The sequence below is a fragment of the Sphingomonas sp. BK069 genome, assembly GCF_014193405.1.
Taxonomy (GTDB): domain Bacteria; phylum Pseudomonadota; class Alphaproteobacteria; order Sphingomonadales; family Sphingomonadaceae; genus Sphingomonas.
Genome location: NZ_JACHZH010000001.1, coordinates 1 through 113,249, shown reverse-complemented (window position 1 = coordinate 113,249; position 113,249 = coordinate 1). Strand labels below are relative to the sequence as shown.

The 113,249-nt window shown below is 70.1% G+C and carries 102 protein-coding genes, 3 tRNA genes and 1 pseudogene (1 of these 106 running past the window's edge); 46 read left to right on the top strand and 60 right to left on the bottom strand.

Translation table 11 applies throughout. The features are described from left to right. The 3 genes from paoA to FHY02_RS00525 all read right to left on the bottom strand — a co-directional run. A protein-coding gene (gene paoA / locus FHY02_RS00535; RefSeq protein WP_183919505.1) for an aldehyde dehydrogenase iron-sulfur subunit PaoA crosses the window boundary here: on the bottom strand, positions 1–301 show its 5' portion. Its footprint begins 335 nt before the window's first position; the window shows 301 of its 636 coding nt (coding positions 1–301); its start codon is at positions 299–301; the stop codon falls past the left edge of the window. Between the two features lie 138 nt (positions 302–439). Next, positions 440–2,938, bottom strand: a complete 2,499-nt coding sequence (locus FHY02_RS00530; RefSeq protein WP_183919503.1) for an ABC transporter permease — start codon at positions 2,936–2,938, stop codon at positions 440–442. Then, positions 2,935–3,606, bottom strand: a complete 672-nt coding sequence (locus FHY02_RS00525) for an ABC transporter ATP-binding protein (protein WP_260172530.1) — start codon at positions 3,604–3,606, stop codon at positions 2,935–2,937. The genes FHY02_RS00530 and FHY02_RS00525 overlap by 4 nt, the downstream gene beginning before the upstream one ends. A 20-nt stretch (positions 3,607–3,626) precedes the next feature. Here FHY02_RS00525 and FHY02_RS00520 point away from each other — a divergent pair, with 20 nt between their 5' ends. Further along, the gene (locus tag FHY02_RS00520) at positions 3,627–4,367 is read left to right on the top strand and encodes an arylesterase (RefSeq protein WP_311721813.1); all 741 of its coding nucleotides are present in this window, start codon (positions 3,627–3,629) and stop codon (positions 4,365–4,367) included. 279 nt (positions 4,368–4,646) lie between these two features. Here FHY02_RS00520 and FHY02_RS00515 read toward each other — a convergent pair whose 3' ends face one another. Beyond that, the gene (locus FHY02_RS00515) at positions 4,647–4,856 is read right to left on the bottom strand and encodes a DUF2945 domain-containing protein (RefSeq protein WP_183919502.1); all 210 of its coding nucleotides are present in this window, start codon (positions 4,854–4,856) and stop codon (positions 4,647–4,649) included. A 120-nt stretch (positions 4,857–4,976) separates the two neighbouring features. Here FHY02_RS00515 and FHY02_RS00510 point away from each other — a divergent pair, with 120 nt between their 5' ends. After that, positions 4,977–5,162 (top strand): hypothetical protein, encoded by a 186-nt coding sequence (locus FHY02_RS00510; RefSeq protein ID WP_183919500.1) that lies wholly within the window; start codon positions 4,977–4,979, stop codon positions 5,160–5,162. A 91-nt stretch (positions 5,163–5,253) separates the two neighbouring features. On the opposite strand, the gene FHY02_RS00505 is transcribed toward FHY02_RS00510, so the two are convergent. Continuing rightward, a complete protein-coding gene (locus FHY02_RS00505; protein ID WP_183919498.1) occupies positions 5,254–7,266 on the bottom strand; it encodes a TonB-dependent receptor in 2,013 nt (670 codons plus the stop codon). A gap of 85 nt (positions 7,267–7,351) precedes the next feature. Then, positions 7,352–7,717 carry a hypothetical protein gene (locus tag FHY02_RS00500; protein ID WP_183919496.1) on the bottom strand — a complete coding sequence of 122 codons (366 nt, stop codon included), beginning with the start codon at positions 7,715–7,717 and terminating at the stop codon, positions 7,352–7,354. A gap of 237 nt (positions 7,718–7,954) precedes the next feature. Here FHY02_RS00500 and FHY02_RS00495 point away from each other — a divergent pair, with 237 nt between their 5' ends. From FHY02_RS00495 to FHY02_RS00485, 3 genes are all read left to right on the top strand, one after another. Then, positions 7,955–9,826: a methyl-accepting chemotaxis protein gene (locus tag FHY02_RS00495; RefSeq protein ID WP_183919494.1), complete on the top strand. Its 1,872-nt coding sequence runs from the start codon at positions 7,955–7,957 to the stop codon at positions 9,824–9,826. Between the two features lie 181 nt (positions 9,827–10,007). After that, positions 10,008–10,976, top strand: a complete 969-nt coding sequence (locus FHY02_RS00490) for an SDR family oxidoreductase (RefSeq protein ID WP_183919492.1) — start codon at positions 10,008–10,010, stop codon at positions 10,974–10,976. After that, positions 10,973–11,803: an aldo/keto reductase gene (locus FHY02_RS00485; RefSeq protein WP_183919490.1), complete on the top strand. Its 831-nt coding sequence runs from the start codon at positions 10,973–10,975 to the stop codon at positions 11,801–11,803. Before FHY02_RS00490 ends, FHY02_RS00485 begins: the two co-directional genes overlap by 4 nt. Positions 11,804–11,822: 19 nt before the next feature. On the opposite strand, the gene FHY02_RS00480 is transcribed toward FHY02_RS00485, so the two are convergent. The 3 genes from FHY02_RS00480 to FHY02_RS00470 form a co-directional block, all read right to left on the bottom strand. Then, the gene (locus FHY02_RS00480; RefSeq protein ID WP_183919488.1) at positions 11,823–12,815 is read right to left on the bottom strand and encodes a glycoside hydrolase family 43 protein; all 993 of its coding nucleotides are present in this window, start codon (positions 12,813–12,815) and stop codon (positions 11,823–11,825) included. A gap of 67 nt (positions 12,816–12,882) precedes the next feature. Next, a complete protein-coding gene (locus tag FHY02_RS00475) occupies positions 12,883–14,187 on the bottom strand; it encodes a sensor histidine kinase (protein ID WP_311731629.1) in 1,305 nt (434 codons plus the stop codon). Beyond that, positions 14,184–14,843 carry a response regulator transcription factor gene (locus FHY02_RS00470; RefSeq protein ID WP_183919486.1) on the bottom strand — a complete coding sequence of 220 codons (660 nt, stop codon included), beginning with the start codon at positions 14,841–14,843 and terminating at the stop codon, positions 14,184–14,186. Before FHY02_RS00470 ends, FHY02_RS00475 begins: the two co-directional genes overlap by 4 nt. Before the next feature lie 108 nt (positions 14,844–14,951). On the opposite strand from FHY02_RS00470, the gene FHY02_RS00465 reads away from it, so the two are divergent. After that, positions 14,952–15,569: a hypothetical protein gene (locus FHY02_RS00465; protein ID WP_183919484.1), complete on the top strand. Its 618-nt coding sequence runs from the start codon at positions 14,952–14,954 to the stop codon at positions 15,567–15,569. 144 nt (positions 15,570–15,713) lie between these two features. On the opposite strand, the gene FHY02_RS00460 is transcribed toward FHY02_RS00465, so the two are convergent. Then, positions 15,714–15,788: transfer RNA gene (locus FHY02_RS00460), tRNA-Gln, on the bottom strand. Positions 15,789–15,824: 36 nt separating this feature from the next. Next, entirely contained in the window at positions 15,825–16,910 is a 1,086-nt protein-coding gene (locus FHY02_RS00455; RefSeq protein WP_183921344.1) for a branched-chain amino acid aminotransferase, read from the bottom strand. A gap of 99 nt (positions 16,911–17,009) precedes the next feature. Between FHY02_RS00455 and FHY02_RS00450 the strand changes: the two genes are divergently transcribed. After that, on the top strand, positions 17,010–17,498 hold the full coding sequence (locus tag FHY02_RS00450; protein ID WP_183919482.1) for a helix-turn-helix domain-containing protein: 489 nt from the start codon (positions 17,010–17,012) through the stop codon (positions 17,496–17,498). 233 nt (positions 17,499–17,731) lie between these two features. Here FHY02_RS00450 and FHY02_RS00445 read toward each other — a convergent pair whose 3' ends face one another. Beyond that, entirely contained in the window at positions 17,732–19,246 is a 1,515-nt protein-coding gene (locus tag FHY02_RS00445) for a S10 family peptidase (protein ID WP_260172529.1), read from the bottom strand. Positions 19,247–19,635: 389 nt separating this feature from the next. On the opposite strand from FHY02_RS00445, the gene FHY02_RS00440 reads away from it, so the two are divergent. The 4 genes from FHY02_RS00440 (at position 19,636) to FHY02_RS00425 (ending at position 25,156) form a co-directional block, all read left to right on the top strand. Continuing rightward, entirely contained in the window at positions 19,636–22,302 is a 2,667-nt protein-coding gene (locus FHY02_RS00440; protein WP_183919478.1) for a sensor histidine kinase KdpD, read from the top strand. After that, entirely contained in the window at positions 22,302–22,985 is a 684-nt protein-coding gene (locus FHY02_RS00435; RefSeq protein ID WP_183919476.1) for a response regulator transcription factor, read from the top strand. Before FHY02_RS00440 ends, FHY02_RS00435 begins: the two co-directional genes overlap by 1 nt. 139 nt (positions 22,986–23,124) lie before the next feature. Next, the gene (locus tag FHY02_RS00430; RefSeq protein WP_183919474.1) at positions 23,125–24,117 is read left to right on the top strand and encodes a ferritin-like domain-containing protein; all 993 of its coding nucleotides are present in this window, start codon (positions 23,125–23,127) and stop codon (positions 24,115–24,117) included. 10 nt (positions 24,118–24,127) lie between these two features. Then, a complete protein-coding gene (locus tag FHY02_RS00425) occupies positions 24,128–25,156 on the top strand; it encodes a ferritin-like domain-containing protein (RefSeq protein ID WP_183919472.1) in 1,029 nt (342 codons plus the stop codon). Between the two features lie 57 nt (positions 25,157–25,213). Here the strand turns inward: FHY02_RS00425 and FHY02_RS00420 are convergent, their stop codons facing one another. After that, positions 25,214–25,417, bottom strand: a complete 204-nt coding sequence (locus tag FHY02_RS00420; protein ID WP_183919469.1) for a hypothetical protein — start codon at positions 25,415–25,417, stop codon at positions 25,214–25,216. Positions 25,418–25,609: 192 nt separating this feature from the next. On the opposite strand from FHY02_RS00420, the gene FHY02_RS00415 reads away from it, so the two are divergent. Beyond that, entirely contained in the window at positions 25,610–26,392 is a 783-nt protein-coding gene (locus tag FHY02_RS00415) for a DUF1080 domain-containing protein (protein ID WP_221190219.1), read from the top strand. Positions 26,393–26,736: 344 nt separating this feature from the next. On the opposite strand, the gene FHY02_RS00410 is transcribed toward FHY02_RS00415, so the two are convergent. The 6 genes from FHY02_RS00410 to petA form a co-directional block, all read right to left on the bottom strand. Continuing rightward, positions 26,737–28,431 (bottom strand): GH39 family glycosyl hydrolase, encoded by a 1,695-nt coding sequence (locus tag FHY02_RS00410; RefSeq protein ID WP_260172528.1) that lies wholly within the window; start codon positions 28,429–28,431, stop codon positions 26,737–26,739. Between the two features lie 66 nt (positions 28,432–28,497). Further along, positions 28,498–28,574, bottom strand: a tRNA-Arg gene (locus FHY02_RS00405). Positions 28,575–28,617: 43 nt separating this feature from the next. Next, positions 28,618–31,056: a TonB-dependent siderophore receptor gene (locus tag FHY02_RS00400; protein ID WP_183919465.1), complete on the bottom strand. Its 2,439-nt coding sequence runs from the start codon at positions 31,054–31,056 to the stop codon at positions 28,618–28,620. Between the two features lie 196 nt (positions 31,057–31,252). Further along, positions 31,253–32,095: a cytochrome c1 gene (locus FHY02_RS00395; protein ID WP_183919463.1), complete on the bottom strand. Its 843-nt coding sequence runs from the start codon at positions 32,093–32,095 to the stop codon at positions 31,253–31,255. Between the two features lie 30 nt (positions 32,096–32,125). Beyond that, positions 32,126–33,412, bottom strand: coding sequence for a cytochrome b N-terminal domain-containing protein (locus tag FHY02_RS00390; RefSeq protein ID WP_183919461.1), 1,287 nt, complete (start codon positions 33,410–33,412; stop codon positions 32,126–32,128). A 13-nt stretch (positions 33,413–33,425) separates the two neighbouring features. Then, positions 33,426–34,010, bottom strand: a complete 585-nt coding sequence (gene petA / locus FHY02_RS00385; protein ID WP_183919459.1) for a ubiquinol-cytochrome c reductase iron-sulfur subunit — start codon at positions 34,008–34,010, stop codon at positions 33,426–33,428. Positions 34,011–34,190: 180 nt separating this feature from the next. Here petA and FHY02_RS00380 point away from each other — a divergent pair, with 180 nt between their 5' ends. The 3 genes from FHY02_RS00380 to FHY02_RS00370 are packed head-to-tail and all read left to right on the top strand — an operon-like array spanning position 34,191 to position 36,107. After that, positions 34,191–34,649, top strand: coding sequence for a tRNA (cytidine(34)-2'-O)-methyltransferase (locus tag FHY02_RS00380; protein ID WP_183919457.1), 459 nt, complete (start codon positions 34,191–34,193; stop codon positions 34,647–34,649). 34 nt (positions 34,650–34,683) lie between these two features. Next, positions 34,684–35,523 carry an oxygen-dependent coproporphyrinogen oxidase gene (gene hemF / locus FHY02_RS00375; RefSeq protein ID WP_183919455.1) on the top strand — a complete coding sequence of 280 codons (840 nt, stop codon included), beginning with the start codon at positions 34,684–34,686 and terminating at the stop codon, positions 35,521–35,523. Further along, the gene (locus tag FHY02_RS00370) at positions 35,514–36,107 is read left to right on the top strand and encodes a GNAT family N-acetyltransferase (protein WP_183919453.1); all 594 of its coding nucleotides are present in this window, start codon (positions 35,514–35,516) and stop codon (positions 36,105–36,107) included. Before hemF ends, FHY02_RS00370 begins: the two co-directional genes overlap by 10 nt. On the opposite strand, the gene FHY02_RS00365 is transcribed toward FHY02_RS00370, so the two are convergent. Beyond that, positions 36,077–36,823 carry a hypothetical protein gene (locus tag FHY02_RS00365; protein ID WP_183919451.1) on the bottom strand — a complete coding sequence of 249 codons (747 nt, stop codon included), beginning with the start codon at positions 36,821–36,823 and terminating at the stop codon, positions 36,077–36,079. The genes FHY02_RS00370 and FHY02_RS00365 overlap by 31 nt on opposite strands. Beyond that, a complete protein-coding gene (locus FHY02_RS00360) occupies positions 36,820–37,623 on the bottom strand; it encodes a hypothetical protein (RefSeq protein ID WP_183919449.1) in 804 nt (267 codons plus the stop codon). Before FHY02_RS00360 ends, FHY02_RS00365 begins: the two co-directional genes overlap by 4 nt. A 79-nt stretch (positions 37,624–37,702) precedes the next feature. Here FHY02_RS00360 and lipB point away from each other — a divergent pair, with 79 nt between their 5' ends. The 4 genes and pseudogenes from lipB (at position 37,703) to FHY02_RS00340 (ending at position 40,728) form a co-directional block, all read left to right on the top strand. After that, positions 37,703–38,380 carry a lipoyl(octanoyl) transferase LipB gene (gene lipB, locus FHY02_RS00355; protein WP_183919447.1) on the top strand — a complete coding sequence of 226 codons (678 nt, stop codon included), beginning with the start codon at positions 37,703–37,705 and terminating at the stop codon, positions 38,378–38,380. Between the two features lie 90 nt (positions 38,381–38,470). Further along, the gene (locus FHY02_RS00350; protein ID WP_132909422.1) at positions 38,471–38,719 is read left to right on the top strand and encodes a hypothetical protein; all 249 of its coding nucleotides are present in this window, start codon (positions 38,471–38,473) and stop codon (positions 38,717–38,719) included. Between the two features lie 228 nt (positions 38,720–38,947). Then, entirely contained in the window at positions 38,948–39,631 is a 684-nt protein-coding gene (locus FHY02_RS00345) for a hypothetical protein (RefSeq protein ID WP_183919445.1), read from the top strand. Between the two features lie 482 nt (positions 39,632–40,113). Next, a pseudogene (locus tag FHY02_RS00340) lies at positions 40,114–40,728 on the top strand (choice-of-anchor K domain-containing protein). A gap of 58 nt (positions 40,729–40,786) precedes the next feature. Here FHY02_RS00340 and queE read toward each other — a convergent pair. The 5 genes from queE to FHY02_RS00310 form a co-directional block, all read right to left on the bottom strand. Then, a complete protein-coding gene (gene queE / locus FHY02_RS00330) occupies positions 40,787–41,419 on the bottom strand; it encodes a 7-carboxy-7-deazaguanine synthase (RefSeq protein WP_183919439.1) in 633 nt (210 codons plus the stop codon). 1 nt (position 41,420) lies between these two features. Continuing rightward, positions 41,421–42,119, bottom strand: coding sequence for a 7-cyano-7-deazaguanine synthase QueC (gene queC / locus FHY02_RS00325; RefSeq protein ID WP_183919437.1), 699 nt, complete (start codon positions 42,117–42,119; stop codon positions 41,421–41,423). A 357-nt stretch (positions 42,120–42,476) separates the two neighbouring features. Continuing rightward, positions 42,477–43,388 (bottom strand): Hsp33 family molecular chaperone HslO, encoded by a 912-nt coding sequence (locus tag FHY02_RS00320; protein ID WP_183919435.1) that lies wholly within the window; start codon positions 43,386–43,388, stop codon positions 42,477–42,479. Between the two features lie 200 nt (positions 43,389–43,588). Beyond that, positions 43,589–44,506, bottom strand: coding sequence for an ornithine carbamoyltransferase (argF, locus tag FHY02_RS00315; RefSeq protein ID WP_183919433.1), 918 nt, complete (start codon positions 44,504–44,506; stop codon positions 43,589–43,591). Between the two features lie 208 nt (positions 44,507–44,714). Further along, entirely contained in the window at positions 44,715–45,908 is a 1,194-nt protein-coding gene (locus FHY02_RS00310; RefSeq protein WP_183919431.1) for an aspartate aminotransferase family protein, read from the bottom strand. Positions 45,909–46,085: 177 nt separating this feature from the next. On the opposite strand from FHY02_RS00310, the gene FHY02_RS00305 reads away from it, so the two are divergent. The 6 genes from FHY02_RS00305 (at position 46,086) to FHY02_RS00280 (ending at position 51,182) form a co-directional block, all read left to right on the top strand. Further along, complete coding sequence (locus FHY02_RS00305) at positions 46,086–47,024, top strand: DnaJ C-terminal domain-containing protein (RefSeq protein WP_183919428.1); 939 nt, start codon at positions 46,086–46,088, stop codon at positions 47,022–47,024. After that, complete coding sequence (locus FHY02_RS00300) at positions 47,024–47,986, top strand: YihY/virulence factor BrkB family protein (protein ID WP_183919426.1); 963 nt, start codon at positions 47,024–47,026, stop codon at positions 47,984–47,986. Before FHY02_RS00305 ends, FHY02_RS00300 begins: the two co-directional genes overlap by 1 nt. A gap of 22 nt (positions 47,987–48,008) precedes the next feature. Continuing rightward, entirely contained in the window at positions 48,009–48,800 is a 792-nt protein-coding gene (fabI, locus tag FHY02_RS00295; RefSeq protein WP_183921342.1) for an enoyl-ACP reductase FabI, read from the top strand. After that, complete coding sequence (locus tag FHY02_RS00290; protein WP_183919424.1) at positions 48,793–49,338, top strand: GNAT family N-acetyltransferase; 546 nt, start codon at positions 48,793–48,795, stop codon at positions 49,336–49,338. The genes fabI and FHY02_RS00290 overlap by 8 nt, the downstream gene beginning before the upstream one ends. Before the next feature lie 257 nt (positions 49,339–49,595). Then, entirely contained in the window at positions 49,596–50,663 is a 1,068-nt protein-coding gene (gene aroC / locus FHY02_RS00285; RefSeq protein ID WP_183919422.1) for a chorismate synthase, read from the top strand. 81 nt (positions 50,664–50,744) lie between these two features. After that, complete coding sequence (locus FHY02_RS00280; protein ID WP_183919420.1) at positions 50,745–51,182, top strand: hypothetical protein; 438 nt, start codon at positions 50,745–50,747, stop codon at positions 51,180–51,182. Between the two features lie 48 nt (positions 51,183–51,230). Here FHY02_RS00280 and FHY02_RS00275 read toward each other — a convergent pair whose 3' ends face one another. Beyond that, complete coding sequence (locus FHY02_RS00275) at positions 51,231–52,520, bottom strand: adenylosuccinate synthase (protein WP_183919419.1); 1,290 nt, start codon at positions 52,518–52,520, stop codon at positions 51,231–51,233. 217 nt (positions 52,521–52,737) lie between these two features. Between FHY02_RS00275 and FHY02_RS00270 the strand changes: the two genes are divergently transcribed. Further along, positions 52,738–53,232 carry a TlpA disulfide reductase family protein gene (locus FHY02_RS00270; RefSeq protein ID WP_183919416.1) on the top strand — a complete coding sequence of 165 codons (495 nt, stop codon included), beginning with the start codon at positions 52,738–52,740 and terminating at the stop codon, positions 53,230–53,232. 46 nt (positions 53,233–53,278) lie between these two features. Beyond that, entirely contained in the window at positions 53,279–53,746 is a 468-nt protein-coding gene (locus FHY02_RS00265) for a hypothetical protein (protein ID WP_221190220.1), read from the top strand. On the opposite strand, the gene FHY02_RS00260 is transcribed toward FHY02_RS00265, so the two are convergent. Continuing rightward, positions 53,731–54,588 (bottom strand): CoA ester lyase, encoded by an 858-nt coding sequence (locus tag FHY02_RS00260; protein WP_183919414.1) that lies wholly within the window; start codon positions 54,586–54,588, stop codon positions 53,731–53,733. The genes FHY02_RS00265 and FHY02_RS00260 overlap by 16 nt on opposite strands. A 5-nt stretch (positions 54,589–54,593) precedes the next feature. Then, on the bottom strand, positions 54,594–55,793 hold the full coding sequence (locus FHY02_RS00255) for a penicillin-binding protein activator (protein WP_183919412.1): 1,200 nt from the start codon (positions 55,791–55,793) through the stop codon (positions 54,594–54,596). Here FHY02_RS00255 and rsmI point away from each other — a divergent pair. Continuing rightward, positions 55,792–56,634, top strand: a complete 843-nt coding sequence (gene rsmI, locus FHY02_RS00250) for a 16S rRNA (cytidine(1402)-2'-O)-methyltransferase (RefSeq protein ID WP_183919410.1) — start codon at positions 55,792–55,794, stop codon at positions 56,632–56,634. The genes FHY02_RS00255 and rsmI overlap by 2 nt on opposite strands. Here the strand turns inward: rsmI and FHY02_RS00245 are convergent. Further along, entirely contained in the window at positions 56,624–57,559 is a 936-nt protein-coding gene (locus tag FHY02_RS00245) for a hypothetical protein (RefSeq protein ID WP_183919408.1), read from the bottom strand. The two genes, rsmI and FHY02_RS00245, sit on opposite strands and share 11 nt — an antisense overlap. Before the next feature lie 160 nt (positions 57,560–57,719). Here FHY02_RS00245 and FHY02_RS00240 point away from each other — a divergent pair, with 160 nt between their 5' ends. The 5 genes from FHY02_RS00240 (at position 57,720) to FHY02_RS00220 (ending at position 60,728) form a co-directional block, all read left to right on the top strand. Beyond that, a complete protein-coding gene (locus tag FHY02_RS00240) occupies positions 57,720–58,175 on the top strand; it encodes a DUF983 domain-containing protein (RefSeq protein ID WP_183919405.1) in 456 nt (151 codons plus the stop codon). Further along, positions 58,172–58,621 (top strand): c-type cytochrome, encoded by a 450-nt coding sequence (locus tag FHY02_RS00235; protein ID WP_183919404.1) that lies wholly within the window; start codon positions 58,172–58,174, stop codon positions 58,619–58,621. Before FHY02_RS00240 ends, FHY02_RS00235 begins: the two co-directional genes overlap by 4 nt. 53 nt (positions 58,622–58,674) lie before the next feature. Continuing rightward, complete coding sequence (locus FHY02_RS00230) at positions 58,675–59,046, top strand: YraN family protein (RefSeq protein WP_183919402.1); 372 nt, start codon at positions 58,675–58,677, stop codon at positions 59,044–59,046. Positions 59,047–59,146: 100 nt separating this feature from the next. After that, on the top strand, positions 59,147–60,106 hold the full coding sequence (gene gshB / locus FHY02_RS00225; RefSeq protein ID WP_183919400.1) for a glutathione synthase: 960 nt from the start codon (positions 59,147–59,149) through the stop codon (positions 60,104–60,106). 19 nt (positions 60,107–60,125) lie between these two features. After that, the gene (locus FHY02_RS00220; protein ID WP_183919398.1) at positions 60,126–60,728 is read left to right on the top strand and encodes a DedA family protein; all 603 of its coding nucleotides are present in this window, start codon (positions 60,126–60,128) and stop codon (positions 60,726–60,728) included. 37 nt (positions 60,729–60,765) lie between these two features. Here FHY02_RS00220 and FHY02_RS00215 read toward each other — a convergent pair whose 3' ends face one another. Then, positions 60,766–61,680, bottom strand: a complete 915-nt coding sequence (locus tag FHY02_RS00215; protein ID WP_183919396.1) for a tyrosine recombinase XerC — start codon at positions 61,678–61,680, stop codon at positions 60,766–60,768. Between the two features lie 111 nt (positions 61,681–61,791). Between FHY02_RS00215 and FHY02_RS00210 the strand changes: the two genes are divergently transcribed. After that, positions 61,792–63,228 carry a diguanylate cyclase domain-containing protein gene (locus FHY02_RS00210; RefSeq protein ID WP_260172521.1) on the top strand — a complete coding sequence of 479 codons (1,437 nt, stop codon included), beginning with the start codon at positions 61,792–61,794 and terminating at the stop codon, positions 63,226–63,228. A gap of 18 nt (positions 63,229–63,246) precedes the next feature. Here the strand turns inward: FHY02_RS00210 and FHY02_RS00205 are convergent, their stop codons facing one another. From FHY02_RS00205 to FHY02_RS00195, 3 genes are all read right to left on the bottom strand, one after another. Continuing rightward, positions 63,247–63,999: an SDR family NAD(P)-dependent oxidoreductase gene (locus FHY02_RS00205; protein ID WP_183919393.1), complete on the bottom strand. Its 753-nt coding sequence runs from the start codon at positions 63,997–63,999 to the stop codon at positions 63,247–63,249. A 290-nt stretch (positions 64,000–64,289) separates the two neighbouring features. Further along, positions 64,290–65,141, bottom strand: coding sequence for a hypothetical protein (locus FHY02_RS00200; protein WP_183919391.1), 852 nt, complete (start codon positions 65,139–65,141; stop codon positions 64,290–64,292). A gap of 400 nt (positions 65,142–65,541) precedes the next feature. Continuing rightward, positions 65,542–65,694 carry a hypothetical protein gene (locus FHY02_RS00195; protein ID WP_183919389.1) on the bottom strand — a complete coding sequence of 51 codons (153 nt, stop codon included), beginning with the start codon at positions 65,692–65,694 and terminating at the stop codon, positions 65,542–65,544. Between the two features lie 245 nt (positions 65,695–65,939). On the opposite strand from FHY02_RS00195, the gene FHY02_RS00190 reads away from it, so the two are divergent. Further along, a complete protein-coding gene (locus tag FHY02_RS00190; RefSeq protein ID WP_183919387.1) occupies positions 65,940–68,111 on the top strand; it encodes a primosomal protein N' in 2,172 nt (723 codons plus the stop codon). 19 nt (positions 68,112–68,130) lie between these two features. Here the strand turns inward: FHY02_RS00190 and FHY02_RS00185 are convergent, their stop codons facing one another. The 8 genes from FHY02_RS00185 to FHY02_RS00150 form a co-directional block, all read right to left on the bottom strand. Beyond that, positions 68,131–68,382 carry an ATP synthase F1 subunit epsilon gene (locus FHY02_RS00185; RefSeq protein WP_183919385.1) on the bottom strand — a complete coding sequence of 84 codons (252 nt, stop codon included), beginning with the start codon at positions 68,380–68,382 and terminating at the stop codon, positions 68,131–68,133. 85 nt (positions 68,383–68,467) lie between these two features. After that, positions 68,468–68,692 carry a hypothetical protein gene (locus tag FHY02_RS00180; protein ID WP_183919383.1) on the bottom strand — a complete coding sequence of 75 codons (225 nt, stop codon included), beginning with the start codon at positions 68,690–68,692 and terminating at the stop codon, positions 68,468–68,470. Continuing rightward, a complete protein-coding gene (locus tag FHY02_RS00175; RefSeq protein WP_183919381.1) occupies positions 68,637–68,909 on the bottom strand; it encodes a hypothetical protein in 273 nt (90 codons plus the stop codon). Before FHY02_RS00175 ends, FHY02_RS00180 begins: the two co-directional genes overlap by 56 nt. Before the next feature lie 37 nt (positions 68,910–68,946). Then, positions 68,947–70,434: a F0F1 ATP synthase subunit beta gene (gene atpD, locus FHY02_RS00170; protein ID WP_132911055.1), complete on the bottom strand. Its 1,488-nt coding sequence runs from the start codon at positions 70,432–70,434 to the stop codon at positions 68,947–68,949. Next, complete coding sequence (locus FHY02_RS00165) at positions 70,434–71,042, bottom strand: hypothetical protein (protein ID WP_183919379.1); 609 nt, start codon at positions 71,040–71,042, stop codon at positions 70,434–70,436. The genes atpD and FHY02_RS00165 overlap by 1 nt, the downstream gene beginning before the upstream one ends. Then, on the bottom strand, positions 71,039–71,917 hold the full coding sequence (locus tag FHY02_RS00160) for a F0F1 ATP synthase subunit gamma (RefSeq protein ID WP_183919377.1): 879 nt from the start codon (positions 71,915–71,917) through the stop codon (positions 71,039–71,041). The genes FHY02_RS00165 and FHY02_RS00160 overlap by 4 nt, the downstream gene beginning before the upstream one ends. Positions 71,918–72,019: 102 nt before the next feature. After that, the gene (atpA, locus tag FHY02_RS00155) at positions 72,020–73,549 is read right to left on the bottom strand and encodes a F0F1 ATP synthase subunit alpha (protein WP_183919375.1); all 1,530 of its coding nucleotides are present in this window, start codon (positions 73,547–73,549) and stop codon (positions 72,020–72,022) included. A gap of 4 nt (positions 73,550–73,553) precedes the next feature. Continuing rightward, positions 73,554–74,123, bottom strand: a complete 570-nt coding sequence (locus FHY02_RS00150; RefSeq protein WP_183919373.1) for a F0F1 ATP synthase subunit delta — start codon at positions 74,121–74,123, stop codon at positions 73,554–73,556. 427 nt (positions 74,124–74,550) lie between these two features. On the opposite strand from FHY02_RS00150, the gene FHY02_RS00145 reads away from it, so the two are divergent. Then, complete coding sequence (locus tag FHY02_RS00145; RefSeq protein ID WP_409314204.1) at positions 74,551–75,471, top strand: Ada metal-binding domain-containing protein; 921 nt, start codon at positions 74,551–74,553, stop codon at positions 75,469–75,471. A 167-nt stretch (positions 75,472–75,638) separates the two neighbouring features. Next, entirely contained in the window at positions 75,639–77,153 is a 1,515-nt protein-coding gene (locus FHY02_RS00140) for a CpaF family protein (RefSeq protein ID WP_183919369.1), read from the top strand. 53 nt (positions 77,154–77,206) lie between these two features. Here FHY02_RS00140 and FHY02_RS00135 read toward each other — a convergent pair whose 3' ends face one another. From FHY02_RS00135 to FHY02_RS00125, 3 genes are all read right to left on the bottom strand, one after another. After that, positions 77,207–77,833 carry a hypothetical protein gene (locus tag FHY02_RS00135; protein WP_183919367.1) on the bottom strand — a complete coding sequence of 209 codons (627 nt, stop codon included), beginning with the start codon at positions 77,831–77,833 and terminating at the stop codon, positions 77,207–77,209. After that, the gene (locus tag FHY02_RS00130; RefSeq protein WP_183919365.1) at positions 77,818–78,066 is read right to left on the bottom strand and encodes a hypothetical protein; all 249 of its coding nucleotides are present in this window, start codon (positions 78,064–78,066) and stop codon (positions 77,818–77,820) included. The genes FHY02_RS00135 and FHY02_RS00130 overlap by 16 nt, the downstream gene beginning before the upstream one ends. A gap of 110 nt (positions 78,067–78,176) precedes the next feature. Next, a complete protein-coding gene (locus tag FHY02_RS00125) occupies positions 78,177–78,998 on the bottom strand; it encodes a hypothetical protein (protein ID WP_183919363.1) in 822 nt (273 codons plus the stop codon). Positions 78,999–79,502: 504 nt separating this feature from the next. On the opposite strand from FHY02_RS00125, the gene ppc reads away from it, so the two are divergent. Then, the gene (ppc, locus tag FHY02_RS00120) at positions 79,503–82,184 is read left to right on the top strand and encodes a phosphoenolpyruvate carboxylase (protein WP_183919361.1); all 2,682 of its coding nucleotides are present in this window, start codon (positions 79,503–79,505) and stop codon (positions 82,182–82,184) included. A gap of 282 nt (positions 82,185–82,466) precedes the next feature. Here ppc and pepN read toward each other — a convergent pair whose 3' ends face one another. Then, positions 82,467–85,061, bottom strand: coding sequence for an aminopeptidase N (pepN, locus tag FHY02_RS00115; RefSeq protein ID WP_183919359.1), 2,595 nt, complete (start codon positions 85,059–85,061; stop codon positions 82,467–82,469). Positions 85,062–85,197: 136 nt separating this feature from the next. On the opposite strand from pepN, the gene FHY02_RS00110 reads away from it, so the two are divergent. Continuing rightward, the gene (locus FHY02_RS00110) at positions 85,198–86,868 is read left to right on the top strand and encodes a M28 family peptidase (protein ID WP_183919357.1); all 1,671 of its coding nucleotides are present in this window, start codon (positions 85,198–85,200) and stop codon (positions 86,866–86,868) included. Between the two features lie 25 nt (positions 86,869–86,893). Here the strand turns inward: FHY02_RS00110 and FHY02_RS00105 are convergent, their stop codons facing one another. Continuing rightward, complete coding sequence (locus FHY02_RS00105) at positions 86,894–87,997, bottom strand: ATP phosphoribosyltransferase regulatory subunit (RefSeq protein WP_183919355.1); 1,104 nt, start codon at positions 87,995–87,997, stop codon at positions 86,894–86,896. Positions 87,998–88,239: 242 nt separating this feature from the next. Here FHY02_RS00105 and uvsE point away from each other — a divergent pair, with 242 nt between their 5' ends. Then, complete coding sequence (uvsE, locus tag FHY02_RS00100) at positions 88,240–89,385, top strand: UV DNA damage repair endonuclease UvsE (RefSeq protein WP_183919353.1); 1,146 nt, start codon at positions 88,240–88,242, stop codon at positions 89,383–89,385. 99 nt (positions 89,386–89,484) lie between these two features. On the opposite strand, the gene FHY02_RS00095 is transcribed toward uvsE, so the two are convergent. The 3 genes from FHY02_RS00095 to FHY02_RS00085 form a co-directional block, all read right to left on the bottom strand. Beyond that, positions 89,485–90,255, bottom strand: coding sequence for a class II aldolase/adducin family protein (locus tag FHY02_RS00095; protein ID WP_183919351.1), 771 nt, complete (start codon positions 90,253–90,255; stop codon positions 89,485–89,487). A 261-nt stretch (positions 90,256–90,516) separates the two neighbouring features. Next, positions 90,517–91,347, bottom strand: coding sequence for a ferredoxin--NADP reductase (locus FHY02_RS00090; protein WP_183919349.1), 831 nt, complete (start codon positions 91,345–91,347; stop codon positions 90,517–90,519). Between the two features lie 99 nt (positions 91,348–91,446). Then, positions 91,447–91,884, bottom strand: a complete 438-nt coding sequence (locus tag FHY02_RS00085) for a hypothetical protein (RefSeq protein ID WP_183919348.1) — start codon at positions 91,882–91,884, stop codon at positions 91,447–91,449. Between the two features lie 265 nt (positions 91,885–92,149). On the opposite strand from FHY02_RS00085, the gene uvrB reads away from it, so the two are divergent. Continuing rightward, positions 92,150–94,333 carry an excinuclease ABC subunit UvrB gene (gene uvrB, locus FHY02_RS00080; protein ID WP_183919347.1) on the top strand — a complete coding sequence of 728 codons (2,184 nt, stop codon included), beginning with the start codon at positions 92,150–92,152 and terminating at the stop codon, positions 94,331–94,333. 278 nt (positions 94,334–94,611) lie between these two features. Here the strand turns inward: uvrB and FHY02_RS00075 are convergent, their stop codons facing one another. Then, positions 94,612–95,340 (bottom strand): SPOR domain-containing protein, encoded by a 729-nt coding sequence (locus FHY02_RS00075; protein WP_183919346.1) that lies wholly within the window; start codon positions 95,338–95,340, stop codon positions 94,612–94,614. Next, complete coding sequence (argS, locus tag FHY02_RS00070) at positions 95,340–97,067, bottom strand: arginine--tRNA ligase (RefSeq protein ID WP_183919345.1); 1,728 nt, start codon at positions 97,065–97,067, stop codon at positions 95,340–95,342. The genes FHY02_RS00075 and argS overlap by 1 nt, the downstream gene beginning before the upstream one ends. Before the next feature lie 179 nt (positions 97,068–97,246). Between argS and FHY02_RS00065 the strand changes: the two genes are divergently transcribed. Then, on the top strand, positions 97,247–97,531 hold the full coding sequence (locus tag FHY02_RS00065; protein WP_183919344.1) for a hypothetical protein: 285 nt from the start codon (positions 97,247–97,249) through the stop codon (positions 97,529–97,531). A 95-nt stretch (positions 97,532–97,626) separates the two neighbouring features. On the opposite strand, the gene FHY02_RS00060 is transcribed toward FHY02_RS00065, so the two are convergent. From FHY02_RS00060 to FHY02_RS00050, 3 genes are all read right to left on the bottom strand, one after another. Next, positions 97,627–98,574, bottom strand: coding sequence for a cation diffusion facilitator family transporter (locus FHY02_RS00060; protein WP_183919343.1), 948 nt, complete (start codon positions 98,572–98,574; stop codon positions 97,627–97,629). Between the two features lie 336 nt (positions 98,575–98,910). Then, complete coding sequence (gene recN / locus FHY02_RS00055) at positions 98,911–100,566, bottom strand: DNA repair protein RecN (RefSeq protein ID WP_183919342.1); 1,656 nt, start codon at positions 100,564–100,566, stop codon at positions 98,911–98,913. A 63-nt stretch (positions 100,567–100,629) separates the two neighbouring features. Beyond that, on the bottom strand, positions 100,630–101,628 hold the full coding sequence (locus FHY02_RS00050) for an outer membrane protein assembly factor BamD (RefSeq protein WP_183919340.1): 999 nt from the start codon (positions 101,626–101,628) through the stop codon (positions 100,630–100,632). 116 nt (positions 101,629–101,744) lie between these two features. On the opposite strand from FHY02_RS00050, the gene FHY02_RS00045 reads away from it, so the two are divergent. The 4 genes from FHY02_RS00045 (at position 101,745) to FHY02_RS00030 (ending at position 106,960) form a co-directional block, all read left to right on the top strand. Next, positions 101,745–102,569 carry a class I mannose-6-phosphate isomerase gene (locus FHY02_RS00045; RefSeq protein ID WP_183919338.1) on the top strand — a complete coding sequence of 275 codons (825 nt, stop codon included), beginning with the start codon at positions 101,745–101,747 and terminating at the stop codon, positions 102,567–102,569. Between the two features lie 132 nt (positions 102,570–102,701). Then, entirely contained in the window at positions 102,702–103,391 is a 690-nt protein-coding gene (locus FHY02_RS00040; RefSeq protein ID WP_311731598.1) for a PAS domain S-box protein, read from the top strand. Positions 103,392–103,556: 165 nt separating this feature from the next. Continuing rightward, complete coding sequence (locus FHY02_RS22775) at positions 103,557–105,791, top strand: SPOR domain-containing protein (RefSeq protein WP_183919328.1); 2,235 nt, start codon at positions 103,557–103,559, stop codon at positions 105,789–105,791. Continuing rightward, entirely contained in the window at positions 105,788–106,960 is a 1,173-nt protein-coding gene (locus tag FHY02_RS00030; protein WP_183919325.1) for a deoxyguanosinetriphosphate triphosphohydrolase, read from the top strand. The genes FHY02_RS22775 and FHY02_RS00030 overlap by 4 nt, the downstream gene beginning before the upstream one ends. A gap of 47 nt (positions 106,961–107,007) precedes the next feature. Here the strand turns inward: FHY02_RS00030 and FHY02_RS00025 are convergent, their stop codons facing one another. The 5 genes from FHY02_RS00025 to FHY02_RS00005 form a co-directional block, all read right to left on the bottom strand. Next, positions 107,008–109,350, bottom strand: coding sequence for a Wzz/FepE/Etk N-terminal domain-containing protein (locus FHY02_RS00025; protein ID WP_183919323.1), 2,343 nt, complete (start codon positions 109,348–109,350; stop codon positions 107,008–107,010). Between the two features lie 19 nt (positions 109,351–109,369). Then, on the bottom strand, positions 109,370–110,074 hold the full coding sequence (locus tag FHY02_RS00020; RefSeq protein WP_183919321.1) for a response regulator transcription factor: 705 nt from the start codon (positions 110,072–110,074) through the stop codon (positions 109,370–109,372). Between the two features lie 328 nt (positions 110,075–110,402). After that, positions 110,403–110,657: a hypothetical protein gene (locus FHY02_RS00015; protein WP_183919319.1), complete on the bottom strand. Its 255-nt coding sequence runs from the start codon at positions 110,655–110,657 to the stop codon at positions 110,403–110,405. A 269-nt stretch (positions 110,658–110,926) separates the two neighbouring features. Continuing rightward, positions 110,927–112,843: a PAS domain S-box protein gene (locus tag FHY02_RS00010; RefSeq protein WP_311731588.1), complete on the bottom strand. Its 1,917-nt coding sequence runs from the start codon at positions 112,841–112,843 to the stop codon at positions 110,927–110,929. A gap of 204 nt (positions 112,844–113,047) precedes the next feature. Beyond that, a tRNA-Met gene (locus FHY02_RS00005) sits at positions 113,048–113,124 on the bottom strand. Positions 113,125–113,249: the final 125 nt, after the last annotated feature.

Sequence of the window (113,249 nt, the reverse complement as noted above, 5' to 3'; positions counted from 1 at the left end):
AGTTGATGCGCCGGCCCTGTACGATCACCGTGCAGGCGCCGCACTGGCCATGGTCGCAGCCCTTCTTGGTGCCGGTGAGGTGGAGATGCTCGCGCAGCGCGTCGAGGAGCGTCGTGCGCGGGTCGAGCGCCAGCTCGCGCTTCTCCCCGTTGACGGTGAGGCGCACCGGCATGGTTGGGGTAGCGCTCGCGGGCGTCCGCTGCGGCGCGGCGCCGGCGGGCGCGGCGGCGGCGACCGCGCTGGCAGCGCTCCCGGCGAGCACCCCGCGACGCGAGAGCGCGAAATCTGCTGTGTCCGACATCGCCGGCATCCCTCTTCCTGCCCTCCCGGGCGCAGCGTCCAAGTCCCTGTCGACTCAACGTGATCCTAACGCGCGTTGGATCGATGTGGAGCAATCGCTTCGTTCAGGAAGGTGATGAGCCGCGCTCAGCGTCGCGGCTCATAATTCGCGTAGTGCCGCCGCGGGTCGCGCGCGCAGCACCGGCAGGCTGCCGGCCACACCGATCGCCACGGTCGTCGCCACGCCCACCAGCAGCGTCGCCGCTACCGCGCCCCAGTCGGGCAGCCACTCGAAGCCGAACAGCCGGGTGACGACATACCAGCCGCCCGCGACACCGAGCAGCAGCGCCACCGCCGCCGCCACCAGCGCAAGCAGCGCATATTCGAGCAGCTGCATCACCAGTACCTGCCGCCGCGTCGCGCCGAGCACCTTGAGCACCACCGCGTCATAGGTCCGAGTCGCGCGCGCCGCGGCGATCGCGCCGACCAGCACCGCCACGCCGGCGAGCACCGCCACGCCTGCCGCGGCGGCAATCGCGGTCGCCATCTGGCGCACCACCGTCTGCACCTGCGCGAGCACGCCGCCCACCTCGATCACCGACAGCGAGGGGAATCGCGGCAGCAGCGCGCGCGTCACCGCGCCGGTTCGCGCCGCGGGCATGTCGATCGTGGCGGCGAGATTGTGCGGCACGTCGGCCAGCGCACCGGGCGAGAACACCAGCACGAAGTTGAAGCCCAACGTGTCCCAAGCGATACGGCGGAACGAGGCGATCGTGGCGGTGCGCTCCAGCCCCAGCACCGAAACCGTCAGCGGGTCGCCGACCTTGAGCCCGAGCGACTGCGCCAGCCGCTCGTCGACCGACACCAGCGGGCGTCGCGCCTCCGCCGTGCTCCACCAATGGCCGGCGCTGAGGGTACTCCCCGCGGGCAGCGCCGCGGCGAAGGTCAGCCCGCGCTCGCCGCGCAGAGCCCAGGCGCCTTCCGGTATCTCGGCGAGATCGGCGACGCGCGTCTTGGCATAGCCGGTAATCGTGCCGCGCATCAGCGGCACGGTCGCGATCGTCGCCTTCGGCGATGCCGCGACGACGGTGGCGCGGAAGTCGCGCTCGCGCTCGGGCGGCACGTCGAGCACGAACAAGGCCGGCGCGCGCTCGGGCACGCTGCGGGTGATATTGCCGTCGAGGCTGGTGCGGATCGTCGCGAGCAGCACGAACAGCGTCAGACCAAGCCCGAGCGCGACCACCAACGCGACAGTGCGCGCTCCCGGGCGATGAAGCGCGGCGAGCGCGAGCCGCGGCAGCGGTCGGCGCGGCGGCGGCACGCGCGCCGCGAGCCAGCGCACCGCATGACCGAGCGCGACGAGCAACAGCAGCGTCGCCGCGGCGGCGCCGAGGAAGCCGGCGGCGAACAGCGGCCGCTCGCTCGTCGCGAGCACCAGCGCCACCAGCGCGGTGCCCGCCGCCGCCATCCAGGCGGCGGCGACGCGCCCGCCGCGCGCCCGCCGATCATGGACGCCGCGCAGCAGCGCCGCGGCGGGCACGCGCCCCGCCGCCACCAGCGCGGGCGCACAGAAGGCGAGCGCGATCAGCAGGCCGTACAGCGCCGCCAGCGCGAGCGGCAGCGGCGCCACCACGAAGCCGGGTGCCACCGGCAGCACCGCGCCGGCGAGCGCGCCGACCAACGGCACCGCGACCAGCCCGGCGACGAGCCCCAGCGCGATCCCCACCCCCGCCACCGCGAGCACCTGGATGAGGTACACGCGAGTCACCGTCGCCGAGGTCGCGCCGAGCACCTTGAGCATCGCCACGCTCGCGCGCCGCTGCTCGAGATAGGAAGAGACGCCGTTGCCGACGCCGATCCCCGCGATCACCAGCGCGGCGAGCCCGACGAGCGTGAGGAACTCGCCCATGCGCGCGATGAAGCGGCTCGCGCCGGGCGAGGCGCGGTCGCGCGTGCGCGTCTCCCATCCCGCCGCGGCGAAGCGCCTGGCGAAGCTCGCCACCGTCGCCGCGGGATCGCGCGCGCCGATCGCGACGCGGTACTTGGTCTCGTAGAGGCTGCCCGGCTGCACCAGCCCAGTGCGCGCCAGCCCGGCGCTCGACACCAGCACGACCGGGCCGAAGCTGAAGCCCTCGCTCAACCGGTCGGGCTCGTCCGCGATCACGCCGGCGACTCGGAAGGTCGCCGCGCCGAGCCGCAGCGGGTCGCCGACGCGCAGCCGTAGCCGCTCGACCAGTGCGGGCGCGACATAAGCAGTGTCGGCGCCGGTCACGCGCACGGCTCGTTCCGAGGCGAGCGTGAGCCGACCGTAGAGCGGATAGGCCGGGTCGACCGCCTTGAGCTGCACCGGTGCGGTGGCCCCGTCGCGAGCCACCGCCATCGACTGCATCCGCACCGTCTCGGACACGCGCCCGAGCCGCGTGATCGCGGCGCGCTCGTCGGCATCGGCGGCGCGCTGCGAGATCGCGAGCTCGACGTCGCCGCCCAGCAGCACGCGGCCGCGTGCCGCCAGCTCGCCGGTGATCGCCTGCGTCAGGCTCCCGATCGCGGCGAGCGCGCCGACGCCGAGGAAGAGGCACAGCAGCAGCAGGCGCAGGCCCTTGAAGCGGAGCGACAGCTCGCGCCGAGCGAGCCGCCAGGCCAGCGCCCAGCCGCTCATCGGAGCCGCCCGTTGGCGAGCTCGACGATTCGGTCGCAGCGCCGCGCCAGCGCCGCGTCGTGCGTGATGATGACGAGGCTGGCGTCAGTGGCGCGACGCCGCTCGAACAGCAGGTCGACGATACGCGCGCCGGTCGCGGCGTCGAGGTTGCCGGTCGGCTCGTCGGCGAACACCAGCGAAGGGCGCGGCGCCAGCGCGCGCGCGATCGCGACGCGCTGCTGCTCGCCGCCCGAGAGCTGCGCGGGATAATGATCGAGCCGGTGACCGAGCCCGACCGCGGTCAGCTCGGCCTCTGCCCGCTCGCGCACGTCATCGGCGCCCTGCAGCTCGAGCGGCACCATCACGTTCTCGCGCGCGGTCATCGTCGGCAGCAGGTGAAAGGCTTGGAGCACGATGCCGATCCGCCCGCGCCGCGCCACCGCCAACGCGTCCTCGTCGAGCGCGGCGAAGTCGAGCCCCGTCACCTCGACTTTGCCCGACGTCGCGCGCTCCAACCCGGCGAGCACCGCCATCAGCGACGACTTGCCCGACCCCGAGGCGCCGAGCAGCGCCACGCTCTCGCCCGCGGCCACCGCGAGATCGACCCCGCGCAGGATCTCCACCGGCTCGGCGCCGCCAAGCGTGAGCCTTACATCGCGCGCGGCGATGACCATATGCGGCGACGACATTCAGCGGAGCCGGGGCGTAAGTGACGCGATCATATCTGACATATGCGGCGCCGGCGGCGCTTCTCCAAGCCGCGCTGATGGTGGCGGGCTGTTCGCCGCGGGACGAGAGCGCTCCCGATGGGCCGCGGGTCAGCGGCAACGACAGCGAGGCGGTGCCCGCGCCGGTCGCGACCGTGCCGCTTAGCGGACCCGAGCGAGTCGTGCTCGCGCTCGGAGACAGCCTCTACGCCGGCTACGGGCTGAGCCGCGGCCAGAGTCTGCCCGACGCGATCCAGGCGCGGCTGCGCGCCGGCGGGATCAACGCGCGGCTGGTCAATGCCGGGGTCTCGGGCGACACCACCGCCGACGGCCGACGCAGGCTCGCCTACACGCTCGATCGGCTGGGCAAGAGACCCGACCTGGTGCTGCTCGGGCTCGGCGGCAACGACGTGTTGCGCCAGCTCGATCCCAAGGTAACGCGCGACAACCTGGCCGCGATGCTCGACGTGTTGCAGGAGCGGGGCATCCCGGTGGTGCTGACCGGCATGCTCGCGCCGCCCAACCTCGGGCCGGATTACGCGGGGAGGTTCAACGCCATCTATCCGGAGCTGGCGAAGCAGCATCATGCGCCGCTGTACCCGTTCATTCTCGACGGCGTGCTCGGCGACCGGACGCTGATGCTGCCCGATGGCGTTCACCCGAATGCGCGCGGTGTGGCGCGGATCGCTGATCGGGTGACGCCGGTAGTGCGAGAGGCGCTGGCGGAGACGATCGAGGGCTGAGGGAAGGTTGAGCCGTCAGCGCCTTCCGTTGCGGCGGCTCTTGCCGTCATACTCCCCGCTCCTTCGTCCGCCCCGCTTCGTCAGGATTACCGTTCCGGCACCCTCATTCTTTTCGTCATCCCAACGGAGGCCGGGATCCATCGTTCCGCATCGGCACCGGCCAGCAGGTGCACGGACGGGCGGATCCCGGCCTTCGCCAGTATGGCGGACAGCTGTGAAAGATGCGTGCGACACAAGCCTGCTCGCCACCTCTCCACCGTGCGCCTTACGCCTTACGCCTTACGCCTTCTTCAGCTCGTCCGGCTTGTGAACCGCTTCCTTGCCCGACTTGTCGCTCTTGACGCGATATTGCGGGTCGTCCTTGCTCGCCTTGGCAGTGTGGCCGCCGGCCTTGGTGGTCTTGGTCTCCTTCTTGACCACCTTGCCGCTGGTCTGGCCCTGCGGCGTGTCCCACTTCACCTTGTCGCCGGCCTTGAGGGTCTTCGTCATGGCTGCTCTCCTGTGGCTCGGCGGACTAAAGTGGGTTAACTCGACACTTGTTCCCTCGCCTTGAGGATGCGGCGATTTCCTCACTCGCGTGTTGGAGGACGCGGTTCCGAGGAGATAGCGATGAGTGAGAGCGAGAAGATCACCACCGGCGCCAACGACCGCGCGGTCGACGAGCCGCTGGCGAGCGGCGCGCCCGGTATCCCCGACGACGCGCTGCTGCCCAGCGAAGACCTGCCCGATCCGCCCAGCGACGAGGAAGTAGCGCGCGTCGCCCGCCAGCTCGGCGCACCGCTGCCCGACGCCTGAGCGGCATGCGGAGCCCAGGGCCGCGAGGATAGCGTACGTGGCACTGGGCTTCTGCATGCGCGGGAGCACGCGCGTGTGTGACAGACGTCTCCTAGAACCGCGCCCGCATCGCCCCCGCCAGGGTGCGCGGATCGGCGGGCGTGTGGAGCCGCTGCGTGCCGTCGAACCAGACATATTCGTGCCGGTCATTCGCGAGGTTGCGCAACTGGATCGACAGCTCCACCGCGCGGGTGAGCTGATAGCCCGCCTCGGCAGTGAGCTGGACATAGCGGCCGTAGCGCCCCTGCGCGTTGGCGGGGGTGAGCTCGTAAGACGACTGCCCATTGCCCCACAGCGACCCGCGCCATCGGCCACCGCGCGGCGCCCATTCCAGCCCGGCCGTGTAGACGTCGCGCGGGACGTGGTCGATCTCGTTGCCCGCCTGCGACGGTGTCGCCGGATCGGGTACGCGGATCACGGCTCGCTGGTGCGACCAGCTCGCCCAGGCCGACCAGCCACCGCCCGGCTGGACGCTCGCCTCAAGGTCGAAACCGCGCCGCCGGGTCGCGCCGAGATTGTCGAACTCGCCAGCGGGATCGTTGAGCCGGCGGCGCAGCTCGCCGCTCGCGGTCTGCTGCCACAGCGCCGCGCGCGCGGTGAGCCAGCGGCCGCGTGACAGCCGCACGCCGGCCTCATAGCCCTCGTTGATCGAAGGGGCGACGTCGCGCATGCGCGGCGGCACGATGAACGCGCCCGTGCCGGCGCCGATCTGGAAGGTACGGCCGTAATTGCCGTAGGCCGTCACTCCCGCGATCGGCTCGACCGCCACCGACAGCTTGGGCTGGCTGATCGTGCCATAATCGTTGACTGGATAGGCGCGGCCGTCGAGCCGGTTGACATAGTCGCCGCCGACCCGATCGAGCCGCCACGCCGGCGTCACGCGCAGCCAGCGCAGCGGCGTCAATACCGCCTGGACGTAACCGCCGCCGACGGTCAAGTCGATGTCCTGGTCGCGCGTCGCCGCGACGACGCGACGATTGTCCGTCGTCCAGCGCTGGCTGACATTATGCTGCCACTGCACGTCGCCGCCCGCCTCGGCCATCAGCCAGGACGCGACGTGCCAGTGGAGCGCCCCGACGACACCATATTGCTGCTCCTCGGTGAGCCGCTGCTGCTGCGGCACGCCCGCGGAGAAGCGGACGTAGCGATTGTCGTCGATCGTGTTGGCATAGCCGCTCAGCGAGAGCGCCACATGCTCGCTAGGCGCAGCGTCGAGCGTCACCGCATATTGGCCGAGCTCGCGCGTGCCGCCGTCGCTCGCCGACACCGAATAGGATAGCCGCCGGTCAGTGTAGGCATCGCCGTCGGTGAGATAGCCCGGTTCGTCGGCGGCGGCGCGGCTGTGGCGCGCGATCAGACCGAGCTGCGCGTCGCCGAGATCGAGTCGCCACTTGCCGGAGAGCGTCAGCCGGTCGAACCCGGCATGGTCGCGATAGCCATCCGAGCGGCGGTAGCCGAGCGCGAGATTCTGGCTCAGCCGCCCGGTCTCGGCGCCGGCGGCGAGCTGCGCCTCGGCGGTACCGAACGCGCCCGCGCTCACGCGCGTATCGAGATAGGTGCCGCCGCTGCGCGTGACGATATTAGCGCTGCCCGCGATGGCGTGGAGCCCCCAGCGCGGATCGGAGGTGCCGCGCACGAGCTCGACCGAGCCGATCGCGAGCGGCGACACCAGGTCGATGAAGTCCATGCGCCCCGCGTTGTCGTTCGAAGGGATGCCGTCGATCAGCAGCTTGACCGCGTTGATCTCGCCCTCGCCGTTGAAGCCGCGGATCGAGAAGCGCCCCGAGGTGGTGCCCTGGCCGAAGTCGGTCAGCACCACACCGGGGAGCCGCGCGAACAGCTCCCAGGCGTTATCGACGTTCTGCCGTTGCGCGACGTCGCCGCCGAGCACGTCGACCGAGGTGAGCACCTCGCTGGTGGCGCGCGTCATCGACCGCGCGGTGACGACCACCTCGCCGATGGTGACGCCGGTCGTAGCGGCCGGGTCGGGCGCGTCCTGCGCGCGCGCCACGGCGGGAAGACAGGCGAGCGCGACCGCGCTCGCGGAGAGAAGATGACGGGACATAAAGATTCCGATCGCTCGCGCGCCGAGGGCACGCCGCCGCTGAAAGGCCCGTACGCCGCCGGGCGCCGGGCGTGATGGTGGGAGATCAGGCGAGCGCGGGCGGCGCGTGGCTCGGCGGGCGGAGGCGGTCGGCCGCGGCGATCCGGAGCGCGCGGACGAGCGGCGTCGCGGCGAGCGCGACCGCATCGGTAGGCGGCGATAGCGGCGGCAGGTCGCCCGCGGCGAGCGTGGGGAGGCCTAGGCCGGCGAAGGCGCAGGGCGGTTCGGCGTGGCGATGCGGCTCGCCATGGTCGGTGCCCTGATGCGCCGCGTGATGCGCCGCCATCGCCGGCGTCGCGCCCCACTCGGGACAGGCGACCAGCGTGATCCCGTGCGCCGAGGCGGCCGGCATGAAGCCCGCGGGCACGACCAGCCGCAGCGCGAGGGCGAGCAGCAGCAGCCAGGCCGTCATCGCCGATCGTCGCGCGATCAGGTGCCGCAATCGCGCCATCGCCGCTCAGCTTCCGGACGCGCGCGAGCCGCCACCACGACGGGGGCGGGTCGGGTCAGGGCGTGCGGCGCGTTCTTTCACCATCGGCTAACCATCCTACGCGCCTAGTCGTAAATGCCCGGTTTAAACAACGATCCACGCTAAGAGATTAGAAACGCATCGGCCCTATCTACATCTCACCACCGTGAGGTCCGTTCCATGAAGAACATGAAGATCAGCGCCAAGCTGCTTACCGCCTTCGGCATCCTCGCCGCCGCTCTCGTCGTCATGGCCGTCATGTCGGTCAGCGCGCAGAGCAAGTTGAACGATGCCGCCGAGACGCTCGGCCGCAGCCGGCGGGAGAAGCTGGTGGCGATCGCGACAATCAACACCGGCACGTCCGATTACCGCGTTGCCGAGGCGACCAGCATACTCTCGACCGAGCCCGACAAGATCGCCGAGGCCGAGAAGGAGGCAGCGGATACCAACGCGCTGATCGATCAGAACATCGCCTATCTCGACAGGAGTCTGAGCAACCCGAAGGCGATCGAGGCCTTCCGCGTCTTCCGGCAGCACTGGGCCACGTACATCGCACAGTCGCGCGCGACGCTGCAGCTCTCGCACGCCAATCAGAACGAGCAGGCGTTAGCTTCCTACCGCCGCAGCAAGCCGCTCTTTGACCGTGGGAACGACGACGCTGCCGAGATGCAGCGCGTTCAGGTCAAGTTGATGGAGACCGAGATGGACGCGGCAAGCGCGCTGTATTTCTGGTCGCGCGATGTCACGATCGCGCTCAGCCTCGCCGCCCTGGCGCTGACCATCGTCCTCCTGATCTCGCTGATCCGCGGCATCGCCACGCCGCTGACGGCGATGACCGCGACGATGCGCCGGCTCGGCGCGGGCGACCTCAACGCCGAGGTCGCGGTCGATCCGCGCCGCGACGAGGTGGGTGAACTCGCCGGCTCGATGGTGGCGTTCCGCGATCAGCTCGTCGCCGCCGAGCGCGCCAAGCAGGAGCAGACCCGCCTGATCGTCGACAGCGTCGGCAGCGGGCTCGACTCGCTCGCGCGCGGCGACCTCACCGCGCGGATCGACGCCGAGCTGACCGGTCCGTTCGCCAAGCTCAAGGACGACTTCAACAACGCGATGCAGTCGGTCGCGGGCACGCTCACCGCGGTCAACGCCAGTGCCGAGGGAATCACCAACGGTGCCAGCGACATCCGCCAGGCGTCGGACGATCTGTCGCGCCGTACCGAGCAGCAGGCCGCCAGCCTGGAAGAGACCGCGGCGGCGATGCACGAGATCACCACCACGGTGCGCGACACCGCCGCCAACGCCACCAAGGTCAACGGCGTGGTGACCGAGACCCGCCGCGACGCCGAACAGTCGGGCGACGTGGTGCGCCGCGCGGTCGAGGCGATGAACGGGATCGAGCGCTCGTCCAACGAGATCAGCGACATCATCGCGGTGATCGACGGGATCGCGTTCCAGACCAACCTGCTCGCGCTCAACGCGGGCGTCGAGGCGGCGCGTGCGGGTGACGCCGGCAAGGGCTTTGCGGTGGTCGCCTCCGAGGTGCGCGCGCTGGCGCAGCGCTCGGCCGACGCCGCCAAGGACGTGAAGAGCAAGATCACCGCCTCGACCGAGCAGGTCGATGCCGGCGTCACGCTGGTGGCGCAGGCGGGCGAGGCGCTGAGCCGCATCACCGGGCGGATCGGCGACATCAGCGCTCTGGTCTCGGACATCGCGTCCGCCGCCGAGCAGCAGGCGACCGGACTCCAGCAGGTCAATACCGCCGTCAGCGAGATGGACGGTGTCACCCAACAGAACGCCGCGATGGTCGAGGAGGCCACCGCCGCGGCGCGCAGCCTGGCCGAGGAGACCGAGAATATGGCGCGCCAGGTCAGCCGCTTCCGGCTGGGCGACCGCCCCGTTCAGGCGAGCGCCTCGCGGCGGGAGGCGGCCGCCTCGCCGGTTCACCAGCTCCAGTCCCGCGCCGCGAACGCGGGCGCTCGAATCGCCGCGGGCGCACGCGCGAACCGCGGCAGCGCCGCGGTGGCGGTGGCGCAGGACGACTGGTCGGAGTTCTGAGCGGCTCCTGATCTTGATCCAGCGGCGTCATCTTGAACCGAGTTCAGGATGACGCCGATCTCGCACTGGTGTGCTCGTCGACGGCTCGTCCCGCGACCTCCCGCCTCACCGCTCCCGCTCCCAATCTCCGGAACACCCCCGCCCCCCGTTCGTCCAACCGCGGAGCGACGGGAGACAGCGGATGGGCAAGAGCGAGCCGACACGGGTGGTCATCACCGGGGCGTCGAGCGGGATCGGTGCCGCCACCGCGATCGCCTTCGCCCGCCGCGGCGCGCGGCTCGTGCTCGCTGCGCGCGGCGAGACCGGGCTCGCCGACATCGCCGAACGCTGCCGCCACGCCGGCGGCTGGGTCGAGACGCGCGTGGTCGACGTCACCGATGCCGTCGCGGTACAAACACTGGCCGAGGAGGCGCACACCCTGCTTGGCGCGATCGACCTATGGTTCAGCTGCGTCGGCGTCGGCGTCGTCGGCCGCTACCATGAGGTGCCGCTGGCCGACCACGGGCGCGTCATCCAGGCCAATCTGCAGTCGCACATGAACGAGGCGCACGCGGTGGTGCCGATCTTCCTCGCCCAGGATCGCGGCACCTGGGTCAACATGATCTCGGTCGGCGGCTTCGTGGCGACCCCCTATGCCGCCGCCTATGCCGCGAGCAAATTCGGCCTGCGCGGCTTCAGCGAGGCGCTGCGCGGCGAGCTGTCGCGCCACCCGAACGTGCACGTCTGCGACGTGTACCCCACCTTCGTCGATACGCCAGGGATCGACCACGCCGGCAACTATTCGGGCGCGCGGCTGACGCTGCCGCCGGGCGCGCTCGCCCCCGAGACCGTGGCGAAGGCGGTGGTGCGGCTCGCCCGCCACCCGCGCGACACGACCGTCGTCGGCGCGCCAGCATTCTTGTTGAAGCTGGGGCAGTTCGCCGCGCCCAATCTGATGGCCGCGGTGATGAACGGCTTCATGGACAGCTGGTCGACGCGTGCGCCGCGCGGCGAGGACACGCCGGGCGCGATCCACGAACCGCCCGCGGGCGCGAGCGGCCCCGACGGCCACCGCCGCGACCCGCACCGCGGACGCAAGGCCGCTGCCGCCGGTGCGGTCGCGCTCGCCGCGCTGGCGGGCGTCGCACTGTGGCGCGGACGCACCAAGTGAGGACCGTGCGGCTGCGCGACGGCGCCACCGTCCCCGCGCTCGGTCAGGGCAGCTGGATGATGGGCGAGCGCGCCGACCGCCGCGACGAGGAGATCGCCGCGCTGCGTACCGGAATCGACCTCGGCATGACGCTGATCGACACCGCCGAGATGTACGCCGACGGCGAGTCCGAGCGGGTGGTCGGGGCAGCGGTCGAAGGGCGCCGCGACGACGTCTTCCTCGTCAGCAAGGCCTATCCGCAGAACACCTCGCGCACGCGACTGACCGGCGCATGCGAGGCGAGCCTCGAGCGGCTCGGCACCGACAGGCTCGACCTGTACCTGCTCCACTGGCGCGGCGGCGTGCCGCTCGGCGAGACGGTCGAGGCGATGGATGCGCTGGTCGCGGCGGGCAAGATCCTGCGCTGGGGCGTCAGCAACCTCGACCGTGCCGACATGGAGGAGCTCGTCGCCGCGGCCGGCGGCGACTGCGCGACCGATCAGATACTCTACAATCTGACGCGCCGCGGGCCCGAGCTCGAGCTGCTGCCATGGCTGGTCGCGCATGACATGCCCGTGATGGCGTATAGCCCGGTCGAGCAGGGCCGCCTGCTCGGCCATCCCGCGCTCGCCCGCGTCGCCGCGGCACGCGGGGCCACCGCCGCGCAGGTGGCGCTGGCGTGGCTGCTCGCGGGCGAGGGCGTGATCGTCATTCCCAAGGCCGGGCGCGCCGAGCACGTCCGTGAGAATCGCGCGGCGGCGGACCTGATCCTCACGCCGGAGGAGCTGACCGAACTCGACCGCGCCTTCCCGCGCCCGAGAACAGCCATGCCGCTCGAGATGCTGTAAGCGGAACGCAGAGGCTCGCCTACTTCGGCGCGGGCGCGGTCACTCCCGCCACCGTCTGCACCACGGGGCGCATCGTCCCGTCCGGATTGTAGCGCAGGTATTCCACCGTCACGGCGCGGCGCCCGATCGCGCCGTTGAGGTCGCCGATCGCCAGCGTCGCGTTGTGGAGGAAGAGGTACCAGTGCTTCTTGAACTCGACGATGCCGGGATGGATCGTGAAGCTGTACTTGCCCGATCTGGTCAGCTCGCCGCGATACGTCCACGGTCCGCGGATCGTCGGCGCGGTGGCATAGGACACCTTCTCGTCGCGGTGCCTGCTGCGGTCGAGCGAGGCGTAGGTGAGGTAATAGAGCTTGCCGCGCTTGTGCAGCCACGGCCCTTCCTCGAAGTGCGGCGGCGTGATCTCGGTGATCGGCCCGTCGAGCTCGATCATGTTGGGCTTCAGCTTGGCGATATAGCATTGCCGGTTGCCCCACGCGATCCAGGTCGTGCCGTCGTCGTCGGTCAACACGGTCGGGTCAATGTCCTCCCAGCTGTGCGTGCCCTTGGGTGTCATCTCGTTGGTTATGAGTGCCGAGCCCTTGGCGTCGACGAACGGACCGGTGGGCTTGTCCGCCACCGCCACCGCGATCGCCTTGCCGGGGTGGGTCGAGTCATGCTCGACCGCGGCGTAGAACCAGTATCTGCCATTCTTGCGGATCGCCTGCGAGGCCCAGGCGTCCTGCTTGGCCCACTTGAAATCCTTCACGTTCATGATCGGGCCGTGCGCGGTCCAGTGGCGCATGTCGGTGGTAGAATAGACCAGCCACTCCTTCATGTTGAACATCTCGTCGCGCTGCGCCTCGTCGTGCCCGACGTAGAGATACAGCCGGTCGCCGACGACCAGCGGCGCCGGATCGGCCGTGAACCTGTCGTGGAAGAGCGGGTTGGAACCCGGCACCGGCGCGCTCGCCGCCATCGTACCGCTCGCCAGCAGCGCCAGCGCGCCCAGGCCGACCCCTCGCCATCCCATCCCGCGCTCCCCGTTTACCTCGTTCGCAGAGCAGCTTAGCTCACGGACGCGGGGCGGCAAGCCCGGTCTAGGCTGACGGCAGCGTCAGCCGCACCGCGAGGCCGCCGCCGCTCGCCTCCTCCAGCGCCAGCGTGCCGCCGTAGAGCGCGACCAGCTCGAACGCGATCGCCAGCCCAAAGCCGTGGCCGTCGCCGCGCTCGTCGAGCCGGGTGCCGGGGCGCGCGACCCGGTCGCGCTCGGCTGCGGGGATGCCCGGCCCGTCGTCGCTCACCACCACCGTGACCCAGCGCCCCTCGCGCGCGGCGCGCAGCGCGACGTGGCCGGCGGCGTGACGCGCGGCATTGTCGAGCAGATTGCCGAGCATCTCATCGAGATCCTGCGGGTCGACCGCGACCGCCAGATCGGCGGGCACGTCGAGGCTGATCCGCGCATCACGGTGCAGCGCTCCCACCGCGGCGACCAGCCCCTCGGCCGCGGGGCGCAGCGCGGTCGCGGCGCGGCGGTCGATCGCGGCGGCGCGCGCGCGCGCGAGATGGTGGCGGATGGTTCGATCGATCCGCTCGACCTGTGCTGCCTGCTCGGGCCGGTCGCGCAGGTCGAGCGCCAGCGCCGCGACCGGGGTCTTGAGCGCGTGCGCGAGATTGGACGCGGCGCCGCGCGCGGCCGCGAGCGCGGCCGCATTGTCGGCGGCGAGCGCGTTGAGCTCGGCGGCGAGCGGGCGCAGCTCGGCGGGCTGGTCCTCCTCGACCCGCTCGCGCGCGCCGCCGCGGATCGCCGCCACCTGGTCGCGCAGCCGTCGCAGCGGCGCCAGACCGACGCGCAGCTGCACCAGCAGTGCTGCGGTCAGCACGGCCGCCACGGCGGCGAGCGCGCCGAGCAGCGGCCATAACGCCCCCTCGATCGGGCGCCGCAGCACCGACTGGGGCGCCGCCGCGCTGAGCGTGACGTCGCCCCGGCCGGTCGCGATCACCAGCTCGCGCGCGTGCACCGCCCCCTTTGTCCCGGCCGCACCCTCGCGCGGGCGCGGACCCCGCGGCGCGATCGGCCCGGCCGGGGGTGCCGGGTCGAGCGGCGGGAAGTCGGCCGAGCCGAGCGTCCCGTCGGGGCCGGCGATGCGCCACTGCCACTCGGGGCCGGCGTCGAGCGCGCCGCGCACCCGCTCGAGCCGCGCGCGATCGAGCCGCCCGTCGGCGTCCACCGCGCTGGCCAGCAACGTCAGCTCGGCGTCGAGCCGCCGGTCGAGCCCCTCCACCACGAAGCGCCCCAGCAGCGCCGCCATCGCCGCGCCGGCGAGCGCGAGCGCGACCGCGGTGGCGAGCGCGGACACGATCAGCATCCGCGCCTGGATCGAGCGCGGCGCGCGGGCTGTCACTCGCCCACCAGGCGATAACCGCGCCCGCGCACCGTCTCGATCAGCGCGGCGCCGATCTTCTTGCGCAGGCGACCGACGATCACCTCGAGGCTGTTCGAGTCGGTGTCGGCGTCACCCTCATAGACCTTCTCGAGCAGATCGAGCCGTTCGATCACCACACCCTTGCGCAGCATCAGCTGCGACAGCACGCGCCATTCCAGCGCGGTGAGCTTGAGCGGCAGGCCGTCGAGCTCGAAGGCGCCGGTCGGCGCGTCGAACGAGAGCGGACCGGCGCGCAGCAGCGGCTGGGCGTGGCCGGCGGCGCGGCGCACCAGCGCGCGCAACCGCATCACCAGCTCCTCGACGCGGAACGGCTTGACGAGATAGTCGTCGGCGCCGGCCTTGAAGCCCGCCACCTTGTCGGACCAGCCGTCGCGCGCGGTGAGCACCAGCACCGGCAGGTCGCGCCCAGCGGCACGCCACGCGCGCAGCACCGCGACCCCGTCGATGCCGGGCAGCCCGAGATCGAGCACCGCGGCGTCATATTGTTCCGTCTCGCCGAGGTGCGCGGCGTCGATGCCGTCGTCGACGAGATCGACCGCGCAGCGCTCCTCGCGCAGCGCGCGCGCGATACGGGGACCCAGGTCACGGTCGTCCTCGACGAGCAGGATACGCATGGGGCGGCGCTATACACCCGGCTTAAACCGAAACTGAACCACCCGGTTCAGCGCGGGTGGCGGGGGGTGGGCGTAGAGACGGTGCATCGCAAGCAGAGGAGCTGATCGATGACCCTTCTACCCCATATCACTGCCCCGCGCCGCGTCGCTTTGGCGGGTGCGGCGCTACTGGCGATCGGCGCCGCGGGCGGCGCCGGCGCGATGGCGCTGACTCGTCCCGCGGTCGAGATGGCGCCGACCGTGCCGACCGCGGTCGCCAAGCTGCCCCAGTCGAGCGGTGTGGTCACGGTGCGCGGCCGCGTCGCCGCGGTGTACGGCGACCGCTTCGTCGTCGAGGATTCGACCGGGCGCGCGCTGGTCGACGCCGGGCGCGGCTCGGCGCCGAACGCGGGCGCGCCGGTGCTGGTGCAGGGCCGGTACGGTGACGGCCAGCTGCGCGCGCGCTTCCTGGTCGACAGCGCCGGCGCGCGCGAGGTCGGCCCGCCGCCGCGCGGGCCGGGTGCGCCGCCGCCGCCCCCCGCGCCGGGTGCCGGAGCGCCGCCGCCCCCGCCGGGCGCTGGTGCGCCCCCGCCTCCACCGCCGCCCCCGGGTGCCGGGGCGCCGCCTCCCCCAGGCGCGGGCGCTCCGCCGCCGCCGCCGCCGCCGGCCGCGGGGACCGCGCCAGCGCCCGCCGGGAGCGCACCGCCGCCTCCGCCACCGGCCGACACCGGGGCGACTCCGCGCTGAGCGCACCGGCGTGAAGGAGGGGCCCCGGAGCGATCCGGGGCCTCGCTGCCGTTCAAAGGAAGGCGATGCTCTCGCTGCTGCTCGCGCGCCGCAACCGCCGGTCATGGCGGCGCCGCCGCGTCTCACCGAGGAGGACTCGCTGACTGGCTGGGGCGGCAGGATTCGAACCTGCGAATGCCGGTACCAAAAACCGGTGCCTTACCGCTTGGCGACGCCCCAACAGGCCCGCGCGCTTAGCCGCGCGCGGCGCACAACTCAACCGATACGTCGCAGCCAGCCGTGCGGGTCGGGCGCGCGCCCGCGTTGCACCGCGCTCAGCCGGTCGAGGAAGCGTGCGGTCAGCTGGCCGGTCGCGCCGCTGCCGATCGTGAACTCATAGTCCGGGCCGGCGGCGCGGCCGATCGGGGTCACCACCGCGGCGGTGCCGCAGGCGAAGCTCTCCACCAGCCGGCCGCTCGCCGCATCCGCGCGCCACTGCTCGATCGCATAGGGTTCCTCGCGCACCACCAGTCCCTCGTCGCGCGCGAGCTGGAGGATCGAATCGCGCGTGATGCCGGGCAGGATCGTGCCCGTCAGCGGCGGGGTCTGGAGCGAACCGTCCTCGAACACAAAGAAGATGTTCATGCCGCCCAGCTCCTCGATCCAGCGCCGCTCGGCGGCGTCGAGGAACACGACCTGGTCGAAGCCGCGGCGAATCGCCTCCTGCTGCGCGATCAGGCTGGTGGCATAATTGCCGCCGCACTTGGCGGCCCCGGTGCCGCCGGGCGCGGCGCGCGTATACTCGTGGCTGACCCACAGCGACACCGCGCGCGCGCCGCCCTTCCAATAGGCGCCGACCGACGAGGCAAGCACCATGTAGAGATACTCGGCCGACGGCTTGACGCCGAGGAACGCCTCCGAGGCGATCATGAACGGGCGCAGGTAGAGCGAGCCGCCCTCCACCGAGGGCATCCAGTCGCGCTCGGTCTGCACCAGCCGCTCGCACGATTCGAGGAACAGCTCTTCGGGCAGCTCGGGCATCGCCATGCGCCGCGCGGAGGCGTTGAAGCGCCGCGCGTTGGCCTCGGGGCGGAACAGCGCCAGCCCGCCGTCCTCGAGCCGATACGCCTTGAGGCCCTCGAAAATCTCCTGCGCGTAATGGAGCACCGACGAGGCCGGATCCATCGTCAGCGGCACGCGCTCGCCGATCCGCCCATCGTGCCAGCCGCGCCCTTCCGAATAGTGGAGGATCGCCATGTGGTCGGTGAAGACGCGACCGAAGCCCGGGTCTACCAGCCGCGCGGCGCGCTCGTTGGCGGGGACGGGCGACGGATGCGGCTCGAACGCGAAGTTCACGGAAATCAGCTCCCAGGGACCAGGGTCGGCGATGGCCGGGCGTCGCGACAAGAGATCGCATTGCCGGGTTGCGGTGGCCTAGGGCCGATGGCAAAGCCGGTCAACATGGCTGCCTCAACCCAATCCGCCTCGCCGCTTTTCCTGCGCGAGACCGAGATCCGCCGCGGGATCGAGCTGCTCTATTTCGGCAACAGCCACATCACGCGCTCGATCGATCGCGGGCTCGCCAAGCAGGGCCTCGGCCGCGCGCATCACCGCGCGCTCTATTTCATCGCGCGCAAGCCCGACATGCCGGTGAGCGAGCTGCTGGCGCTGCTCGCGATCACCAAACAGTCGCTCGGGCGCGTCCTTAACGAGCTGATCGAGCGCAACATGGTCGAGACCCGCCCGGGCGAGCGCGACCGTCGCCAGCGGCTGCTGCGGCTCACCGCGGAGGGCACCGCGCTCGAGAGCGAGCTGTACGACTCGCTGCGCGAGAAACTGTCGGCGGCCTATTCGCGCGCTGGCCAGGGCGCGGTGACCGGCTTCTGGGCGGTGCTCGAGGGGCTGATCCCGCCCGAGGAGATGGGGCGGGTCGAGGCGCTGCGCGGCTGAAGCGGATCGCGATGGGGCGCGGCGCGTCCGCTGCGCCGCGCCCGGAGTGCCGTGTCCCCGCTTGGTCGAACCGGGCTCGGTTGGCGAGTCGCCGTTCCACATACACGTCGGCGATAGAGTGTGCGGCGCGGTGGATCCCGGACCAAGTCCGGGATGACGGATGTGAGGAAGGTACGCCGGCAACAGTGCAACGCTACGCGCGCCGAAAGTCTTCTCTCACACGGCCCCGTCTCTCACCCCGCCCCGTATAGCCGCAGGGCGTCGGCCTTGAACGAGGCGCCGCTATCGTTGCGCGAGTAGAACATATGCCCGCCCGGGTAGACGCGTAGCTGCACCCGCTCGGCCGCGCCGAAGGCCGGCATCTGGTCGACGATCAACCGCGACGCGAAGAACGGGCAGGACAGATCGTCCCAGCCGTGCACGATCATCACCTTCATCTTGGGATCGTTGGCGATCGCCTTGCGCAGGTCGGTCACCGGCGTGTCCGCCGGCTTGCCCCGGTCCCATGCCTCGTTCACCTTGTACGACAGCGCGTTGTAGCGCGCGTCTGTCTTCCAGCCGACCTCGCGCGTAACGAAATCGACCATCGCGCTGGTGGTCGGCGCGATCAGCGCGTCGAGGATTGGGTCGTTCGACTGCTGCTGCGCCGACCAGGGGAAGGGATCGAAGGCGGTGACGTTGGAATCGTAGACGCTGCCGATCGTCCCCTCGGCGCGATGAACCTCGCGCAGATAGGTGCGGCTATCGACCCGCCCGCCGAGCTTCTGCACCAGCGCCGGGTCGAGCCCGGTGAGCTGGGTGACTCGGCCTACGACCCGCCCGGTCGCCTCCGGGTCGGAGCGGCCACGCAGCAGGTCGCGCGCGAAGTCGCCGCGGGTATAGGCCTCGACCTCGGCCATCGCGGCGGGGGTCAGCTTGCCCTCGCGCTCGAGGTTCGCCGCCGCCATCGAGGGCAGGTCGATCATCCACGGCAGCGGCGACAGCGCGGTGGCGTCGTCGCCCGAGGCGGGATCGAGGTACGGCGAGACCATGATCAGGCCGTTGATCCCGACGCCGATCTGCGACTGCAGCTCATAGGCGATGCGCGGCGCGCGATAGCCGCCGTAGCTCTCGCCCATGACATATTTGGGCGAGCGCAGCCGCTCCTCCTTTACCAGCCAGTCATACACGACCTTGGAGAGGTACCGGATATCGGGATCGTTGGCGTAGAAGGCCTTCTTGGTCGCGTCGGCGTCGACCAGGCTGCGGCTGAAGCCGGTGCCGATCGGATCGATGAAGACCAGGTCGGTGAAGTCGAGCCAGCTGTTGGGATTGTCGCGCGCGACCGGCGCGTCGGACGGTGAGTCGCCCTGCGCCCCGAACTGGACCCGCTTGGGCCCGACCGCGCCCATGTTGAGGTACACCGAGGCGGCTCCCGGACCGCCGTTGAAGGCGAACGTCACCGGCCGCGACGGATCGCGCCCCGGCACGACATAAGCGGTGTAGACGACCTGGCCGATCTCCTTGCCGCTGTCGTCGCGCACCGCGATCGTGCCGACCGTCGCCTTGTAGCTGATCGCACGGCCGTTGATCCGCGCGCTCTGCGTGATCGTCTTGTCGGCCGGGAGCGGCGGCAGCTTGAGCGCCTCCTCCTCCTTCTTGCTCTCGACCTTCGTGATGGTCTTGTCGGTCTTGTCGGACTGGGCGTGGGTGAGGCCGCTGGTGCCGAAGAGCAAGGTGGCGAGCAGCAGGCGGAACGGTCTGGCCAAGATGTACGATCCCTGTGTGGCCGCGATTGCGCCGCGGCTCATGTCGCTGACGGTGTAGTCCCCCACGCGCGGCTGGCAAGCCGCGCGAGAGCCGAGGTGGCGCGTCGCGGCGCCGAGAGCAAGGCCACTCTCCTCACTATATGTCGGCGCTATGCGTTTGGCCCCTTTCGACCTGGCATTCCTATGCCGGGTCCGCCAGATCGTGCCGGTGCGCAGGCGTCCGAAGCAACCGCGTCGGGCGGCAAGGTCTCCCTGCCCTCCGACCGTCGCGCCGCGACGATCCTGCTCCCGCTCCCGCGCATTCTGGTCTATCTCAACGCGATGAACGAGGTCGCGCCGTCGTCATCCCTCCCGGCGCGCGGCGCCGGCGCGCCTATGGGAGGCGGCTGATGGCGCCGGGCAGCGATCGCCCTGATCCGGACGCGCTGCTGCGCGCCGCCGCGCAGGAGGGCCGCGGCCGGCTGAAGATCTTCCTCGGCGCCGCGCCCGGGGTCGGCAAGACCTATGAGATGCTGTCCGAAGGTGCGGCGCGGCGGCGTGACGGCGTCGACGTCGTCGTCGCCGTGGTCGAGACCCACGGGCGCGTCGAGACCGAGGCGCTGGTGCGCGGCCAGGAGGTCGTGCCGCGCCGCGCCATCGCCTATGAGGGGCGCACGCTGCACGAGATGGACCTGGACGCGGTGCTCGCGCGCGCGCCTCGCCTCGCGCTGGTCGATGAGCTGGCGCACAGCAACGCGCCCGGCAGTCGCCACCCCAAACGCTATCAGGACGTGGAGGAGCTGCTCGCCGCCGGGATCGACGTGTACAGCACCGTCAACATCCAGCACGTCGAGAGCCTCAACGACGTCGTCGCCAGCTTCACCCGCGTTCGAGTGCGCGAGACCGTGCCAGACCGCATCCTGGAGGCGGCCGAGATCGAGGTGGTCGATATTCCGCCCGACGAGCTGATCGAGCGGCTGAAGGCGGGCAAGGTCTACCTGCCCCAGGAGGCGACGCGCGCGCTGTCGCATTTCTTCTCCAAGTCGAACCTGTCGGCGCTGCGCGAGCTGGCGCTGCGCCGCGCCGCACAGGCGGTAGACGCGCAGATGCTCGACGACGTGCGCGCGCTCGGGCTCGGCGGCACCTGGGCGGGCGGGGAGCGGATCGTCGTGGCGATCAACGAACTGCCCGGCGCCGACGGGCTGGTGCGCGCCGCCAAGCGCGTCGCCGACGGGCTGCGCGGGCCGTGGACCGCTCTGTTCATCGAGACGCCGCGCGCCGCCGGCTTCACCCCGGCACAGCACCAGCGGCTCGCCGCGACGATGACGCTCGCGACGCAGCTGGGCGCGGCGGTGGCCACGGTACCCGCGCCCGACGTCGTCGACGGTATCCAGCGCTTCCTCGCCGACGCGCGCGCGACCCAACTGGTGATGGGCAAGTCGCAGCGCTCGCGCTGGTTCGAGCTGCGCCACGGTTCGGTGGTCGATCGGCTGATCCGCGACACGCCCGGTGTCACCGTCCACGTCCTCCCCGTCCCCGCCGCCGCCGGGCGGGAGCCGTGGACGCGCGCCGCACCGACCCCGGGGACCACCGCGGGTTATGCGAGCGCCGCGGCGATGGTCGCGGGCGTCACCGCGGCGGGCAGCGCGCTGGTGCACGTCATCGACCTCGGCAACATCGCGCTGCTCTACCTCCTGCCGGTGATGGCGGCGGCGAGCCTGTTCGGCCTGCGCTGCGGATTGTTCGCCGGCGTGGCCTCGACGCTCGCCTATAATTTCTTCTTCCTCCCGCCGGTCGGCACGCTGAGCATCAGCAACCCCGAGAACGTGATCTCGGCGATCGTGCTGCTCGGCGTCGCTGTGGCGACCAGCCATCTCGCGGCGCGGGTGCGCGCGCAGGCCGATCTCGCCGCGGCGAGCGCGCGCACCAACGCCACGCTGGCGGGCTTCCTGCGCGAGATCAGCGGCGTGACCGACCGTGACCGCGCCGCGCAGATGATCTGCGACGACGTGCGCCGACTGCTCGACGTCCAGGTGGTGCTGCTCACCCGCTCGCCCGCGGCGGGGCTCGACATCCTCGCCGCGAGCGATCCCGGCTACCGGCTGGAGACGATGGACAGCGCCGCGGCAGGCTGGGCGTTCGACACCGGCGCCACCGCGGGCAAGGGCTCGGGCACGCTGGCGGCGTCGGAATGGCTGTTCGTGCCGCTCAAGGCGGGCGAGCGGGTGCTGGCGGTGCTCGGCGTCGCGCGCGCCGCCGGCGGTGACCCGGTCCGCGCCGACCAGCTGCCGCTGCTCGCCAGCCTGGTCGATCAGGCCGCGCTGGTGCTCGAGCGGCTGCGGCTCGCCACCGAGATGCGCGACGTCGAGGAGGTGCGCACGCGCGACCGGCTGCGCGCGGCGCTGCTCTCCTCGGTCAGCCACGACCTGCGCACCCCGCTCACCGCGGTGATGGCCGCCGCGGCGCAACTTCACCACGGTGCCACGCCCGAGCTGATCGGCACGATCGAGAGCGAGGCGGAGCGACTCAACCGCTTCGTCGCCAACCTGCTCGACATGGCGCGGGTCGAGGCGGGCGCGCTGCGGCTGCGGGTCGACGCGGTCGACCTCAGCGACGCGGTGACCGGCGCGGCACACGACGCGCGCCGCGCGCTGGAGGGCCATGCCGTTCGGCTCGACGTGCCGCCCGACCTGCCCTTGGTGCGCGCCGACCCGCAGCTGCTCCATCACTGCTTGCTCAACCTGCTCGACAACGCCGGCCGCTATGGTGACCCGGGCAGCGCGGTGGTGATCGAGGGACGTCACCGCTTCGGCGAGCTGCGCCTCGCCGTGCTCGACGAGGGGCCGGGGCTGCCCGCCGGGAGCGAGGTCGAGGTGTTCGAGACGTTTCGCCGGCTGGAAGGCTCGGATCGTGCCACGGGGGGCACTGGGCTGGGCCTCGCGATCGTCAAGGCATTCGCCGAGGCGATGGGGATGACCGTCACCGCCGCCAACCGCGAGGACGCGTGCGGCGCCGTCTTCGCTTTGGTCTTCCCGCCCGCGCTGATCGTGCGTCCCTCGACCGGCGAGGCGGCGTGATGGCGCGCGTGCTGGTGATCGACGACGAGCCCGCGATCCGGCGGCTGCTGCGCAACACGCTGACCCGCGCCGGTTATGACGTGGTCGAGGCGGGCAACGCGCGTGACGCCTTGCAGCAGCGCGCGACGACGCACCCCGACGCGATGCTGCTCGACCTCGGCCTTCCCGATCGCGACGGGCTGAGCCTGATCCCGCTGCTGCGTGACCACAGCGACGCGGTGGTGCTGGTCGTCTCGGCGCGCGACGCGGTGGAGGAGAAGGTGAGCGCGCTCGATCTCGGCGCGGACGACTACGTCACCAAACCGTTCGACAGCGAGGAGCTGCTCGCCCGTCTCCGCGTCGCGTTGCGCCACCGTGCTGCCGGTGCGGCCGCGCCGCGCGAGATCCGCCGCGGCGACCTCGCCATCGATCTCGACCGCCGCGAGGTACGGCGCGGCGGCGCCGAGGTGCATCTCACCCGCAAGGAATATGACGTGCTCGCCGAGCTGGCGCGTCACCTTGGCAAGGTCGTCACCCACCAGCGCGTGCTCGCCGCTGCCTGGGGCGGCGACGAGGAGGCGCGGATCGAATATCTGCGCATCGTCATCCGCAACCTGCGGCAGAAGCTGGAGGCGCCGGCCGAGGTGGGCAGCGTGATCGCCAACGAGCTCGGCGTGGGCTATCGCCTGCGCGGGGATGGCTGAACGGCTATTCCTGAGCTTTATCAAAAGCTTTCGATCAAGAAGCCAAGCATCCTTTTCTAACCTGCTTCGTATCTGAGGTCGGCGCTCGGAACGACGGGCGCCCGGCGCCCCGCTGATCATCGGGGCAGGAGAGAGATCTATGCCCGGGAGTGAGCATCTCATCGATGCCCTGGAGGCGCGCGTCGAGCGTCGTCACCAGCGGCGCGACTTCTTCAAGACCGCGATCGCTGGTGTCGCGATGGGCACCGCCGGGCTCGCGCTCGCCGGCCGCGCCGAGGCACAGTCCGCGCCGAGTGACACCGATATCCTCAACTTCGCGCTCAATCTCGAGTATCTCGAGGCGCAGTTCTACAGCTACGCCTATAGTGGCGAAGGCCTGCCCGCGGCGCAGCTGACCGGCACGCAGACGCAGGGCGCGGTGACCGGTGCGCGCAAGGCCAATCTGACCGACCGCGCGGTGATCCAATATGCGCGCGAGATCGCGGCCGACGAGGTGGCGCACGTCGCCTCGCTGCGCCAGGCGCTGACCTCGGCAGCGGTGGCCCAGCCGGCGATCGACCTGTCGGCGACGGTCTTCACCGCCGCCGCCGTCGCCGCCGGGGTCGATCTCAGCGCCAGCGGCGGCGTCTTCGACCCTTATGCCAATGACGACAACTTCCTGATCGCCGCCTATATCTTCGAGGACGTCGGCGTCACCGCCTACAAGGGCGGGTCGCCGCTGCTCAGCAACCCCGATATCGTCGACGCCGCCGCCGGCATCCTCGCCGCCGAGGCGTTCCACGCCGGCATCATCCGCGGCGCACTCTATCGCCGCGGCGTCGACGTGCCGGCCGTCTGGACCATCACCGAGCAGATCTCGGGCGCGCGCGACCTGCTCGACGGCGCCGCCGTCTCGGCTGGTCCGCCGCAGCGCGTCACCGACGACGACCAGGGCGTCACGCCGGTGCAGAACCAGTTCGGCCTCGCCGCCAACATCGTGCCGACGGACGAGAACGGCATCGTGTTCAGCCGCACTGCCGAGCAGGTCCACAACATCGCCTATCTGACGCGCCAGGCCGCCACGTCGGGCGGCTTCTTTCCCAACGGCACCAACAACCCCAACGCGGCGCTGCGGCGCTCCGGCGCGAACTGAGGAGGCGGCGATGAGCGACCAGACCGAGTTTCTCGACCTCATGGAGCGCGCCGAGCATCAGCGTCGTGCGCGCCGCAACTTCATCCGGCTGTGCGGCGGCGCGGCGGCGATGACCGGCGGCCTCGCGCTGCTGTCGGGCTGTAACGACGATGATGACGGCGAACCCGCACCCACCGTCTCACCCACGCCGACGCCGACCGTGAGCGACGCCGATGTGCTCAATTTCGCGCTCCAGCTGGAGTATCTCGAGGGCAATTATTATTCGTACGCGGTCTCGGGCCAGGGCATCGCAGCAAACCTGCAGACCGGCGCCGGCGCGCAGGGTGCGGTGGTGACGGGCAGCGGCGACGGGGCCGCGCGCGCGGTGACCTTCACCGACCCCGTCGTGCAGCAATATGCGCGCGAGATCGCCTTCGACGAGCTCGGCCATATCGGCTTCCTGCGCGCCAATCTCGGCAGCGCCGCGGTGGCGCAGCCGGCGATCAACCTGTCGGGCAGCGCGAGCGTGACGATCGCGGGCGCGACCGCAGTCGGCGCCTTCACTGCCGCCGCGCGCGCCGCCGGCGTGATCGGCGCGACCGACATCTTCGACCCGTTTCTCAACGACGAGAACTTCCTGATCGGCTCCTACCTGCTCACCGACGTCGGCGTGACGGCCTACCGCGGCGCGGCACGGCTGATCAGCAACAAGACCTTCTTGGAAGCATCGGCGGGGATCCTCGCGACCGAATGCTATCACGACGGCGTGATCCGCTCCGAACTGTGGCGCCGTGGCCTGACGGTGCCGAGCATCTACACCCGTATCACGCAGATCTCGAACACGCGCGACGGGCTCGACGGCTCCACCGAGAATGACCAAGACATCGGTGACGCCACCACCGCCAACCTCGTGCCGACCAACGACGGCGGGCTGGTGCTCGGCCGCAACGCCGCGCAGGTGCTGAACGTCGTCTACCAGAACAAGGCGGCGGTCTCGTCGGGCGGCTTCTTCCCCGCCGGACTGAACGGCACGATCAAGACCAGTCAGGCCAACGCCTGACATGCCCGCTCACCGCACTCTCGCGAGCGAGGGTGCGGTGAGCGGCGAGGCGCTCAATCAGGCGGGCCAGAGTCCACTCGGCCAGGGCTCGAGGTCGTAGCGCTCCTCGATCGACCAGGCCTCGTCGGAGAGGCGCTCGCCACGCATCCAGTGGCGATCCTGGTCGTCGCCGGGTGGCAGGTCGCGCGCGAGCGCTTTCTCGCGCTCCTCCTCGGCGTGTAGCGCCCTCACCTTCTGCTCGGCAGCTTCGCGATTGGTCATGGTGAAACTCCTCGGCAAAGGCAGAACGAACCATGCACGATTTCCGCCGCGCCGAATCGCCCTGATCTCTGTCAGTCGGCGCGCGCGGATCGATGAGGCGACGCGAAGGCTAGGAGGTTGCGCGCGGACGCGTTACCAACGGCGCGGATGCGAACCGCATTGCGATCGGGAGTATCGAAGAGGATGCGAGCTATGAAGGGTATCGTGCTGGGCGTCGGGCTGTCGCTCGCCTCGTCCGCGGTGATGGCGCAGGGGCAGCAAGGTGATCCCAAGGCGACCGAGCAATGGTCGCCCGCGGTGCCGGTGGTGACGCCGGGCGCCTTCGCCGGCTGGACCGCGCCCGCCGACGCGGTGGTGCTGTTCGACGGCAAGGGGCTGGACCGCTGGGCTTCGGTGAAGACCGGCGGCGCCGCCGGCTGGACCGTCGCCGACGGCGCGGTGACGGTGAAGAAGGGCACCGGCAACATCCAGACCAAGCAGTCGTTCGGCAGCTACCAGCTGCATCTGGAGTATCGCATTCCCGCCAACATCACGGGTGAGGGCCAGGCGCGCGGCAACAGCGGGCTGTTCCTCGCCTCCACCGGGCCGGGCGACGACGGCTACGAGTTTCAGATCATGGACAGCTACAACAACCCGACCTACGTCAACGGGCAGCTCGGCGCGATCTACAAGCAGACGCCGCCGCTCGCCAATCCGGCGCGCCGGCCGGGCGAGTGGCAGACGATCGACGTCACGTGGGAGGCGCCGCGCTTCGGCGCCGACGGCGCGGTGACCCGGCCCGCCTTCGTGACCGGCTATGTCAACGGCGTGCTGGTGCAGGATCATACCGAGGTGCGCGGCGGCACGGTCTACATCGGCAAGCCCAGCTACAAGCCGCACGGCAAGGCGCCGATCAAGCTGCAGGACCACGGCGACCCCAGCCAGCCGATCAGCTTCCGCAACATCTGGGTGCGCGAGCTGCCCGAGCGGGGGTGAGGCCACGAGGGTTGGGGGTTGGAAGGGGCGTCGTACCCCCTTCCCTTCAGGGGATCATCGCATAGATGTGTTTGCGCTCCCCACCCTCGTTATCCCGGCCTTTGAGCCGGGATCCATGGTTCCGCAGGAGCAACGACATCGTCGTGCGCGGCGCGATGGATCTCGGATCAAGTCCGAGATGACGAAAACTTCGCAACGATCCCTGTCAGGGCAAAAGGTCTCGGCGCCGATCAGGCCGACATCATCACTCTTGGAGGTCACGAATCACGTCCGGCATGACGGTGAGCGGCATGGGGAAGGCCTGAACCACGCCGAGACCAGCCGCCGATGTGGCGCGGCCGAGCTCAGCGCGCATCGTCACTCGCCCGGGCCGGCGTCAGCACCAGCAGCGACACCCCCTGGCGCGGCAGCGTGAAGGCGATCTCGCCCGCTCCCCGCCGCACCACTACACGCTCCGCCGGCGCGATCGCGTCGAGCGCCGCCGCCTGCTTCAGCGCGGTGCGCTGCGCATCGCTCGGGGCCAGCGGCGAACCCATTTTCTGCCATGCGGCGAAGCTGTTCGCGTGACTCTCGTCGACGCGATATTGAGTCAGCGTCGCGCCGCCGCCATAAGCGCGCGGCAGGTCGCGCAGCCGGAGGCGCACCGTTGCCGCGGGACCGGCGATGTCGTCGTCGTGGTAATGCCACACCAACACCGCCACGCGGGTGCCGTCGCGCGTCGCGACGGTGCCGACGTCGGCGTCACCGCGCACGCCGTCGCTCAGCGCCGAGTCCAGCGACACCTGATGGTCCGACCGGGCGCTCACGTAGCGCCCGCTCATCTTGGCGAAGAGCTTGAACGTGTTGATTACCGGCAGGTCGATCCCGCCCGAGTTGAGCTGACGGAAGCCGGCGAACGGCGCCTGATCCTCGAATTCGAACGCCCAGGTCAGCACGCCTTCCAATGTGAGCCCGCGCCGTCGCGCCAACGCGCGCAGCCGCGGGAAAGAGGCGGCGGTGTAGCTCGAATACATCGTACCGTTGCGGTAGGCGTTCGCCGGCCCCTGGCAGGCGGCGCAGCCCTCCGGATCCGACTCGCCGATCACGATCGGCTTGGTGCGGAAGACCGGGTCGGCCGCGATCGCGGCGAACTCGTGGTCGGCGGCTTTCAGGTGGGTGTTGAGCCCCATGCGGACATGGCTGCCCCCCGCCCCCTCGACCACCTTGGGCTGGCCCTTGGCGTGGAACGAGAGGAAATCGGTCGGCGTGCCCGCGGCGCGCGCGTGCGCCATGAAGGCCGCCAGGAAATCGTCGCCCGCGCCCGCGCTGTCCGGCCCGCCCACGCGCGCCTCCGGCAATGCGCGCCGCACCCCGCGTACCGCGGCGTCGTGCAGGCGGAAGAACTCCTCGCGCGTGCCGCCCCAGTAATATTGCGGCAGGTTGGCCTCGTTCCACGTCTCGAAATACCAGCTCGCCACCTCGGATCGGCCATAGCGCTCCACGCAGTGACGCACCCACTGATGGATCAGCTCCTCCCAGCGCGCATAGTCGCGCGGCGGATAGGCCCAGCCGGTGCGCAGCTCGCCGCTGCCCGGCCGCCAGTCGTGCTGGTAGGGCTGTGGCCTGGTGGACAAGGCTTCCGGCATGAAGCCGAGCTCGACATAGGGCTTCACCCCGCGCGCGCGATAGGTGTCGAAGATGCGGTCGACGATCGTCCAGGTATAGATCGGGCGCCCCTGCGCGTCCTCGCGATAGACGCCGGTCGAGCCCCATTTCAGCGCGGGCGTGCCGTCGCCCGAGGTGAGCAGGTTGTGCGCGCGAAAATAGACCCGGTCGGGCGCGAGCGCGCCGAGCGTCGCCAACGTGGTGCGACCGTCCTTCATCGTCGCATAGTTGGGCTCGTCGGCGCCGAAGAAGCGCCACTCCTGCACCACCGGTCCCTCGTCCCGCCCGGCGTCGACGTCGATCGTGACCGCGAAGGGCGCGTCGTCGGGCGCCGCTCCGGCGGGCGCGGCGCCGGCCACCGCTGCGATCACCAGGCCCTGTCTCCACATGCGCATCGCTTTGCTCCCCTTTTACAGGATGATGCGAGCGCACGCGCGACCGCGCAAGCGCGTCGGGCGCGCTGGTGCCCCCGGCGAGATTCGAACTCACGACCTGCGGTTTAGGAAACCGTCGCTCTATCCTGCTGAGCTACGGGGGCGCCGCTCGCCCCCGTAGGTTCTCGCGCGGAGAGGGTCAATCACTCACCAGCTCACCCCGGCTCGGACATACAGGTAGCGCCCGTTGAAGCCGAACGGCGAGTAATAGGGGAAGCCGATCACCCCGGTCGAGTTGTTCGCGGGGACGGTGCGATCGGGATAGACGTCGAACAGGTTGCTCACGCCGAGCGCGACCTGGCCGCCGGGCAGCGCCTGATAACGCAGCTCGAGGTCGGTCACGGCGTGACGCCCCGTGCGCACGTCGGCGGCGGGAGTCGTGCCCGGCTGGTTGACGTCGCCGTAGTAGGTCACGCGGGCGAGCGCGCCGAGCTGGTCGAGCGACCAGTCGATCGTGCCCGTCACCTTCTCGCCGGGCGTACCCTGCTCGACCGTCAGCACGCGGCTGCGCGCGAACAACGTCGGCGCCGGATCGAGCACCGCGGTCGAGGTCGGCACGTCGGTCACCTCCACCTTGTTGACGTTGCCCGCCACGGTGAGATCGAACGCGCCCGCCCGCTCGGTGCGCAGGCGGTAATGCGCGACCGCGTCGATCCCCTTGGTGGTCGAGCGCACACCGTTGATGAAGAAGCGAGCCGCGGTCACGCCATAGGGCGACAGCAGCGAAGCGACCGCGGGACTGAACGAGGCGTTGATGTTCTCGGAGAGCGCGAGCTGGTCGCGCAGCTTGATGTAATAGCCGTCGACCGAGAGATCGAAGCCGCCGAAGCGGATCACCGTACCCGCCGAGAAGTTGGTCGACTTCTCCGGGTCGAGCGCGACACCGCCGAGCGCGGCGCCGAGCCCGCTGGTCGAGGGCGTCGTCGCGGTGAGGAAGGGAACGCCGTTCTGCACCACCGAGGCGGTGGAGGTGAAATATTGCTGCTGCAGCGACGGCGCGCGGAAGCCGGTCGAGACCGTGCCGCGCAGCGCCAGCCACTCGGCGATGTCGTAGCGCAGCGATGCCTTGCCATTGGCGGTCGAGCCGAAGTCCGAGTAATCCTCGAAGCGCCCGGCGAGACCGAGCAGCAGCGCGTCGGTGAGCTGCGCCTCGACGTCGAGATAGGCGCTGCCGTTGCGGCGCGAGCGCTCGAGCGCGTTGGCCTGGGTCAGCGCCGGGAAGCCCTGCGCGCCCGCCGACACGCCCGATACCGGCTGGCCCGCCGCCTCGCCCGCCTCGATCTTATAGCCCTCGCGCCGGCCCTCGAGCCCGAAGGCGATGTTGAGCGACTGGAACACGTCGAACTTGCGCGTCACGTCGAGCCCGGCGACCCACTGGTCGTAGATCAGCCGCCCGTCGTAGAACGCGGTCGGCGAGGCGTTGCTCGCGGCGAAATTGGCGGTGCCCAGCGTGCGGAACGACAGGCGGTTGCGGCCATAGCTCAGGTTGAGATCGACGTTCCATCCCGCGACTTCGCCGCGCACGCCCAACGCCGAGTTGAGGTCGGTCGACTTGGTGTTGATGATCGGCAGGAATCCGTCGGGATACAGCTCGTTGACGGTGTAGCCGCTGGTTACGCCCGGCAGCCGCGGGAAGGCGGCGCCGCGCACGTCACGGTCCTGATAGCCGACCCAGCCGTAGACGCTCCACCTGTCGGTGAGCGAGGTGCCCGCGTTGGCGAAGAGCGTATATTGCTCGAGCGCCGGATCGCCGAAGCGCCCGGTGAGACGCGTGGGCGAGACGCGCGGGTCGAAGTCGGCGCGGTTGGTGGGCTGGCGGCGGTTATACTCGCCCGAGAGCGTCAGGAAACCGTCGCTGCCGAAGCCGATCCCCTGCCACGCCGAGGCGGTGACGTTGTTCTCGCCGGTGACGTGCCGGCTGCCGCGCGCGGTGTCGACCTGAGTGTCGTAGAAGCCGTAGGTCACGGTCGCGCCGCCGCCCGAGCGCGCCTCGCGCAGCCGCAGGTTGACCACGCCCGCGATCGCGTCCGAGCCATATTGCGCGGCGGCACCGTCGCGCAGCACCTCGACCCGGTCGAGCGCCGCCACGGGGATGGTGTTGAGATCGACCGCGGACGAGCCGCGCCCGACCGAGCCGTTGGTGTTGAGCTGCGCCGAGGCGTGGCCGCGCACGCCGTTGATCAGCACCAGCGTCTGATCGGGCGAGAGGCCCCGCAGCGTCGCCGGGCGCACGGCGTCGGTAGCGTCGGTCGCGGCGGCGCGCGGGAAGTTGACCGAAGGTGCGACAGCGGCGAGCGCCGCGGCCACCTCGGTGGTGCCCTGGCGCTGGAGGCTCGCGCCGCTCAGCACGTCGACCGGCGCGGGGCTGTCGAGTCGGGTACGCCCCGCGGCGCGCGTGCCGGTCACGACGATGTCGTCGCTCTCCGCGGGCAGCGCGGCGCTGTCCTGCGTCGGCGCGGCCTGCGCCTCGGTCGCGGGCTGCGCCTGCGGCAGCTCGCCCTGCGGCTGCAGCTGCTGCGCGAGCGCGGCGGGCGCGACCATGGTCAGCGCGCTGGTGACGAGGAGGCTGGCGGCGAGGCGATGCATGGCGAGGATCCCTGTTCTACCGCGCCCGCACGTTGGCGCGCGGCGCGTTGGTTGGGATCGCTTTACGCCGGTTCGGCGCGCCGCGGCTCAAATCTGCATTGTGAACGGCCAAGCATTTCTACCGAAGATCCACCAGGCCGATGTGGATTGCGGCGCGAGCGGACGGGGACGGGCGCGGCGCCCGTCCCCGTGAGGCTCAGTGCTTCACCTCGCGCCAGACGTTCTGGTACGCGCCCCAGGTCAGGTAGATGAAGATCATCAGGAAGATCACCGCCGCCAGCCCGGCGGCGTGGCGCGCCTCGAGGTTGGGCTCGGCGGTCCAGGTGAGGAAGGCCGCCACGTCGCGCGCCATCTGGTCGCGCGTCGCCTTGGTGCCGTCCGAATAGGTCACCTGCCCGTCCGACGTCAGCGGCGGCGGCATCGCGATGTTGAGGTTCGCGAAATACGGGTTGTAGTGCAGCCCCTCGGGCGTCTTGGCGTCGGGGAACTTCTTGAGCAGCTCGGCCGGCTGGTCGCGGTAGCCCGTGATCAGCGCGTGCACATAGTTGCTGCCGTCCTCGCGCGCCTTGGTCATGAGCGAGAGATCGGGCGGCAGCGCGTTCGCGTTGGCGGCGCGCGCCGCGACCTCGTTCGCGAACGGCGACGGGAAGTGATCCGACGGCAGGTTCTTGCGCGTCGCCGCCTCACCCGTCTCCGGGTTCACGCTGGGCTGCTCGATCACCCACTGGTTGGCGATCGCCTTCACCTCGGCCTCGGAATAGCCGATCTTCTGCAGGTCGCGGAACGCGACATACTTCAGCGAGTGGCAGGCCGCGCAGACCTCCTTGTACACCTGGAAGCCGCGCTGCACCTGCTGGCGGTCGAACTTGCCGAACCAGCCGGCGGACGACAGCTTGATGTCCTCCGGATGCAGGTGGAACTCATGCTCGGCGGTGTGCGGCGCCGGATTCTGGATCGCGTCCTTCGCGGTGAAGAACAGCGCCAGTGCGAGCACGAAGACGAACCCCGCACCGATCACCAGTGAAATGAGACGAACCATTGCCTGTCAGATCCCCTCTTCGTCTCGTTCTCAACCCGCCAGCGCGGTCTTGGTGGGCGCGGTGCCGCCGTGCTTCGCCAGCACCGCCTCGGTGATCGAGTTGGGCAGCGGCCGCGGCCGCTCCGCCGCCGACACCAGCGGCAGGATGATCAGGAAGTGCGCGAAATAATAAGCCGCGGCGATCTGCCCCATCATCACGTTGCGCGCGGTCGCCTCGGCGCCGCCGACATAGCCGAGCACCAGCACGTCGACCACCAGCACGATCAGGAACCAGCGGTAGGTCGGCCGGTAGTTGGCCGAGCGCACCGGCGAGCTGTCCAGCCAGGGCAGGAAGAACAGCAGCAGGATCGAGCCGAACATCGCCAGAACGCCCCACAGCTTCGCCGGCAGGATGAAGTCGGCGGTGAAGCTCTTCAGGATCGCGTAGAACGGCAGGAAATACCATTCGGGCACGATGTGCGCCGGCGTCGAGAGCGGGTTCGCCTCGATGTAATTGTCCGGATGTCCCAGCAGGTTGGGCGAGAAGAACACGAAGGTGGCGAAGATCAGGAAGAAGACCGCCACGCCCACGCCGTCCTTGGCGGTGTAATAAGGGTGGAACGGCACCGTGTCCTGCTCGCCCTTCACGTCCACGCCGGTCGGGTTGTTCGAGCCCGGGATATGCAGCGCCCAGATGTGCAGGATGATCACGCCCGCGATCACGAACGGCAGCAGATAGTGGAGCGAGAAGAAGCGGTTCAGCGCGGCGTTGTCGGGCGCGAATCCGCCCAGCAGCCAGATGCGGATGGTGTCGCCCACCAGCGGGATCGCCGAGAAGAAGCCGGTGATCACCTGCGCGCCCCAGAAGCTCATCTGCCCCCAGGGGAGCACATAGCCCATGAAGGCGGTGGCCATCATCAGCAGGAAGATGACCACGCCGAGCAGCCACACCATCTCGCGCGGCGCCTTGTACGAGCCGTAATACAGCCCGCGACCGATATGGATGTACACCACGGCGAGGAACATCGACGCGCCGTTGGCGTGCGCGTAGCGCAGGAACCAGCCCGCGTTGACGTCGCGCATGATGCTCTCGACCGAGCCGAACGCGACCGTGCCGTTGGCGGCGTAATGCATCGCCAGCACCACGCCGGTGACGATCTGGATCACCAGCGCCGCCCCGGCGAGCACGCCGAAGTTCCAGAAATAGTTGAGGTTGCGCGGCACCGGATAGCCCGCACCGATGGCATTGTAGGCGAGACGCGGCAACGGCAGCTTCTCGTCCAGCCAGCGCATCAGCGGCTGCTTCGGCTCATAATGCTTGGCCCAGGGAAAGCTCATCTCTCGTTCTCCCTCAGCCGACCGTCACGACGGTGTCGGACGTGAAATTGTAATCGGGCACGTGCAGGTTCTGCGGCGCCGGTCCCTGGCGGATGCGGCCGGCGGTGTCATAGGCCGAGCCGTGGCACGGGCAGAAATAGCCGCCGAACGGGCCCTTGTTCTCGCCCTCGCCCGCGCCCAGCGGCACGCAGCCGAGATGGGTGCAGACGCCCAGCGTGATCAGCCAGTTTTCCTTGCCCGGCTTGGTGCGCTCGGCGAGCGTCTGCGGGTCGCGCAGCGAGCCGACGTCGACCGCATTGGCCTCGCCGATCTCCTTGGGCGTCAGATTGCGCACGAACAACGGCTGCTTGCGGAACGACGCCTTGATCGCCTGACCCGGCGCGATCTTCGAGATGTCGATCTCGGTGGTCGACAGCGCGAGCACGTCCGCGGACGGGTTCATCTGGTTGATCAGCGGCAGCACGATCGCGACCGCGCCGACGCCCGCGAAGGACACGGCGGCGATGTTGATGAAGTCGCGGCGGCGCGGGTCGTGGGCAGTCTCGTGATAGGGCGCGGGGTCCTCGCCCGGCGGAATATTGTTCTCGACCGTCGCCATTCGCGTCAAACCTCTACCCGTTTCATTCTCCCGCCGGGTCGATCCGATGCCGTCGCGACATGCCGCCTCCCCGCGCGACCTGCCCGTCCCCGAGGCGGTCTGGCGGGGTGATAGCCGCGGGCCCCGCGCTTTGCCAATCCCATTTTGCGGTCGCGCAACAACCTGCGTAGAGCGGCGGCGATGCGGATCGCGCTGTTCCAACCCGATATCGCCGGCAATGTCGGCACGCTGCTGCGGCTCGGCGCCTGCCTCGACGTCGCGGTCGACCTGATCGAGCCGATGGGCTTCCCGTTCGGCGAGCGCGGGCTGGCGCGCGCCGCGATGGACTATGCCGCGCACGTTGAAGTGAAACGCCACGCCGACTGGGACGCTTTCCTCGCCACGGTCGCCGGCCGCGTCGTGCTCGCCACCACCGCGGGCGCGGTGCCGCTGCCGCAGGCGCGCTTCGCCGCGGACGACGTGCTGCTGCTCGGCAGCGAGGGCGCGGGAGTGCCGGCGCACGTCCACGATCGCGTCGACCTGCGCGTGCGCGTGCCGATGCGCGCCGGGCTGCGCTCGCTCAACGTCGCGGTCGCGGGCGCGCTGATCCTCGGCGAGGCGCTGCGCCAGACCGGCGGGTGGGACAGATTGACCGATTGACCCGGGCCCTCCCCGCGGGCGAGAGCACATCTCCATGATATTGGACGAACAGCAGACCGCCGCCCGGACCTGGTTCGAGCAGCTGCGCGACCTGATCTGCGCCGAGTTCGAGGCGATCGAGCGCGAGGCCGGCTCCGACGCGCGCTTCGACTATCTCGCCTGGGACCGCGCCGATCCCAGCGGCGCGCCCGGCGGCGGCGGGGTGCGCGGCGTGATGAAGGGTGGCGTGTTCGAGAAGGTCGGAGTCAACGTCTCCACCGTCGGCGGCACGTTCGAGGGCGATTTCGCGCGGACGATCCACGGCGCGAGTGACGACCCGCGCTTCTTCGCCACCGGGATCAGCCTGGTCGCGCACATGGCCAACCCGCACGTCCCCGCGGTGCACATGAACACGCGCTTCCTCGCCACCACCAAGCGTTGGTTCGGCGGCGGCGCCGATCTCAACCCGCCGCTGCCGGTCGCGGAGGACACCGAGGATTTCCACGCCACGCTGCGCGATGCCTGCGACCGCCACGATCCGGCGCACTACCCGCGCTTCAAGCAATGGGCGGACGAGTATTTCTACATCCCGCACCGCGGCGTGCACCGCGGCGTCGGCGGCATCTTCTACGACCACCTCGAGCGCGATTTCGCCGCCGATCTCGCCTTCACCCAGGATGTCGGCCGCGCCTTCCTCGACGCGTACCCGCGGATCGTGCGGCGCCGAATGCACCTGCCCTTCACCGACGCGGACGTGGCGCAGCAGCGCGAATGGCGCGGGCGCTACGCCGAGTTCAACCTCGTCTACGATCGCGGGACCCTGTTCGGGCTGAAGACCGGCGGCAACGTCGACGCGATCCTGATGAGCCTGCCGCCGGTGGCGACATGGGGCTGACCCACCTTCCCGCCGACCAGATCGCCGCGGTCGTGACCTCGCTGGAGATGCGCCGTCGTCCGCCGCTCCGTCCGATACCCGACTCGCCGCTGCGGCTGGTGCGCTGGGCACGGCCGGAGCCGGAGAAATATCGCGCGCTGTTCCGCCGCGTCGGCGCGCGCTGGCTGTGGTTCTCGCGGCTCGTCATGGACGATGCCGCGCTCACCGCGATCATCCACGACACGCAGGTGCAGGTGTTCGCCGCGCTCGACCGGGCCGGCGTCGAGGTCGGCATGGTCGAGCTCGACTTCCGCTCGGCCGGAACCTGCGAGGTCGGCTATTTCGCGCTGGTGCCCGAGCTGACCGGGCAGGGCCACGGCCGCTGGCTGATGGCGGAGACGCTCGCGCGCGCCTGGGTGGCGGGGGTCAACCGCGTGTGGCTCCACACCTGCACGCTCGACCATCCCTCGGCGCTGGGCTTCTACCGCGCGCAGGGCTTCACCCCGGTGCGTCGCACGATCGAGACCTTCACCGACCCGCGCGTGACCGGCGCGCTGCCCGCCGACGTCGCGCCTCAGCTGCCCCTGCTCGCCCCGACGCGGTAGACCACCACGCCCATCAGCAGCACCGCGATGGCATAGGCCGCGGGCACCGCGGCGAGCAGCGCGTCCACCAGCGCGAGCAGCACCGGGTCGCCGCTGCCGGGCGCGCGCAGCGCCTCGTCCGCGCTCAGCAGCGGCGACACGACGACCCATTGCGCCAGGAACAGCGTGACGAGCGCGCCCGTGATCGCCCAGTCCTGCCCCTTCGTCAGCCTCCAGCTCAGCCGCAGCGCCGGCCCCGCGCGCAGCGCCGGGTGCCGCGCCAGGGCGGGCACCGCCGCGATCAGTCGCGCCTGGACGTAGAGCCCGGGCAGGACGAGCAGCCACAGGCCGAGTCCGACCGGCACCGCCACCGCCACGCTCACCAGCACGAACGACCACAGCCGCGCCAGCGCCTGACCCAGCGCCTGCCCCACCGTCAGCCGGTCGGGATCGAGCAGCAGCAGCGCGATCGCCGCCACGCCGTACGCGGCGAGCAGGTCCGCGAGCACGTAGAACAAGGCGTTGCCCTGCCCCCACTCACTCACCGCGGCGAGCCAGGCGCGCATCATCAGCTCGTCGCGCGGCGCGGGCGGCAACGGCGGCAGCGGGTCGCACAACAGCAGCGCGGCGAAGGCGGGCAGGAAGACGAACAGCGCGGCGAGCCGCAGCACCAGCGCGCGGTCGCGCCGGAACAGCCGCCACGCGACCGAGAGCAGGCCGGCGAAGGTCAGGCTCATGCGAACGGCGCCGCCTCGTCGCGCTCGCGCGCGGCGGCGTAATATTGCGCGTAGAAGGCGTTCTGCACCACCGTGGCGCCCGCGCTGACGATCGCCAGCGCCACCGAAGTGCCGAACAGCACCGCAGCGTCGCTGTCGAGCAGCAGCCGCAGCACGACGCCGACGACCGAGCGCACCGCGACGCTGAGCACCGTCACCAGCACGGCGTAGAGGATCAGCACCGCGATCAGCCGCGCCGCGGCACCGCGCGTCAGCGCGAAGGCGCGGCGGATCGCGCCGAGTCCGAGGCGCTCGTTGACCACCACCGCGAACAGCGGCGCGAGCCGCGCGCCCAGCCACAGCAGCAGCGCGGCAGCGACGAGGATCAGCCCGGCCGAGAGCGCGAGCGGACCGGCCGCGGCGCGCTGCATCTCCACCATGCCCGTCGCGGTGACGGTCGCGCCCGCCGCGATCAGCGCGAGCGTGCCCGGCACGAAGGTGAGCGACAGCGCGATGACCAGCACCAGCGTGACGCCGACCGCGGCGGGAAGCCGGTTCGCGGCGAGCCGATAGGCCGCGCCGCGATCGACGCGCGGGTCGCTCGCCACCGCGGTGATCGCGAGCATGCCGAACAGCATCAGCACAGCCGAGACCAGGCTGGCCAGCAGCCGCGCCGCCTGGACGTCACCGACGAAGCTCGTCACCGCCGCGCTCAACACCGTGGGCAGGAACAGCGTGGCGAAGGCGATGCCGGCGAGGATCGCGGCGCGCCCGCGCAGCACGTCGACCGTGCGCTCCCACACCGTGGCCATCCTGATCATCGCGTCGTCCCCTTCCCGCGCCGGCCTAGCGATCCGCCGACGGCTTGCCAACCGCGCCGAGGGAGCACATCTGGCCAGGATGCAGCAGCGCGCGACGATGATCGAGGACGTGGAGTGGCGCGTGTCGCCGGGGCTCACCGACTATGCCGCCGCGCTGCAGGCGATGGAGGCGCGCGCCGCCGCGATCGCCGCGGGCGAGGCGCGCGAGCTGGTGTGGCTGCTCGAGCACCCGCCGGTCTACACCGCGGGCACCAGCGCCGACCCGCGCGAACTGGTCGACCCGCGCTTCCCCGTCGTGCCGGCGGGGCGCGGAGGGCGCTACACCTATCACGGCCCGGGTCAGCGCGTCGGCTACCTCATGCTCGATCTCAATCGGCGCGGCCGCGACGTGCGGTGCTTCGTCCACGCGCTGGAGGGCTGGCTGATCGCGGCGCTGGCCGAGCTGGACATCGCGGCGTTTCGCGCGCCCGGCCGGATCGGCATCTGGACGCGCGACCGCGCCGGCGCCGAGGCCAAGATCGGCGCGATCGGCATCCGCGTGCGCCGCTGGGTGACGCTGCACGGCTTCTCGGTCAATCTCGCGCCCGACCTCGCGCATTTCGGCGGCATCGTGCCGTGCGGTCTCGCCGACTATCCGGTCACCAGCGCCGCTGCGCTCGGTTCACCGCACGAATTTGCAACTTTCGACGCAGCGTTGACGTTGACCGCCGACGCCTTTCTGCAAAGCCTGACTTGCGTCGGTGAAAACGAGGCTTGAGAGGGCGGTCATCTGCGATTAATGTCTACGCCGGTTTGGGATAAAAAACGGCCGGGTGGTCGCCAAATCCACAGTCTAGGGAGCAAATTCATGCGTGCAGTCATCACCAAGATCCTCGGCGGTTCGGCGCTCGCGGCAGCCGCTCTCGCCGTCTCGGCGTGCGGTTCGAAGACCGAGACCAGCGAGAACACCATGATCACCGACATGAACGCCACCGAGGGCATGGACACCATGACCGACAACATGACCGCCGTTGACGGCGCGATGAACGGCGGCATGATGGCGAATGACACCATGGGCAACGACATGATGATGTCGAACATGTCGAACGCGATGTAATCTGCCGCACACCGGCGATTGTGTTGACGGGGCCGCGCGGGAAACCGGGCGGCCTCTTCTTTTGTCTTCCGAAGGCGCATGTCGTTACGCGAGGTCAACAAGCAACCTCGTGGCGGCGACGCCACACGCCGGAATGAATTATTTGCGCGACAGAATGTTCTTGGGCCATTTACCCAGTCTGACGTAAAAGGACGGCGCGGCCGTAGCCGTGACGAGGAGTGTTGGGGAATGCTGAAGGTGGGGATCGTCGGAGCCTGGGTGGCGCTGGCGGCTGGGGTGCTGGCGACGACGCCGGCTTCTGCGCAATTCTTCTTCAAATCGAAGGATTTGCGCGGCGAACCGATCATCGGGAACGAGGACGGCATGGGGCATCCGCTGCCCGGCGCCACGCCCGCGGAACTGCGCGCCGGCGTGGTGTGGAACATGCGCGCCGCGCTCAACGTCGCCGCGCTGCAATGCCAGTTCGAGCCGACGCTGCTGACGGTCCAGAATTACAACGCGATCCTGGCCGACCATCGCGTCGAGCTGCAGAATTCGTTCGACACGCTGGGCAAATATTTCACCCGGATCGCCAAGACCAAGAAGGATGGTCAGACCGCACTCGACCAGTTCGGTACGCGCACCTATTCGGGCTTCGCCACGGTCGCGGCGCAATTCAACTTCTGCGCCACCGCGGCCAGCATCGGCCGCGACGCGCTCTACGCGCCGCGCGGCGGCTTCGGTGACGTCGCGATGGCGCGCATGCGCGAGCTGCGCAGCAGCCTCAAGCCGTACGGCGAGCAGCAATTCCCCTCGCTCCAGGTGTTGCCCGCGACGCTGCCGCGCTTCGATGAGGCGTGCTGGAAGAAGGGGCTGTTCGTCGAGCAGAAGTGCGGCGCGCCGCTGACCCCGGTGGTCTACGCCGCGCGCTGATCCACGAGGGCGCCGGCGCGGCGCCCTCCCCTTCCGCACGGTCCGCTCGGAAGGCCAGGTCCAGGCGCAGCTTCTCAACGAGCGGACGATCCATCGCAGGCGAGGCGCTGGCGTGCTCCTGCACAAGCAGGAGCCAAGAGCCACGAGCGCCTTTCCCGCGGCCCTGAACTCCGGCGTTCGCCGGAGCACGCTTCGGTGTCGACGGATCGGACCTTGGGAGCGCCTGCCACCGTCGCGCCGGGAATGACACCGGCGCCGACTTTGTTGACGGCGCGGCTGCCATCCGCCGACACCCGGCGTCTTAGCTGGCGTCGCCGCACCTCGATCGCGATGTCAGCGGCGGCCGGGAAGCCGAACTCGTCGCTTCAGCAAGAAAACTATGCAAGAGATGCTGCCTGACGCCGGCAAGTGCCGGCTGACCAACACTGCAGGCAAATGGGCGTAACAACCTAACGCGTAAAGGTTTTTCCGGCGGCCCCCACTTGCTGGTGACGTTCCCATCCGGAAAGGCCGGCGTGTCCACCGGCATCGGCAGCGATCATGTCATCTGGGGCACGCCCCAGACGGGCTACAAGGCGAACGCGCTGAGCTTTCAGTCGAATACACCCCTCTACGCGCTGCTCGGCGAGCAGTCCAAGGTCGGCTCGATCTCCTATTATAATGGCACGATCCTCGACGGCACCGAGCTGACCGGGCTGATGCTCAACCTCGGGCTCAACTTCGCCAACCCCGCGATCGGCTTGTTGGCGAAGAGTTTCGCGCTCGGGCTGTACAGCACGCCCAACACCGGCAGCGCGGACGCGAACGCCGATTATGTCTATCTGCCCTCGCTGCAGAGCAGCAACAATTTCGTGGTCGACGGGCAAGCGTATCAGTTCGAGCTGCGCGGTTTCGACAATGTCCGCGGCGACGGCTACCTCAACTCCTCGGTGAGCGAGTTCCACGTCCGCGAGGGCTAGAGCGCGACCGCCGACGTGTTCGGCGTGCTCAGTGCCGTGCCCGAGCCCGGCACCTGGGCGATGATGCTGATCGGCTTCGCGATGATCGGCGTCGCGATGCGCTCGCGCCGGCGCGACATGCCGGCGGCCTTGGTCTGATCGACGATTAGCGGCGCGCGGGTCGTCGGGTTGCACCGAGGACCCGCGTTCCGCGCTGTCAGCGCAGCCCCAGCAGCTTGTGCGTCTGGAGCGACAAGCGCCAGCGCGGACGCGCCATCACCAGCGCCATCGCCGCCGCGACGTTCGCCTCCCCCGCGGCGTCGTCGAGCGGCTGGAGCAGGAAGTGGCGGAAAGCCCAGCCCTCCACCGTGTCCAGGTTGGTGCCGGGCTGCGGCCAGACGAGCTTCAGCTCGTCGCCCGAGCGCTGCACCGTCTCGCTACCGGCTTTGGGGCTGATGCACACCCAGTCGATCCCGGGATGGACCGGCAGCGTGCCGTTGCTCTCGATCGCGATCTCGAACCCGGCTGCGTGGAGCGCGTCGACGAGGGCATCGTCGACCTGGAGCATCGGCTCGCCCCCGGTCAGCACCACGAAGCGACGCTCACGCTCCGGCCCCCAAAAGCCCGCCGCTGCCGCGACCAGCGCCGCGGCATCGGCGAAGCGCCCACCGCCCGCGCCGTCGACACCGACGAAATCGGTGTCGCAGAAGCGGCACACCGCGGTCGCACGGTCCTGCTCGCGCCCGCTCCACAGATTGCAGCCGGCGAAGCGCACGAACACCGCGCGCCGCCCCGCCTGCACGCCCTCACCCTGGAGCGTCAGGAACATCTCCTTGACCGCGTAGCTCATCTCAATCGACCGGCGGGGTCACCGCATAGCCGGTCGGGTCGGGCACGCCGGACTCGACGAAGCCTTTGTGACGCAGGCGGCAGCTGTCGCAGCGCCCGCAGTGCAGCCCGCCCGGCGCGGGATCGTAGCATGACCAGCTCATCCCCATGTCGAGCCCGAGCCGCGCGCCCTCGCGCACGATATCGGCCTTGGTCATGTGCTGGAGCGGCGCCTGGAAGCGGAACGGCTGGCCCTCGACGCCCGCCTTGGTGGCGAGCTCGGCGAGCCGCTCGTACGCCGCGATGAACTCGGGGCGGCAGTCGGGATAACCGGAGTAATCGAGCGCGTTGACGCCGAGATAGATGTCGCGGGCACCCGCCGCCTCGGCCCAGCCGAGCGCCAGGCTGAGGAAGATCGTGTTGCGCGCAGGCACGTAGGTGACCGGGATGGAGCCATCGACGCCGTCCTTGGGAACGTCGATGTCGCGATCGGTCAGCGCCGAACCGCCGAAGGCCGAGAGGTCGATCGGCAGCACGACGTGGCGCGTCGCGCCGAGCGCGTGCGCGATGCGGCGCGCGGCGGCGAGCTCGACCTGGTGGCGCTGGTTATAGTCGATCGAGAGCGCGAGCAGCGGGTGCCCCGCCTCGCGCGCGAGCGCGGCGGACACCAGCGAGTCGAGCCCGCCCGAGACGAGCGCGACGGCGGGGGTCAAATGGGTCATGATGCGGCGCCAGCTAGGCCTTCGCGCGCACGAGCGCAAGAAAAAGGGCCGCCCGAGGGCGGCCCGTGAGGAGCTTGAGCGGTCAAGCTAGGGAGAGAGCGTGCCGCATGAACAGCACGAGGTCGCTTATGGGGGAAGAAGGTTAAGATCAGGATAACGGTGTGAGCTGCCTGAAGTCGCGGATCGCGACGTGCGTGGCAGCGCTTCGAGACGAGGCTTCGACAGGCTCAGCCTCTCCTCAGCACGAGAACGGGGTGAAAAAGGAGATGCCGTTCGTGCTGAGGAGGCACTGAGCTTGTCGAAGGGCCGTCTCGAAGCATGCCCCGCTCCACAAGGCTCACGCACGCCGCACCCCCCTCACCCCACCAGTTCGTCCGCGCGCACCGGGAAGCTGGTCGAGCAGAAGGCGCAGTCGACCGCGATCACGCCGCTCTCGTCCGCCATCGCCAGCCGCTCCTCGAGTGGGAAGCGCGCCAGCACCGAGCGGATATAGTCGACGTCGCAGCGGCACCCCTTCACCAGCGCCTGGCCCGCGAGCACGCGCACCTCGGCCTCCTCGTTGAACAGCCGCCACACCAAGGTCTCGAGCGGCACGGCCGGGTCGGCGAGTTCGTCCTCCCCCATCGTCCGGCCGAGCGCCTCGACATGCTCCCACTCGGGATGATCGAGCTTGGTATGGAGCCGCTCGCGGCCTTCCTCGCCCTCGGGCAGGTGCTGGAGCAGCAGACCGCCCGCGACGCAGCGCCCGTCCGCGCTCTTGCGCAGGCCGACGCGCACCAGCGTCGGGATCTGCTCCGACTGGTAGAAATAGCTCTGTGCCGCCTCGCTCAGCGTGTCGCCGTCGAGCGGGACGATTCCCTGGTAGCGCTCGCCGGTGGTGGCGAGATCGAAAGTGATCGCGAGATACCCCTTGCCGAACAGCGCGAACAGTGACGGCTCCGCGGGTGCCTGCGCCAGCCGCTCGGCGTCATACTGGATATAGCCGCGCACCTCGCCGCCGCGATAGTCGCACACCAGCAAGGTGACGACCCCGGCCTCGGTCTGCGTCTGCATGGTGAGCTGGCCCTGCGGGTCCTTGAGCGTGCTGCCGATCAGCGCGGTGAGCGTCAGCGCCTCGGCGAGCAGCTTCTCGATCGCGGGCGGATAGGCGTGCGCGGCGAGGATGGTGTCGAGCGTCGGCCCGAGCCGCACCACGCGCCCGCGCGCGTGCTGCGCGGGGATGGTGAAGCCGAGCGCGCGGTCGAGGTCGGGGGCGTTGGTATCGGTCAAGGCTGCCTCGTGCTGGCGAACGGTGGGACCGGCTCACCACCCTCCCGCGTCGCCCCGGACGTGTTCCGGGGTCCATCGTTCCGCGAACGCTGCGGCCGGTCGCGCGTGCGGCACCATGGATGCCAGGTCGAGTCTGGCATGACGGAGAGAGAAGAGGCGGCGGTCGAGTTCCGATTATCTGGGAAGCCGCGCCGCGCCGATCAACCGATCTGGCCGAAGCACCAGCGCAGCACCGATTTCTGCGCGTGAAGCCGGTTCTCCGCCTCCTGCCAGATCAGCGATTGCGGGCCGTCGATCACCTCGGGCGTGACCTCCTCGCCGCGGTGCGCGGGGAGGCAGTGGAGGAAGGCGGCGCCGGGCTTGGCCGCCGCCATCAGCGCGGCGTCGACCTGATAGGGCATCATCGCGCGCAGCTTGGTCTCGGCCTGCGCCTGGCCCATCGAAATCCAGGTGTCGGTGACGACGACGTCGGCATCGGCGACCGCCTCGCGCGGGTCGGCGACGACGCGCGCGCGACCCGAGGCGCGGACGATCGCCTCCTCCTCGGGCTGGAACCCCTGCGGGCAGGCCGCGACCACGTCGAAATGAAGCAGCGCCGCCGCCTCGACGATCGAGGCGAGCACGTTGTTGCCGTCGCCGAGCCACGCCACCTTGAGCCCCGGCAGCTGCCGCCCGCTCTCCACGATGGTGAGCAGGTCGGCCATGATCTGGCACGGGTGCGACTCATCGGTGAGGCCGTTGATCACGGGCACGCTGGCGTGCGCCGCCATCTCCTCCAGCTTGGCGTGGTCGTCGGTGCGGATCATGATCGCGTCGACATAGCCCGAGAGCACGCGCGCGGTGTCCGCCACCGTCTCGCCGCGGCCGAGCTGCATCTGCCCTGCCTCCATCACGATCGATTGGCCGCCGAGCTGGCGGATCGCCATGTCGAAGCTGACGCGGGTGCGGGTCGAGTTCTTCTCGAAGATCATCGCCAGCACGCGGCCGGCGAGCGGCGCGTCGGCGTCGGCGCGGCCCTTGGGCCAGCCCGCGCGCGCCTGTTTGCGCTCCAGCGCGTCGGCCAGCATGGCGGCGATCGCGTCGCCACCGGCGTCGCTGAGGCTCAGGAAATGGCGCACTTAAATCCTCCCCGAATGGAGTGGCAGGGCGACGTGCCCCCGGCAAGTCGAGATCATGCCGGGGGCATGATCGACCTGCCACGGGGGACCGCTCGCGTAGCGAGTGGTGGAGGGGGCCTCCACACAGAGCAGCGTTCGCGGAGGTCCCCCTCCACCACCGCGCTGACGCGCGGCGGTCCCCCTCCCCGCGAGCGGGGAGCAGCTTACATCACTCGTCGGCCACCGGCACGTAGACCCGCGCGGCCTCGCTCAGCTTCTCGACGCACTCGGCGATATGGCTCTCGTCGATCACCAGCGGCGGCAGCACGCGGACGACATTCTCACCCGCCGCGACCAGCAGCAGCCCGTGCTGGTCGCGGCAGTGCGCGACGAAGCGGCGACTGTCGCTCTTCAGCTTGATGCCGAGCATCAGCCCGTGGCCGCGGACGTGATCGAACAGGTGATCGTGGTTGGGGATCAGCTGCTCGAGCGAGGCGCGCAGCCGCTCGCCCATCCGTGCCACCTGGTCGAGGAAGCCGTCCTCCAGGATCACGTCGAGCACGGCCTCGCCCGCCGCCATCGCCAGCGGGTTGCCGCCATAGGTCGAGCCGTGCGTGCCGAACACCATGCCCTTGGCCGCCTCGGCGGTGGCAAGGCATGCGCCGAGCGGGAAGCCGCCGCCGATCCCCTTGGCCACCGCCATGATGTCGGGCGTGATGCCATACAGCTCGTGCGCGAAGAACTTGCCGGTACGGCCATAGCCCGCCTGCACCTCGTCGAGCACCAGCAGCAGCCCGTGCTCGTCGCACGCGGCGCGCAGGCCGCGGAGGAACTCCTCCGACGCCGGGCGGATGCCGCCCTCGCCCTGGATCGGCTCGACCAGGAAACCGGCGGTATGGTCGTCGATCAGCGCGAGCGCGCCCGCGAGGTCGTTGAACGTGGCATACTTGAAGCCGGGCAGCAGCGGCTCGAAGCCGTCGCGCATCTTGGCCTGGTTGGTCGCCGAGATCGCGCCGAGCGTGCGGCCGTGAAAGGCCGTATCGAAGGTGATCAGGTCGTGCCGCTGCGGGTTGCCGTTGGCATAGTGATAGCGCCGCGCGGTCTTGATCGCGCACTCCACCGCCTCGGCGCCCGAGTTGGTGAAGAACACCGTGTCGGCGAAGGTGTGATCGACCAGCCGCTGCGCGAGATGCTCGCCCTGCGGGCTGCCGTAGAGGTTGCTGGTGTGCATCAGCGTCGCGGCCTGGTCCGCGATCGCCTTGACTAGCTTCGGGTGCCCGTGGCCCAGCGCGTTGACCGCGATGCCGCTGGCGAAGTCGAGGTACTGCTCGCCGTCCTCGCCGTAGAGATAGACGCCCTCGCCTCGCACCGGGCGCACGCCGCACCGCGGATAGACGGGCATCAGCGCAGGGGTGGACGACACGGGGCCTTCTCCTCGGAAAGAACAAGGGCGGCCCGACCGGACCGCCCCGGCCCGTCTTCTACGGTGGCCCGCCGCAGCGGGTCAACACCGCGCGCGAGAGCGCTTGCGCCGACGCGGCGATTGCGCTCGTGCCTCGACTATCCCACATAGGGAAGTAATACACCATTCGGGGAATCCATGGCCGATCCATATGCGACGCTGGGCGTGGCGCGCGGCGCCAGCGAGGCGGACATCAAGAAAGCCTATCGCAAGCTCGCCAAGGAGCTGCATCCCGACCGCAACCAGGGCAATTCCAAGGCGGCGGAGCGGTTCGGCCAGGTGACCTCGGCCTATGACCTGCTGACCGACAAGGACAAGCGCGCGCGATACGACCGCGGCGAGATCGACGGCGACGGCAATCCCACCGCGCCGTTCGGCTACGGTGCCGGCGGCGCGCGGCCGGGCGGCGCGGGAGGCTTCCGCTCTCAGCAGTTCGACATGGGCGGCGGCGAGGCGCCGGACATGTCCGATATCTTCGAGGGGCTGTTCGGCGGCCGGGGCGGCGGCGGTGGCGGCTTCGCCAGCGGTTTCGGCCGGCGCAACGCCGGTCCCCCGCCCAAGGGCGGCAATGTCGCCTACCGCCTCCAAGTGCCCTTCGCCGACGCCGCCGCGCTCGCGCCGCAGCGCGTGACCCTGGCCGACGGCAGCACGATCGACCTCAAGCTGCCCGCCGGGGTCGACACCGGCACGCAGATGCGCCTCTCCGGCAAGGGCGATCCGGGCGCCGGCGGCCCCGGCGACGCGATCGTGACGATCGAGATCCAGCCGCACCGCTTCTTCACGCGCGAGGGCGACGACGTCCGGCTCGACCTGCCCGTCTCGCTCAAGGAAGCCGTCGAGGGCGGCGCGGTCAAGGTGCCGACCGTCGACAAGCCGGTGATGCTCACGGTGCCGCCCGGCTCCACCTCGGGCAAGACGCTGCGACTCAAGGGCAAGGGCTTCCACCGCAAGGCTGGCGGTCGGGGTGACCAGCTCGTCCGCCTGGTGATCGACGTGCCCGCCGACGACGCCGCACTGAAGTCGTTCGTGGCGGGCTGGACCGGCGGGGGGAACCCGCGCGCGAACATGGGAGTCTGATGTGGGTGAAGGACGCCCCTCCCACGCTCACGCCTGAGGATCGCGCGCGCCATCACGGTGCCGCGCGACGGCGCCTCGACCGCCAACTCTCGCACGTCCGGCCCGGCAGCTACAGCTGGACGGTGGTGAAGCGCGCTGTCGTCGGCGTCTACACCGACGGCTTCATCCACGCCGGCAACCTCGCCTATCTCGCGCTGATGACGGTGTTCCCGTTCTTCATTGTCGCTGCCGCGGTCGCCTCGCTGTTCGGCCAGACCGACGAGGTGCAGCGCGGGGTCGCCAGCTTCCTGTCGGTGCTGCCGCGCGATGTCGGCGCGATCCTGCGCGAGCCGATCCGCAACGTGCTCCAGGCGCGCACCGGCTCGCTTCTGTGGTTCGGCGCGCTGGTGGGATTGTGGACGGTCGGCAGCTTCGCCGAGACGATCCGCGACATCTTCCGCCGCGCCTATGGCACGCGCTCGTCGCAGTCGCTGTGGCGCGCCCGGCTCGGCCTTAGCCTCGCGATCGTGGGCTCGATCGTGATCGCGCTCTTCTCCTTCCTGGTTCAGGGTCTGCTGATCGCGGCCGAGCAGTTCATCTACCGCCTGCTGCCGGTCGCGCAGCATGTCGCGGAGTGGCTCAACCTCGCGCGGCTGGTGCCGGCGGTGGTCATGTTCGGCGCGCTGTACATGCTGTTCTACTCGGTCACGCCCGGCCGCTATCGCCGCAGCGAGAGCAAGAAATGGCCCGGCGCGCTGTTCACGACATTGTGGTGGGTGAGCATGACCGCCGGCCTGCCCTGGGTGCTGTCGCAGCTCGGCGGCTATGATCTCACCTATGGTAGCCTCGCCGGGGTGGTGGTGATGCTGCTGTTCTTCTATCTGATCGGCCTTGGCCTGGTGTTCGGCGCTCACCTGAACGCGGCACTGGCGGAGCCGCCCGCAGCCGTTGTAGAGGGGCCCGACGATAATGATGAACAATGATGGTGGCTTCGTGAACGGACTGATGGGGGGCAAGCGCGGGCTGATCATGGGGCTCGCCAATGACAAGTCGCTGGCCTGGGGGATCGCCAAGCAGCTCAGCGAGGCCGGCGCCGAGCTGGCCTTCTCCTACCAGGGCGCGGCGATGGAGAAGCGCGTGCGCCCGCTCGCCGAGCAGCTCGGCGTGGCGCGGCTGTTCGACTGCGACGTCTCCGACATGGCCGCTTTGGACGACACCTTCGCCGCGCTGGCACAGGAATGGCCGACGATCGATTTCGTCGTCCACGCCATCGGCTTCTCCGACAAGTCGCAGCTGCGCGGGCGCTATTACGACACCACGCTCGACAATTTCCTGATGACGATGAACGTCTCGGCCTATTCGCTGGTCGCGGTGGCGCAGCGTGCGCGCCGCATGATGCCCAACGGCGGCGCGATCCTGACGCTGACCTACTACGGCGCCGAGAAGGTGATCCCGCACTACAACGTGATGGGTGTCGCCAAGGCCGCGCTGGAGACGAGCGTCAAATATCTCGCGGTCGATCTCGGGCCCGAGAACATCCGCATCAACGCGATCTCGGCAGGACCGATCCAGACGCTGGCGGCGCGCGGCATCGGCGACTTCAACTACATCCTCAAGTGGAACGAACTCAACGCGCCGCTGCGTCGCACCGTCTCGATCGACGAGGTCGGCGGCGCGGGTCTGTACCTGCTCAGCCAGCTCGCCAGCGGCGTCACCGGCGAGATCCACCATGTCGACGCGGGCTACAACGTCATCGGCATGAAGGCGGAGGACGCGCCGGACATCGCGCTTGCCTGAGGCGGGCGCCCCGGCCGAGCTGATCGTCCGCCCCGCGCGCGGGGAAGACGTGGCGGGGATCGACTCGCTGCTGCGCACCTGTTTCGCGCGGGCCGACGAGGCCGATCTGGTGCGGCGGCTGTGCGTCGACGGCGCGATGGTGCTGATGATGGCGGCGGTCGACGGCGCCACCGGCGCGATCGTCGGCGCGGTGGCGTTCAGCCGCATGGCGGTGACGGTGAACGATCGCGCCGTTCCCGCGGTGGCGCTCGCGCCGCTCGCGGTGGCGCCGGCCTATCGCCGCCGCGGCGTCGGCGAGGCGCTGGTCCAGGCCGGACTCGAGCGGCTCGAGGCCGAGCGCGTGGTGCTGTGCTTCGTGCTGGGCGAGGCGGCCTACTATCGGCGCTTCGGCTTTCACGAGGATTACGCGGCCAACTTCGTCTCGCCCTATGCCGGCGAGCATCTGCTCGCGCTGCCGTTGCAGGGTGGGCTGATGCCGTGCGGAGTCCGCGGCGACGCGCGCCACGCCGACGCCTTCGCGGTGCTCGGCGGAGGGTGAGCGGACACCACGCTGCCTGTTGCCGTTCCCCGGCGAAGGCCGGGGCCCAGGTGGGAAAGCCGCGGCGGCTCTCACCAGCCTCCCCCAACTGGGCCCGGCCTTCACGGAAAACAGCTGCATTAAGCCCCTACCTTCGCCCCCTGTCCTAACCCGCGTGCTTCTGGCACAGCGCGCGCCATGTCCCATGCTGGCCGCCCGCGAACGTTGAGTCCCGACGCGCCAGCGACTCAACATTCGCAACATTCGGACCTCCGCGCATGAGCTACAACACCTTCGGCCGCGTGTTCCGCTTCACCACCTGGGGCGAGAGCCACGGGCCGGCGCTGGGCGCGGTGGTGGACGGCTGCCCGCCGGGGATCGCGCTGAGCGAGGACGACATCCAGCCTTGGCTCGACCGGCGCCGCCCTGGCCAGTCGCGCTTCACCACGCAGCGGCGCGAGCCCGATCAGGTGCGCATCCTCTCGGGCGTGTTCGAGGGGCGTACCACCGGCACGCCGATCAGCCTGATGATCGAGAACGTCGACCAGCGCTCCAAGGACTATTCCGACGTCGCGCTCGCCTATCGACCCGGCCACGCCGACTACGCCTATGACGCGAAATACGGCTTCCGCGATTATCGCGGCGGCGGCCGCTCGTCCGCGCGCGAGACCGCCGCGCGCGTCGCCGCCGGCGCGGTGGCGCGGCTGGTGGTGCCGCAGGTGCGCGTGCGCGCCTGGGTCGAGGCGATCGGCGGCGATGCGATCGACCCGGCGGCGTTCGACGACGCCGCGATCGACACCAACCCCTTCTTCTGCCCCGACCCCGCCGCGGCGGCGCGCTGGGAAGAGACTGTCGACGCCGCGCGCAAGGCCGGTTCCTCGCTCGGCGCGGTGGTGGTGTGCGAGGCGACCGGTGTCCCCGCGGGCTGGGGCGCGCCGCTTTACGCCAAGCTCGACAGCGAGCTCGCCGCGGCGTGCATGTCGATCAACGCGGTCAAGGGCGTCGAGATCGGTGACGGCTTCGCCGCGGCGGCGCTCTCGGGCGAGCAGAACGCCGATGCGATGCGCCCCGGCGCGGACGGCCCTGCCTTCCTCGCCAATCACGCCGGAGGGATCGCCGGCGGGATCGCGACCGGCCAGCCGGTCCGCGTTCGCGTCGCGTTCAAGCCGACCAGTTCGATCCTCACCCCGGTCGAGACCGTCACGCGGGAGGGCGAGGCGACCGAGATCGCGACCAAGGGCCGGCACGACCCCTGTGTCGGCATCCGCGGCGTGCCGGTGGTGGAGGCGATGGTCGCGCTGGTGCTCGCCGACCAGGCCTTGCTCCACCGCGCCCAATGCGGATAAGTTGGTTAATTTAGGCAAGAAATGACTGGAACACCTGCTTCGTGCGCTTCGTTCGGACCGCACACACAAGGAGAGGTTCTCATGCGCATTCTCGTGATCGCGGCCGCGGCCGCACTCGCTTTGCCCGCCGTCGCCTCGGCACAGACGACCGGCGGCACGGGCGGCAGCACCGGCGGCGGCATGGGCACCGGCATGGGCCAGTCGAGCACCGGCATGGGTCAGTCGGGCACCGGCATGGACCAGGGCACGATGGGCACGACGCAGCAGCCCGGTTCGACCGGCACCACCACCCAGAGCACGCGGTCGGACACAATGTCGACGACGTCGCCGCGCTCTACCCGTGAGTCGCGCCGCTCGTCGCGTAACCGCTCGACCATGAGCCAGCCGAGCACGAGCACGACACCGGATCCCTCGACCCAGACGATGAACCCGGACCCGACGGTCGCGCCAATGTCGCAGAACAACCCGCGCACCACCGGCGCCGACCCGATGGCGACGACGCCGCAGTCGCCGCAGTAACCTCGCCGATGCCGACCCCCGTGCGATCGCACGGGGGTCGTGCCGCGATCAGTCGGCGAAGGGGTCGCGCACCAGGATGGTGTCCTCACGCTCCGGGCTGGTCGACACCAGCGCGACGGGGCAACGGATCAATTCCTCGACGCGACGGATATATTTGATTGCCTGCGCTGGCAGATCGGCCCAGCTCCGCGCGCCCGCGGTCGACTCCTGCCAGCCCTCGATCGTCTCATAGACGGGCTCGACCAGCGCCTGGTCCGCCGCGTGGGACGGAAAATAGTCGATCACCTCGCCGCGCAGACGATAGCCGGTGCAGATTCGCACCTCGTCCAACCCGTCGAGCACGTCGATCTTGGTCAGCGCGATCCCCGTGATGCCGCCAACCGCCGCCGACTGGCGCACCAGCACCGCATCGAACCAGCCGCAGCGCCGCTTGCGCCCCGTTACCGTGCCGAACTCGTGCCCGCGCGTGCCGAGCCGCTCGCCGGTCGAGTCCTCGAGCTCGGTCGGAAAGGGCCCGGAGCCGACCCGCGTGGTATAGGCCTTGGCGATCCCCAGTACGAACCCCACCGCCGCCGGGCCGAGCCCCGAGCCGCCCGCCGCAGTGCCCGCGATCGTGTTCGACGAGGTGACGAACGGGTAGGTACCGTGGTCGATGTCGAGCAGCACGCCCTGCGCACCCTCGAACAGGATGCGCTTGCCCGCCTCCTTGGCGGCATTGAGGTCGCGCCACACCGGCTTGGCGAAGGGCAGCACGAAGTCGGCGATGGCGCGCAGCTCGGCGACCAGCGCGTCGCGGTCGATCGGCGCCTCGCCGAAGCCGGCGCGCAGCGCGTCATGATGCGCGGTGAGCCGGTCGAGCTGCGGCCCGAGATCGTCGAGGTGCGCGAGGTCACAGACGCGCAGCGCGCGGCGGCCAACCTTGTCCTCATAGGCGGGGCCGATGCCGCGCCGTGTCGTGCCGATCTTGCCGGCGCCGCTGGCATCCTCGCGCATACCGTCGAGGTCGCGGTGGAACGGCAGGATCAGCGCGCAATTGTCCGCGATCCGCAGCGTCTCGGGTGTGGCGACCACGCCCTGCGCGGCGAGCCGCTCGATCTCGGCCTTGAGCGCCCAGGGATCGAGCACCACGCCGTTGCCGATCACCGACGGCGTGCCACGCACGATGCCGGAGGGCAGCAGCGAGAGCTTGTAGACCGACTCACCGACGACGAGTGTGTGCCCGGCATTATGCCCGCCCTGGAAGCGCACGACGACGTCGGCGCGCTCCGCGAGCCAGTCGACGATCTTGCCCTTGCCCTCGTCGCCCCATTGCGCGCCGATGACTGCTACGTTGGCCATGGATACAGGTCTCCGCCTGCCGGGCGAACCCGCGCGCCCTTCGACAGGACTCGGCACGCGAGTGGTTCAGCGATGTCGGTGGGGCGGGTAGCGGCGGGGCAGCGGCAGGTCAACCGGCAGAGCCCGCGGCGAAGACTGCGTCATCATGGGCCAGCTCCCGGCTTGACCGCCGCCGCAGCGCCGCATCACTCTTCGGCCTCGGGGGGACCGAACGACGATGCGACACCTCGTCCTATATGCGCTCGCGAGCGCGCTGATCACGGCGCCCGCCGCCGCGCGCGAGCTCAAGGTCGGCCAGCCGGCGCCGCCGATCGAGCTCACGCTGGTCGACGGCAGCAAGACCACCCTGGCCGAGCACCGCGGCGAAGTGGTGCTGCTCAACTTCTGGGCGACCTGGAGTGTCCCGTGTCGCGCCGAGCTGCCGCTGCTCGACGGCTATTATCGTCATACCAGGCAGCACGGGCTCAGCGTCTTCGCGGTGGCAACCGACGGGTCGGCGCCGCTTCACCAGCTCAAGCCGCTGTTCGCCGCCATGGCGATCCCGGCGGTGCGCCGGATCAAGGGTATAGACGCAGAGATGCCCGCCGTGCCGACCAACTACATCATCGATCGTGCCGGCGTGGTCCGCTATGCCAAGGCCGCGGCGCTGGATCTGGACGACCTTAATCGCGAGCTGATCCCGCTGCTCAACGAACCCGCGCCGAAAGGCTGAAGCGCGCCGCGGCGGAACGGTGCCGCAGCGCGCGAGTTGAGCGAAGATGAAGTCTTTCGCGCTCGCCGCTGTCGTTCTGCTGCTGCTCTCCGGCTGCGGCGACCGGACTCGGGAGCCTGAAGGGGAAGACGCCACCGGGGCTGCGGCCAACGCAACCGCCGCCCCGGATGGCTCAGCGAACATCGTCAGCGCCACTCCCTCGCCGGTCGCTAGCACCACCCCGTCGCTCGATCGCGCGCGTTATCTCGGGCGCTGGCGGGGGGTGGAAGGGCTGAACCTCGTCGTCTCCCCCCGCGCGGACGCCGACACCTTGGTGTCGCTGGCGATGCAGTGGAGCCTCGACGACAAAGGCACCTACGACGGCGAGGTCACCGCCGAGGGTATCGCCTTCCAGCGCGCGGGCGCGCGCGAACTGCTGCGCCCGACCGACGGCGCCGCGACGGGGCTCAAGTATCTCGACGGCAAGAGGGAGTGCCTCACCGTCAAGCCCGGCGAAGGTTACTGCCGCGACTGAACCGCACGATCGAGCGCGATGAGCCGGTGCGCCTCGGTGAGGTGAAGCCGCTCCACCATCTCGCCCTCGACCCGGATCGCGCCCAGCGCCGCATGCTCGGGCAAGGCGAAAGCAGCGACTATCCGCTCGGCGCGGGCGACCGCCTCCGCCGATGGCGCGAAAGCGCGGTTCGCGGTCTCGATCTGCGCCGGGTGGATCAGCGTCTTGCCGTCGAATCCCCAGCGCGCGCCCTGCGCACAGGCGCGCTCGATCGCGGCGGCGTCGTCGATCGCGTTGGTGACGCCATCGAGCGCGACGATGCCGGCGAGCCGCGCCGCGAGCACCACCTCGGTGAGGATCGGCCACAGCGGTGCGCGATCCTCGCCCAGGATGCAGCGCAGCTCGCGCGCGAGGTCATTGGGCCCGACCACCAGCGCGGCGAGCCCGGTCTCGCGCGCCACCGCTACGATCGAGCGCAGCGCCGTGACGCCGGCGCAGGTCTCGATCATCGCCCAGAGCGCGGGCCCCTCGCCCAGCGCGGCCCGCGCGGCGCGGAGCGTATCGGCGCCGTCCACCTTGGGGAGCAGCACCGCGTCGAGCGGCGCATCGCGCAGCGCGGCGAGGTCGTCGGCGCCCCATCCAGTGTCGGCGCCGTTGACTCGCACGATGCGTTCCCGCGCGCCCCAGCCGCCCGCGGTGAGGCGGGCGAGTGCGGCGTCGCGCGCGTCGCACTTCACCGCGGGCGCGACCGAATCCTCGAGGTCGAGAATTACCGCGTCGCAGTCGAGCGTCGCCGCCTTGGCGAGCGCGCGCTGGTTCGACGCGGGAAGGAACAGTGCGCTGCGACGCGGGCGCGCCGCCACCGCACTCACTTGCCCGCGAACCCCGTCGGCGCGGGCGAGACCGCCACCGCGCCTCCGGCGCGCAGCTCCTTCACCTCAAGCGCGCGCTCGGCGACGCCGTCGCGGCCGAAGCGGAACGCGCCGTCGATCCCGGCGAAGCCGTCGGCATCGCGCAGCCGCGGCTCGGGGAAGGCGGTGCCCGGCTTCCAGTCGCGCGCGATCCGCACCACCAGCAGCACCGAATCATAACCGAGGCTCGACAGCCGGTACGGCGCGGCGTTGAAGCGGGTGCGGTAGTTGCGCGCATATTGGCGATACAGATCGTCGGGCACGCTGGCGAACCATGAGCCGCTCAGCGCGGGCGCACTCGCGCCTTTGTCGGCGTTCCACAATTCGGTGCCGAGGATCTGCGCCGAGGGGCTGTTGCGACGGAGCAGCGGCACTGCCGCCGTGGCGGAGCCGGCGCTGTCGGCGATCAGGATCGCGTCGAACGGCGCGTCCTTGACCATGCGCTGCACCGCCGCACTGAGCGCACCGGGGCCGCGGTCATAGGTCTGCAACGAGACCACGCGCCCGCCGGCCTGCTCGACCGCGCGCAGGAAGGCGGTAGAGGCGCGGCTGCCGTACAGCGCGTTGGGCACCAGCCCGCCGAAGTTGTTCATGCCGCGCGCGCGCGCGAAGCCGACCACTCGCTCGATCGACTGCGCCGGCGCATAGCCCAGCACGTACGTGCCGTTGCCCGCGACGCCGGTGTCGTTGGAGAAGGACAGGACCGGCACCTGGGCGGCGTGCGCGATCGGGGCGACCGCGCGCACGTCCTCGGCCAGCAGCGGCCCGAGGATCAGCTGCGCGCCGTCGGCGATCGCGCGCGAGGCGGCCTGCGCGGCGCCGGTGGCGGTGTCATAGCTGGTGATTCGTACCTGGGCGTTGCGCGTGTCGAGCAGCGCCAGCTGGGTGGCGTTGGCGAGGCTGCGCCCCACGCCGGCGTTGCTGCCCGACAGCGGCACCAGCAGCGCGACGCGGTGCCGCTCCGTGTCGCGCGGCAGGCCGCTGACCACCTCGGGCGCGGTATCACGCGGCGGCGGCGCCTGGGTCTGCGCGCGCGGTGCCTCGACGGGGGCGCGCGGCACCACCGTCGAACAGGCCGCGAGCAGCAGCGCGCCGGTGACCGCGACCAATCGGCCCCATGCGTTCGACCATTGCGGCCGCCCGATCGCCTCTGCCATGACAACTCCCGTGAACTCTCTACTTCCCGGGCTCTACATCGTCGCCACCCCGATCGGCAATCTCGGCGATCTCTCTCCGCGTGCGGCGGAGGTGCTCGCCGCCGCCGACGTCATCGCGGTGGAGGACTCGCGCGTCACCGCCGGGCTGCTCCGCCACATCGGCACGAAGCGACCGATGACTCCCTATCACGACCACAATGCCGCCGAGGTACGCCCACGCCTGATCGAGCGGATGGCGACCCAGGTGGTCGCGCTCGTCTCCGACGCGGGCACGCCGCTGATCTCCGATCCGGGCTATAAGCTGGTGCGCGAGGCGCGCGCGGCCGGGCGCCACGTCGTCACCGTCCCGGGCGCCTGCGCCGCGGTCGCCGCGCTGACGCTCGCCGGACTGCCGACCGATCGCTTCCTCTTCCTCGGCTTCCTCCCTCCCAAGGAGCAGGCGCGCGCCGAGGCGATCCGCGAGGTGGCGGCGGTGCGCGCCACGCTGGTGCTGTACGAATCGGGGCCGCGGCTGGCCGCCTGCCTCGCCGCGCTGGCGCAGCTGCTGGGCGAGCGCGAGGCGGCGGTGTGCCGCGAGATCACCAAGAAGTTCGAGGAAGCCGTGACCGGCACGCTCGGCGCCCTGGCGGCGCGCTACGCCGAGGCGCCGCCAAGGGGCGAGATCGTCGTCGTGGTCGCGCCGCCTGCCCCGCCCGCCCCGGCCAGCGCGGACGACGCCGACGCTGCGCTCGCCGAGGCGCTCACCCGCCTGCCCGCATCCAAGGCGGCAGGCGAGGTGGCCAAGGCGCTCGGTCTCGACCGCCGCGAGCTGTACGCGCGCGCGCTGGCGCTCAAGGGGTAGCGGGCGCGCTGGCCCCGTTCTCGCGCGCGATCGCCCCGGCCATGCGACCGCGCTGGGTGTAGGCGAAGGCGTTGGCCCCGCCCGTGTACAGGCCGCGCAGATAGCCTCGGTCGAACGCGGTGAGCTGCGCGGGCGACGCCGCCTTGCCGCCGAACAGCGCCAGCATCGTATCGAGACCTCCGCCGGGCAGCTCGCGCGCGCCGGCGAAGAGGCGTAGAGCGGCGTAGTCGGCGAGCTGACGCGAGGTCTTGCCCGCCACCGCCTTGCGCTCGACGATCAGCACCGCGGTGACCACGTCCTGCCGCACCGGCTGGACGACGCGCGAGGCGACCGCGACGTTGAAGGTCGGCGGCCCGTCCCCGGGCAGGCTCGTCTCACCGTCGCGCGTGCGTATCTCGGTGAGCCGCCACGCGAACGCCGGCCCCTCGCTCTTGAGCAGCGCGCGGCGCGCGTTCAAGCCGACGCCCAGCAGCGCGCGATGGTTGGACTTCGCCATCTTCGCCACCTCGGCGTGCGCGTCGTCGACGAACAGCACCATCGTGTTGGGCCGACAGTGATCGCCGGCGAGCGTGATGCCCACCGAGTCGGCGTCGTCGAGCATGCGCTGCGCGATCTCGCTCGACACCTTGTTCGAGAGCCCTCCGACCGCGACGCAGACGGGGTCTTGGAAGCGCGCGATCGGCACGTTCTGCGACACCGGGCCGGTGGCCGCGCGCACCTGGTTGCCGATGACCTTGCGGGTAGGCGCGGCAACGATGATGTCGCCGTTGTCGCCGAGCCGCTGATCCGCGGCGGGTACGGGCGCGGACTCCGTGACGCTGGCCGCCGTGTCTTCCGGCGCCGACTGGGGAGCCGCCGCGCTCGGCACCGGGGCGGGAAGCTGCAACGCGGCGATGACCAACGCTGCCAGATATGGGCCGACCATCGCCTTCTCTCCCGTCGTGCGGCGGACAGTTTAGGCGTGCCACCCTCCCATGCCCACGCCCTTTCTGATCCGGATCGAGCGAGGAGTGGCGATCGCGTGGCGCCGGGTAGGACGATCTGTCCCATCGAACCCGCGCGCCGGCGCGCCTACATCGCCGCGCATGGAACCGACGCCCCCCGCCCCCCCCGCCGCCGCGCCGAACGGCCGCGACCGATTCTGGTGGATCATTCGCTCGGGCTGGCGCGGCCGCTGCCCGCGCTGCGGCGAAGGCAGAATGTTCGCCTCCTGGCTCAAGGTGGTACCGCGCTGTGATCATTGCGGGCTCGACTATCGCTTCGCGGCACCCGACGACGGCCCCGCCTTCTTCTCGCTGTGCATCATCGCGCTGCCGCTGACCGCCTTCGTCGTCTGGCTCCAGGTCGCGTTCGACCCGCCTGCCTGGGTTCATCTCATCACCTCGGTGCCGGTGATGGCGCTCGGCACGCTGCTGCCGCTGCGGCCGATCAAGGGCTGGTTGGTCGCGTCGCAATACGTCAACCGCGCGCAGGAGGCGGGAACACGCGGGCTCTGGTCCGACCTGCACGGGACCTCCGGCGCGAGCGACTTCGACCAGTGAGCGCACGGCGCGTCACGCTCGCCGCGGCGACGCTGGCGCTGCTCGCCGCCTGCGGCGACGGCGACGTGGCGGCCCGCCGCAGGGCGCTGGGCGCGAACCCGACGCTGGCGGCGCGGCTCGCCGCCGCCGACGCAGGTCGCGGCGCACGGCTGTTCGGCCAGTGTGCCGCCTGCCACACGATCGGCGCGGGTGCGGGCGACCGCAACGGGCCCAACCTGCGCGGGGTGATGGGCGCGCCCGTCGCCGGGGTGAGCCCGCGCTTCGGCTACACCGCCGCCCTGCGCGGGCACGGAGGCAGGTGGACCGACGCGGCGATGGACGCCTGGCTTGCCGACCCGACCGCGGTCGCGCCCGGCACTGCGATGCGCTTCGCCGGCATGCGCGACCCGCTCGATCGCGCCGACCTGATCGCCTATCTGCACCGGCAGGGCGACGCGGCTCGCTGAGCCGGGCCAGCACCTGCTTGCCGCAGCCGCGGGGCTCGGGCACCGCCGCGATCATGCGCCGCCCCCGCTCCCTGCTCGACCGCCGTGACGCCGAAGCGGCCGGCCGCCGCGGCGAGCGGCTCGCCGCCTGGTGGCTGCGGCTCCAGGGCTGGCAGATCCTCGATCGGCGCGTGCGGACGCCGGCGGGCGAGGTCGATCTGGTGGCGCGGCGCGGTGCGCTGGTCGCCTTCGTCGAGGTGAAGGCGCGGCGCACCGCCGCCGAGCTCGACGTCGCGATCGACGAACGCCGGCTCGCGCGCGTGGCCGCCGCCGCCGAGCTGCTGATGCCCCGCTACGCGCTGCCGGGCGACGACATCCGCGTCGACGTGCTGCTGCTCGCCCCCGGCACGCGCCCGCGCCATATCGAGAACGCCTGGATCGGCTGAGCTCCGGCGTCGGCCCGCCCAAGCCGGCGCGACCGTGCGTGACATTGGCTCTGCGCCACCCTACCTGCCGCCGCATCGCTCTGCCGGAAAGGGACAGTCCATGGCGCTCACCGTCGCGGTCCAGATGGACCCGCTCGATCAGATCAACGTCGCCGGTGACTCGACCTTCGCGCTGATGCTGTCGGCGCAGCAGCGCGGGCATCGCCTGTTCCACTACACCGCCGACCAGCTCAACTGGTCGAACGGCAGGCTATGGACCAGCGCGCACCCGGTGACGGTGCAGCGCGTCGCGGGCGAACACTTCCGCTTCGGAGAGCCGGTCGCACTCGATCTCGGCGACGAGGCCGACGTCGTGCTCATGCGCCAGGACCCGCCGTTCGATCTCGGCTATATCACCGCCACGCACCTGCTCGAGCGGGTCGCCGATCGCACCCTGGTGGTCAACGATCCCGCCAGCGTGCGCAACGCGCCCGAGAAGGTGTTCGTGCTCGATTATGCGCGCTTCATGCCGCCGACGCTGGTGACCCGCTCGCTCGACGAGGCGCGCGCGTTCCTGCGCCAGCACGGCGCGATCGTGGTCAAGCCGCTTCACGGCAACGGCGGCAAGGCGATCTTCCGCGTCGGACCGGAAGGTGAGAATCTGTCCGCGCTGATCGAGGTGTTCAACCAGACCTGGCGCGAGCCGCACATGGTCCAAGCCTTCCTCCCGGACGTCGCCAAGGGCGACAAGCGCATCGTGCTGGTCGACGGCGAGGTCGCGGGCGCGATCAACCGGCTGCCGGGCGAGGGCGAGATCCGCAGCAACCTCGCGGTCGGTGGGTCGGCCGAGAAGACCGAGCTGACCCCGCGCGAGCGCGAGATCTGCGCCGCGCTCGGGCCCGAGCTGAAGCGGCGCGGGCTGATCTTCGTCGGCATCGACGTGATCGGCGGCGAGTGGCTGACCGAGATCAACGTCACCTCGCCGACGGGCATCGTCGCGATCGAGCGGTTCGATGGCACCGACGTCGCCGGTCTCATCTGGGACGCGATCGAGCGCCGCCACGCGGAACGCACGCGCTGACCGCACCGTTGGCGAGAGCGTGACCGAGTTCATCGTCAGCTGGATCGTCAAAGGCGGCTATCTCGGGATCTTCCTGCTGATGGCGCTGGAGAATGTCGTCCCGCCCATCCCGTCCGAGGTGATCATGGGTCTGGGCGGGATCGCGGTGGCGCGCGGGCAGATGGAGCTCGTACCGCTGCTGCTCTGGGGCACCGCCGGCACCACCGCGGGCAACGTCTTCTGGTACGTGATCGGGCGACGTGTCGGCTATGCGCGCTTCCGCCCCTTCGTCGAGCGCCACGGCCGCTGGTTGACGATGGAGTGGAGCGACGTCGAGCGCGTGCAGCACTTTTTCCATCACCACGGCGGCTGGGTCATCTTCGTCTTTCGGTTCATGCCGACCTTCCGCACGATGATCTCGCTGCCCGCGGGCATGGCGGCGATGCCGATGTGGCGTTTTCTCGTCATGACCTTCCTTGGCAGCATCATCTGGAACGCGGTGCTGGCGGGCGCGGGCTTCTATCTCGGCAGCCGCTTCAGCGAGCTCGATCGCTACGTCGGACCGGTCGGGATCGTGCTGACGGTGATGGCGCTGGGCTATTACGTCTACCGCGTCGTCACCTGGTCGCCGCGCGCCGGGTAGCGGGCAGCTCCTCCCCGCCCTGGGGAGGGGCATCGCATTACCCCCGCGGGTGCGCCGCGCGATAGACGTCGAGCAGGTGCGCCGCGTCGACCGCGGTATAGACCTGCGTCGAGCTCAGGCTGGCATGGCCGAGCAGTTCCTGCAACGCGCGCAGGTCGGCGCCGCGGCCGAGCAGGTGAGTCGCGAAACTGTGGCGCAGCGCGTGCGGCGTGGTGCGCTCGCCCAACCCTAGCCGCGCGCGCGCGCCGCGCACCTTGAGCCGCACCACGCCGGGCGAAAGCCCGCCGCCCTTCACCCCGCGGAACAGCGGCGCGTCCGCCGCGAGCGGCCACGGGCACAGTGCGGCGTAGCGCTCGATCGCGGCGCGCACCTCGGCGAGCAGCGGCACGACGCGCGTCTTGGCGCGCTTGCCGGTGACGCGCAGCGTCTCGCCGAGCGGCAATACCGCGCCCGGCAGCATCACCGCCTCGCCGATGCGCAGACCGGCGCCGTACAGCAGCAGCAGCACCGCCCAGTCGCGTGCCGCCACCCAGGGCTCGTCGCTGTCCTCCGCCACGTCGGTGGCGAGCGCGACCGCCTCGTGCGGCGCGATCGGGCGCGGGACGCCCTTGCGCACGCGCGGCCCGCGCAGCCGCGGCGCCGCCCCGGTGCCGCCCGCCCATTCGAGAAAGCCGCGTACCGCTGAGAGCTCGCGTGCGGCCGAAGCGTTGCCCAGCCCGGCGCCGCCACCCGTCGCAGCGCCGCGCCGGTGCGCGAGATAGGCGCGCAGGTCGGCCGCGTCGACGCGTGCCAGCCGCGTGCGATCGGTCTCCTCGCCCCAGTGCTCCGACAGGAAGGCCAGCAGCCGCGTGGCGGTGGCGCGATAGGCACGCACCGTATGCTCCGAGCGGCGGCGGTCGCGCGCGAGATGGATCGCATAATGGTCGGCGAGCGTCAGCGGCACGTCCAGCATCGCGGGTCGAACTTCTCCTTTCGTCGCATTTTGCGTGCTTACGCGCGGGTGGAAAAGGTAAATTAACGTTAGGCAACCATAAGGTCGGCGATGGCACCTTCCCCTTCTCTCATGGCCCATGCGGTCGAGTCGAGCCGGCTCGCCGCGCTGAACGCGCTCGCGCTGCTCGACAGCGAGCCCGAGAGGGAATTCGACGCGCTGGTGGCGCTCGCGGCGCAGCTGCTCGGCTGCCCCACCGCGCTGCTCAACCTCGTTGACCGCGACCGGCTGTGGATCAAGGCCAGCGCACGACCGACCGAGACGCGCGAGCTCCAGCGCGACATCGCCTTCTGCAACCGTACCGTCAGCGAGCGCGACATGGTGGTGATCGAGGACCTCGCCGCCGACCCGCGTTTCGGCACCAGCCCGCTTGTGGTGGAGAACGGCCTGCGCTTCTACGCCGGCGCGCCGGTCAACGTGCTCGGCCAGGACGGCGCGCGCCACACCGTGGGGACGATCTGTGCGGTCGACATCGCACCGCGGACGCTCGACGAGGCGGCACGCGCCGCGCTGCGTCACCTTGCCGCGCTGGCCGAGGCGCTGCTCGACGCGCGCCGCACCGCGCTGAAGGCGATCCATATCGCCACCACGGGCGAGCTGCTGGTTACAAGACTCGCGCGCCAGGATCATATCTTCCGCCAGGCCGAGCAGATCGCGATGATCGGCTCGTGGCGGCTGTCGATCGCGGACCAGTCGCTGGAATGGTCGGACAACGTCTACCGCATCCACGGCCTGCCGCTGGGCGAGAAACCCGATCTGTCGCGCGCGCTCGCCTTCTACCCTGCCGCCGTGCGCGACGGCGTCGCCGCTACGATCGAGGCTGCGATTCGCGAGGGCAGACCCTTCGACTTCGAAAGCGACTTCGTCACCGCCGATGGCCGCACGCTACGCGTTCGCTCGATGGGCGATCCCGAGGTCGTCGACGGCCGGGTCGTCGGCATGGTCGGCGTGTTCCAGGACATCACCGAGCGCCACGCGCTCGAGGTGCAGCTGCGTCACGCCGCCGACACCGATGCACTCACCGGCCTGGCCAACCGCGCCGCGTTCGACCGCGCGCTCGACTATGCGATGGCGCGCGCGCGACGCGACCGTACGCCCCTGCACCTCGTGCTGATCGACCTCGACGGCTTCAAGGCGATCAACGACACGCTGGGCCACGGCGCGGGCGACGACGTCCTGCGGCTCACCGGCGCGGCGCTGTCCGAGCCGTGGCTGAGCGGCACGCTCGCGGCACGGATCGGCGGCGACGAGTTCGCGCTCATCGTCGAGGACCCGGCGCTGATCGCCGACCTTGACTCGCTGCGCGAGCGGATCGAGGCGGCGCTGCGAGTCGCGGTCGAGGCGAACGGCGTGACGATGACGAGCGCGGGCTCGGTCGGCATCGCCGCCTTCGACGACGACTGCCACTCGTTGCGCGACCTGGCGCGCCGCGCCGACGTGTTGCTGTACCAGGCCAAGCGCGCGCGCGTCGGCCAGCGCCGCTTCGCGCCGCCGCGCCGGGTGGCGTAGCGGGGCTTTCGCTCCGACTCAGCCGCCGCGAGCCACCTGAAATCCGGCGAAGGACTGGCTCACCGGCATCAGCTCGAGCCGGTTGACGTTGAGATGCGGCGGCAGCGTCGCGATCCACAGCACGGTCGCGGCGATGTCCTCTGCGGTCATCGGCTCGGCCCCGGCGTAGAGCGTGTCGGAAGCAGCCTGGTCACCGCCCGTGCGCACGAGAGTGAACTCGGTCTCGACCATGCCGGGATCGATCGCACTGACCCGAACGCCGGTACCGTGCAGGTCCGACCGCAGCATCAGCGTGAGCTGCTGCACGAAGGCCTTGGTGCCGCCGTACACGTTGCCGCCCGTGTAAGGGTAGCTGCCCGCGACGGAGGCGAGATTGATGATCGCGCCCTTGCGCTCGATCAGGCCAGGCAGCAGCCGGTGGGTGATCGCCACCAGCGCGGTGACGTTGGTGTCGATCATCGTCTTCCACTGCGCCAAATCGGCGTGCTGCGCGGGGCCGGTCCCCAGCGCAAGCCCGGCATTGTTGACGAGCAGGTCGATGCCGCGGAAGCGTTCGGGAAGCGCGTCCAGCGCCGAAGCGACCGCGGCCTCGTCGCGCACGTCGAACACAACGGGCAGCAGGGCCTCGCCGAGCTCGGCCCGCAGCGCGTCGAGTCGGTCGCCGCGGCGACCGGTCGCGATCACCTGCCAGCCCGCCCCCGCCAGCGCGCGCGCGGTAGCGGCGCCGATCCCCGAGGTAGCGCCCGTCACGATCGCGGTCTTGACTGTCATGAACGTACCCATCCTCTTCCCGGACCGATGCGGCGGCCACCGCCGTCTCTCATACGACGGTTGCGCGCGGGGTCTAGCGCCCCGAGCGCCGTCACGCCGACGCCGCGGCGCACAACGACCGGCATCGCACCTCGGCGAGGCTAAGACATCTCCGAGAGAAGGTTATTGGAGGTAGCGGGAAACGATACGTGTGTGGCTCGCCGCCATAGTATGGCGCCACCCGCTCGCCGCATCGCCGCTCGCCGCCGGACGAAAGCGGCGGCGGCGCACCCGTCGCCGCCGCTCCCGGGTCAGGCGAGGCGGTTCTGTCGCAGGCCCGTGCGATCGGACGGCCGATAAGGCGTGAACCAGCGGCCGTGCTCGGCCGTATCGTTCACCGGATTCACGAAGAGCTGCAGCAGCGACGCCCGCGAGGTCGTGACCGACGACGTCGGCGTGATCGCTCGCAGCCCGCGGGCCAGCGTCGTCGCGGCCGAGTCCGGCGCCGCGACCGACGGCCCCGTCACCGTTGCCGTCTCGTCAGCGTTCAGTTCGACCGTGGGTCCATCGTTGCCGTGAACCACCGGATGCGGGTGCGCGAGCCATTCCACCTCGGCCGCGGCGCGTTGCTCTCGGTCGGCGTACCACTCGTCGAAACTTCTGTACGGCTGAGCGTAACCGTGGAAGCAATTGGGTCGATTGTGAGTGGTCGTGAAATATATCTTCTTCTCTTCCTCGGACAGGCTGTTTATGAAATTCAACTCGTTTACACAACCACCTCTATCAATCCCGCCGTTGTAATTCCACGATCTTATATAAAGATCCTTTCCGAGTTTCTCGATCTCGCTATCGTCGAACGACTGATAGAGACTTCTCGCCTGAAGCGACTCTTTCGAGCTATCAGTGAACGACCCATCTATCTGGCGTCTAAACGCTTGCGACCATGCACTTAGCTTTTGATCTAACGAATAGGCACCTGTCTTATCGTTGATTATTTTGATGTATTTATCAAATTCTTCCAGCAGTTTCTTCTTGTCCGACCCAGCTGGCGATATGGACTTGATCTCGTCCGATGCCGGTCTTGTCTCGACCCGCGCCTCCGGACGCGCCACCTGCAACGTATTCGCGTTCGATGCGATCGCGCTCGTATTGATCGTTGTCATCACTTTCTCCTCGCATGATAACGGCCATGGACGCTGCCGGCGCGGAACAATCGTCCACCGGCATCGCGCAACGACGTCATTCGGATGCCGCCTTGTTGATCACTGGATAAGCGGTAAACCGGCCCGTTTGTTCGTTTACATCTGCCGTGATCGCGCAATCGTACACCTTCTCTGCCGATTCAGATCCGTCCTGCTGTTTGGCGACGAAATCAAAGACGTATTTACCCTTCGCGTTCCACCAGAAAACGTGGCTTGAGAAATAGCACCCATAATTGGTGTCATCGGCCCAGGTTGTTGTCCCACTGAAATTTTGCCCGACGGGCGCGTAGGCGTGTCCCTCGCTAGTCCCACCGCCGGGAGAAATTTCATCCGGCAGAGATTTTTCGTAGCTCGAAGAGAATCAGTCTCCCTTGGATATAAGCTTTTTATCGCCGTTGTTGGTGAAGTGATATTCTCCACCGAGCCCGCCGTCACTCTTCCCGGCGAGAGCCGGTGCGGCGAGCGCGACGCAGACCGCCGCGAACACGGCGCGCGAACTTGATCGAAACTTCATGAACCCTCCTTTCATCGAACGAGGCTCTCTTATTGTAGCCAGAGCGACCGCCCGCCCGCGCACCGCTCCGCCGCGTACGCGCACCCGGCCGTGAGAATCCTTTGCACGGAGGGTGATAGAGTTACCCGGATCGGCGATACGGCCCTGCTTCCCACGGCACCGCGCGCTACAAAGGGCGGTTGCCCGCCACCGCCCCGTCATGCACCGCTCTTCCCGCCGACTCCGCCCTGCCCCATATGGCGCGCATGTCTTCCCGCGCGCGCGTCCTCGTCCTCAACTCCGCGCTCGGTCCGCTCGACTATCGCGTGCCGCGCGAGCTGGCGGTCGAGCCGGGCTCGATCGTGATCGCGCCGCTCGGGCCGCGCCAGCTGCTCGGCGTCGTGTGGGAGCCCGAGCGGATGCCGTCGGACGCCGAGGTCGGCGACAATCGCCTGCGCAACCTGCTCGCGGTCGCCGACGTTCCGCCGCTGCGCGCGCCGCTGCGCCGGCTGATCGAGTGGACCGCGGACTATTATCTCGCCCCCCCGGCGGCGGTGGCACGGATGACGCTGTCGTCGAGCGCGGCGCTGGAGGGCGCGCGCAGCGCGGTCGAGTATCGCGCCACCGGCGCGGTACCCGACCGGCTCACCCCGCAGCGCGCGCAGGCGCTCGAGCGGATCGGCGACCGCCAGGGATTGATCCGCGAGCTGGCGACGATCGCCGAGGTGAGCGACGCGGTGATCCGCGGGCTGGTCAAGAGCGGCGCGATCGAGCCGATCGAGGTCGGGATCGACAGCCCCTATCCTTCCCCCGACCCCGACCACGCACCGCCCGCGCTCTCACCGGAACAGGGCGAAGCGGCCGCGACGCTGATCGGCGCGGTCGAGGCCGCCGCGTTCCAGCCGATCCTGCTCGACGGCGTCACCGGGTCGGGCAAGACCGAGGTCTATTTCGAGGCGGTCGCGGCGGCGCTGCGCGCGGGCCGACAGGTGCTGGTGCTGCTCCCCGAGATCGCGCTGACCGAGCCCTTCCTTAAGCGCTTCCACGATCGCTTCGGCTGCGAGCCGGTGGCGTGGCACTCGGGGCTGCGCGCGACGCAGCGGCGGCGCGCCTGGCGCGCGGTGGCGAGCGGCGAGGCCAAGGTGACGGTGGGAGCGCGCTCGGCGCTGTTCCTGCCCTACGCCGAGCTCGGGCTGATCGTGGTCGACGAGGCGCACGAGACCAGCTTCAAGCAGGAGGACGGCGTCCACTATCACGCGCGCGACGTGGCGGTGATGCGCGGGCTGTTCGAGCGCTGCCCGGTGATCCTCGCCTCCGCCACGCCCGCGATCGAGACGCGCCACCAGGTCGCGCTCGGCACCTATGCCGAGGTCAAGCTGCCGGGCCGCTACGGCGTCGCCGAGCTGCCCGCGATCGCCGCGATCGACCTGATCGAGGAGCCGCCCGAGCGCGGCCGCTGGCTCAGCCCGCGACTGGTCGAGGCACTGCGCGACACGCTCGCGCGCGGCGAGCAGTCGCTGCTTTTCCTCAACCGCCGCGGCTACGCGCCGCTGACGCTCTGCCGCACCTGCGGGCACCGCTTCCAATGCCCGAACTGCACCGCCTGGATGGTCGAGCACCGGCTGACGCGCCGGCTCGCCTGCCACCATTGCGGGCATGTCGAACCGGTGCCGCGGCTCTGCCCCGAGTGCAGCAACGAGGACACGTTGGTGGCGTGCGGCCCCGGGGTCGAACGGATCGCGGACGAGGTCGCGGCGCTATTCCCGGAGGCGCGCGCGGCGGTGGTGACGTCCGACACGATCTGGTCGCCGGCCAAGGCGGCGGAGTTCGTCGCCCGCATGGAAGAAGGTGCGATCGACATCGTCGTCGGCACGCAGCTGGTGACCAAGGGCTATCATTTCCCCAACCTGACGTTGGTCGGGGTGGTCGACGCCGACCTCGGGCTGGACGGCGGCGACCTGCGCGCGGCCGAGCGCACCTTCCAGCAGATCCGCCAGGTCTCCGGACGCGCGGGGCGCGGTGCGAAGAAAGGGCGGGTCTTCATCCAGACGCACAGTCCCAAGGCGCAGGTGATGCAGGCGCTGGTGACCGGCGACGCCGATGCCTTCTACGCCGCCGAGACCGAAGCGCGGCAGGACGCCGGAGCGCCGCCGTACGGCCGCTACGCCGCGATCATCGTGTCGAGCGAGGAACAGGCCGCCGCGCACGAGGTGGCGCGACTGATCGGGCGACACGCGCCCGAGGTCGAGGGAATGGCGGTGTACGGCCCCGCCCCGGCGCCGCTGGCGATGCTGCGCGGACGGCACCGTTTCCGCCTGCTGGTCCACGCACGGCGCGCGCTCGACGTGCAGGACGTGATCCGCGCCTGGCTGGGTACGCTCGACTGGCCGGCGAAGGTGCGTGTCGCGGTGGACGTCGACCCGTACAGCTTCCTCTGATCCGCGTCGGCGAGCAGCCTCAGCCGGCGTGTTCGGCGAGCACCGTCAGCCCCTTGGCGTTGACCTCCGCGAAGCCGCCGCGGATCGCGATCGTCTCGGGCGCGGCGCCGGGTGCCTTCTGCACGAGCACGTCGCCGTTGCGGATCGTCGACATGAAGGGCGCGTGCCCCTCGAGCACGGCGAAGTCGCCGTCGGTGCCGGGCACCGTGACCATATGCACCTCGTCGGAGCGGACGAGGCGTTCGGGAGTGACGAGTTCGAAGTGCAGCATGGGTCTGATATCCTGGACGGCGTGGAAGAGATAAGGCTGAGGCGTGCGGGCGACGTCGCACGGGCGCCGACGCGGGGCTAGCTTATCACAGCTTCAGTACTGCGATCAGCACGCCCGTGGCGGTGAAGATCGCGCCGACGAGCCAGGTGAGCAGCTGCGTCTTGGCCGACTCGATCCGGGCGGTCATGCGCTCCTCGACCAGGCGAAGATCGGTGGCGAACTGAGCGAAGCGGGCGTCGACCTTGACGTCCGCTTCATCGAGCCGCGCCTCGATATGATCGAACCGCGCGTCGACCTGGGCGAAGCGCATCGACACGGGCTGCCTCTCGATCGAACTGACCATCGACACGAGCAGCCTCCCGCTCGAAGCGAGCATCAATCCGCTCGCCCAGACGATCCAGATCCGCCTTCGTCGCCGCGCCTTCGCTCATCGCGCCACCGATCGCGGCGGCGATGGCCTCGGCCTGGTCCTGCGGCCGCGCCGCCGCGCGCAGGTCCTTCGCGATCGAGAGCGTGTCGATGCCCATACCACCGTAAAGTAGCCGGGCACCGACCCCGAGTCGATCAGGCGTCCTGCGCCAGCTTCTCCGCTTTGGCGACCGCCTCGTCGATGCCGCCCACCATGTAGAAGGCGGCCTCAGGCAGATGGTCATACTCGCCGTTCACCACGGCCTTGAACGAGCGGATCGTGTCGTCGAGCTGGACGAACTTGCCCGGGATGTTGGTGAACACCTCAGCGACGTGGAACGGCTGCGACAGGAAGCGCTGGATCTTGCGCGCGCGGCTGACCGTCAGCTTATCCTCCTCGGACAGCTCGTCCATGCCGAGGATCGCGATGATGTCCTGCAGCGACTTGTACTTCTGCAGGATCGACTGCACCGCGCGCGCCGTCTCGTAATGATCCTGGCCGACGGTCCGCGGCTCCAGCACGCGGCTGGTCGAGTCGAGCGGGTCCACCGCCGGGTAGATGCCCAACTCGGAGATCGCGCGGCTCAGCACGGTCGTGGCGTCGAGGTGCGCGAACGAGGTCGCCGGGGCCGGGTCGGTGAGGTCGTCCGCGGGGACGTACACCGCCTGCACCGAGGTGATCGACCCCTTGTTGGTCGAGGTGATGCGCTCCTGCAGCGCGCCCATGTCGGTCGACAGCGTCGGCTGATAGCCCACTGCCGAGGGGATGCGGCCGAGCAGCGCCGACACTTCCGCACCCGCCTGGGTGAAGCGGAAGATGTTGTCGACGAAGAACAGCACGTCCTGCCCTTCCTGATCGCGGAAGTATTCCGCGATGGCGAGCCCCGACAGCGCGACGCGCGCGCGCGCGCCCGGCGGCTCGTTCATCTGGCCGTAGACCAGCGCGACCTTCGAGCCCTCGCTGATCGCGTTGCCCTCGGCGTCCTTGGCGATCACGCCCGCGTCGAGGAACTCGTGATAGAGGTCGTTGCCCTCGCGGGTGCGCTCGCCCACGCCGGCGAACACCGAGGTGCCGCCATGGCCCTTGGCGATGTTGTTGATCAGCTCCTGGATCAGCACGGTCTTGCCGACGCCGGCGCCGCCGAACAGGCCGATCTTGCCGCCCTTGGCGTACGGCGCGAGCAGGTCGATGACCTTGATGCCGGTGACCAGGATCGCGCTCTCGGTCGACTGGTCGACGAACTCGGGCGCCTTGGCGTGGATCGGCGCGCGCAGCTCGGTCTGCACCGGGCCGCGCTCGTCGATCGGCTCGCCGACCACGTTCATGATGCGGCCGAGCGTCGCCGGACCGACCGGCACCTGGATCTGGCTGCCGGTGTCCGTCACGGTCTGGCCGCGGGTCAGCCCCTCGGTCGAGTCCATCGCGATCGTGCGGACGGTGTTCTCGCCGAGATGCTGCGCGACCTCGAGCACCAGCCGCTGGCCGTTGTTGCTCGTCTCCAGCGCCGACAAGATCGCGGGCAGGTTGTTGTCGAAATGGACATCGACCACCGCGCCGATCACCTGGCTGACGCGGCCGACGTTGTTGCTGCCCGATCCGGTGCTCCCGCTGGTCGGGCGAATGTCTTCGGCGAGGGTTGCCATCACATCTTTCCTTGGTTCGTCTGCCCCGATGTAGGCGCGGAGCGGGTGAAGGTCACGGCCAACAGCCGCTCCTTGGGGGTGGTGGTGCGCGTCACCGCGTAATCGGCGCCGCCTTTGAGTTGTCCGGTGGCGCGCCGAGTGCCATGGATCGCGGCGAGCGCGCTGTCGCCGCCGCTCACGCCGAGCTGTTGGAGCGACTGGGCGAGCCATTTGTCGAACGAGTCGCGCGCGAGCTGGTCGTTCGCCGAGGCCGGCTCGACGAGGCGATATTCGATCGTCTCGAGCCGGTCGGCCGCGCCGCTGGCGGTGAAATGCGCCACCACCGGGTGCTTGCCCTGCGGGTCCGACATCGGCGTCGGCGCCGCCTCGGAACGCCAGACGCTGCCGCGCTTCTCATAGGCGCCCGGCCGCAGCCCGATCCGCCCGAAGCGGTCGAGCGCGACACCCGGATCGGTGAACACGCCGTCCCAGCTGCCGCCGGCGAGATTGGGCCCGCTCGGTTCCGCCGCCGAGGCGGTGTCGTTGGCCGGCGCCTGGTCGGCGGCGGGCTTCGAGCAGCCTGCCACCGCCAGCGTCGCCGCCAGCAGCAGGATGCCCGCCCGGATCACAGCGCCTCGGCGCCCGAGATGATCTCCACCAGCTCGGTGGTGATCGCCGCCTGCCGCGCGCGGTTGTACTGAATGCTCAGCCGCTTGATCATGTCACCCGCATTGCGCGTGGCATTGTCCATCGCGGTCATGCGGCTGCCCTGCTCGGACGCGGCATTCTCCAGCATGGCGCGGAAGATCTGGATGGCGACGTTGCGCGGCAGCAGGTCGGCGAGGATCGCTTCCTCGCTGGGCTCATATTCGACCGTCGCGTCACCGGCGTTCGCCAGCCTGGGCTCGCCGCGATCGGAGATGGCAACCGGGATGATCTGCTGGCCCACCGGCTGCTGCACCAGCGCCGACTGGAACTTGGCGTAGAACAGATGCGCGACGTCGAACTCGCCGGCGGTGTAGCGCGCGATCAGGTCGTCCGCGATCGCCTTGGCGTCGTCGAACGCCACGGTCTTCACCGTGGACAGATCGTGGTCGACCTTGATCGCCTGCGGGTAGAAGCGACGCAGCACGCGCCCCTTCTTGCCGGCGAGATAGAAGATCACGGTCTTGCCCGCCGCCTCCAGCTCCTCGGCCTTGCGGCGCGCGGCGCGGACGATGTTGGTGTTGAACGCGCCCGCGAGACCGCGCTCCGAGGTGGCGACCACCAGCAGATGCACCTGGTCCTTGCCCGTTCCCGCCAGCAGCGGCGAGGCGCCGACGCCGACGTTGCGCGCCAGGCTGGCGAGGACGCCCTCGAGCCGCTCGGCATAGGGGCGGCCGGCGATCGCGGCCTCCTGCGCGCGGCGCAGCTTGGCGGCGGCGACCATCTTCATCGCCTTGGTGATCTTCTGCGTCGACTTGACCGAGCCGATGCGGATCTTGAGGGCCTTGAGTGACGCCATTCTATCCTCTTGCCGTCATCCCGGCGAAGGCCGGGATCCAGTTTCCACCGTCGGACTGGACCCCGGCCTGCGCCGGGGTGACGGTCATGCGTGTGTCAGCGATCAGGCGAAGGTCTTCGCGAACTGGTCGAGCGCGCCCTTGAGCTTGCTCTCGGTGTCCTTGCCCAGCTCACGCGTGTCGCGGATCGCGCCCAGCACGTCGGCATGGTCGTTGCGCAGGAACGCCAGCATCGCTGACTCGTAGCGGGTGACGTCGGCGACCGGCACCTTGTCCAGATAGCCGTTGGTGCCGGCGTAGATCGACGCGGTCTGCTCCTCGAACGGCATCGGCGAGAACTGCGGCTGCTTGAGCAACTCGGTCAGTCGCGCGCCGCGGTTGAGCAGCTTCTGCGTCGAGGCATCGAGGTCCGAGCCGAACTGCGCGAACGCCGCCATCTCGCGATACTGCGCCAGCTCCAGCTTGATCGATCCCGACACCTTCTTCATCGCCTTGGTCTGCGCCGCGCCGCCGACGCGGCTGACCGACAGGCCGACGTTGATCGCGGGGCGGATGCCCGCGAAGAACAGGTCGGTCTCGAGGAAGATCTGGCCGTCGGTGATCGAGATCACGTTGGTCGGGATGTACGCCGACACGTCGCCCGCCTGGGTCTCGATGATCGGCAGCGCGGTGAGCGACCCGTTGCCGTTGGCGTCGTTCATCTTCGCCGCGCGCTCGAGCAGGCGCGAGTGGAGATAGAAGACGTCGCCCGGATAGGCCTCGCGGCCCGGCGGACGGCGCAGCAGCAGCGACATCTGACGATAGGCCACCGCCTGCTTCGACAGATCGTCGAACACGATCACCGCATGCATCCCGTTGTCACGGAAATACTCGCCCATCGCGGTGCCGGTGTAGGGCGCGAGGAACTGCAGCGGCGCGGGGTCCGACGCGGTCGCGGCGACGACGATGGAATAGTCCATCGCGCCATTCTCCTCGAGCGTGCGGACCAGCTGCGCCACGGTCGAGCGCTTCTGGCCGACCGCGACATAGACGCAGTACAGCTTCTTCGACTCGTCGGTGCCCGCGTTGGCGGTCTTCTGGTTGATGAAGGTGTCGATCGCGATCGCCGACTTGCCGGTCTGGCGGTCGCCGATGATCAGCTCGCGCTGGCCGCGGCCGACCGGCACCAGCGCGTCGATCGCCTTGAGCCCGGTCTGCACCGGCTCGTGCACCGACTTGCGCGGGATGATGCCGGGCGCCTTGACCTCGACGCGGCTGCGCTGCTCGGCGACGATCGGCCCCTTGCCGTCGATCGGGTTGCCGAGACCGTCGACGACGCGGCCGAGCAGGCCCTTGCCCACTGGCACGTCGACGATGGTGCCGGTGCGGCGGACGACGTCGCCTTCCTTGATCTCCGAGTCCGAGCCGAAGATCACGACGCCGACATTGTCGGCCTCGAGGTTGAGCGCCATGCCTTGCACGCCGTTCGAGAATTCGACCATCTCGCCGGCCTGGACGTTGTCGAGCCCGTAGATGCGCGCGATGCCGTCACCGACGCTCAGCACCTGGCCGGTCTCGGACACCTGGGCCTCGGTGCCGAAATTGGCGATCTGGTCCTTGATGACCTTCGAGATTTCTGCGGCGCGGATATCCATGTGGTTAGCCCTTCATCGCGCTGGCGAGCGCATTCAAACGGGTACGGATCGAGGAGTCGATCATCTGGGAGCCGATGCGGACGACGAGCCCACCGAGGATCGCCGGATCGACCTCGAGGTCGACCGACACCTCGCGACCGACGCGGCGGCGCAGCTGCTGCTTGAGCTCGTCGACCTGCTCGGCCGAGAGCGGGTGCGCGCTGGTCACCTCGGCGGTGGTCTCGCCGCGGTGGCGCGCCGCGAAGGTGCGGAACGCGCGGATAATCTGCGGCAGCTGCGACAGCCGGCGATTCTCCGCGAGCACGCCGAGGAAGCTGCGCGTGGTGGCGTCGACGCCGATCGCGTCGGCCGCGGCGACCACCGCGCGCACCGCGTCGCGCCGCGCCACCACGGGCGAGGCGATCAGCGCGCGAAAGTCGGCCGATTCGGCGAGCGCGTCGCGCACCGCGGCGAGGCTGCGCTCGACCTGGTCGACCGCCTTGGCCTCCACCGCCAGATCGAACAGCGCGCTCGCGTAGCGCCCGCCGAGGCTGGCCTGGATGCTGCTGCCCTGATTACCGCTGGAACTCTCCACGCGATCCACTTTCCTCGCATAAACCCAAGGGTGTCGAACCCATGCGACCGGGTGGCGCGCGGCGGCGCCTTCGCTTGGGTAGCGGCGCGCGTAGCAAAGGGTTGCCGGGGATGCAACCGGAGCGGGCGGGTGTGGTGTTCAACGTGATCAACGGCGTGCGCGGCGGCGTGAGGGTTCGGGCGCAAGCCGTGGGATGCGGTGAGGGAGGCGGTGGCGTATAGACATGGGTAATGGTCGCGACCCGATACGTACAGAGGCCGCCGCGACGCCGAGGCAAGCGAGATGGCCGATGACCGACACGGTGCCCCTCCCCCACGCCCTTCCGTCATCCCGGACTTGGTCCGGGATCCACCCATCCGCGGATTCTGCCGCCGACGCGTATTCGGCACGGTGGATCCCGGACCAAGTCCGGGATGACGGGGGATGGGTGGCGCATGGCGTCGACCACGCGGACCCCGTTGCCATCTCAGGCACCATACCTGCCCCCTCCGCCCCCATCGCCGCCGACGTCGCCTGGGCCGCCTTCGTCCGCCGCGACCGCGCCTATGACGGCCGGTTCGTCGTCACCGTCAGCTCGACCCGCATCTATTGCCGGCCGAGCTGCGCGGCGCGGCGGCCGCGGCGCGAGCACGTCGGCTTCCTGCCCGATGGCGCTGCCGCGCGCGCGGCAGGGTATCGCGCCTGCCGCCGCTGTCTGCCCGACGACGTCACGCGCGACGCGACCGCGGTGAGGCGTGCGCTCACGCTGCTGGACGACGCCGAACGGCCCCTGTCGCTCGCCGACCTCGCCGCGTCGGTCGGCTACGCGCCGCATCACTTCCAGCGGTTGTTCACGCGCGCCACCGGCCTCTCCCCCGCCGCCTACGCCCGAGACCGTCGCGCGGCGCGCGCCGTCGCGGCGCTGCGGGCCGAGCGCAACGTCACCGCCGCGATCTACGCCGCGGGCTATGCCGCGCCGAGCCGCTTCTACGCCGACACCGCCGCGCTCGGCATGGCGCCGACCGCCTGGGCAAGCGGGGGGGCGGGCGAGCGAGTCGCCTGGTGCGTGCTGCCCTCGCCGCTCGGCGCGCTGCTGGTGGCGCATACCGGGCGCGGCTTGTGCCACGTCGCGTTCGATGAGGGGGTGGAGGCCCTCGCGGCGTTGCTGCCGGCGGCGACGCTGGTGGAGGCGGACCCGGGCGAGCAGGCGCGCGCGCTGCACTGGCTGGAGACGGCGGCGGTGCCGCTCGACGCCGCGCTGCCGGAGACACAGCGGCGGGCGTTGTTCCTCGCGGCGGTGCGGGCGGCGGCGCGCGAAGAAGGACAAACATATCGCGTGCTCCTGCGCCTGCCGGAAACCGGAGGATGAGCGCTTTCCTCACGGAGAGAAGTTGAGGCGCATATCTTTCTTGTCCGGGTCGCAGCCAGCGCGGGGACACGGCCACACCAGGCCGAGGCCGGTCGTGGCCTTGGTTAGGCGATTATAAAGGCTTGTCGCTTAGCTCGATCCTCGGACTTTCGAGGATGACCGGGTCGATGAACGCGTTCGGACGCCGCAACGGCGGGATAGGGACGACAGGCGCGCGCGGCGGCTTCGGTGTGGCGCGGCCGATGCAGGCCAACCCGCTCGCGCGCCCAGAGCCCGAGCCCTTTCCTACCGTCGACGCGCTCGCGCTTCCCGGCGAGGGCGATCCGTCGCTGGTGCCGCAGGGCACGGTCGACGCGATGCAGCGACTCGCCGACCGACAGAACGCCAGCGGGGACGCCGGCGCGAGCCGGATGGAGGGGTTCGAGGCCTCGATCCACCGCATCAAGGAGCAGGTGCTGCCGCGCCTGCTCGAGCGCGTCGACCCGGAGGCCGCCGCCACACTCGGCAAGGACGAGCTGGCCGAGGAGTTCCGCCCGATCATCGGCGAGGTGCTCGCCGAGCTCAAGCTGACGCTCAACCGCCGCGAGCAGTTCGCGCTGGAGAAGGTGCTGGTCGACGAGCTGCTCGGTCTCGGGCCGCTGGAGGAGCTGCTCGCCGACGCCGACATCAGCGACATCATGGTCAACGGCCCGGACCAGACCTTCGTCGAGCGCAAGGGCAAGCTGGAGTTGGCCAACATCCAGTTCCGCGACGAGGAGCATCTGTTCCAGATCGCGCAGCGGATCTGCAACTCGGTCGGCCGCCGCGTCGACCAGACCACGCCGCTCGCCGACGCACGCCTCAAGGACGGCAGCCGCGTCAACGTGATCGTGCCGCCGCTGAGCCTGCGCGGCACGGCCATCTCGATCCGTAAGTTCTCCGCCAAGCCGATCACGCTCGACATGATGGCGGGCTTCGGCAGCATGTCGCAGAAGATGGCGACCGCGCTCAAGATCGCGGGAGCGTGCCGCTTCAACGTCGTGATCTCGGGCGGCACCGGCTCGGGCAAGACGACGATGCTCAACGCCTTGTCGAAGATGATCGACCCGGGCGAGCGCGTGCTGACGATCGAGGACGCCGCCGAGCTGCGGCTCCAGCAGCCGCACTGGCTGCCGCTCGAGACGCGCCCGGCCAACCTCGAGGGCCAGGGCGAGATCTCGATCCGCGACCTTGTCAAGAACGCGCTGCGTATGCGCCCCGACCGCATCATCCTGGGCGAGATCCGTGGCAGCGAATGTTTCGACATGCTCGCCGCGATGAACACCGGCCACGACGGATCGATGTGCACGCTCCACTCCAACTCGCCGCGCGAGGCACTGGCGCGCATGGAGAACATGGTGATGATGTCGGACATCAAGGTGCCCAAGGAAGCGATCAGCCGCCAGATTGCCGATTCGGTCGACATGATCATCCAGGTCAAGCGCCTGCGCGACGGCTCGCGCCGCGTCACCAACATCACCGAGGTGATCGGCATGGAAGGGCCGGTGATCGTGACCCAGGAGCTGTTCAAGTTCGAGTATCTCGACGAGAGCGCCGACGGCAAGATCATCGGCGAGTATCGCTCGATGGGGCTGCGTCCGTACACGTTCGACAAGGCCAAGCAGTTCGGCTTCGATCAGGCGTATCTGGAAGCGTGTCTGTGAGTGGATTGTGCTATCGCTAGTGTTGCGGCGCGTCTTGCGGCTTTGGCCCGAGATCAAGACGAGAGAAGGCTCTCGAAACCGTCTGCGAAAAGGCGAGTGACCGAACCATGCCTTCCATCTAGGTCGGCCCATCGGCCCGATGGATTGCACTCGAAGAAGACCGTCTTTCCGTTCGGGGTCACCGCGAAGTCGAACACACCGCTGTGCAGATGAGACCTGCGCAGGAAGGCGCTGGTGAAGTATTGCATCTCCGGCGGGAGCGGGACAGGCTCGCGACCGACAATCCCGGCCAACCTCTCGGCACGACGCCAATCGATGACAGAGCGAGGCGACGCTTGCGAGTTAATTTTGAAGCCGAGGCACGCGTCGCCGAACCCAACAACCCTCAGCTCGTGCGATTTCTCGATACACGCTTGGTAGATCGCCGGGAAGGATGCCACTTGCTCATCACTGGCGGCAGAGATCTCCGCGACCGTTACCACATTGGCCATGATGCTTATGAGCGTGGCGTCGTCGCTACCGTAAGCTGGCGCGAAGCTCATACTGAATGGTTTCACGATCGTTCGACCGGAAGCCTGGATGAACGCGATGATCTGAGCCTTGTCACACGAGACAAGCGTGTCAGGGACTGCGAAACCGAGCGAGCGCGCGATATCAAGCTGGGTCAGCTTGTCGGGCAACCCGCGCCACTCATTGTTGAAGCACCGGCATCCACGGTTGGCATCAGCGAAAGCGCGACATCGCGCCGCGTCGTGGCCTCGAAGCTGCGGCGCTGATCGTCCGCCGAGCGATAGCGGATCGTCCGATGCTTGCTCCTGAGCCACCACCAGTCCTTGGGCTCAACCGAGACGGCTATGCCGCTCGCGTCCGTTAGGCGGACAGATGGAAGACGTGTTCCTTCCTCGTCGGCCACCGGTGAGTAGACGAGGCACGTTACCCCCCTGGTTAGCAGCTCAGCGGTGACGCCTCTGATGTGAGGGTCACCGGGCGAGCCAAGGATATGGAGCAGCGCGCGCCGCCCCATTATCGGGCGCTCACCGGCCCGATCGCCGGCGGAGAGGCTGTCAGACTGGTACCTACGGAGAAGACGCCGTTGAAGCCATCGGTGATCGTCGGCAGGGCGCGAACATAGGCCGACTTATGTGTGCCCTTACCCGAGAGTGAATGAGGGCCGCAACCGTCTTGCTGACAGTTCCACGCGCTACCGGTGGCAGGCTCCGACTGGAGCGACAAGACGTCCGCGGCGGGAAGATGGCTGGCGGCGGGCGCGAACATCATACCGGGCTGACGTACCAGATGCGCGTGTAAGCTCCCCACCAGGATCAGCACGACGCTATTCGGGTGAGTGTCTGCCAGACTTGCCCAACGATCCGCCATCGCCAGCTCATAATAATGTTGGTCGAGACGGCCGCTGGCCCGCGGCTGCGTCCCATGCACCTCGATCACTCGGCCGGCAGCGCGCCAGTCGCGCAAGCGGCGCAGCAACGTCAACATTGCCATGCTCGATCGACCGTCCGCCAGGTCTCGCGCCCAGATGTCGGATCGCAGCAATCTCTCGACAGCCGCATCGTCGCCGGAAGAGGCAAGAAATTGCGCGACGTCCACGTCGGTCCGTTCGTCGAACTCGAGCGCGATAACCACGGGGCGCCGCTTGGCGACAACGCAGGCGACGTCTCCGAAGAGGCGTGGAACCTGGTCGGTGCCATGGATCTCACCGACAATCACGAAACGCGGCGCGCGCTCCGCCAAGTCTTCGCTTCCGTTGAGAGAGGCGCAGACCTGCGGATCATCGGCGCGTCCAACGGGAGGCGTGAGGGGCCGCGCTGCTCCGCTCGTCGCGAGCATGAAGAGGATAGCGATAGATGGTAGGAGTGCCATAAATGCCCCGATAGCGGTAGGCGGCCCGCAGGCGAGCCGCCAAGAAAGTTCAGGGATCGTCGCTGTGGATTCCACGCCCTCCGTCGTTGGGAGTATACCAGGTGCCTGTATTTCCAGTCGGCGTCGAATAGATCGTGCCGTCCGGATCTCCACCCGCCACCATCACTTTCTCTTCTTCACTTATTATTGAAAAGTTGGTTCATTTTTGCTAAATAGAAAAGGTTCTGCCATTGCCTTCTCCGAAGGATGAAGCCGACTCATTGTCGGCAAGTATATGCTGCCTTCAACGGATTATCTTTTCTATGCAGAAGTGGCACAAAGCGGCCAAACTAACCATTAACCTTGTAGAATAATTGACAATCATCGGATTGGCGAGTTGGATGGCGCTTGATCAATGCGACCATCGCGGTCATTGCTCCATGATGCCGGTACCCGGTTGACCCAGCGCCTACCGCGACGCAGCATTGCGCGATGGCTACACTCCCCCCGATCACCAACAATCCCGACGTCCGCTATCTCGGCCGCGTGCTGGGCGACGTTATCCGCGCTTATGGGGGCGAGACGCTCTACGAGCGCACCGAGGCGATTCGCTCCGCCTCGGTCGAGCGCCACCGTGGCAACGACCAGGGCTCGCCCGACGTCGGGCTCGGCGCGCTCGACCTCGACGAGACGCTCGACTTCGTGCGCGGCTTCATGCTGTTCTCGATGCTCGCCAATCTCGCCGAGGACCGCCAGGGGATCGCCGCCGAGGAGGGCGCCGACGTCGCCGCCGCGCTCCAGCGCCTGGCCGGGGCCGGCGTTGACCGCGACCAGGTGCTCGCCCTGCTCGACCGCGCGCTGATCGCGCCGGTGCTCACCGCGCACCCCACCGAGGTGCGGCGCAAGAGCATGATCGATCACCGCAACCGCATCGCCCAGCTGATGGCGCTGCGCGACCGCGGGATCGACACCACGCCCGAGGGGGACCAGGTCGACGAGGCGATCGTGCGCCAGGTCGCGCTGCTGTGGCAGACGCGCGTGCTGCGGCGCGAGCGCCTGTACGTCACCGACGAGGTCGAGACCGCGCTCAGCTACCTGCGCGACGTCTTCCTGCCGGTGATCCCCGCGCTCTACCAACGCTGGGATCGTGCGCTGGGCGCGCGCGTGCCCGCCTTCCTGCGCCCGGGCAGCTGGATCGGCGGCGACCGCGACGGCAATCCCTTCGTCACAGCGGACAGCCTGCGCGCCGCGCTCGCACGCGCGTCGCGCGCGGTGCTGGGCTATTATCTCGACCAGCTCCACGCGATGGGGGCCGAGCTGTCGATCTCCGCCGACCATGGCGCGGTCGACGAGGGCGTGCTCGCGCTGGCCGAGGCGAGCGGCGACACCTCCGAGACGCGCAGCGACGAGCCCTATCGCCGCGCCATCAGCGGCATCTACGCGCGCACCGCGGCGACCTATCAGAAGCTCACCGGCGAGCCAGCGCCCCGCCCCGGCACGCTGCGCGGTGAGCCCTATGACAACCCGGCCGCGCTTCGTGCCGACCTCAAGACGATCGCGCGCCCGCTCTCGGCCGAGGGCGCGGGGCTGCTCGGTACCGGCGGCGCGATCGGGCGGCTGATCCGCGCGGTCGAGGTGTTCGGCTTCCATCTCGCCACGCTCGATCTGCGCCAGAACAGCGCGGTGCACGAGAAGGTCGTCGCCGAGATGCTGCGCGTCGCCGGCGTCTGCGCCGATTACACCGCGCTGGACGAAGACGCGCGCGTGATGCTGCTGCGCCAAGAGCTGGCCACGCCGCGCCCGCTGACCAGCCGCTTCACTACCTATTCGGACGAGACGGCGTCCGAGCTGGCGATCGTCCAGGCCGCGGCCGAGGCGCACGCCACCTACGGCGCGGCGTGCATTCGCCAATATATCGTGTCGATGACCAAGTCGGTGTCCGACCTGCTCGAGGTCCACCTGCTGCTCAAGGAGGTCGGGCTGTACCGCCCAGCGTCCGACGACGCCCCTGCCAGCGCCGCCGTGATGGCGGTGCCCTTGTTCGAGACGATCGAGGATCTCGAGGCCGCGCCCGCGATCATGACCGAGTGGTTCGCCATCCCTGAGGTGCGCGACATCGCGTGCGCGCGCGGTCACCAGGAGGTGATGATCGGCTATTCGGACAGCAACAAGGACGGCGGCTATCTCACCTCGACCTGGCAGCTGTCGCGCGCCTCGACCGCGCTGAAGCCGGTGTTCGACGCCGCGGGAGTCGGCATGCAGTTGTTCCACGGCCGCGGCGGTGCGGTCGGGCGCGGCGGCGGCTCCAGCTTCGCCGCGATCCGCGCGCAGCCCGCGGGCACGGTGCAGGGCCGCATCCGCATCACCGAACAGGGTGAGGTGATCGCGGGCAAGTACGGCACGCGCGAGAGCGCCAGCACCAACCTGGAGGCGATGGCCTCGGCGACCTTGCTCGCCAGCCTCGAGCCCGAGCAATTGTCGAACAGCGACAATGCCAGCTTCGCCGCGGCGATGGACCGGCTGTCCGACGCGGCCTTCCGCGCCTATCGCGGGCTGGTCTACGAGACCGAGGGCTTCCGCACCTTCTTCCGCCAGATGACCCCGATCGCCGAGATCGCCGGACTGAAGATCGGCAGTCGCCCTGCCAGCCGCAAGCAATCGGACGCGATCGAGGACCTGCGCGCCATACCCTGGGTGTTCAGCTGGGCGCAGGCGCGCGTGATGCTGCCGGGCTGGTACGGTGTCGGCCAGGCGATCGCCGCGTTCGAGGATCGCGGGCTGCTGCGCGAGATGGCGCAGGGTTGGCCGCTGTTCGCCGCGACGCTGGCCAACATGGAGATGGTGCTCGCCAAGTCGGACATGGGGATCGCCGAGCGCTATGCCGGGCTGGTCGAGGACGCCGAGCTGCGCGACCGCGTATTCGGGCGCATCCGCGACGGCTGGCAGCAGACCCACGACGGGCTGCTCGACGTCACCGCGCAGTCGCACCTGCTCGAGAAGCATCCGGCGCTCGACGCCTCGATCCGGCTACGGCTGCCCTATATCGAGCCGCTGAACCTGCTCCAAATCGAGCTGATGAAACGCCACCGCGCGGGCGAGGCCGACGAGCGCGTGCGTCAGGGCATCCTGCTGTCGATCAACGCGATCGCGACGGCGCTGCGCAATTCGGGGTGAGGAGGCAGCGTGACGAGCGATGCGTGCCGGTGGCGGACGCGCGGACGGTTCTGATCGTTCCTTTCGATCATGCCCTCACGCCCACTCCTGCGTCATCCCCGCGCAGGCGGGGATCCATACACGCTGACGCCTCGGCTCCGTCGTAGGTCCGCGCGTCTGGATCCGCGCCTGCGCGGGGATGACGGATGGTATCGATGAAGTGCTTCATGACCGGGGCTCGCCCGCGGCTGATATCTGCTGACGTATCAGCGAGCGGAAGCCGCGCCGAGCCGCCTCCCTTTACTACCCCTCCAGGCTCTTCGACGCCTGTTCGAACAAGTCCTTGCTGATCCCAGGCGTCGCGACGATCCGCTCCAGCTCGGCGCGCATGAGCGCCGCGCGTGCAGGGTCGAAGCGGCGCCAGCGGCCGAGCGGGGGCAGCAACCGCGCCGAGGTTTGCGGGTTGAGCGGGTCGAGCGCGAGCAGCTGGTCCGCGAGCCAGCGATAGCCTGCCCCCCCGGCGACGTGGAAGGCACGCTGGTTGACCGCGAAGGCGCCGATCAGCGCGCGCGCGCGATTGGGGTTGGCGAGCGAGAAATCGGGGTGGCGCGCCAGCTCGGCGACCAGCGCGGGCGTGTCGTCGCGCGATGCCAGCGCCTGCGTCTGGAACCATTTGTCGAGCACCAGCGGATTGTCGGCATAGCGCGCGTAGAAGGCCGCCAGCGCGGCGTCGCGCTCGTCGGAATGGCCGCTCGCCAGCGCGGTGAGCGCGCCCTGCCGGTCGGTCATGTTGTCCGCTGCCGCGAACTGCGCCCAGGCCAGCGCCGGCGCGTCCGCCGCGCCGCCCGCCTGGAGGTAGTGGAGCGCGACGTTGCGCAGGCGCCGCACGCCCTTGGCCGCCGGCGTATAAGCGTAAGGCACGCGATCGCCGAGATCGCAGGCGGCGCGCCAGCGCTGGTCGAGCGCGCGCGCAAGCGCACGCCGCAGCGCCTCACGCGCGGTGAAGACCGCCTCGGGGTCGACCATGGCGAGCTGGTCGCCGATAAAATTCTCCGATGGCAGCAGCACCGCCTCGGCGACGAAGGCACGGTCGAGCGCTGGATCGTCGAGCGTGTCCGCCACCGCCTCGATCACGGCGCGATGATCGGCCTCGCCCTCCACGGTTGCGGCCACCAATGTGTCGAGCATCAGCTGCTGCGTCGCCTCGTAGCGCGCAAAGGAATCGTCGTCGTGGCGCGCGAGGAAGGCGAGGTCGGCGGCGGTGCGATCGCTCTCGATGATCACCGGCGCGGAGAAGCCGCGGTTGAGCGAGACCACGGGCCGCTCGGTCACGTCCTCGAAGGCGACGCTCTCCGCCGCGTCGCGCAGCACCACCAACCGCTCGGCACCGAGCGGCTTGCCGGTGGCGCTGCCGAACAGTCGCACCCGCAGCGGCAGGACCTGCGGCGCCTTGCCGCTTTGCCCCGGCGTGTCGGGCACCTTCTGCGCGAGGTGGAGCAGCGCACGGCCGCTGCCGGGCTCGTGCTCGACGCTGGCCGACACGCGCGGCGTGCCCGCCTGGCTGTACCATAGGCGGAACTGCGCGAGGTCGACCCCGCTCGCCTCCTCCATGCAGCGGACGAAGTCCTCGCAGGTCGCGGCGGTGCCGTCGTGGCGGTCGAAGTAGAGGTCGGCGCCGGCGCGGAAGGCGGCGTCACCCAGCATCGTCGCCACCATGCGGATCAGCTCGGCGCCCTTGTTGTAGATGGTCGCGGTGTAGAAGTTGCTGATCTCGATGTAGCTCTCGGGGCGCACCGGGTGCGCCAGCGGGCCGGAATCTTCGGGGAACTGCGCCGCGCGCAGCCCGCGCACGTCCTCGATCCGCTTCACCGCGGCGGAGCCCTGGTCGGCGCTGAACGACTGGTCGCGATAGACGGTGAAGCCTTCCTTCAGGCTCAGCTGGAACCAGTCGCGGCACGTGACGCGATTGCCCGACCAGTTGTGGAAATATTCGTGCGCCACCACCGCGGCGATGGCGTCATAGTCATAGTCGGTCGCGGTGTCCGGATCGGCGAGGATGTAGCGGCTGTTGAAGATGTTCAGCCCCTTGTTCTCCATCGCGCCGAAGTTGAAGTCGTCGACCGCGACGATATTGAACACGTCGAGGTCATATTCGCGGCCGTAGACGCGCTCGTCCCACGCCATCGAGAGCTTGAGCGCGTCGAGCGCGTGCGCGGTCTTGGCCAGCTCCGCGGCGCGGACCCAGATGCCCAGTGCCACCTCACGTCCCGAGCGCGTGGTGAACGTGTCGCGGTTCACCGCCAGGTCGCCCGCCACCAGCGCGAAGAGATAGGAGGGCTTGGGATAGGGATCGTGCCACTCGGCCCAGTGCGTTCCGTCGGCGCCCTCGCCCTGCGCCACGGGGTCCCCATTGGCGAGCAGCACCGGGAAGCGGCGCCGGTCGGCGCTCATCCGCACCCGATAGGTGGCGAGCACGTCGGGCCGATCGGGGAAATAGGTGATGCGTCGGAAGCCCTCGGCCTCGCATTGCGTGCACAGGATCCCACCCGAGGCGTAGAGCCCCATCAGCTGGGTGTTGCGATCGGGCGCGACCTCCACTTCGGTCTCGATCACGTGGCGGTCGCCGGCGAGCGGCACGACGAGTTGCTCGCCCTCTATCGTCCAGCCCTCGGCGGGCGCGCCGTCCACCATGACCGAGAGCGGCACCTGCCCCGCGCCGTCGAGCCGCAGCGGCAGGTCGTGCGTGCCGTTGCGCTCGACGCTGAGCCGGGCGCGCACGCGCGTGCGCGTCGGATCGAGCGCGAAATCGAGCGCTATATCAGGGACGAGCCAAGCGGGCGCCTGATAATCGCGGCGATAGGTGACGAGGGGTGCGGCGGCGGTGAGGCGTGCGTCCATGGCCTTGACTATAATCGGGCGCCGCGCTGGTTCCATGAGAAAGCGGCGTCCGTCTCCGCCGCACCGGGCCACTCGGCAGGTGCGCGATGTGAAAAGCTAAGCTACGGCGATTCCTTCAAATTGCCGAAGGTCGCCGATGTACCGTCGTATCGTCACTCCGCTGCTGCTCGCCTGTGCCACCGTCGCCACCGCCCAGGTTCCCGCCCCCGCACCTGCCCCGACGCCGGCCGCGCGCAACGCCGCGCTCACCGCTCCGCTGCCCGCCGATCAGGCGGCGATGAAGGCGCACGTGATGTTCCTCTCCTCGGACGCGATGCGCGGGCGCGAGGCGGGCAGCGGCGAATATGACATCGCCGCGCAATATGTCGCCTCGCAATTCTACGCCGCCGGGCTCAAGCCGATGGGCGACGACGGCGGCTACCTCCAGAAGGTGCCGCTGACCGCCTATAAAATCGCGGACGAGGGCGCATTCAGCTGGGCACCGGCGACCGGCGCATCGCAGAAGCTGGCGTTCGGCACCGACTATGTGCCCGCCGCAAACCCCGCCGCGAAGCAGACGCGCGTATCGGCACCGGTGGTCTATGTCGGCCACGGCCTGTCGGCGAACGCTTATGGCATCGACGATTACGCCGGCGCCGACGTGCGCGGCAAGATCGTCGCCTATGTCGGCGGTGTGCCGACCGGGCTGCCGAGCGAGATCGCGGCGACGCTGAGCGGCGCGCCGGCGCGGCTCGCCGCCGCAGCAGCGCACGGCGCGGTGGGAGCGGTCGCGATCGCCGACCTGCGCGCGCCGGGGCGCGGCACGCCGGGCTTCGACACGGTGAAGAAGGGCTATGACTCGGAGCGGGTGACCTGGGCGCTGCCCGACGGCACCGGCAGCACTGCCATTCCCTCGGTGCCGCTGCTCGGCACGCTCTCCACCGCTGGCGCGGCCAAGCTCTTCGGGCGCGACTGGGCGACGATGGTGCGCGCGGCGAAGAAGAAGGTGCTGCGCGCGCGCCCGGTCACCGCCGCCGGCACGCTGACGGTGCAGAGCGCGACCGGCTTCCGCGCGCTGCCCAGCAGCAACGTCATCGGCATGATCCCCGGCACCGATCCGAGCGTCGGGCGCGAGACCGTCGTGCTGTCGGCGCACCTCGATCACGTCGGCGTTGGCAAGGCGGTCAAGGGCGACACGATCTACAACGGCGCGCTCGACGACGCGATCGGCATCGCCAGCCTGATCGAGGCGGCCAAGCGCTTCAGGCAGGCGCCGCCGCCGAAGCGGTCGGTGCTGTTCCTCGCCGTCACCGCCGAGGAGAAGGGGCTCGTCGGCAGCGACTATTTCACCAACCATTCGACCGTGCCGATCACCGACATCGTCGCCGACGTGAACCTCGACATGCCGATCCTCACCTACAGGTTCGAGGACATGGTGGCGTTCGGCGGCGACCGCTCGTCGCTCGGGCCGATCATCGCGCGCGCGGTCGGCGCGATCGGCGTCGGCCTCTCGCCCGATCCGATGCCGGAGGAGGCAATCTTCGTCCGATCGGACCATTTCCGCTTCGTGCAGAAAGGCGTGCCCTCGGTCTTCCTGTGGCCGGGACAGAAGGGGCCGGGCAAGGCCGCGGTCGCCGACTTCATGGGCAACTGCTACCACAAGCCGTGCGACGATCTGTCGCAGCCGATCCTGTGGGACCAGGGCGTCCGCTTCGTCGACGCCAATTACCGCATCGCGCGCGAGATCGCCGACGCGGCCGACCGGCCGCGCTGGAACAGAGGCGACTATTTCGGCCTGCTGTTCAAGGGACCGATGGCGGCGCAATGAGCCGCCGCGGCGGCGCGCGGCGCGCTCAGTCGAGCGGCCGCGCCTCGCCCTCGGCGTAGAGGTGCGTGCAGACCTGCGCCTCGGGCGTGTCACCCGGCTCCAGCGCCGCGACGGTAACCCAGCCTTCCGCGCGCATCGCCGCGCCGTCCGCCGCCGGCGTACCGAACGGCAGGAACAACCGGCGGCGCTCGCCCGCGGGCTGGTCGCCGATCAGCCGGTCCGCGAACAGCGAGAAGCCGGTCGCCGCCTCCTCGGAACCGCCCTCGTGCACGACGGTGTAAGTGCCGCCGCGGCCGACCTCCGCGGACGAGCTCCCCGCGAACAGCGAGAAGCCCAGCCAGGTCTGATATTCGAAGCCGTGGCGCTCGGTCGGGTCGAGCGTCAGCACCGCGCGACCATCCAGCGCACGCGCGATCGCGGCGAGCGCGTCGAGCCGTGACCCGAGCGCGCCGTCGCGGTCGAAGTCGCGCAGCCGCGCCAGCGCCTGATCGAACGGTCCCGCCGCCGCGACGAGCGGGAGGTAGTCGGGCGCGAGCTCGGCGACCGCGCCCGCGTCCTTGGCGTCGAGCCGCTGGCGCAGCGAGTCGAGCTTCTCGGGCGCGACCGGCAGCGCGCCCGCCGCGAGCGTGTCGACCAGATCGGGCAAGGTAAAGTCGATCGAGGGACGCGCCACCCTCGCGGCCGCGACCGCCTCGATCGCGACGGTCACCACCTCCTGCGCCGCCGCCACGGTGTCCAGCCCGAACAGCTCGGCGCCGATCTGCCGCGTCTCGCGCGCGGGAGCGAGCTGGCTGGCGCGCAGCTTGAGCACCGCGCCGGCGTAGCTCAGCCGCACCGGCCGCGGATGGTGCCCCATCCGGGTCGCCGCGATCCGCGCCACCTGCGCGGTCAGGTCCGGCCGGATCGCCAGCGTGCGCTGCGAGACCGGGTCGACGAAGCGCACCGCATCCTGCAACGCGCCGGCCTTGAGCCGCGAGCCTAACCCCTCGGCGAACTCGGCGAGCGGCGGGTCGACGCGCTCATAGCCGTGGGCGTGAATCGCGCCGAGCACGCGCGCCTCCAGTGCCGCAGCGGCGTCGGCGACGGGCGGAAGGCGGTCGCGCAGCCCCTCGGGCAGCAGCGCGGTCACGCGCGACGCTCCCGCTCGTCCGCCACGAGAAGGCAGGGGTGAGGCGTCATCGTCATCGTCCCGTTCGCGTTGCGGCGGCACACCCGATGGCCGCGCGCCTCGAGCCCTGTTGTCCGCCGGTCGCCGCCCGATTGGTCGCTGCGCGCGCCGCCGTCAACCTCGCCGGAAGGCGGGCGCCACCTTGAGCGGCAAGTGATTGAGAAGGCGCGGCACCCGCCCGCGCCCCGCCGCGTTACCCCGCCATGCCTACACCCTCCGATCACCCGCTCCGCCTCGGCTTCCCGGTCAAGGTGATGGGCAAGCCCGGCCTCAAGAGCGGCGACACGCGCCGCTGGCAGGCCAATCCGCATCTGAAATGCTCGCTCGAGCAGGTCGACAAGGTGCTCGACTACCTCGCCAGCGAGCGGCTCGACATGTATCGGCTGTCGTCCGATCTGGCGCCCTACGCCACGCATCCGGACATGCCGCAGTTCCACGACATGGTGCGCGAGAGCGACGCCGAGCTCGCCGCCTTCGGTGCCAAGGCGCGCACGCTGGGCATCCGGCTGTCGTTCCACCCCTCGCAATATGTGCTGCTCAACAGCCCCGACGACGCGCTGACCGCCAAGTCGATCTGGGATCTGTCGTCGCAGGCCGAGATGCTCGACCGTATGGGGCTGGACGAGGAGGCCGTGATGGTGACGCACGTCGGCGGCGTCTACGACGACCATGACGCCAGCCGTGAGCGCTGGCTGCGCGGCTGGGAGCGCTGCCCCGAGCATGTGCGGCAGCGGATCGTGCTCGAGAACGATGACCTGCGCTTCTCCGCCGCCGACGCTTTGTGGATCCACGAGCGCTGCGGCGTACGGCTGATCTTCGACTATCAGCATTTCTGGTGCCTCAACCCCGAGGGGCTGGACATGCGCGAGACGCTGGAGCGCTTCCTGGCGACCTGGCCTACCGGCGTGCGTCCCAAGATCCACTTCTCCTCGCCGCGCACCGAGATGCGGGAGATCAAACAGAAGATCACCGCCAAGCAGCGTGCCAGCGGCAAGACGGTGCGCAAGGGCGAGCTGGTCAAGGCGCCGGTCAAGGCGGGCGCGCGCGTCAAGACGGTGTTGCGCCCGCCGGTGTGGACCGGCCACGCCGACTTCACCAACCCGTTCGAGTTCGCCACCTTCATGCGAACCGCGGCGGGGCTGTTGTTCGACGTGATGATGGAGGGCAAGGCGAAGGACGTCAGCCTGCTCAAGCTACGCCCCGACCTGCTGCGCTACGCTCCCGACGTGGCGGCGCGCTTCGGCATCACCGCGGCCGATGCCGACGCGCTCGCCGCAGACGAGGCGGCGCTGGAGAGCGGCGGCGCGGCGGCGGACGAGGCGCCCGACGTGGACGAGGGCGAGATGTGATATGCCGTTTCCCGGCGCAGGCCGGGGCCCCGTTGGGAGACGTCAGTGTGACTCACAGGCGCCTTCCCACCTGGGCCACGGCCTTCGCCGGGAACGGCCTCACTCCCGATAGGCCGGGCTCACCCGGTCGAGCTTGCGCAGCAGCGCGGGCCAGGCGAGCGCCTGTGCCACCATCCCCATCCCCGCCGGGCTGGCCTGGTGCGCGACCTTCTCCTCGACGCCGTCGGGCGGCGGATTGAGCCCGTCGCGCCCCGCCGCGAGCATGTGCACCTGCGCCTGGCACGCGCGCTCGAGGAAGTAGAGCCGCAGGAAACAGGCCGCGACCGAGTTGCCCACCGCCAGCGTGCCATGGTTGCGCAGGATCATCGCGTTCTTGGCACCGAGATCCGCGACGAGCCGCTCACGCTCGGCGAGGTCGGTCGCGATGCCCTCGTAATCGTGATAGGCGACGTCGTGGCTCGCGATCATCGCGGTCTGCGTGTGCGGCAGCAGCCCGCACGCCATCGCCGAGACCGCCTGACCGTGCGGCGTGTGCAGGTGCATCACCGCGTGCGCGTCGTCGCGCGCCACGTGGATCGCCGAGTGGATGGTGAAGCCCGCCGGGTTGACCGGATGGTCCGAGCGGCCGACCGGCTGTCCGTCGACGTCGATCTTGACCAGAGTCGAGGCGGTGATTTCCTCGAACATCATGTCGTACGGGTTGATCAGGAAATGATGCTCGGGCCCGGGCACCCGCGCCGACAGATGGGTGAAGATCAGGTCGTCCCAGCCGTATAGCGCGACCAGCCGGTAAGCAGCGGCGAGATCGACCCGCGCCTCCCACTCGCCGGGCGCATAGGCCGCAGTGTCCACCGACGCGAGCGTCGCCATCGCCTCTCTCCTCTGCTTTGGCGCGAGGGTAGAGGAAGCGCGGCGGAGTCGCCAGCGTGCGGTTAGAGCGCAAGAAGCCCTCGGCCGGCCGCCCTGACCGCTGGCCCTTCTTCCTCTCGCCGTCACCCCGGCGAAGGCCGGGGTCCACTCGTCCGCGCACCCATGGGCCGGCGATGCGCGGCAGGGTGGATCCCGGACCACGTCCGGGATGACGGCAGAAAGGGACGTTCGCGTCCCTAGGAACGGGCCGGCCCCGCCCGCTCAGTCGACGAAGGCGCGCTCGATCACGAACTGGCCGGGATTGGCGTTGGAGCCCTCGACCAGCCCGCGCTGCTCGAGCATGCCCGCGACCTCGCGGATCATCGCGGTCGAGCCGCACAGCATCACGCGGTCGTTCTCGGCGTCGAACTTGGCCTCGCCGCCGAGCCCGTCGAACAGGCGGCCGTCCTCGATCAGCGCGGGGATGCGCGCCTGCACCGGAAAGTCCTCGCGCGTCACCGTCGGCAGGTAGCGGAACTGCGCCGCCGCCTGCTCCGACACCAGCGGGTCCTCAGCCAGCTTGGCCTCGAGCATCTCGCGCCAGGCGAGGTCGTCGACGCGGCGGACGCCGTGAACCACCACCACCTCGTCGAACCGCTCGTACACGTCGGGGTCGCGCGCCACGCTGAGGAACGGCGCGAGCCCAGTGCCGGTCGACAGCAGGAACAATCGCCGTCCACCGAGCAACGCGTCGAGCACCAGCGTGCCGGTCGGCTTCTTGCCGAGATAGACCTGGTCGCCGGGCTCGATCTGCTGCAGCCGACCGGTCAGCGGCCCCTCGGGCACCTTGATGGAGAGGAATTCGAGCTCCTCGGCCCAAGCCGGGCTGGCGATCGAATAGGCGCGCATCACCGGCTTGGCGGACTTGCCGTCCTCGCCCGCGATGCCGGGCAGGCCGATCATCACGAACTCGCCCGAGCGAAAGCGGAACGAGGCGGGACGCTCGACCGCGAAGCTGAACAGATGCTCGTTCCAGTGACGCACCCAGGTGACCGCCACGCTATGAAAGGCGGTGGATTCAGGGATAAGCACTGGCGCGCGGAGGTCGGTCATCGGCGATCCGGTCTGAGAACGGGGAATGTCGTGCGAATGGGGCGCATTATGGCCCGAGAGGCGCAGGGTCAACCATAGGTCGGCTTGGGGCGCGCGCGGTCAGGCTTGTCGCGGCGTGCCGTCCCGCTGCGCCAGCGGCGCTTGTAGGAAGCGCAGCGCCACCCACTCGATCGCGGTGACGGTGCGCGCCAGTGCGGGCTCGGTCACGAGCGTCGCCGCGATCCGCCGTGTCGCGTCGCGCTCGCCGTGCATCGCCGAGTCGATCAGCGCGAGCAGCACCGCCTCGTCGTCGCTCACGGTGCGCGCGGTCGCCGCGCCGAACCGGAGCCATCGCTTCCCCTCGCGATCGAGCGCTCCCATCGCCGCGGCGAAGTCCGGGAGCGCGGCATTGACCCCGCGCCAGGTGAAGGCCGGGGCGAGCGCGCGGCAGGCGCAGCGGCCCGCGCGCGTGACCAGCGTCCACTGACGCATCGCGCTGACGAGGAAATGCAGATGCTCGTCAAGCTGGTCGAGCGGCCGATCGAGGAAGCGGTACATCGTCGCCCCATGTGGTTGCGATTAACTCGCAGTAGCGTTCTGCTGGCGTGGAAGCAAGAGGGCCAGCAACGTTTCCCCCGGCACGTAGTGGGGGACCGCTCGCGGAAGCGAGCGGTCGAGGGGGCTTCCTCATACGAGCCGCCCGTCGGTGGAGAGCTCCCTTCGCCACCGGCCTGCGGCCGGCGGTCGCCCTCCGCGCGCGCGGGGAGGATCTTCCCTTACCCGAACCCTTTCCCCCGCTCGATCCCGCGCCCATATCAGCGGCATGGCGATCCAGATCCGTACGTCCCTTGCCGAGCCGGAGACCGGCACCGACTTCGTCCCTCACCGCCCCAACCGCCCGCAGAAGGTCGAGGGCGGCCGTCGCTTCACCCTCGTCAGCGAGTATCAGCCCTCCGGCGACCAGCCGACCGCGATCCGCGAGCTGGTCGACGCCGCCAGGGCGGGCGAGCGCGACCAGGTGCTGCTCGGCGTCACCGGCTCGGGCAAGACCTTCACCATGGCCAAGGTGATCGAGGAGATGCAGCGCCCCGCGCTGATCCTCGCGCCTAACAAGATCCTCGCCGCGCAGCTCTACGGCGAGTTCAAGAGCTTCTTCCCCGACAACGCGGTCGAGTATTTCGTCAGCTATTACGATTATTACCAGCCCGAAGCCTATGTCCCGCGCTCCGACACGTACATCGAGAAAGAGAGCTCGATCAACGAGTCGATAGATCGCATGCGTCACTCGGCGACGCGCTCGCTGCTCGAGCGCGACGACGTCATCATCGTCGCCTCGGTGTCGTGTCTCTACGGCATCGGTTCGGTCGAGACCTATTCGGCGATGATCTTTGACCTGAAGAAGGGCCAGAGCGTCGACCAGCGCGAGATCGTCCGCAAGCTGGTCGCGCTGCAATACAAGCGCAACGACGCCGCCTTCCAGCGCGGCAACTTCCGCGTGAAGGGCGATACGCTCGAGATCTTTCCCTCGCACTATGAGGACAGTGCCTGGCGCGTGTCCTTCTTCGGCGACGAGATCGAGGAGATCGTCGAGTTCGACCCGCTCACCGGCAAGAAGAGCGCGTCGCTCAACACGGTGCGGATCTACGCCAACTCGCACTATGTCACGCCCGGGCCGACGATGAAGCAGGCCGCGGAGGCGATCCGGCATGAGCTGAGCGAGCGGCTCAAGGAGCTGGAGATCGAGGGCAAGCTGCTCGAGCGCCAGCGGCTGGAGCAGCGCACCAACTTCGACCTCGAGATGATCGCGGCGACGGGCAGCTGCAACGGCATCGAGAATTACAGCCGCTTCCTCACCGGCCGCCTGCCCGGCGAGCCGCCCCCCACCTTGTTCGAGTATCTGCCCGAGAACGCGCTGCTCTTCGTCGACGAGAGCCACCAGACGATCGGCCAGATCAACGGCATGTCGCGCGGCGACCACCGCCGCAAGATCACGCTGGCCGAGTACGGCTTCCGCCTGCCCTCCGCGATCGACAACCGCCCGCTTCGTTTCAACGAGTGGGACGCGATGCGCCCGCAGACCGTCTGCGTCTCCGCGACGCCGGGTAGCTGGGAGATGGAACAGGCCAGCGGCGTCTTCGCCGAGCAGGTGATCCGCCCGACCGGGCTGATCGACCCGCCGGTCGAGATCAAGCCGGTCGAGGAGCAGGTGCAGGACCTGATCGTCGAGTGTCGCGCCACCACCGAGAAGGGCTATCGCACGCTCGTCACCACGCTGACCAAGCGGATGGCTGAGGATCTCACCGAGTACATGCACGAGGCCGGGATCAAGGTCCGCTACATGCACTCCGACGTCGAGACGCTGGAGCGCATCGAGCTAATCCGCGACCTGCGCTTGGGCGTGTATGACGTGCTCATCGGCATCAACCTGCTGCGTGAGGGGCTCGACATCCCCGAGTGCGGGCTGGTCGCGATCCTCGACGCCGACAAGGAGGGCTTCCTCCGCTCCGAGACGTCGCTGATCCAGACGATCGGACGCGCCGCGCGCAACGTCGACGGGCGCGTGATCCTCTACGCCGACCGGATCACCGGCAGCATGGAGCGCGCGATGAACGAGACCGCGCGCCGCCGCGAGAAGCAGGAGGCGTATAACCGCGAGCACGGCATCACGCCGACCACGATCCGCCGCAACATCGGCGACATCATCGCGCACGTCGCCTCGAAGGACCAGGTCACCGTCGAGATCGACGACGAGCGGCCGCACATGGTCGGCCACAACCTGCGCGCCTATATCGAGGAACTCGAGAAGAAGATGCGCAAGGCCGCATCGGACCTCGAGTTCGAGGAAGCGGGCCGGCTGCGCGACGAGATCCGCCAGCTCGAGCAGGAGGAGCTCGGACTGCCGGTGGAGCAGCACAAGGCGCCGCTGATGGGCCGCTCCAATGAGGGCAAGCCGGGGACGCGGAAGACCCGGTTCGGCAAGACGCAGCGCAAGTTCGGGAAGAGGTGAGAGCGTCCTGCGGCGCAGGGAAGCAACCCCGCGAGTGTTGCCAGCCGGCACCGTCACTTCGGGTCAGCCCCACAGTCGTATCAAAAACTTTCCGTCATCCCGGACTTGGTCCGGGATCCACCGGCCCGCATACTCGAGAGGCGTTGGTTTGGCGGAAGAGTGTATCCCTGACCAAGCCCAGGATGACGGAAAGGTAAGGGCCTGTTCGCATCTCGCGCAAGTTCTGCTGAAGATTGCGCGGGCGAGCCTTTCCTCGCCTCAGCCTAGCAGCATCTCCTTCACCCCGTGACGAAACAGGCCTCGCCCGCGACCTTGAGCCGACCGCAGAGGTTCGCCGCGTTGCCCGCGCTCCCCGCGTTGACCCGCAGCCGATAGACGTTGCGCCCGTTGACCGTCGCCGGCTGCACCACCTTGCCCAGAGCGGCGACATAGCCAAAGCGCTTGGCGATCGCGCTCCAGGCGACGTTCGCCGCTGCCTCGGTCGGGAAGGCGCCAAGCTGAACCAGCGCGCCACCCGTCCCGGCCCCAGGCACGCGCGGCACCGGCGCGGCGACGGGGCGTGCCGCGCGCAGCGGTGCCGCGGCCTGCGGCACCGCCGCGCTGACCGAGGGGGCGCCACTGGGCGGCGTCGGCGTCGCGCTGGGCGCCGCGCTCGGGCGCGCGATCGGCGCCTCGGGTACGGCGGAGAGATCGATCGCCGCCGCGCTGTTGCTGCCCGCGCTCGCCGCGATCGCCGAGTCGCCCTCACCCTCCACCTTGAGCCCGCCGGGCTCGTCGGGGCGGATCTTATAGTCGCCCGCCGGCGCCGCGATCAGCGCGCCCTCGCCGCCCGCGCCGCGCTGGTAATGGTAGAGGCCGAACAGCACCGCGCCGAGCACCACCAGCCCCAGCAGCACGAGCAGCACCACCCGGCCGACCGGAGCACCCTCGGGCTCGTCCGGCTCGACCGTCTCGAGCCAGGGCAGCCGGTCCTCGTCGCCGCGCGCGAACGACCCAGACCTCGACATCAGTGCATCTCCGTGACCGCCTCCACGCCCATGATGGCGAGGCCGTTGCGGATAATCTGGCCGATCGCCGCGGCCAAGGACAAGCGCGCGGCGGTGACCTGAGCATCCTCCGGGACGAGGAAGCGACGCTCCGGTCGATCGTTGCCGACATTCCACAGCGCGTGGAACTCCGCCGCCAAGTCATAGAGATAAAAGGCGATGCGGTGCGGCTCGCGCGCCGCGGCGGCGGTCTCGACCACGCGCGGGAACTGTGCCGCGCGCTTCACCAGCGCCAGCTCCTCCGTATCGAGCCGGGACAGATCGGCCGCCTCGGCGCTGATCCCCGCCTCGGCCGCGCGGCGGTGAAGCGAGTGCACCCGCGCGTGCGCGTACTGCACGTAGAACACCGGATTCTCCTTCGACGCCTCCACCACCTTGGCGAAGTCGAAGTCCATCTGCGCGTCGGAGCGGCGGGTCAGCATGGTGAAGCGCACCACGTCCTTGCCGACCTCGCGCACCACGTCGGCGAGCGTGACGAAATTGCCCGCGCGCTTCGACATCTTGACGGGCTCGCCGCCGCGCAGCAACCGCACCATCTGCACCAGCTTGACGTCGAAACGCGTCTTGCCCTCGGTCAGCGCGGCGACGGCGGCCTGGATGCGCTTGACCGTGCCGGCGTGATCGGCGCCCCAGATGTCGATCAGCTGGTCCGCGCCCTGCGCCTTCTGGAAGTGATAGGCGAGGTCGGCGCCGAAATAGGTCCAGTTGCCGTTCGACTTCTTGATCGGTCGGTCCTGGTCGTCGCCGAAGCGGCTGGAGCGGAACAGCGGCAGCTCGACGGGCTCCCAGTCCTCGGGCGTCTCGCCCTTGGGCGCCTCGAGCACGCCGTCATAGACGAGGTCGCGCGCGCGCAGCCACGCCTCGGCCGCCTCGGGCTTGCCCGCCGCCTGCAGCTCCGCCTCGGACGAGAACAGGTCGTGGTGAATGCCGAGCAGCGCGAGGTCGTCGCGGATCAGCACCAGCATCGCCGCCACCGCGCGCGCGCGGAACAGCGCGAGCCACTCGCTCTCGGGCGCGGCGGCGTAGCGGTCGCCGAACTCCTCGGCGAGCGCGCGCCCGACCGGGATCAGATAGTCGCCGGGGTATAGCCCCTCGGGCACAGCGCCGACATCCTCCCCGAGCGCCTCGCGATAACGCAGGTGCGCCGAGCGCGCGAGCACGTCGACCTGCCCGCCCGCATCGTTGACGTAATATTCGCGCACCACCTTGTGCCCGGCGAACTCGAGCAGGCTGGCGAGCGCGTCGCCGACCACCGCGCCGCGGCAATGCCCCATGTGCATCGGACCGGTCGGGTTGGCGGAGACATATTCGATGTTGACGGTGACGCCCTCGCCGCCGGACGAGCGACCGTAATCCGCCGCCGCCGCATGGATCGCGCCGATCTCGCCGCGCCACACGTCGTCGCGCAGGCGCAGGTTGATGAAGCCCGGCCCGGCGACGCTCACCTCGGCCACGTCGGGCAGCTGGCGCAGCTCGCCCGCCAGCGCTTCGGCGAGCGCGCGCGGGTTGGTTGCGGCCGGCTTGGCGAGCACCATCGCCGCGTTGGTGGCGAGGTCGCCGTGGCTGGGATCGCGCGGCGGCTCGACGGTGACGTTGCGGCGGTCGAGCCCCGCGGGCAGCAGGCCGGCGGCGGTGAGCGCGTCGAGCGCGGCGTCGAGGTGAGCGGCGAAGCGAGTGAAGAGCGTCATAGGCGCGGCGCCTTAGCCGATGCGCGAGGGCGACGCAAAAGCGCGTGCGGCGATGCGGGATCGACAGGTGCAATCGCTGCAATCACGTTTGCGAATCACTCAGTTGCGCATGTTGCGGCGCAACATCCATGCTGCGACGCATCAATCGGGCACTCGCCCCCTAGCCTGGAGCAACGTTCATGCGCACCACCACTATCCTCGCCGCCGCCGCCGCGCTGACCGCCACCGCCGCGACCGCCGCGCCGGCCGAGCGCAGCTTCACGCGCGACGGCCACACCTATGTGTACACCACCAGCGCGCTGGACTCGCAGCGCACCGTGATCGAGGGCCGCGAGGTCGGCCGCGGCGGTCGCTTCCGCTTGGTCGTGAATGGCGATCGTGTCTCGGGCCAGGCGAACGGCGTGCCGGTCTCGTTCCGCGCCGCTCAGCCGCTGTCGACGAACGTCGTCGGCGCTGCCAACTGAGCGAACGGGCCGCTCGCCCGTTGGGCTGAGCTTTCGTCGAGCCGTTGATCTCGACACCGACGCGGCGTGCTCTTGGCTGAGCGCGCCGCGCTGGCTCACACCGTCCGTTCGTCCGCCAGCCCGCACGGCGCCCCGGTCTCCACCTGCAGCGTCGCGTGTCCGATCCCGAAGCGGGCGTGCAGCATCTCCTGCGCGGAATGAAGGAAGCCGTCGCCGGGGTGACCGCCCGGCATGCAGAGATGCGCGGTGAGGCTCGGCTCGGTCGTCGACATCGGCCAGATATGCAGGTCGTGGATCGCCGCGACGCCCGGCAGCCCGGCGAGCGCGGCGCGTACGCCGTCATAGTCGATCCCGCGCGGCACCGCCGCCAGTGCCATCTCCACCGTCTCACGCAGCAGCCCCCAAGTCTGCCAGAAGATCACCGCGGCGATGACGAGGCTCACCGCCGGGTCGATCCAGCCGAAGCCCGTGAAGTAGAGCGCGATTCCGGCCGCGACCACGCCCGCCGACACCACCGCGTCGGCGAGCATGTGGAGATAGGCGCCGCGAATGTTGACGTCGCCCTCGCGTCCGCGCGCGAACAGCCAGGCGGTGACGGCGTTGACCGCGATCCCGGCGCCGGCGACGAGCGAGACGGTCAGCCCCGGCACCGGCTGCGGCGCGCCGAAGCGATGTACCGCCTCCAGCGCGATCGCGCCGATCGCCACCAGCAGCAGCAGCGCGTTGGCGAGAGCGGCGAGGATGGTCGAGCCCTTCAACCCGTAAGTGAAGCGCTTCGACGGCGCCGCCCGCGCCAGCGTCGCGCCCCCCCAGGCCACCGCGAGGCCGAGCACGTCGGACAGATTGTGTCCGGCGTCGGCGAGCAGCGCCATCGATCCCAGGATCAGCCCGGCCGCTCCCTCGGCGACGACATAGGCGAGGTTGAGCCCGATTCCGATCGCAAAGGCGCGGTCCCAGCGCTCCGGTGGGGCGTGGTGATGGTGGCCGTGCGACTCGTGATCGTGGTGGTGGTGCGCGTGCGCGTGATGGTGACCGTGGCCCATGCGGGCGCGTCTACCATCACGGGGGCGGCGCGCGCCAGCGGCGCAGCGAGGGCCAGGTTGGCAGTCGAAGTGAGGGTGCTAGTCAGGGCTATTGAACATCGTTTCGCGGAAAGATCCTCCCCGCTCGCGGGGAAGGGGGACCGGCGCGCGAAGCGCCATGGTGGAGGGGGCTCTCCACGCAACGCAGCGTTCGCGGACAACCCCCTCCACCACCCGGCTGCGCCGGGCGGTCCCCCTCCCCGTACCGGGGAGGATCTCACTCCCTCGCCGCATCGAGTAGCGCAGCGTCCGAGGAAGCCCCACCGCTACCTGCTTCGCCGCTTGGATTTTCCTTCCTCACCCCGTCTCGAGCAGCCGCTCCGCCTGGGCCCGCGCCTCATCGGTGACGGTGGCGCCCGACAGCATGCGCGCGATCTCCTCGCGGCGCTCGGCCGCGTCGAGCGGGCGCACGCCGGTGCGGGTTACGACACCGTCGCTCGACTTGGCGATCAGCCAGTGCGTCGCGCCGCGCGCCGCCACCTGCGGGCTGTGCGTCACCACCAGCAGCTGGGTCGCCTGCGCCAGCCGCGCCAGCCGCTCGCCGATCGCGCTCGCCACCGCGCCGCCGACACCGCGATCGATCTCGTCGAAGATCATCGTGGTCGCGCCGCCCTCCTGCGCCAGCGCCACCTTGAGCGCCAGGATGAAGCGCGAGAGCTCACCGCCCGACGCGATCTTGGCGAGCGCCGCGAAGGGGGCGCCCGGGTTCGTCGCGATCTCGAACTCGACCCGGTCGCGCCCAGCCGCCGACCAGTCACTCTCCGCCAGCGGCGCGACCACGGTGCGGAAGCGCGCGGCGTCGAGTTTCAATGGTGCCAATTCATCGGCCACCGCGGCATCGAGCCGGGTCGCCGCGGCGGTGCGCGTCGCGGTCAGCTCGGCCGCGGCACTCTCGTAGCGCGTGCGCGCCGCCGCCACCGCGCGCTCCAGACCGCTCAACCCTTCCTCGCCGGCATTGAGCCGCTCGAGCTGCGCCGCCAGATCGCCCGCCAGTGCGGCGAGCTCATCGGGCTGCACGCGATGCTTGCGCGCCATCGCACGAAGCTCGAACAGCCGCGCCTCGTCGTCCTCGAGCTGACGCGGGTCGTACAGCAGCGCCGCGGCGGCCTCGCGCAGCCGCTCCTCCGCCGCGCCCCCCTCGATCAGCGCGCGATCGACCGCCGCCAGCGCGTCGCCGAGCGCGGGATGGTCCTCCGCGATCCGCTCCAGCACGCGCGCGGCCTGGCGGAGATGAGTCAGCGCCCCGTCGCCGCCGTCGAGATGGTCGGTCACCGCGCCCAGATCGTCCGCCACCTTCTCGGCGCGCTGCATCGCGCGTCGCCGCTCGGCCAGCGTCTCCTCCTCGCCCGGCTCGGGCGCGAGCGCGACGAGCTCGGCGACCGAATGCTCGAGCCACTCGCGATCGCGCTGGGCCGCGGCGATGCCGTCGCGCGCCTCGTCCAGCGCGCGCTCGGCGGCACGCCATGCTAGGTGCGCCTCGGCCACCGCGCGGGTGTTGCCGCGGGCATACGCGTCGAGGAGGGCACGATGACCTGCCGCGGCGAGCAGGCCGCGGTCGTCGTGCTGCCCGTGAATCTCGACGAGCAGCGCGCCGACTTCTCTCAGCAGCGCCGCCGACGCGGGCTGGTCGTTGACGAAAGCGCGGCTGCCGCCGTCGGCCTTGACGATGCGGCGGATGATCAGCGGCTCGCCGGGGTCGAGCTCCAGCCCGTTGTCGGCGAGCAGCGCCGCCGCCGCGGGCGGCGCGTCGAAGCTGGCGGTCACGACCGCCTGGGTCGCGCCGCTGCGCACCAGCCCGCTCTCGCCGCGACGACCGAGGGCTAGCCCCAGCGCATCGAGCAGGATCGACTTGCCCGCGCCAGTCTCGCCGGTGAGCACGCCGAGTCCGGCGCCGAACTCCAGCTCGAGCGCCTCGATCAGCACGACGTCACGGATGGATAGCGCGGTCAGCATCGGCCTGCGCTCCTTAGCGGCGAATCGTGCGCCTGTTTACCCCTTCTGTTCCGCCGCAACCGCTTATTGCGGCGCGCTCGGCGTCGTCGCGGGCGTGTCGGTGACCGCACCGGGGGCGGTGCTGCCCGACGGATTGTCGCCGCCGGTGGTGGTCGGCGTCGTCGGCGCGGGCGCCTCGGCGCTGGGCGGGGCGGCGGTCGCCTCGCCCGGCACGCTCGGCCGAGTCGCCACCGGCACGACCAGCTCGCCTGGCGCGAGCGGGGTCAGCGGCTTGGCGGGATACTCACGCATCAGCTTGTAGGCGCGCTGATACCATTCGCTGCCCGGGTAGTTGGCGCCGAGCACCGCCGCGGCCTTCTCCGCCTCGGGGCGGACGCCGAGCGCGAGATAAGTCTCGGTCAGCCGCATCAGCGCCTCGGGCGCATGGGTCGTGGTCTGATACTCGTCGACGACGCGGCGGAAGCGCAGCGTGGCGGAGAGCCACTGCCGGCGCCGCTCGTAGAAGCGGCCGATCTCCATCTCCTTGCCGGCGAGATGGTCGCGCACCAGATCGATCTTGAGTCGCGCATCGGCGGCGTAGCGCGTGTTGGGATAGCGCCGCGTCAGCTCGCCGAGCGCGTCCTGCGCCTGCGAGGTGATCTTCTGGTCGCGCGTGACGTCGTTGATCTGCTCGTAATAGCTCATCGCCACAAGATAGTAAGCGTAGGGGGCGTCGCGGTTGCCCGGGTGCACCGACAGGAAGCGCTGCGCGCCCTGAATCGCCTGAGTGTAATCGCGGTTGAGGTAGTAGCTGAATGCGCCCATCAGCTGCGCGCGGCGCGCCCAGACCGAATAGGGGTGCTGCCGCTCCACCTCGTCAAACAACGCCGCCGCCTCCTTGTACCGGCCCTGATCGAGCCGCTGCTTCGCGGCCGAATAGAGCGTGCCCACGTCGCGCGCGACATAGGGCAGATCGGCCCGATTGGATTTGCCCGCGCAGCCGGCGACCGGCAGCGCCAGCGCGGCGACGAGCCCGAGCGCGAGCGGCCGGACGGAGGGGGAGCGGAAAAGGGGGGTACGCATCGACCCGGCTCTTAGCTTAAGGAGGTCGCGACGAACAACGGCTTTCACGCGGACGCAACGCGCCGCGCGCACGACACGTTGTCGCCGCTCGATCCGCTCGCACCCAAGGAGTCCGCATGCCCGCTACCCTGCTCGCCACCAAGCGCGTCGAGAAGCCCTGGGGGCGGCACCACCTGTTCCCCGGCTTCCCCGATCCGGCACCCGATGCCGAGCCGATCGGCGAGATCTGGTTCCAGTCGCCCCACCCGGAACAGTCGGAGCTGCTGATCAAATACTTGTTCACCAGCGAGAAATTGTCGGTGCAGGATCACCCTTCCGACGAGGAGGCGCAGAAGCGTGGCCTGCCGCGCGGCAAGGACGAGTGCTGGACCATCCTGGCCGCCGAGCCCGAGTCGACGATCGCGCTCGGACCGCTCCAGCCGATCACGCGCGAGGAGCTGCGCGCGAGCGCCGAGGATGGCAGCCTCGAGCACAAGCTCGACTGGAAGCCGGTGAAGGCGGGCGACTTCTTCTACTCGCACTCGGGCGTGATCCACGCCATCGGCGCGGGCCTTACGCTGATCGAAGTGCAGCAGAACTCCGACACGACCTATCGCCTGTTCGATTACGGCCGGCCGCGTGAGCTGCATCTCGACGACGGCGTCGCCGTGGCCGACCTCGAGCCCTACGTCGATTATCCCTCGCCCGGCGAGGTCGCGCCGGGGCGCATCATCCTCGTCGAAGGTCCCAAGTTCGTGCTGGAGCGCTGGACCGGCGGCGCGCGCGAGATCGCGCTGCCCGAAGGCACGACCGGCTGGCTCGTCCCGATCCGTGGCGAGGGCGTGGTCGCCGGTGTCGAGTGGAAGGCGGGCGAGTGCGTCACCGTCACGGGGCACGAGCAGCTGCACGCGTCGAACGATGCCGACCTGCTGTTCGCCTACCCCGGGCAGCGGCGTCTGTGAGGCTGCGGCAGGAGCGTCGCTAACATAAGCTAAGCTCCTGAATTTGATCCATAGTAAATCTTCTTCGCTCCATTCTCGCACCATTCATGTTAGCGATGTGCATCAGACCGCGATCGCGGCACGGACACGGGGATGGACGCGATGGATCGCGCGGCGTCGCGGAGCCTGATGAGTTGCCTAGTTGACGAGCACATGCGGGTCGTCGACGCCGACGACGACTTCGTCGCCATGCTGGGTTACGGGCGCGACCTGCTGGTCGGCCGCAGCGTCCTGGAGTTTACGCACCAGGACGATCGTACCGTCAATCGTCAGCGCTCGGACGCGCTGCTCGCCGGCGGCGACCCCTTCTCGATCACCAAACGCTACATCGCCGCCGACGGTAGCGCTATCTGGGTGACCAACCACGTCAGCCTGTTCCACACCGGTACCAAGCGGCGCCAGCTCGCCACGGTCGAGGTGCTGGAGACGCCGCGGGTCGAGGATCAGCGCCGGCTGCTTCGGGTCGCGGCCGAGCGGATCCTCGCCAAGCGGCGGCTGCGCTCGCATTTTTTCCAGGGCGAGATGTTCGGCGAGCCCGCCTTCGACCTGATGCTCGATCTGTTCGTCCAGGAATTGTCCAACCGCCAGACCTATACCACCAGCGCGGCGGTCGCGTCGGGGGCGCCCCTCACCACCGCGCTGCGCCAGATCACCATGCTGGTCGAACGCGGACTGGTGTGCCGCGAGGCCGATCCGGTCGACCGCCGCCGCGTGCTGCTGCGGCTGACGAGCGAGGGCAGCAAGCAGATGTGGGACTATCTCGCCGCGGCCGAGAAGATCTGAGCGCCGCGCCATGCTCGGCTCGTCGCCGGGTCGGCGCGCTTCACCGCAGCACCGCCGGCGGCGTCATTGCCGGTTCAGCCGCCACCCGGTCTAGACGGCAGCCCGGCCCGGCGACGGGCCTCAGCCAGTCCGCCCGCCGCATCGCGGGCGGGGAGAACAGTTCGCATGACCGACGTCCCTCGCCCGCGACCGGGACGCACGCTCGCCGCCGCGCTCGCGCCGCTGGCGCTCGCCGCCGCGCTCGCCGCCGCGCCCGCGACGGTCGCGCGCGCGCAGGCGATCATGCCCGTCGCCAATCCGGAGGCCGACCGGCTCGCCGAGCTGGTGCGGCGCATCGGCGCGTCGCCGCGCGACCTCTCCGCGCTGGTCGAGGCGGGCGAGCTGTCGTTCAAGCTCGGCGATGCCACCGCCGCCGCCGCGCTGTACAAGCGCGCCGAGGCGATCGATCCGCGCAACGCGCGCGTGAAGGGTGGGATCGCGCGCATCCTGGTCAACGGCGAGCGCCCCGGCGAGGCGCTGCGCTATTTCGACGAGGCGCAGCGCTATGGTGCGGTGATGGCGCGTTACGCCGACGATCGCGGACTGGCCTACGACCTGATCGGCGAGCAGGAGCGCGCCCAACGCGACTATCGGCTGGCGCTGGCGCAAGGCGGCGTGCAGGGCGACGAGCTCGACGAGATCCGCCGCCGCTACGCGCTCTCGCTCGGCATCTCGGGGCGGCAGCAGGAGGCCTTGGCGGAGATCGACGCGCTGCTGCGCCGCTCCGACCGCGGCGCGTGGCGCGCGCGCGCTTTCATTCTCGCGATGGGCGGCGACGTCTCCGGTGCGAACCGCATCGCCACCGGGATGATGCCGCCGGGCATGGCGCAGGGACTCGCCGCCTTCTTCCAGCGTCTGCCGACACTGAACGCCGCCGACCGCGCCTTCGCGGTGCATTTCGGCGAGGTGGCGCCGACCGCTGCGCGGCTCGCCGACGCGCGCATGGTGCCGGTGCTGCCTGTGCTCGGCGCCGATCCTTACGCGCCGCGGCGGCTCGAGGTCGCCGCCGTGACACCGACGCCCGTCGCGGAGAAGCCGCTGTCGCGCAGCGAGCAGCGCCGCCGCCTGAAGGAAGCCGAGCGCCAGCGCCAGCTCGCGGCGCGTACGGCGTCGCCAAGCCGGCAGATCGCCGCGCGTCCCGCCGTATCTCCGACGCCGACTCCGACTCCCCCGCAACAGGTCGCCGCCGCGTCCCTGCCCGCGATACCGTCGACCGCGGCCGCGCGCACGTGGCCGCTGGCCTCGGCCGCGCCCGCCAGCGTCGCGCGCGCACCTGCCGCACCCGCGCCGGACACGTCCGTTACCACTGCCAACGCGGCGCCGACCACCGCGCGCGCACCTGCCGCGCCCACGTCGAGCGCCGTAGCCGCTGCGGCGCCGGCGCCGAGCGCCTCGACCTCGACCTCGCCGCCGACCGCCGCCGTGCAGGTTGCCGCTGCAACGTCTCCGCCACCGACGCCGACGCCGCTCCCCTCACCCGCCGCATCGCGCCCCTCCGCGGCGCCCGCGCCCGCGATCGGCACCGCGCGGCCGACGCCCCCGCGTCTGGGCGAGGACTCGATTCTCGCGCGCATCGTCGCGGGCATCTCGGTGCCTGGCGCCGAGCTCGGCGTGGCGCCGATGCCGGGCACGCAGCGCGTCGTCGCGGTCGCCGCGCCGCCCGCCCCGACCGGTGCCTCGCTCGACGAAGCGGCGGCGGCGGCCGAGCGCAACGCGGCCGCCGACGAGCAGAAGCGCCAGCGGCTCGCCGCGGCGAAGCGCGTCACCACGCGCGACGTCACCGCCGAGGAACCGGTCGAACCGACGCGGACGCGCGGCCGGCGACTCGCCGCCGCGGACAAGCGCACGTCGCGCGCCGCCGAGGAAGAAGATGCACCCGTCGGCAAGAAGGGCGCGCGCGGGCGTGCCGCTGCCGACGACGAGCCGCCCGCCAAGGGCACCGCCGCCAAGACAGCCGGCAAGAAGGGGGCGAGCGACAGGAAACTCGCCGTCGAGAAGGACAGCGACTCGGACGACGCCCCGGCCGGCAAGGCCGGCAAGACCGGCTCCAAGGTCTCGGCGAAGGGAGCGGCGAAGGCCGAGCGCGAGGAACCCGCGCGGATCTGGGTCCAGGTCGCCGGCGGCGCCAATCCCGGCGATCTCGGCAAGGCGTGGAAGTCGGCGCAGGGCAAGGCGCCGGCTCTGGCCGGCAAGCGCGCCTATACGACGCCGCTGCGCGCGACCAACCGCGTCGTCACCGGTCCGTTCAAGACGCAGGCCGAGGCGCGCGCGATGGTCAACACGCTCGCCAAACAAGGGCTCTCCGCCTTCACCTTCACCAGCGAGGCGGGCCAGAAGGTATCCCGGCTCGACGACCAGTGAGCGGCACCCCGCACCGTGCGCCCTGGGCGTCCGACCCGGCGCGCAGCCGCGGTCGGCTCCACCGCGAGGACGTGGGCGACCGTGGCCCGCGCGACGCCTTCCAGCGCGACCGCGACCGCATCATCCACTCGATCAGCTTTCGCCGACTGCGTCACAAGACCCAGGTCTTCCTCGCGCCCGACGGCGACCATTTCCGCGTCCGGCTGACGCATAGTCTGGAGGTGGCGCAGATCGGCCGCACGATCGCGCGCACGCTCGAGCTCAACGAGGATCTTACCGAAGCGTTGTGCCTCGCGCACGACATCGGCCACCCGCCGTTCGGCCACGCCGGCGAGGACGCGCTGCGCGCTGCCACCCACGCGCGCGGCGGCTTCGACCATAACGGCCACACGCTGCGGACACTGATGCGGATCGAGCGTCCCTATCCGCGCTGGCCCGGCCTTAATCTCACCTGGGAAACGCTCGAAGGGCTGGCCAAGCACAACGGCCCGGTGCGCCGCCCCGGCTGGGCGCTGGCCGAGGCGGACGCCGAGGCCGCGCTCGCGCTAGAGACGCACGCCTCGCTCGAGGCGCAGGTCGCCGCACTCGCCGATGACATCGCCTACGACAATCACGACATCGACGACGGATTGCGCGCCGGCCTGCTGACGCTCGACCAGATCATGGCGGTGCCGCTGGTGGCTCAGGGGTGGGGCCGAGTCGAGTCGCGCTTCACCGACGTGCCGCGCGCGCGTCTGGCCGGCGAGCTGATCCGCAGCCAGATCGGCGCGATGGTCAACGATCTGATCGCCGAGTCGCGGCGCCGCATCGACGCCGCCGGGGTGACGAACGTGGAGGAGGTACGCGCCGCGGGGCGGGCGCTCATCGCCTTCTCGCCCGAGATGGCGGCCGCCGAGCGCGAGCTGAAGCGCTTCATGTACGCCAACCTCTACCATCACCCGCGGCAACTCGCCGCGGCGGAAGCCGCCGCGCAGGTCGTGGCGGGGCTGTTCGCCGCCTATCGCGACGACCCGGCGCGGCTACCGGACGAGTGGCGCGCGCGGCTTCCCGAGGACGAGCCCGGGATCACGCGCCACATCGCGGACTTCATCGCCGGCATGACCGATCGCTACGCGATCGCGCGCTACCGCGAAGTGGTCGGCGCGATCGACCTGCCCGAGGGCTTCTGAACCAGCACCAAAGCGGAAGGGCGACGCTCCCCTCCCTACTGCCCGAGTCAGTTCAGATGGAGCGTCGTCGCCGCGCTGGCCGCGATCCGGCGTGCGCCCCCACTCACGCGGCGCCAACCGCGCCGCGGCATCGCGCGGTCGTAGTAGCTCGACGAGCGAGCGACATGGTGGATCATGTCGCCGTAGCGCCGCCCGGCGTGTGCGGCGACGTCGACCATGTTGATCACAGCACCGGTGATCGAGCGGCCGAACACCTGCACCGCGACCCGCGCCGCCTCGGGATCGGTCTTGCCCCAGCGCAGCACCAGCAACGTCGAGTCGGCCACGTCGGCGAGCATCTTGGCGTCGCGCACCGGCAGGATCGGCGGGGCGTTGAGGATGACGAGGCTGTAATGCTCGCGCAGCTGCGCGATCAGGCGCGGCAACCGCGGCGAGCTCAGCAGCGCGCCCGGGTCGAGCGGCGCCTGCCCCGCCCCGAGCGAGGCGAACGGCTGCCCCTCGTGCGACACGCTGAGCTGGTCGAACGAGGCGTCGCCCGCGAGATACGCGACCACGCCGGTCTGCGGCACCTCGCCGGGTGCGGCGCTGCCGAGCGCGAGCTCGGGGCGGCGCAGGTCGAAGTCGACCACCACGACGCGCTGGTCGACCCGCGTCGCGGTCGCGGCGAGGCTCTTGGCGATCGTGTTCTTGCCCTCCGCCTCCAGCGGCGAGGTGATCACCACCACGTGCGACTGGCTGGTGCGACGCCCCTCCAGCTCGATCAGCAGGTTGCGCATCGCCTCGGCGAAGCGCGAGCGCGGTCGCTGGTTGACCAGATCGTGGCTCGCCGCACCCGACCCATCCTCCAGCCGCGTGTCGGGCACCATCGCCAATGTCCGCACGCCGAGCAGCCGCTCGACCTGCTCGGCGGTGCGCAGCTTGATGTCCATCATCTCGACGACCAGTGCGAGCACCGCGCCGAGCGCCGCGGAGGCGAGCAGCGCGATGCCGAGTGCCTGCTTGGGCAGCGGTGAGCTCGGTGAGTCGGGGATCGGCGCGCGCGAGACCACCGCGATGTCCGCCTTGGTCTGCGGGTCGAGGCTGAGCTTGCCGTTGAGCAGCGCCGCGACCGAGCTGTACAGCGCGTTGGCGGTCTCCGCCCGGCGCTCGAGCTCACGCAGCTGCACCGCGGCGGCGCCCTGCGCCAGCGCGGTGCCGCGGATGCCGGATGCGCTCGCCGCCATCGCCGCGGCGCGCGCCTGGCTTGCCCCCGCCTGCGCGGCGAGATCGGTGCGAATGCGCGCGCTCTCCTGGTCGATCCGAGTGCGCAGCGCGGCGATCTCGGCGTTGACCTTGGCGACCTCCGGATAGCCAGGGCCGTAGAAGCCGGCGAGCTCGCTCTGCCGCCGCGCCAGCGTCGCCTCCTGTTCGCGAAGGCCGGCGAGCAGCGGCGAGGTGGCCGAGCCCCCCGCCTGCGCGCGGCGCGCCTCGGCGATCCCGTCCGCCCGCGTCTGGCCGACAAGTCCGGCGAGCTGGGACGCGCTCGCCGCTGCGCCGAGCTCGGGCTGCGACACGAGCAAGCCGTGCGACGTGCGGAAGGCGGCGACCGCGCGGTCCGCCGCGACCGCGGCGTCGCGCGACTGCGCGAGACGGGCGCTGAGATCGTCGATCGTGGCGACGCGCGAGTCGGTCGACTCGGCCATCTGCGACTTGATGTAGGTATCCGCGACCCGGTTGGCGATCAGCGCGGCCTTGCGCGGGTCGGCCGAGGAAGCGGTGATGTTGATCATGCTCGACCGCGCGACACGGCTGACGTCGAGCCGCTCGATCAGTCGGTCGACCACCGCCTCGTTGCGCGCGCGCTCGATCGCTTTCGGCGTGACCGCGGCGGTGACCGTCGGCGGATTGATCCAGCCGAGCAGCCGGTCGAGCAGGCCCGGCCGCGCGTCGCGAGGCGGCGCGAACTCGGGATCATTCGCCAGGCGCAACGTCGCGGCGACCTCGCGTGCCAGGTTGCGCGATTGAAGGAGTTCCACCTTGGTCTCGATCGCGGTCTCCTGGCTGGGGCTGACGATCGCGGTCGGCAGCGCGGCGACGTTGGTGCTGGCGTCATCGGGCTTGACGATGATCGTCGCCGTCGCGCTGTACACCGGCGTGGTTCGCAGCACGACGAACAGCGCCGCCGCGACGCCGAGCAGCACCACCAGCGCGATCAGCGCGGCGCGCCGATAGAGGATGCGCACCACCGAGGCGAGATTGAGATACCCCGATCGGGTCCCGGGGTGTGCCGAACGCGCATCCGTCCAGTCGCGCTCGCCCCAGTGCGTCTCGCCCCCGTTTCTCTCGCCCGAGTCATTCTCGCCATGACGCATCATCGCCGGCGGCGCGCCGGGCGTGCTGAGTTCGCGCATCGGAGCTTCCTTCGGCTATTTAAAGCTGCATCTCGTGTGTCGGCGCCCGATCGCGCGTGCGCGGCTCGGCCGCCGCGGCGACGCGCGGTGACAAAGCGCCGTCGCTCGGCTGCGCCAGCCCGCGGCTCAGCGCCCAGACCGCGGCCTGGGTACGGTTGAGCACGTGCAGCTTGCGCAGGATCGACTTGACGTGGACCTTGACGGTCGCCTCGGTGATCGAGAGCCGCCGCGAGATCACCTTGTTGGGCTCGCCCTGGATGAGGCCCTGCAGGATTTCGAGCTCGCGCTCGGACACGTTGACGTCGCCCAGGTCGATCTCCGGCTCCACCGTAGCGGCTTCGAGGCGCAGCGAGGCGAGCTCGTTGACCACCTGCGAGGGCACCAGCTTCTCGCCCAGCACGATCAGCTTGAGCATCTCGGTCAGCCCCGCGACCGAGGTCTCGATGCTGAGATAGCCGTCCGCTCCCGCCTGGATCGCCTCCGCCACCGCGGCGCTCTCGCAGGCCCGCGCCATCACGGCGAGGCGTACCTGCGGCCAGCGTGCGCGCGCGTCGCGGCACATCCCCGTGGCCTCGCCGGGCGGTGCGCGCAACAACACCAGATCGGGCACGGCGGCATCGCATGCTGCCGCGCAGCTGCGTGCCACGCCGATCACGTCGAACCGCTCTCCCCCGAGCAGCCGACGCAGTCCTTCGCCCTCGATCTCATTCGGCGATACAATCAACAGGCCGATCCGTCCGCTCATCTGCTCCCCCCACGAGCTGATCGTCCGGTGTCTTCCGCACCGCCCCCACGATCGTTGTATGTGCTGCCGCGCCCTGGTCGACGTAATATAATTTGATCGCAGGCAAGTGAACGACGGCAAAGTTACAATTGACCCGTTTCAGGACAGGCGGAGTAATCCCCAGATCGTGACGCAGGCGATATGGATAAGCGCTTGTTACCCACGCACGTTAGTTCTTCGGCGTGACAAGTCTCTTCCTAGATAATCTGCTCCACTACTTTGGTTGAGGGTGGTACTCCGGAAGTGGTAGACCAACGGTGCGAGCGCGTTAATGCAGGGCGCGCACTCCATTGCCGGTCGAGCTGGAGGGCGGGTTGGCCTGCCCTCGCAGCAGCGATCGGCCGGATTGCGCGAGTCGACAGATGAACCAGCATCTCGCGTGAAATAAGGTGGCGAAGGCCAGCCCCTCGTCACCGGCGAGATAGCCGAACGCCTCGGCGATCACCCAGCGCGCCGCGCGCCGGTCCGGCAACGACTCGCGCCGGACGATCGCGATCGTCCACTCGCCGGCGCGAACGATCATCGTCCGGGGTGCCCCCGGAGCGACGCCGCGAGAAGGATCGAAGCGAATGATCATCCGCCGCGACCCTCGTCGTGCCTCGCGCAGGGGGCGGCGCTCCGCCGCGCCGCAGTGGGAAGCGGTCGCGCCTGCAGACGCGGCTCGGTCGGTCGTTGAAAGCGTGGCGCCCGCATGTCCCGTCGCGATCTGGTGAGACGAAGGCGAAGGCTGCGCCGCACGTCGGCGAGCGTCAACGGCTACGAGCGATTAACCCTTCGGGACGCGCAAACGCGTCAGGCGAGGATGTCGCCGAGCCCGTCGAGCGAATAGGGCTTGCGCAACAGTGCGAAGCCGTGGTCCTGCTCGCCGACCAAAGCGTGGCTGTAGCCGGTGGTCAGCACCACCGGCAGCGCGGGCCAGCGCGAGCGGACCGCACGCGCCAGATCGAGCCCGCTGATGCCCGGCATGATCACGTCGCTGAACACGAGGTCGAACTCGTCGCGGGCGCGTTCCAGCAGATCGAGTGCCGCCTCCCCGTTCGAGATCCAGGTGACGGTCTGGCCGAGCTCCTCGAGCAGCCCGCGCGCGAACTGCCCCACCGCCTCATTGTCCTCCACCAGCAGGACTCGACGCGACGGCAGCGGGCGCGTGGGGGCGCGCGGCGGTGACGCGACGACCGGCGCGGCACCTCCGGCCAGCGGCAGATAGAGCGTGAAGACGGTCCCGATCCCGGGCTCGCTGTGGACGTCGATCTCGCCCCCGCTCTGCTTGGCGAAACCGTGCACCTGGCTGAGCCCCAGTCCGGTCCCCTGATTGACGGCCTTGGTGGTGAAAAAGGGTTCGAAGATCTTCTCCAGCACCTCGGGCGCGATGCCGCTGCCGGTATCGCTGACGCGCAGGGCGACAAAGCGGCCCTCGGCACCGCCGTGGCCGCGCACCGCGGGCAGGCCGTCGACGATCGCCGGCACGAGCGAGAGCGCTCCGCCCGCGGGCATGGCGTCGCGCGCGTTGATGACAAGGTTGAGCACCGCGCTCTCGAACTGGTTACGGTCGGCGTTGACGATGGCACCCGCGAGGGTAGCAACGCTGAGGATGACAGTAGCGCCGACGCTGGTCTGCATCAGCGGCCGCATCTCGGCGAGCCGCTCGCTGACGTCGAACCGCTCGGGCTTGAGCGGCTGTCGGCGCGAGAAAGCGAGCAGCTGCGAGGTGAGTGCGGCGGCACGCTCGGCCGTCTGCGCGATCGCCTCGACGTATCGCTCGCGCTTCTCAGGGGCGAGCGTCGGAAGCTTGAGCAGATCGGCCGAAGAGCGGATGATCGTGAGCAGGTTGTTGAAATCGTGCGCGACGCCGCCGGTGAGCCGGCCGACGGCCTCCATCTTCTGCGCCTGCGCCATCGCCTCGCGGGCGCGCTCCAGCTCCTGCTGCGCCTGCCAGCGCTCGGTGAGGTCGCGCGTGATCTTGGCGAAGCCGATCAGCGCGCCGCTCTCGTCGCGGATCGGGTCGATCAGCACGCCGGCACGGAACCGCGCGCCGCCCTTGCGCACGCGCCACGCCTCGACCTCATATTTGCCCGCCTCCAACGCAGTGCGCAGCGCGCGCTCTGGCTCGCCACGCGCGCGATCCTCGGCGGTGTAGAAGGCGGAGAAATGCTGCCCGACGATCTCCTCGGCGTCATAGCCCTTGATCGCCTGTGCGCCGCGGTTCCAGTTGGTGACCCGTCCCGCGGGGTCGAGCAGGTAGATGGCATAATCGCGCACGCCCTGGACCAGCAGGCGGAAGCGCTGCTCACTCTCCAGCAGCGCGCGCTCGGCGGCGCGGCGTTCCGTGATGTCGCGGGTTACCTTGGCGAAGCCGATCAACGCGCCGCTCTCGTCCAGCACCGGGTCGATCACCGCGCTGGTCCAGAAGCGCGTGCCGTCCTTGCGCACGCGCCAGCCCTCGGCCTCGTACGTGCCGTGCGCCGCGGCCGCCTCGAGCGCGCGGCGCGGGAGCTCAGCGGCCTGGTCCTCGGGCGTATAGAAGCGGGAGAAATGCTGGCCGATGATCTCGGCCGCGGCATATCCCTTGAAACGCTCGGCACCCGCGTTCCAGCTCGCGACATGGCCGTCGCGATCGAGCAGGTAGATCGCGTAATCGCGCACCGAGTTGACCAATCGCTCGAAGCGACCGGCCCCGCTCAGCGCTTCCGGCACCTGCCATTCCTTCACGTCACACCCGCTATCGCTATCCAGGATCGGCCCCGCCGGACAGACCGCGAGATGAGCGATGTCGTCCCAAGAGCCTGGGCGGGTCAATGGCCCTGTCATAGCTCTGGATCATAGCGCAGGGCGCAGCGCGCCCTGCCTCGGCGCTGCTCGCACGTGCGCCCCCGCCAGCGGTGAGCTGCGGGGGAGTGTCGGTAAGGGGAAGGTTGGTTGCGGGGACAGGATTTGAACCTGTGACCTTCAGGTTATGAGCCTGACGAGCTACCGGGCTGCTCCACCCCGCGTCACGCTCTCCTTGGTGGAGAGCGGTGTGTGTGAATGGGTTCATGTGATGGTTTGTGTTGCAACGCGCTGGCTTCAATGCCTGGCGGCGACCTACTCTTCCATCGCTTGAGCGATAGTACCATTG

Bases quoted from the DNA above. Each gene is read 5' to 3' on its own strand.
- FHY02_RS00530 (WP_183919503.1), bottom strand. From the start codon at position 2,938: ATGAGCGGCTGGGCGCTGGCCTGGCGGCTCGCTCGGCGCGAGCTGTCG.
- FHY02_RS00525 (WP_260172530.1), bottom strand. From the start codon at position 3,606: ATGTCGTCGCCGCATATGGTCATCGCCGCGCGCGATGTAAGGCTCACG.
- FHY02_RS00515 (WP_183919502.1), bottom strand. From the start codon at position 4,856: ATGACGAAGACCCTCAAGGCCGGCGACAAGGTGAAGTGGGACACGCCG.
- FHY02_RS00510 (WP_183919500.1), top strand. From the start codon at position 4,977: ATGAGTGAGAGCGAGAAGATCACCACCGGCGCCAACGACCGCGCGGTC.
- FHY02_RS00505 (WP_183919498.1), bottom strand. From the start codon at position 7,266: ATGTCCCGTCATCTTCTCTCCGCGAGCGCGGTCGCGCTCGCCTGTCTT.
- FHY02_RS00500 (WP_183919496.1), bottom strand. From the start codon at position 7,717: ATGACGGCCTGGCTGCTGCTGCTCGCCCTCGCGCTGCGGCTGGTCGTG.
- FHY02_RS00495 (WP_183919494.1), top strand. From the start codon at position 7,955: ATGAAGAACATGAAGATCAGCGCCAAGCTGCTTACCGCCTTCGGCATC.
- FHY02_RS00490 (WP_183919492.1), top strand. From the start codon at position 10,008: ATGGGCAAGAGCGAGCCGACACGGGTGGTCATCACCGGGGCGTCGAGC.
- FHY02_RS00480 (WP_183919488.1), bottom strand. From the start codon at position 12,815: ATGGGATGGCGAGGGGTCGGCCTGGGCGCGCTGGCGCTGCTGGCGAGC.
- FHY02_RS00470 (WP_183919486.1), bottom strand. From the start codon at position 14,843: ATGCGTATCCTGCTCGTCGAGGACGACCGTGACCTGGGTCCCCGTATC.
- FHY02_RS00465 (WP_183919484.1), top strand. From the start codon at position 14,952: ATGACCCTTCTACCCCATATCACTGCCCCGCGCCGCGTCGCTTTGGCG.
- FHY02_RS00450 (WP_183919482.1), top strand. From the start codon at position 17,010: ATGGCTGCCTCAACCCAATCCGCCTCGCCGCTTTTCCTGCGCGAGACC.
- FHY02_RS00440 (WP_183919478.1), top strand. From the start codon at position 19,636: ATGGCGCCGGGCAGCGATCGCCCTGATCCGGACGCGCTGCTGCGCGCC.
- FHY02_RS00435 (WP_183919476.1), top strand. From the start codon at position 22,302: ATGGCGCGCGTGCTGGTGATCGACGACGAGCCCGCGATCCGGCGGCTG.
- FHY02_RS00430 (WP_183919474.1), top strand. From the start codon at position 23,125: ATGCCCGGGAGTGAGCATCTCATCGATGCCCTGGAGGCGCGCGTCGAG.
- FHY02_RS00425 (WP_183919472.1), top strand. From the start codon at position 24,128: ATGAGCGACCAGACCGAGTTTCTCGACCTCATGGAGCGCGCCGAGCAT.
- FHY02_RS00420 (WP_183919469.1), bottom strand. From the start codon at position 25,417: ATGACCAATCGCGAAGCTGCCGAGCAGAAGGTGAGGGCGCTACACGCC.
- FHY02_RS00415 (WP_221190219.1), top strand. From the start codon at position 25,610: ATGAAGGGTATCGTGCTGGGCGTCGGGCTGTCGCTCGCCTCGTCCGCG.
- FHY02_RS00410 (WP_260172528.1), bottom strand. From the start codon at position 28,431: ATGCGCATGTGGAGACAGGGCCTGGTGATCGCAGCGGTGGCCGGCGCC.
- FHY02_RS00400 (WP_183919465.1), bottom strand. From the start codon at position 31,056: ATGCATCGCCTCGCCGCCAGCCTCCTCGTCACCAGCGCGCTGACCATG.
- FHY02_RS00395 (WP_183919463.1), bottom strand. From the start codon at position 32,095: ATGGTTCGTCTCATTTCACTGGTGATCGGTGCGGGGTTCGTCTTCGTG.
- FHY02_RS00390 (WP_183919461.1), bottom strand. From the start codon at position 33,412: ATGAGCTTTCCCTGGGCCAAGCATTATGAGCCGAAGCAGCCGCTGATG.
- petA (WP_183919459.1), bottom strand. From the start codon at position 34,010: ATGGCGACGGTCGAGAACAATATTCCGCCGGGCGAGGACCCCGCGCCC.
- FHY02_RS00380 (WP_183919457.1), top strand. From the start codon at position 34,191: ATGCGGATCGCGCTGTTCCAACCCGATATCGCCGGCAATGTCGGCACG.
- hemF (WP_183919455.1), top strand. From the start codon at position 34,684: ATGATATTGGACGAACAGCAGACCGCCGCCCGGACCTGGTTCGAGCAG.
- FHY02_RS00370 (WP_183919453.1), top strand. From the start codon at position 35,514: ATGGGGCTGACCCACCTTCCCGCCGACCAGATCGCCGCGGTCGTGACC.
- FHY02_RS00365 (WP_183919451.1), bottom strand. From the start codon at position 36,823: ATGAGCCTGACCTTCGCCGGCCTGCTCTCGGTCGCGTGGCGGCTGTTC.
- FHY02_RS00360 (WP_183919449.1), bottom strand. From the start codon at position 37,623: ATGATCAGGATGGCCACGGTGTGGGAGCGCACGGTCGACGTGCTGCGC.
- lipB (WP_183919447.1), top strand. From the start codon at position 37,703: ATGCAGCAGCGCGCGACGATGATCGAGGACGTGGAGTGGCGCGTGTCG.
- FHY02_RS00350 (WP_132909422.1), top strand. From the start codon at position 38,471: ATGCGTGCAGTCATCACCAAGATCCTCGGCGGTTCGGCGCTCGCGGCA.
- FHY02_RS00345 (WP_183919445.1), top strand. From the start codon at position 38,948: ATGCTGAAGGTGGGGATCGTCGGAGCCTGGGTGGCGCTGGCGGCTGGG.
- queE (WP_183919439.1), bottom strand. From the start codon at position 41,419: ATGAGCTACGCGGTCAAGGAGATGTTCCTGACGCTCCAGGGTGAGGGC.
- queC (WP_183919437.1), bottom strand. From the start codon at position 42,119: ATGACCCATTTGACCCCCGCCGTCGCGCTCGTCTCGGGCGGGCTCGAC.
- FHY02_RS00305 (WP_183919428.1), top strand. From the start codon at position 46,086: ATGGCCGATCCATATGCGACGCTGGGCGTGGCGCGCGGCGCCAGCGAG.
- FHY02_RS00300 (WP_183919426.1), top strand. From the start codon at position 47,024: ATGTGGGTGAAGGACGCCCCTCCCACGCTCACGCCTGAGGATCGCGCG.
- fabI (WP_183921342.1), top strand. From the start codon at position 48,009: ATGGGGGGCAAGCGCGGGCTGATCATGGGGCTCGCCAATGACAAGTCG.
- aroC (WP_183919422.1), top strand. From the start codon at position 49,596: ATGAGCTACAACACCTTCGGCCGCGTGTTCCGCTTCACCACCTGGGGC.
- FHY02_RS00280 (WP_183919420.1), top strand. From the start codon at position 50,745: ATGCGCATTCTCGTGATCGCGGCCGCGGCCGCACTCGCTTTGCCCGCC.
- FHY02_RS00275 (WP_183919419.1), bottom strand. From the start codon at position 52,520: ATGGCCAACGTAGCAGTCATCGGCGCGCAATGGGGCGACGAGGGCAAG.
- FHY02_RS00270 (WP_183919416.1), top strand. From the start codon at position 52,738: ATGCGACACCTCGTCCTATATGCGCTCGCGAGCGCGCTGATCACGGCG.
- FHY02_RS00265 (WP_221190220.1), top strand. From the start codon at position 53,279: ATGAAGTCTTTCGCGCTCGCCGCTGTCGTTCTGCTGCTGCTCTCCGGC.
- rsmI (WP_183919410.1), top strand. From the start codon at position 55,792: ATGACAACTCCCGTGAACTCTCTACTTCCCGGGCTCTACATCGTCGCC.
- FHY02_RS00255 (WP_183919412.1), bottom strand. From the start codon at position 55,793: ATGGCAGAGGCGATCGGGCGGCCGCAATGGTCGAACGCATGGGGCCGA.
- FHY02_RS00245 (WP_183919408.1), bottom strand. From the start codon at position 57,559: ATGGTCGGCCCATATCTGGCAGCGTTGGTCATCGCCGCGTTGCAGCTT.
- FHY02_RS00240 (WP_183919405.1), top strand. From the start codon at position 57,720: ATGGAACCGACGCCCCCCGCCCCCCCCGCCGCCGCGCCGAACGGCCGC.
- FHY02_RS00230 (WP_183919402.1), top strand. From the start codon at position 58,675: ATGCGCCGCCCCCGCTCCCTGCTCGACCGCCGTGACGCCGAAGCGGCC.
- gshB (WP_183919400.1), top strand. From the start codon at position 59,147: ATGGCGCTCACCGTCGCGGTCCAGATGGACCCGCTCGATCAGATCAAC.
- FHY02_RS00215 (WP_183919396.1), bottom strand. From the start codon at position 61,680: ATGCTGGACGTGCCGCTGACGCTCGCCGACCATTATGCGATCCATCTC.
- FHY02_RS00210 (WP_260172521.1), top strand. From the start codon at position 61,792: ATGGCCCATGCGGTCGAGTCGAGCCGGCTCGCCGCGCTGAACGCGCTC.
- FHY02_RS00205 (WP_183919393.1), bottom strand. From the start codon at position 63,999: ATGACAGTCAAGACCGCGATCGTGACGGGCGCTACCTCGGGGATCGGC.
- FHY02_RS00200 (WP_183919391.1), bottom strand. From the start codon at position 65,141: ATGACAACGATCAATACGAGCGCGATCGCATCGAACGCGAATACGTTG.
- FHY02_RS00195 (WP_183919389.1), bottom strand. From the start codon at position 65,694: ATGAAGTTTCGATCAAGTTCGCGCGCCGTGTTCGCGGCGGTCTGCGTC.
- FHY02_RS00190 (WP_183919387.1), top strand. From the start codon at position 65,940: ATGTCTTCCCGCGCGCGCGTCCTCGTCCTCAACTCCGCGCTCGGTCCG.
- FHY02_RS00185 (WP_183919385.1), bottom strand. From the start codon at position 68,382: ATGCTGCACTTCGAACTCGTCACTCCCGAACGCCTCGTCCGCTCCGAC.
- FHY02_RS00180 (WP_183919383.1), bottom strand. From the start codon at position 68,692: ATGCGCTTCGCCCAGGTCGACGCGCGGTTCGATCATATCGAGGCGCGG.
- FHY02_RS00175 (WP_183919381.1), bottom strand. From the start codon at position 68,909: ATGGGCATCGACACGCTCTCGATCGCGAAGGACCTGCGCGCGGCGGCG.
- atpD (WP_132911055.1), bottom strand. From the start codon at position 70,434: ATGGCAACCCTCGCCGAAGACATTCGCCCGACCAGCGGGAGCACCGGA.
- FHY02_RS00160 (WP_183919377.1), bottom strand. From the start codon at position 71,917: ATGGCGTCACTCAAGGCCCTCAAGATCCGCATCGGCTCGGTCAAGTCG.
- atpA (WP_183919375.1), bottom strand. From the start codon at position 73,549: ATGGATATCCGCGCCGCAGAAATCTCGAAGGTCATCAAGGACCAGATC.
- FHY02_RS00140 (WP_183919369.1), top strand. From the start codon at position 75,639: ATGAACGCGTTCGGACGCCGCAACGGCGGGATAGGGACGACAGGCGCG.
- FHY02_RS00125 (WP_183919363.1), bottom strand. From the start codon at position 78,998: ATGCTCGCGACGAGCGGAGCAGCGCGGCCCCTCACGCCTCCCGTTGGA.
- ppc (WP_183919361.1), top strand. From the start codon at position 79,503: ATGGCTACACTCCCCCCGATCACCAACAATCCCGACGTCCGCTATCTC.
- pepN (WP_183919359.1), bottom strand. From the start codon at position 85,061: ATGGACGCACGCCTCACCGCCGCCGCACCCCTCGTCACCTATCGCCGC.
- FHY02_RS00110 (WP_183919357.1), top strand. From the start codon at position 85,198: ATGTACCGTCGTATCGTCACTCCGCTGCTGCTCGCCTGTGCCACCGTC.
- uvsE (WP_183919353.1), top strand. From the start codon at position 88,240: ATGCCTACACCCTCCGATCACCCGCTCCGCCTCGGCTTCCCGGTCAAG.
- FHY02_RS00095 (WP_183919351.1), bottom strand. From the start codon at position 90,255: ATGGCGACGCTCGCGTCGGTGGACACTGCGGCCTATGCGCCCGGCGAG.
- FHY02_RS00090 (WP_183919349.1), bottom strand. From the start codon at position 91,347: ATGACCGACCTCCGCGCGCCAGTGCTTATCCCTGAATCCACCGCCTTT.
- FHY02_RS00085 (WP_183919348.1), bottom strand. From the start codon at position 91,884: ATGTACCGCTTCCTCGATCGGCCGCTCGACCAGCTTGACGAGCATCTG.
- uvrB (WP_183919347.1), top strand. From the start codon at position 92,150: ATGGCGATCCAGATCCGTACGTCCCTTGCCGAGCCGGAGACCGGCACC.
- FHY02_RS00075 (WP_183919346.1), bottom strand. From the start codon at position 95,340: ATGTCGAGGTCTGGGTCGTTCGCGCGCGGCGACGAGGACCGGCTGCCC.
- argS (WP_183919345.1), bottom strand. From the start codon at position 97,067: ATGACGCTCTTCACTCGCTTCGCCGCTCACCTCGACGCCGCGCTCGAC.
- FHY02_RS00065 (WP_183919344.1), top strand. From the start codon at position 97,247: ATGCGCACCACCACTATCCTCGCCGCCGCCGCCGCGCTGACCGCCACC.
- FHY02_RS00060 (WP_183919343.1), bottom strand. From the start codon at position 98,574: ATGGGCCACGGTCACCATCACGCGCACGCGCACCACCACCACGATCAC.
- recN (WP_183919342.1), bottom strand. From the start codon at position 100,566: ATGCTGACCGCGCTATCCATCCGTGACGTCGTGCTGATCGAGGCGCTC.
- FHY02_RS00050 (WP_183919340.1), bottom strand. From the start codon at position 101,628: ATGCGTACCCCCCTTTTCCGCTCCCCCTCCGTCCGGCCGCTCGCGCTC.
- FHY02_RS00045 (WP_183919338.1), top strand. From the start codon at position 101,745: ATGCCCGCTACCCTGCTCGCCACCAAGCGCGTCGAGAAGCCCTGGGGG.
- FHY02_RS00040 (WP_311731598.1), top strand. From the start codon at position 102,702: ATGGACGCGATGGATCGCGCGGCGTCGCGGAGCCTGATGAGTTGCCTA.
- FHY02_RS22775 (WP_183919328.1), top strand. From the start codon at position 103,557: ATGACCGACGTCCCTCGCCCGCGACCGGGACGCACGCTCGCCGCCGCG.
- FHY02_RS00025 (WP_183919323.1), bottom strand. From the start codon at position 109,350: ATGCGCGAACTCAGCACGCCCGGCGCGCCGCCGGCGATGATGCGTCAT.
- FHY02_RS00015 (WP_183919319.1), bottom strand. From the start codon at position 110,657: ATGATCGTTCGCGCCGGCGAGTGGACGATCGCGATCGTCCGGCGCGAG.